We start from the raw sequence: 115,343 nt of genomic DNA, 5'->3' as shown, positions 1-115,343 counted from the left end.
AATTCGCTGTTGCTGTCCGCCTGAGAGTTCACCAATGTTCTTTTGAGCAAATTCCTCCATGTTTACAGACCTTAAAGCTTCCCAGACTTTCTCTTTGTCCGTAGCCTTTAGAAAACGAAATAGACCAACCTTACCAAATAACCCCATGGACACGACTTCAAAGGCTGTTGCAGGAAAGGCGGTGTTAAAGCTGTTCGCTTTTTGAGAAACATAGCCGACTTTTTCCCAGTCATTAAATTTTTGAACTTTTTCTCCAAATAAATAAACGCCACCTTGCTGCGGCTTTAATAGACCAAGTATACATTTGATTAAAGACGATTTCCCTGATCCATTTGGACCTACAAGCCCTAAAAAGGATCCTTGTGTAATTTCCATTGTTATATGTTCAAGTACGTTTTTTTCACCATAATGGAAGGATAAATCATCCACTAAAACAGCTGGAATATTCTTCTTGTTCACCATGATCATCCTTCCTTTAACGTTTGATAAGTAGTAATGAGTACGATTTAGACTGTCTCATAGTATACACGAAAATAGCGAAAAGTAAAACAGCATGCCTTACAGACTGGCATGCAGTTGAGCTTAAATTAATGAATGGGAGCCTTAAATTTCGCCCCTATTGTTTCTTGAGTATTCATAATGGTTATGAATGCATTTGAATCAATTTCATATACAATGTTCTTTAACTTAGTTACTTCTAGGCGAGTAATAACAGCATAGATGACTTCTTTTTCAGTTCCGTATAACCGCCTTTGCCTTTTAGTTTCGTAGTGCCTCTTCCCAATCGGTCTAAGATTCCATTAGAAATCTCTTCATAGTGATCGGATACGATGATAACGGCTTTCGTTTCATCCAACCCTTGTATGACAGTGTCTATCGTTTTAAAGGCAATATAATACGTCATAACCGAATAATTGCCTGTTCCCATCCAAAAACGAAACCAGCCCAAACAAAAACAAACACATTAATAAACATAACAAATTCACCGATTGAAAAAGGAAACTTTTTAGCTAAAAGTATCCCCAATATCTCCGTTCCGTCTAATGAACCGCCATGACGGATTACAATGCCTACCCCTGTCCCAAGCATGACTCCCCCGAAAACTGTGGCTAAGATCGATTGATTCGTAAAAGGCTCAATTCCGTGCAAAAGTGTTTCAATTACACCAAGACTGATAATAGCAAACAAAGAAGAAACTACAAACGTCTTTCCGATTTGTTTGTATCCATTATACATAAACGGCAGATTCAATAAGAATACAAGCAACGCAAAATTAGCAGGTGTCAAATAATCCAAAATAAGTGATACACCGATTATTCCTCCATCAATGATTCGATTCGGAATTAATAACAGCTCAATGGAAGCAGCAGCTAGACCGGCTCACAACAAAATCATAAATAAACGATAAACAAGATGTGTTTTACTTTCCTTCTTATGTTGTTTCTTCAATCTGTTATCCCCTCTTTCAAAAGACTGACTACCGCCTCCTCTAAATTTGAAGGGTTGACGATCCTATCAGCCTGTCTTAAATATTTCTCTTCAAGTGTGGTCTCAACTGCCAAACAAAAAGCTCCCGCACGCTTTGCAGATTCTATTCCGAGCGGTGCATTTTCAATAACAAGCCACTCGGATGCATCATAGGGAAGATTATTTATCGCCTTCAAGTACGGTTCGGGTGAGGGTTTCCCTTCATTCACATCATCACCTGTTATGATCGAATGAAAAACTACCGGAAGCTTTTCAACCACTTCAACCACAAATTCCCGTCTGCTTCCTGTAACTAATGAAACAGGAATTCCTTGTTTATAGAGACGTTCCAAAAGGGATACAGTCTCTTCAATAAAACTGTAATTTGCATTTTCTTTAAAGTATTTTCTTTTTTGCTCGTAGATATCTTCAACATCACGGTCTGTAAACTGAACTTGATTGGCATGGAAAATATCAAGTATTGTTTTTCTTCCCGGCATGCCTTCTCTCAGGTAAAATTCAAGATCATCATGATTAAAGCCCTTTTTTCTAAATGCGTGATGCCATGCTTCCACATGGTGAGGCATCGTATGGACCACTACTCCATCCATATCAAAACAGACTGCCTTTATGCTCATACGTCCACCTTGCCTTTTTTTGTTATGTAAAATAAGTCAGTCAATAATTACCCACATCTTTTTATTATAGAACAAATGACAACAAAATAAAAAAAAGAAGCTGGCGTAATGACCAGCTTCTCGTTTACTTTATTTTAACCCTTCAATAATCGTTCTTGTGTTCCATTCCATCATTTCTTTATACGTATCGCCATCTTCTCCAGGCTTACCTAATGAATCAGTAAATACTTTTCCTTTGATTGGTACACCTGTCTCTTTTGAAACAGTTTCCATACTTCTTGCATCTACACTCGTTTCTACGAAAAGAGCCGTGATGTTTCCGTTTTTAATGAAATCCACTAAACTTTTGATCTGTTGAGGCGTCCCCTGGTTTTCAGAGTTAATTTCCCAAACATAAGCCGTATTCATATTGTAGGCTTCTCCAAAATATTTAAACGCGCCTTCACTTGTAATCAAAACTCTCTTATCTTCTGGGACTTTTGCTAATTCTGATACGGTTGCATCATGTAATTCTTTTAGTTCTGCAATATATTTTTCGGCATTCTTTTCATAAAATTCTTTGTTATCAGGGTCTTCTTTAATCAGTGCATCACGAATATTTTCTACATAAATAATACCGTTATTGATATTTAGCCATGCATGAGGATCTGGTTCTTTCTCTAATCCTTTTGATTCAAGATGAATAGCTTCCACCCCTTCACTTACTCTGTAAACCGGGGCATCCTTTCCATCTTTATCTGACGTTTTTAATAATTTGTTAAACCAAGAGTTTCCTTCTTCCAAATTTAGACCGTTATAGAATACAACATCTGCATCGGTTGTTTTTAAAACATCTTCTGGCAGCGGATCATATTCATGAGGATTAGACCCGATCGGCACCATGCTATGAACCTCTACTTTTTCTCCGCCTACATTTTTGACTAGGTCATAAATGATTGAATAAGTCGTTACTACTTCCACTTTCTCAGAATCTTCTTTTACTGAACTGCAGCCTGATGCAGCCGCCAACAATAAAGATCCTGCCATAAAAACACCTGCTAATTTTTTAATCATTCTTCAATTTCCTCCCTTTATCTCATTAGCTCTACTCTATTTTTTCTGGCTTTCATCGCCTTCCACATTAAACCTTGTGAAGGCGAAAAGAAAAAGGCCAGTGCGAACATAAACGCTGATACTAATACGATTGTTGCACCAGATGCCAGATTATAAGTAAAACTAAAATATAATCCGAAAACAGATGCAATGGTTCCAATCAATGCCGAAAGATAGATCATGACAGACAAACGGTTCGTAAGCAGATACGCAGTTGCTGCTGGTGTGATCAGCATCGCAACCACAAGTACGATTCCTACCGTTTGAAGAGAAGCGACGGTTACCATTGTTAGGACAACCATCAACGCATAATGAATCCATTTATTCGGTAAACCATAGCTTTGTGCCATTGTTGGATCAAATGTTGAAACAAGCAATTCTTTATAGAAAAGAACGACTAATGCAATGACCAAAACACCAATGCCAAGTGTCATCCACATATCACTCATCCGAACGGCTAAAACATTTCCAAACAAAATGTGGTAGAGATCGGCACTGCTTTTCATAAATGTGATAATGATGATCCCAACAGCAAACATACTCGTAAACATAATACCAATTGCCATATCGTGTTTAATTCTGCTGTTCTGACTAACATAGCCGATTCCTATCGCAGTTAGAACTCCAGTTATTACAGCACCAAAAAAGAAACTGATGCCAAGCATATAGCTGATTGCTACACCAGGTAATACAGCATGAGAGATCGCATCTCCCATTAATGCCATTCCTCTTAAAATAATAAAGCACCCTACAATCCCACAGATGATACCGACCATAATCGATGTAAACAATGCTTTTTGGAGGAATTGATATTGAAAGAGGGCTTCAATAAAATCGATAAAATTCACGTTACATTCACTCCTTTTGGCTGAAGAAAGGAAAATTGATTTGCGTACGCTCTTGTAATCACCTCTGGCTGAAGAACTTCTTCAGACGCACCAAAGTGGATCATGTGTTTGTTAAGAAGAAGCAGATGATCAAAATAAGACTCTGCTTTACTTAAGTCGTGATGTACGACAAGAATCGTTTTTCCTTCTCGTTTTAGATCCCTAAGGATATTAATAATGGTCTCTTCACTGGCCACATCGATTCCAACGAATGGCTCATCGAGAAAGAATAATTCTGCTTTTTGTGCAAGAGCTCTTGCAAGAAACACCCTTTGCTGCTGTCCTCCTGAGAGTTCACCGATCTGACGGTTGCTGAACTGTTCCATACCTACTGTTTTAAGACAGTCAAAGGCCCATGCTCTATCATTTTTGGATGGCCTTTTAAACAATCCTAGCTTCGGATACGTACCTAACAAAACAACATCAATCACAGTTATCGGAAAATCCCAGTCGATATCTGATCGCTGAGGTACATAGGCAATATTCGTTTTCCATCTTTTTAACGGTTCACCAAAAATTTTAACATTTCCTTTATCTTTTGATATCAAGTTTAAAGCAGCCTTCATCAAGGTCGATTTTCCTGCTCCGTTAGGTCCTATAATCCCAACAAGACTTCCTTTATTCACTGAGAACGTTATATCTTTAACAACTTGGTTCCCTAAGTACGAGACGAATAATTGCTCAATCTCTATTGCTCGTTCCATGAGAAATGACCTCCTTTTTCACCCGGTAACTTATTTTGCCTGAGTGCAACTTTTACCTATAAAATAATTCCTTCACAATGTATGAATTGCAAAGAAAGAAGTGATTTGTCCGCGCACAAGAAAAAGTTTCCTATGGGCAACTTTTTTACTTAAGTCAAATTATATAGTGTGGACACAAAAATGTAAATGATTTTTTCTAGCCATATTTCTACATATGCTATATAATCATCTCTGGCAGGTTACTGCTGGGTGGGAGAGGGTTTTTTTTCAGATTTAAGAGAGGAATACATGAAACAAGATCAATTATCGATTAAAAAAGAAATACTTGCAGGTATCACCTCATTCTTCACGATCGCTTATATTATTATCGTTAATCCACTAATATTAGCGGATGCCGGTATGCCTTATGAAGGTGTCGTGTTAGCGACTATTTTAACTTCTGTAGTTGGCTGCTTAATAATGGGATTATATGCAAATGCACCTATAATTCTTACACCAGGTATGGGTGTCAACGCGTTTTTCACCTATACAATCGTACAGGGCATGAACTTAAGCTGGCAAGAGGCACTTGCTGCAGTCGTATTATCAGGTGTTTTGTTTCTGATTATCGCCTCTACCCCTTTAAAGGACATACTTTCAAAGAGTATTCCACAATCTTTAAAACATAGTATTACAGTAGGGATCGGCTTGTTTTTAACTTTTATTGGACTGCAAAAAGGCGGCATTATTGAAGCCAGCTCTGCAACGTTTGTAAAGTTAGGTCATCTTGATCATCCTGATGCAATTCTTACAATGGTTGGTCTCGGACTAACTCTTGCTTTGTTTTTAAAGAACGTAAAAGGCAGTTTCCTAATCGGAATTGCACTGACGACTTTTATAGGATTCTTAATGGGACATACGCAGAAAGTACAGCAGATGTCAGATGGTTTTTCACTTAAGCCGTTTGGTGACTTATTGTTTGCTTTCGATTTCTCTGGGATAAGCCAGCTTTCTTTTTGGATCGCTACATTTTCACTAACGATGATCATCACTTTTGAAAATATGGGATTATTATACGGTCTGCTTCCCGACCAAGAAAAATTTCCAAAAGCGTTTCAGGCAAATGCCGCTTCTTCCATCGTATCAGGATTATTTGGTACAAGTCCAACCATATCGACAGTGGAAAGTGCATCAGGTATAACAGAAGGCGGAAGAACAGGAATAACGAGCATAACAGTCGCAATATTGTTCATTGGATCTATTTTTGCAGCTCCATTCATTGCTTATATTCCGGATGGTGCTATTGCTCCTGTTTTAATCATAATAGGCGGGTTGATGGTTCAGCAGATTCAACATATACCTTTGGCTGACTTTACTGAAATGTTTCCATCATTTCTAGTTATCGCCCTAATTCCATTAACATACAGCATTGTGGATGGACTTGCATTCGGCTTTATCGCTTATCCGCTAATCAAATGGATGTCGGGTCAGAAAAAGCAAGTACCTGTAACCATGTATGTGATCGCATTCTTATTTTTGATGAACTTTGTACTCCATACAATTGTATAATCACAAAAGGAAAAAAAGACTTTGGAATAATTCCATAGTCTTTTTTTTAGCACTTTCTCCGCTTTTGACTCATACAATGAAAAAGTCAGGAGGGGATTTGTGTATGAATCCAATTATCGTGCACTTTGTTAACCAAAAATTAAATACGATGAGTCCAAATGAATTAATCACTCTGGCAGCGCAATATCAGCTTCCCATATCCCAAGTAGAAGCAGAAAAAATCGTAAACATTTTAAGAAGGCAGACCATCGATATAAAAAATCTTGCTCAGCGAAAACAAATCATTGCAACGATTGCAAAAGAAGTCAGCCCTGAGAAAGCAAATTATATTCAATACTTAATTCAAACGTACATTGACAGGTAAACAAGTAAAACAAAAAGCCGCACACCTGTGCGACTTTTTTATTATGATAAGAGCTTATTTTGAAGTTCTGGATCAAACTCTTTCCCTTTGATCATTTCAATTTCTAATTTGTAAGGCGGCTTCTTGTTGTTCTTATCCGTTCCTACATAAGGTGTTTCAAGAATTTTAGGAATCTCTCTAAACTGCTCGTGATGCACAATATAGTTCAATGCATCAAAGCCGATATGACCAAAGCCGATATTTTCATGCCTATCCTTTGCTGCACCTGTAACGTTCTTGCTGTCATTGATATGAAATACTTTAATACGGTCTATGCCAACAATCTTGTCGAACTGATCCATAACACCGTCAAAATCGTTTACGATATCATAGCCTGCATCATGTGTATGACACGTATCAAAACATACTGAAAGCTTTTCGTTCAGTTTAACACCTTCAATGATTTGGGCAAGTTCTTCAAAGGTTTTTCCGCATTCAGAACCTTTACCAGCCATCGTTTCCAGAGCAATCTGTACATTTTGTTCTTTTGTTAACACTTCATTCAGACCTTCAATGATCTTTTTAATTCCTGCTTCAGATCCTTCACCAACATGGGCTCCGGGATGCAGTACAATTTGTTTGGCACCTAGAGCATCTGTCCGTTCAATCTCTCGTCTAAGAAAGTCAACACCTAGCTCGAATGTTTCTGGTTTTATACTATTTCCGATATTAATAATGTATGGTGCATGCACTACAATATCAACAATACCGTTCTCTAACATATGTTTCGTTCCTGCTTCGATATTCAAATCTTCTATTTTCTTTCGTCTTGTGTTTTGAGGTGCTCCTGTATAGATCATAAAGGTATTTGCACCGTATGAGACTGCCTCTTCACTTGCAGCTAAAAGCATTTTTTTACCGCTCATTGAAACATGAGAACCTATTTTAATCATACTTTCCCCTCTTCTCCACACAAATCTGTTATCTTGTATTTCTTCTTTTCTTTTTCATTAATTTTTTCTTCTGTTCGTCCATCTTCTTCTTATAGCCTGGTTTTACTTTTCTTGGTTTCGGCAGATAGATGCCATCTTCTTGTTTTTGGCTTGAGGCTTTTTTACTTGGTTTAACAGGTACCCACTCACCGTTTTTATACTGCTCCAATTGAAAACTGATCTTCTTTTCTTTTAGCTTTTGAACAGCATGTTGATCTGTCTGCTCAAATAAAGAGGCACAAATCCCTGACATTCCTGCACGAGCTGTTCTTCCCGCTCGATGGATGTAAAAGTCAAGATCCTTTGGAAACTCATAGTTAATGATGTGGCTGACACCTTTAATATCAATTCCTCTTGCTGCAAGGTCAGTCGCTACTAAAAATTGAAATTCAGCTTTTTGAACTCGCTTCATGATGTTTTTTCTAGTACGTGGAGGTACATCACCATGTAAACGTTCGACGCTCATACCCTCAGCTGACATGGCATCTGCTATCTCATCAACTGTTTTTTTCGTGTTTGCAAAAACAATCGCAAAATATGGGTTAAAATCTTTTGCCGTCTTGATCAGCTTGGAAAGCTTATCGTTGTGTTTTGCTTGTATCAGTACATGCTTAATATCTTTTGCTGTAACATGTTGTGGTTCTACATGAACATGTTTTGGATTTTTCATATACTTTTTTAAGAAAGGCTGCAGCTTTTCTGGTACCGTTGCAGAGAATACCATCATCTGCAGTTCATTCGCCATACGTGATGCTATATGATCGACATCTTCAATAAAGCCCATGTCAAGCATTTGATCAGCTTCATCAACAACAAGCATGTTTGCTGTGTACACAACAAGTTCTTGTGTCTTTACAAGGTCATTGATTCGTCCAGGTGTGCCAATAACCATCTGTGGAACAGTTTTTAATTTTTCAGCCATTCTTTTTCTATCCGTACCGCCTACGATGGCTTTTGCTTTAATTTGTTTATCTTCAGGTAACTGCTCAGATAATTTTAAGAACTCATTATAGATCTGTTGCGCAAGCTCTCTAGTAGGAGCGGTAATGACTGCTTGTACTTCATTTTTTTGGTTATCAATCCTGTGCATAAGCGGGAGCAGGAAGGCAAAGGTTTTTCCAGACCCTGTTTGGGATTGTCCGATCACATCGAAGCCGTTGATGATACCAGGAATTACACGTTCTTGTATTTCTGTCGGTTTTTCAAATCCAATTCCACTTAATGCAGATTGGAGCGATTCATTTATTTTTAGCCGTTCAAACGGAGTTTTCATACGCTCACCTTTTTCTTTTTCAAATGTAAATCTGTTCACTTTTAGTATTATAGAGTAAGTTTCGTTTTTCCGCCAATCATCCTTAATAATTGCTAAGAAAACAGGGATAAATATCACACATGTTTTCTTGAATTTCATATTCTGTTTATGAGCGTATTATTTTGGAAAGGAGGAGGAATTATGCAGCCTTTTTACAGATATCCTACTCAACCTCAACATCCTATGCAGCCTTTTCAGATAAATCCCCATATGCAAAACATGCATGGGATGTCAGGAATGAACGGTATGCCACGTAATCCTGGAGGATCTGTTGATCGTTTTTTGGGAACAATAGGCAGCGGCGGAAGTGTTACAGGCGGTACGAATGTATTTACAATGTTAAATAACGTACAAAAAGTACTAAAAGTTGCTGAAACGATGGGACCCATGATTAAACAGTATGGGCCAGCAATGAAGAACTTGCCGTCTATCATGACTGCTTTAAAAGATTTCCAAAGCGGATCAAGCACAAAAACAGAAGCGGATGGAAAAGCAGATACCTCTGAAAAAGCGGATAAAGTAGAAAAGAAAAATGAACCAAAAGGACATAATGCAAAAAAGAAAGAAAACGCTGATAAAATAAAATCAGAAAAAGAGAAAAAAGAAGAAAAAACAGTCCAACCAGGGGCAAAATCTACAAAAACATCAAATATACAACCTATACAAAAATCTAAAAAAGCACCTTCTGCCACAAAACCAGTGCCTACTCGGCCAAGAGCAAACGTACCAAAAGGCTATCATCTCTCAGGACCAAAACTATACGTATAATGTGTAGGGTTTGAGTTCTTGTGGCCTCTCCTTTATAATAAACGTATACAGAAGTACATCTCCCAAGACAGCATAGCCATCTGTGCTGTCTTTTATATGAATAAAGGAGAGATCCAACAATGGAAATCGTTAAAATATCGCCGCGTGGGTATTGTTATGGTGTTGTTGACGCTATGGTCATGGCACGCCAGGCAGCAAATGATCCAACCCTTCCGAGACCGATTTATATTCTAGGTATGATCGTTCATAACAAACATGTAACAGATGCCTTTGAAGATGAAGGGATTATTACACTTGATGGGAACAATCGATTAGATATCATCCGAAACATTGAATCAGGGACGGTTATTTACACAGCTCATGGAGTGTCACCAGAAGTGAGACGCATCGCGCATGAAAAAGGTCTTTATGAAATTGATGCAACTTGTCCTGACGTAACCAAAACACATGATCTGATAAGAGAGAAAGAAAAAGAAGGTTATGAGATTATCTATATTGGAAAAAAAGGTCACCCTGAACCTGAAGGTGCGATCGGAATTGCACCTCATATCGTACATCTTGTTGAAAATACAGAAGACCTTCACCAATTAAAAGTAGATAGTGAAAAGATTCTTATTACTAACCAAACGACGATGAGCCAATGGGATGTAGCTGAACTTATTAAACAGTTATTAATAAAATACCCAAATGCTGAAGTTCATAAAGAAATTTGTTTAGCAACACAAGTAAGGCAAGAAGCAGTAGCAAATCAAGCCGGTGATTGTGACCTTGTGTTGGTTGTTGGAGACCCGAGGAGCAACAACTCAAATCGTCTTGCCCAAGTTTCAGAGGAAATAGCAGGAACCCCATCGTACCGTATCTCCGATGTTTCAGAGATTGATTTATCTTGGTTAAAAGGGGTCAAAAAAGTAGGGGTTACTTCTGGTGCGTCAACACCTACACCCATTACAAAAGAAGTCATTGATTTCCTTGCAAGCTACGATGAAAACGACCAAGAAACTTGGAAAAAAGAACGTAAAGTAACGTTGAACCGAATCCTTCCAAAAGTAAAAGAGAAAAAGTAATGAAAGCAAAGCTGGCTTTGAAGCCAGCTTTGTTTTTTGCTATTCTGACTGGTTTTTAAGAGTTTCTGTCCACGTAAACTTATGGTAAAAGTATCTACATAAATGTAAACGGTTCGGTTATGACTTCAGATTCTATGACCTGGGTATCATATTTTCTTTTAACTAGCTCTTTCTCTAGGACGCGTTTAAGTTCATGTTTCATTATTTTTTCGATGTGATGTCCCGCATCCACGATAGTAAGCCCTTCTTCCTGTGCATCGTGTGCATTATGATAATAAATATCACCAGTTACTAATACATCTGCCCCTTTTCGAACAGCTGGGTAAATATATTTGTTTCCATCACCGCCTACAACAGCTACTTTTTTAATGCTATGATTGTGACCTTTAATCACTCGAACGTTTGAAAGACCAAAAGCTTTTTTTACATGGTCAACAAACTGTTCCATTTCCATTTCTTTAGGAAGCATTCCGATTTTCCCTATTCCCAGTTCGTTTCCTTTGTTTAGAAGCGGAAATAGATCATAGGCAATTTCTTCGTATGGATGCGCTTTTTTCATGGCAGCTATTACATGCTTTTGTATGGATACAGGCATGATCGACTCAATTTTGACTTCCTCTGTTCGTTCCTGTTTTCCTAACTCTCCAATAAAAGGTGTCGTTCCTTCCAGTGGAGTAAATGTACCCCATCCGTTGGATGAAAAAGTACAATGACTGTAATTCCCGATATGACCTGCTCCGGCATTCCCTATTGCCTGTCTTACATGTTCTTCATGTGTTAATGGCACAAACACACAGAGTTTTACAAGCTCCTCTTCATAAGTAGGAGCGAGCACTTCTGTTTGTTTTAATTCTAAGCAGTCTGAGAGCCAACTATTCACCCCTGAGGCCGTTACGTCCAGGTTTGTGTGAGCTGCATAAACAGTGATATCTTGTTTCAGTAACTTTGAAATTACTCTTCCTTTCGGAGTATTCGTGTCTATCTTCTTCAAAGGGCGATAAATTAAGGGATGGTGAGCGATAATCAGATCCACTTCATTTGCGATAGCTTCATCTACAACGCTCTCTAGTACATCTAAAGCAATCATTACCTTTTTTACAGGCCGATTCAAGGAGCCTACTTGCAGTCCGATAGGATCACCATCAACAGCCATACTTTTAGGTGCAAAACTCTCTAATAGAGAAATGATATATTGCGCATTAGCTGTTTTACTCACTGCATCCACCCCTTAACACGTTTTATGTTGTTCACGAGTTCCACCCTCTTGATTTCCGAGGATTCTCCATGGCTATTTTCCATTTGAGTCAATATCGCATTCCATTGATTGACTTCCCCGGTCCATTTTTCCTTAAACGCTTGATTTTGATTATTTATTAAAAATGGACCTAACAATAGTTCCGCTTCTACATTGTTGGAGTAAGGCTGATCACCCGTGCGATCAGCAACTAAAACTTCGTAAATTTTCCCGTCTTCCTTGAGTATTTCTTCAGCAACGAGCACCCAGTTTTCTTTTAACAGCCATTTTCTTACTGTTTTTGCTCCAACGTTCGGCTGCAGAATTAACCGTTTTGCAGCACCTAATTTATTTTTTCCTTTTTCAAGGATAGACGTAATTAAAGAACCACCCATACCACAGATGGTTACAACTTCTGCTTCATCTTCTTGAAGTACAGATAATCCGTCGCCTTTTCTTACCTCAATCACGTCGCTAAGTCCATCGAGAAGGACTTGTTCTTTTGCAGATAAGAACGGACCTTCTGTTATTTCTCCAGCTATTGCTTTATTAATGGTTTTTTTTATACCTAAGTAGCATGGTAAATAGGCATGATCTGAACCAATATCTGCTAAAATAGAACCTTTTGGTACATACGAGGCAACCGTTTCAAGTCTTTTTGATAATTTTTCAGAATTCATCTTTTATCACCGCTTCATTAGTTTCGTTCATTCTAGTATTTGTTACGATCGAGATTTTTTGTCATTCTGCATGAAAAAAAGCTTCCTGTTCGAATCAACAAGAAGCTCTTTTCTATTTTATTTTTTTTCTGCGAGCCAGTTAACCAATATTTTTGCTTCTTCTCCCTTTACTAGACCTGCGGGCATTCCAGATCCTTTACCGTTCTTAATAACCTCGGCAATCTCTTCGCTGGAGTATGTACCGCCAATTTTGTCTAATGCAGGACCTACATTACCTTCAAGGTTCTGTCCGTGACAAGAAGAACAATTTTGTTTGTAAATGGCTTGTGGGTCCATGGCTGCCTTTTCTTTATCTTGACTAGCCTGATGGATTTCGTTAATACCATAACCGCCCATTGTGAGCATAAGAACAATTCCAATAACTCCTATAATTGCAAAAGGAATGAGTGGATTACGCTTCATTCATATTCCTCCTTCGTCTGTTCACATCATTTGTTGTTGTGTTAAAAAACCTACTATGTATTGGTTAACAATCCATAACCTATTGTACTTTAAAAGCGTTTACTTGGGAAGGGCAAACTATATTTTTACCAGTTTTGTCACAAGATATCACGTTTAACAACATCAATAAAAAAAATAGCCACGATTTTGTGGCTATTCATGAGTAACAGATAAAGCCTCTAACGCTAGTTCTTTCAGTTTATATTTTTGAATTTTGCCTGAAGCGGTCATCGGATATTCATTAACAAACAAATAGTATTCAGGAATCTTAAAGTGAGAAATCTTGCCTTTGCAATACTTCTTTACTTCATCAGCCGTTAGACAATGTCCTTCTTTCAATTGGATACATGCAGCTACTTTCTCACCGAATTTCTTATCAGGCACGCCGATAACTTGAACATCCAAAATTGCAGGATGAGAATAAAGGAATTCTTCTACTTCTCTCGGATAAACATTTTCACCACCGCGAATAATCATATCCTTTAAACGTCCAGTAATCCTGAAATAGCCCTCATCATCTACAGTTGCCAAATCACCCGTATGAAGCCAGCCTTCATGATCGATCGCTTCTTTCGTCGCTTCAGGCATTTTATAATAGCCTTTCATAACATGGTATCCTCTTGTGCATAGTTCCCCTTGCTCACCAGATTTAACTTCTTTGTTTGTTAGAGGGTCTACCACTTTCGCCTCAACTTGTGAATGTTTTTTACCAACGGTTTCTACTCTACGTTCGATAGGATCGTCGGTTCTCGTTTGGGTAATCACCGGAGAAGATTCGGTTTGACCGTATGCGATTGTAATCTCAGTCATCCCCATTTTCTCAATCACTTTTTTCATCACTTCGATCGGACAAGGAGAACCTGCCATTATTCCTGTTCGCAATGAATCTAATTGATAAGAATCGAATTCAGGGAGATTTAGTTCAGCAATAAACATTGTAGGCACGCCATGTAAGCCTGTACATTTTTCCTTTTCGACTGTTTCGAGCACTTCTTTTGGATCAAACTGCACAATAGGAACCATTGTTGCTCCCACAGTTACAGCTGCTAATGTCCCTAAAACACATCCAAAGCAGTGGAAAAAAGGTACCGGTATACACAATCGATCATCATTTGTAAGATTCATACTGTCAGCGATCTGTCTTGCATTATTCACAATATTATAATGCGTCAGCATAACACCTTTTGGAAAACCTGTCGTACCCGATGTATATTGCATGTTGATAACATCGTCATAATGTAGGGATCTCTCTCGTATCAGTAGCTCTTCATCTGTAATAGCATTTCCTGCTTCTAGCATTTCTTCAAATGTTGGGTATGATGTAGAGCTTTCACTACCGATCTCAACAAAATGTTTTAGCATTGGAAACTCTTCTACTCGTTCTTGAACTGAATCAACCATCTCTTTGTAAGAAGTAGTACGAAACTGTTCAATAAAAAATAACGCTTTCGCATCTGACTGCTTTAGCAAATAATCTAATTCGGCACGCTGGTAGTTCGTATTAACCGTTACTAATACTGCACCCGCACGTGCAGTACCAAATTGCAGAAGAAGCCATTCTGGTACATTCGTCGCCCAAACAGCAACGTGGTCCCCTTTTTGGATTCCCATTGCCATTAAGCCTTTGGCAACCTTACTTGTTAATTCATAAAATTCATGATAGGTGTAGCGAATTCCAAGTTTACTGTACACAATGGCTTCTTGAGCCTTGTTTATCTTTGCCTGCTGCTTCAAACAATCTCCAACAGTTAGCTTCATTAACTCAGCCATAATTCACCCCATCAATTAATTTATGAAATTAACAGCCAATTTCTCTTGCAATCACTATGCGCTGAATTTCAGATGTACCTTCCCCAATCTCAAGCAGTTTAGCATCTCTAAAATACCGCTCTACATGATAATCCCTCATGTAGCCGTTTCCACCATGAATTTGGACGCTTTCAGAACAAATCTGCATACACGCTTCTGATGCGTATAACTTTGCCATTGAAGCTTCTTTTGAAAACTTTTTTCCCTGGTCTTTTAACCAAGCTGCTTTATATACCATCAGTCTGGCAAGTTCGATTTTCATTGCCATATCTGCAAGTTTAAATTGAATCGCTTGGAACTTAGAAATTGATCTTCCAAATTGCTTGCGTTCTTTCGCATAAGATAGGGCTCTCTCATAAGCAGCCTGAGCAATACCTACAGCCATCGCACCGATACCTATCCTGCCGCCATCGAGCGTTACTAGGAACTGTTTAAAGCCGTCTCCACGCTTGCCTAGTAAATTTTCTTCTGGTACCTTCACATCTTCCATAAATAATTCAGTTGTGTTTGAAGAATGAAGACCCATTTTCTCATAATTATCGATTACTCGGAATCCTTGAGCATCTGTAGGAACAATGATTGCTGAAATCTCTTTATCGCTGCCATTTCTATTCGTGATTGCGGTTAACGCTAAATGCTTAGCATAACTTGCATTCGTAATATAACACTTGCTGCCGTTAATGAGCCATTCCCCATTTTCGAGAAAAGCTGTCGTTTCAGTTCCTCCAGCATCTGAACCCGCATTAGGTTCAGTTAACCCAAATGCTCCAAACGAGTCTCCCGTACAAATTGGAGTTAAATACTTTTCTTTTTGTTCATGAGTCCCAAAGAGATTTAATGGAGCCCCGCCTAAAGAAACATGAGCAGAGTATGTAATCCCTGTCGAACCACAAGCACGGCTTAATTCTTCCACTGCGATCGCAAAACTTATCGTATCTGCACCGCCTCCGCCATATTCTTCTGGAAAAGGAAGACCCATCATTCCAAGCTTAGATAGTTTTTCAAATATCTCAACAGGAAACTCCTTATTTTTATCTCTTGCTTCCGCACCTGGTGCAACAACTTCATCAGCGAATTCACGCATCATCTTTTGAATCATCAATTGTTCTTCTGTTAATGTAAAATTCATGGTTGCATCCCACCCTTTGAAATTTTTTCCTCTATCTTGTATGCGCTTTCACTTTTATTATAGATATAAAGGCTGAATTTTTACAAGATTTAAAGTATTTTAAATTCATTTTTTTGAAGAATTATTAAGGAAAATCAAGAATTCGTGAGGTATATAGAGAAGAAATGACGTTTTTCGCCTGTTTGCATTAGAGTGGAATAATAAGTAAAATGTATGAAAGTAAACCTTTTGATTATATGGCCAAATAAAAAAGCCTGCCTCTATGGGCAAGCTATTTATTCAAGAAAATCTTTTAATCGTTTACTTCTGCTTGGATGGCGAAGCTTGCGAAGCGCTTTAGCTTCTATCTGACGAATACGTTCACGCGTTACACCGAATACTTTACCGACTTCTTCAAGTGTACGTGTACGACCATCATCAAGTCCAAAACGTAAACGGAGCACGTTTTCTTCTCGATCAGTGAGAGTGTCAAGAACATCTTCAAGCTGTTCTTTTAATAATTCGTATGCTGCAGCTTCGGATGGTGCAAGAGCATCCTGGTCTTCAATGAAATCACCAAGATGTGAGTCATCTTCTTCACCAATTGGCGTTTCTAAAGATACAGGTTCTTGAGCGATTTTTAAGATTTCTCTTACTTTTTCGGGGGTAAGCTCCATCTCAGCTCCGATTTCTTCTGGTGAAGGCTCTCGACCTAAATCTTGAAGAAGCTGACGCTGAACACGAATGAGTTTATTAATTGTTTCCACCATATGAACAGGGATACGGATTGTACGAGCTTGGTCAGCAATTGCACGAGTGATCGCTTGACGAATCCACCATGTTGCATACGTACTGAACTTAAATCCTTTATCATAATCAAATTTCTCAACTGCTTTAATTAGTCCCATGTTACCTTCTTGGATAAGATCCAGGAACAGCATTCCGCGACCCACATAGCGTTTTGCAATACTTACAACTAAACGAAGGTTTGCTTCAGCAAGACGGCGTTTTGCTTCTTCGTCTCCGTCCTCGATCCTTTTAGCAAGTTCGATCTCTTCATCTGCAGAAAGTAAATCCACACGTCCGATTTCTTTTAGATACATACGAACTGGATCATTGATCTTAACTCCAGGAGGTACGCTTAAATCGTTCAGATCAAACTCTTCCTCTTCTTTTTCCATTTCGAACTTCGGGTCTTCTTCATCATCAGCATCTTCTGAGGCTTCAGCTACTTCTACACCTTGCTCTTCAAGATAATGATAAAATTCATCCATTTGATCCGAATCTTGCTCAAATGGAGCCAGTTTCCCTGTGATCTCTGTATATGTTAGCCGTCCTCGCTTTTTACCGGCTTCAACTAACTGTTCTTTAACTTGATCGATGGTTAATTCGCCTTCCGTCCCTTGACGGTTTGGTTTCTCAGCCATTCGATCCCCTCCTTCCAAAACTTCAACCACACTAAATCCCGATTATTTTAGAGATCTTTTCATTCTCATAATTTCCTGGGCGATTTGGGCTGCCAGTTTTATTTCATTCCTTCTCATTGCGCTTTCTTGCTGTTTCTCTTTTTCTTGTATTTCACGCAATAATGGATAGCTTGAAATAATTCGAATATAATCTGCAAGCTCAACTTCATTCATTTCTTCACTGATTGTGAGCATTGCTAATTCTGATGCAAGTTTTCTTAATTTGTCATCATCAATCCGCTGCATGAACAACCCTACATTGGGCTTATTTCCTTCTTCATAAAAGGCATACAAGTAAGCAGCAATTGCATTATGCTCTTCCACATTAAAGCCGTTTTCAAGCTTCTCTTGAATGAGAAAAGCAGACTCTTCGCTTTTAAGCATATGGGCAAGAACATTTCGTTCTGCATTTAAATTCTTAGGCAATAATGACTTCTGCAAAAGTGTTTGTATTCTAAAATTATTATCCCGCTTTTTAGGGTCGTTATCCTTTGACCTTTGCAGTTGTTTAAAAGTCTGTAATTGCTGTTGTTTTAAAGCATCTAATGACAAATTAAATTCTGTTGCGATCTGCCGGAGATAATGATCTCTTTCAACCGCTTTTGGAAGACGGGCTATCTCGTTGATAATCTCTTCTATATAGATCATCCGTTCTCCTTCATCTCGAAGGTTTTTACCGCGTCTATAGTATTGTATTTTAAATGCCATTACTGTCAGACTAGCCCCTATTATATCTCTAAGAAAGGATTCGCTTCCAAACTTGCTAATATAGTCATCAGGGTCCATACCATCTGGCATTTGTGATATCTTCACCGTACAGCCTTGTTTTGTTAATATTTCTGAGGCACGAAAAGCAGCTTCTACACCAGCAGGATCAGAATCATAGCAGATTGTGACAGATTGAACATTTCTTCTCAATATGTTTGCATGATCTTCCGTTAAAGAGGTCCCTAAAGTAGCAACACCATTTGTAACTCCAGCTCTGAATGCAGCGATGGTGTCTACATAACCTTCAAAAATGACGGCATGCTGTTTTTGTCTGATTTCAGCACGTGATAGATTTAATCCATATAACGTCTTGCCTTTTTGAAAAATTTTCGACTCTGGGCTGTTTAGGTATTTTGGATCGTCTTCTCCGTCCAAAACCCTGCCCCCGAAGGCAACAGTATTACCTGTGCGGTCCCAAATCGGAAACATAATCCTGTTTCGAAACCGATCATATGGCTTTCCGTCTGACTGCCGTCTTCCAATCAGGCCCGATTTTTCAGCAAGAGATACATCTAATCCACGCTTTTGGATAAATTGTGAAGCTGTTTCCCATGAATCTGGTGCAAAACCTATTTGAAACCTTTCGATGGAATCTCTTGTAAAACCCCTGTTTTCAAGATAATCCAATGCCGGTCTACCCTGTTTTGTATGGAGTAAGCAATGGTGATACAATTTAGCCAATAACTCATGAATTTCTGCCATTGCCCTTTTTTCATCATTACTTTTTACGGAGTAATTTTGCTGATTAATTTGAGGCAGTTCTATGTTACTGGTTTTCCCTAATTGTGTAACAGCTTCAATAAAAGAGTATCCTTCAATATTCATCAAAAAAGAAAAAACGTTCCCGCCTGCACCGCAGCCGAAGCAATGGTAAATCTGCTTTTCGGGTGAGACTGAAAAAGAAGGTGATTTTTCACCATGGAACGGACATAATCCAAAGTAGTTTCTGCCTTGCTTTTTTAGCGGAACATACTCACTTATAACATCTACTATATCGTTTGATGACCGAACCTTTTCTATTAAATCTTCTGGTATACGTTCCATATTACCACCACAGAATCTCTGTTTCTTTTGACACTAAATATATATTCGTGCCCCATTTCTAATTTCCTTCAACATTCGACAGGATTTCACAAAAAACTGTATGGAACCTTTTGGCATCCTCCTTCGTGAATTTAGTAGGTCCTTTCGAATGCATACCTGAACGTCTTGCTTTAGCAGAAAGATAACGTTCATGAAGTACTCTTTCCATTTCATCCTCTTGAAAATGTTTCCCTCTTGGGGTTATAACATAAACCCCTTTTGGTATAAGCAAGCTTGCTAGGGCATGATCTTGTGTCACCACAATATCCTTTTTCTTTGAATGATTATGTATGTACATGTCCACTTCTTCAGGTCTAGCATCTACTAAAATCCACCGACCTGGCTGTTCCGTGTTGCTCGCATGCGCAAAAGAAGTTACATAGATCGGTTCAAAAAGATAAACTTGAGAACATTTATTGATCTCATCTTTTATTAGAACAGGACAAGCATCAGCATCTACAAATACATTTCCAATAAATTTTTCCATATTCTTATGTTCTACTTTTTCAAAGATTCTCCTTTATTTAAGAGCATTTGTCTAAAAAAAGCATAGTGAATGTATCACTATTTTGGTCAAACTTTATTTTTTTAATCACAATGTATTATTATAATAAAAATGTGCCCATTTTACCAGTAAAAAGATCCAAATAAAAAAAGCGCAATCATTTGCGCCTTATTTGTACGATTTTCCTTGAAATAGATTGTAAATGACATTGGCTGATTCCTCTACCGCTTTATTCGAGACCTCAACTACTCTGCAACCAATCTTATCAACAATTTTATTAAAATAGACAAGTTCATGTTTAATTCTCTCCATGTTCGCATAATTTGCTTCTGAATCCAGTCCTAACGCTTTTAATCGTTCACGGCGTATATCGTTTAGTTTTTCAGGACTGATTTTCAACCCAAAGCATTTATTTGGAGAAACTTTGAACAACTCTTCAGGTGGTTCCACTTCAGGAACAATCGGTACGTTTGCAACCTTTAATCGCTTATGTGCTAAATATTGTGAAAGCGGTGTTTTGGATGTTCTTGAAACTCCGATTAATACGACGTCAGCCTTTAAAATTCCTCTAGGGTCTCTTCCATCATCATATTTAACGGCAAATTCAATCGCTTCCACTTTTCTGAAATAATCGTCATCTAGTTTATGTACAACTCCTGGTTCATATCTTGGTACTTGATTCAATCTTGATTGCAGCTGATTCATGATAGGACCCATGATATCTACAGTAGGTATACCATTAGCCGCTGCTTCCTTAGCAACATATTCACTGATTTCTGGCACTACAAGAGTGTATGCAATAATCCCATTATGATCTTTTGCTAATGAGATTACTTCATCAATCGTTTCTTTATCTTCCACATAGGGAACTCTCTTTATTTCAATTCCGTTTGAATTAAATTGGCTGGCTGCCGCTTTAACCACCAATTCTGCTGTTTCGCCAACTGAATCCGAAACAACATATACGATCGGACGTCTTGTCATGTTACCCTCCCCATTCATTAAAGTATTTCGTCATGCGCAAGTTCAACGAACGCTTTTGTTAGGTTCGTTTTCGTTATTCTTCCGATTACTTCAAGACCATTGTCTGTTTGAGATTTTTTAACTACAGGCAGTCCGTCTATTTGTTTATCTATAAGTATATGAGCAATATCGAGAAGGAAGTCATCTCTATAACAATAGGTAATATTCGGCATTCTTGTCATAATGATGTTAATCGGAATACTATTCATATCTTGTTTTCCCATACTCGCACGCAACAAATCTTTTCGAGAGGCAACACCTGCAAGATGTCCATTTTTGTTGATAATGAACAATGTGCCTACATCTTCTAAAAACATCGTACATATGGCTTCATAAACGGTCGAGGAATCTTGAACGACAACCGGCATTGAAGTGAATTGCGCAACTTTAATTTTTTTGATTTTCTCCGTTAACAACTGTGAACCCGTTTTACCTGTATAAAAATAACCGACTCTTGGCCTTGCATCCAAATAACCTGCCATAGTTAGGATAGCTAGGTCAGGTCTTAACGTAGCCCTTGTTAAATCAAGCTGATCCGCAATCTGTTCCCCTGTTATTGGTCCGTTGTCTTTTACGATTTCAATTATCTTCTGCTGCCTTTTATTTAGTTCGATTGTGTACACCACCTTTACCGTTCCAATGTGTTATACTGATTTTTCATTATTATAACCTATTAAACAAATTATGCGAAAGAAAAAAAACTGCAAAGGGAACTTTACAGTTTTTTAAGTCAGATCATCTAATTGTTTTATGAACTTCCTTGATTTCAAATAAACCCCAGAATACTCATCCATGTAGGCATCAAACACCATCCGCAACTCTTTTTTCGTTTCCTTTTTTAAAGAAACGTTACCAAGCCTTGCGAGGTCTAGATGGTAGAACATATTTAACAGCCGTGCTGCCCCTTTTGAAATATGAATCCGATAAGGATCCTTGTATACGCATCTTTCACAAAGAAAACCACCTTCTCGTATAGAAAAGGCAAAGGTTCCTTCCGTAGATTGACATGAGACACATCTGCTCAATTCTGGTACAATTCCAGCAGTCTTCATCATTTTAAGTTCAAATAAAAAAGTAATCACTTCCGGATCAATTCCATGATTAATATATTCTAACGCTTGTTTTATCCAGCCAAAAAGATCAGGTTTCAACTCATTCTCAGTCGTATGTCTGTCAAGGAGCTCAGCCAAATACGCAGCATAAGCGGTTTTGACCAAGTCTTCCCGTATTTTTCTGAATGAAGAAAGCGCTTCACCTTGCTGAAGCGTACCTAATCCTCTGCTTCTTTGGAAAACAAATATCCCGTATGTAAACAGCTGCGTAATGGAAGTAAAGCGACTTTTCGGTTTCTTTGCTCCTCTTGCCATTACGCCTATTTTGCCAAGTTCCTTTGTGTACAGAGTCAGAATCGTATTCGATTCACCGTAAGGAACGGTTTTTATGACTATCCCTTCCACTTTGTAAAGCAAGGTAAATCACCACCCTGAAGTTAGAAGGCAACCTAGTTTAGTTATTTAATGAAATGGAGGTTCCTCAAGAGACTCTTCGTAAGGAATAACTGCTGATAATGCTGTTATTTCATGGTCTAGCTCTTTGTATAACAAATAGGTATCAATATTGCCCGTTTCACAGAATACTTTCCATGTAAACTCTTTCATGTTAATGGACACACCTTTCTATTTGTTTATCTCTCTTGATATAACTAGGTTCACCTTAAACGTTGTTTTCATGTGAAGGAAATTTTAACAATTTTTTTCAGATCAATAATCGTCCTCGTTAAAACCAAATTCAGCAAGCTGTTTCTGGCGGTTTCTCCAATCGGTTTGCACTTTTACATAAAGCTCTAAAAATACTTTGGATCCAAGAAGTGTTTCAATATCCATCCGCGCTCTTTTACCGACTTCTTTTAGCATCTTCCCTTGCTTGCCAATAATGATTCCTTTTTGTGAAGCACGTTCTACAATAATCGTTGCGTTGACAAAAACGACATTTTTTTCTTCACGTACTTTCATCTCTTCTATAACAACAGCTACGGAATGAGGAATTTCTTCACGTGTCAAATGCAAGACCTTTTCCCTGATCAATTCGGCTGTAATAAAACGTTCAGGATGATCGGTTACTTGATCTTCAGGATAAAATTGTGGTCCTTCTTCCATGTATGAAACAATCTGATTCAACAGCGTATCTACGTTGTTTCCTTTTAGAGCAGAAATCGGAACAACTTCTGCAACATCTATTTTTTTGCGGTACATGTCAATCAAAGGCAATAAATCATCAGGATGCACTTTATCAATCTTATTTACGACTAAGAAAACAGGGTTATTAACATGCTGAAGTCTATCCATTATGAATTGATCGCCACGCCCATACCCTTCCTCTGCATTTATAACAAAGAGGATCAAGTCCACCTCATTGAGTGTTTGCTGAGCCGTACGGGTCATAAAATCCCCAAGCTTGTGTTTTGGTTTGTGAATACCTGGTGTATCAATAAAAATAACCTGTGAGTCTTCGGTTGTATAAACCGCTTGGATTTTATTTCGAGTCGTTTGAGGTTTATCACTCATGATGGCTATTTTTTGACCAATCACCTGATTTAATAAAGTAGATTTGCCTACATTCGGCCTTCCGATAATCGTAACAAATCCGGATTTAAAGCCTTCTTTAGTCATTTAGGTCCTCCGGTGAAAAAGCCCCTGGTAATAGTTCTTTGACAACAAGTTCTTGCACATCACCTTTTAAGTTAGTTAAATAAACCGGCATGTCAGGCGGACATAGTTCTGAAATAACTTGACGGCAAGCACCACAAGGCGGAACTGGACGTTTCGTATCTGCTACAACCGCTAGAGCGCTAAATTTGGTGTCTCCTTCAGTATATGCTTTGAATAAAGCGGTTCTTTCTGCACAGCAAGTCAGGCTGTACGCAGCATTTTCAATGTTCGCTCCGCTGTAAACCTTACCATCTGCAGAAAGTAATGCCGCTCCTACTTGAAATTTTGAATAGGGAACATATGCTTTTTCACGTGCTGATTTTGCTTGTTCCATTAATTGTTCTTTGTTCATTATTCCTTCACCTTCTTAACTTTCTAATGCTTTATGCTCTTTATTATTGGTCCAATAAAAAGCAGTATACCGATTATAACAGCAAATATCGAAAAAACCAAAACTGCACCTGCAGCTGCATCCTTTGCTTGCTTAGCTAAAGGATGACGTTCTAGAGTGTAAAGGTCTACTGATTTTTCAATCGCTGTGTTTATTAATTCTAAGGAGAGTACAAATCCGATTACAACGAAAAGTATGATCATTCTTAATGTTGTAAAATCAAGTGCAATCGCAGTTAAAATAACGATTACACTTATTAAGGTATGGATTCTAAAATTTTGCTCGGTTAAAAATGTATTTCGAATTCCGTCAAAAGCATAGATAAAACTTGAAAATAATTTTTTCCAGGCTATCATCTCTTCAATCCGTATTGCTCCAATATCTCTTCTTGCCGACCAAACATCTTTTTTTCATCTGCATCATTCATGTGATCATAACCAATCAAATGTAGAAATCCATGAACAGCAAGAAACCCCATCTCCCGATCCATAGAGTGCTCATATTCGGCAGCTTGTTCCTTTGCAACGTCTAGACAAATGATAATATCCCCAAGGAATCTCGTTTCCTCGCCGCCGATGATTTCGGTCTCATCTTCTCCCATTTCTTCCATAGCAAATGAGATTACATCTGTCACACTGTCTTTTTGCCGAAATTCATTATTTATTTCTTGAATTCTTTCTTTTGACACAATTGTAACAGATACTTCTGAAGGACCTATCTCCTCCATCTCCGCTGCTTTTTGTAGAACATTTGTTAGGAGCTGTTCAAATTGGTTGCTGTTTTCATCAATTTCGTTCAAATACTCGACATGTAGGGTCATGATTTCTCCACCTTTTTGGTTTCTTCAGGGTACTCGATTCGCGAATGGAATATCCCTTGCAATGTTTGTGTTAATGTTTTTCGAACTGTATCTAATTCTTTGAGTGTGATGTCACATTCATCGAATTGACCATCTTCAAGCCTATCATTAATAATCTTTCGAATGATTTGATCAATCTTTATTGGTGTTGGTTTTGATAATGATCTGACGGCAGCTTCAACTGCATCTGAAATTCCAATAATGGCAACTTCCTTTGTCTGAGCTTTCGGGCCAGGATAACGAAAATCCGATTCAGAAACTTCTTTATCTGTTAACTGTGAGGCCTTATGGTAAAAGAATTTTAATAGCGTAGTTCCATGATGCTGTTCAGCAATGTCAATGATTTCTTTCGGTATTTTGTCAGCGCGAAGCATATCTGCTCCATCGTAAGGATGTGCTGTTATAATCGTTTTGCTTAATTGAGGCGCAATCTTGTCATGAGGATTTTCCATATTCATCTGATTCTCTATAAAAAAGTGTGGACGTTTCGTTTTTCCGACATCATGATAATATGAACCAACCCGCGCCAAAAGCCCGTTAGCTCCAATCGATTCACAAGCTGCCTCAGAAAGATTCGCTACCATTATGCTGTGGTGATAAGTACCTGGAGCTTCCATTAAAACTTTTCGCAGTATCGGATGATTCGGATTGGATAATTCAATCAATTTGGTAACGGATAAAATATTAAAAGACGACTCAATAACGGGCAGCAACCCCAATGTAAGAACGGCCGAGATGAAGCCTGATAATGCTGCACAACCTAAATCAAAACCAATTTGTAAAGTGGTAAATTTTCCATTTTGTAGCAAAAGCACACTAGCTACTATTAGAATGGCTATAAAGGATACGAAAAATCCGGCTTGCAGAATTTTTGATCTCTGCTGCGCCTTGCCTAAGAATACAATTCCTGACACTCCATTAAAAAGTACATACAAACACATAATAAAATTAAAATTACCTGTTGTTTGTTCATTAAAAATTAGTGCTGCACATAAAGCGAAAATAATGGAAGAAACAACAGCCAGTTCTTCATTGAACAGCATTTTGATCATCATGGCTCCTGCCGCAACTGGTACTAGGTACATCAAGCTAGGCAATCCAATTTCAGTACTTATACTAACTAATTTCATGACGACAAGAGTAAACGTAAACAAAAGCGCATAAATCGTTACATATTTTCTAAAATGCTCTTTTGATCGTTCTTCTTTCATAAAATAATAAAGGCCAGCCATAACAACCACCACAAAGATAAATAAGCCGTAATACGGATAGGTTTTCATTTCCTGATCGAGCAGGCCTACCTTTTTTAATCTATCATAAATTTCAGGTGTGATGACTGCACCGCTTTTAACAAGTACCTCTCCTTCTCTTATCACTACCTCTTCTACTTTATCGCTAGCTTCCTTACGTTTCTGCCTTGTTTTTTCAGTGTCTAGAGTCTTGTTGGCAATGATAAAGCTGCGGGTAATCTCTTCAGCAGCACTTCTTAATGCATAAGATAAGTTCCCATTTTCACGGATCAGTCTCACTGCTTCATCTCTCGCTCCATCTACTTCTTCAACCAATACAGGCTTTTCAAGAACATTGTTAACGACATCTGGTGCTAGGTTTCTCACATTATTCAGCTCATTTTCACTCGCCTGAAACAAAGCATTAAATGATTCATCCGATATCTCAGAGATATCAATGTAATCTTCCAGCTGCTCCTCCTTTTGTTCGTATGTTAACAGAGGTTCGTCTTCCTTCTTTTTCTCTTCAGAATCATTAATTGAACTTATTGTATTAAGTAGTATTTTCATTGCTTCAGCTTGAGCAAATGCTATTTCGTTGTTGAATGTATACTCATTTTTCACACTTTCTTCTGCTAACTTTCTTCTTACTTCAGTCTGTTCATCGAGCGGTATAGTAATGGGCGACTGAATATCACGCGGAGCCCGGTCATAAACGCTTACATCGACGACATTAGGAGTTACATTGCTCACTAAAATAGCAAATAAGATGATCCCCATTATTACAAACGATACGGTTGCTACACTTAAACGAAAATAATTAGTCAAGATATGTCTGAAGTTGGACAAGCGTTACCACTCCTTAAACTGTGAATCCTATACTAATCTTAGCAAAAGTTGGACAAATATGGTACTTATATCAAGTAAAAAAGAGCTCCTCAAAAAGGAGCCCTTACTTTTCATACGTTTCATATGCTTCAATAATCCGTTGAACCAATGGATGTCTTACAACATCTAATTGTTTTAAATAAATAAAATCTATTCCATTTACGCCTTCTAATCTTTTTTCGGTCACTTTTAATCCGGATTCTTTTCCACGAGGCAAATCAATCTGGGTCAGGTCGCCCGTAATGACCATCTTCGAACCAAAACCAAGGCGGGTTAAAAACATTTTCATTTGTTCAGGGGTTGTGTTTTGGGCTTCATCTAGGATGACAAAGCTTTCATCGAGTGTACGGCCTCTCATATAAGCTAAAGGGGCTATTTCGATCGTTCCCCGCTCAATGAGCCTCTCAGTATGCTCCGCGCCTAAAAGGTCATGAAGAGCATCATAGAGGGGTCTTAAGTACGGGTCTACTTTTTCCTTTAGATCGCCTGGCAAAAAACCTAGACTTTCTCCCGCTTCAACAGCAGGTCTTGTTAGAACAATCTTTTTCATTTTGCCATCTTTAAGAGCATTTACGGCCATAACTACCGCAAGATATGTTTTGCCAGTCCCGGCAGGACCAATACCAAAAACAAGATCTCGCTTTCTCATGGACTGGACATAGTGTCGCTGTCCTAGCGTTTTAACACGAATCGGTTTTCCTTTTGCGGTAACTGCAATATCTTCTTCATAAAGCTCACTTAATTCATCCAGCATATTCTTTTCAGCAAGCTGTACAGCATAAACAATATCTCTTTCTGAAATCTTAATCCCTTTACGAACCAATTTCAGCAAGACAAAGAGTGTTTCTTCAACCATTTCAGCTTTGGCTAGTTCTCCGGACACTAAAATGTCCTCTCCGCGAGTAACAATATTCACGTTGAGCTTATCTTCAATAACCTTTAAAAAGGCATCGTTCGGCCCGAATAAGGAAGCGGCCTCTGTCGTATTTTCGAGTTGTAATGAATTAAGTCTTTTCGTTTCTGACAAACTACTCATTCTCCTTGTTGGATAGGTATAGGTTGTTCAGATGCAATATTTTCTATAACTTGGTAGAGCATCGTTAATTTTACTTTACCATTCGAGACGTTTTGTTGCCAAACTTTTTCCCCTTTAATTTTTGCATCCTCAGGCAGTTTTTTCAGCAGTTCTTTCTTTGCCATCTCTTTTCCGACTTCAATCGCTTCTGTTTTTGTATAAGATCGCTTAATACCGTCTGTCTCTCGAATTTCTTTTTTTAGATAGGAAATGGGCATTTTCCACTTGGCTAAATATAGAGGTGTTTCATTTAGTGTTTCCGTTTTATCCTGAAATTCTCCATCTGAAAATCCAAAGATGGGAAGATTCATTCCAAATAAAGTGACATAATGTCTGTTTTTGCACTTCCCGGTATAGGTCTGAAATGAAGTATTTAAAGGCACTTCCACTTGTGTTTGATACCAGACCTCACCTAATATTTTTCCTTTGGCACTAACAAGTTCTGGTTTTTTTTCTTTTCCGATATACCCAGACACAAGTAATGAGCCTTTTTGTACATAATCATTGATTGTGATAACGGGTTGTCCTTTTTCAACAAATAAAGAATGAATAACTGCTTCTTTTGTTGCGACAAGATGTCTAGGTCCAGAAATAGGTTTTGCTTTAGGTATTTCTTTTTCTACAACTTCAAAACGATATTGAGTACCATGCTGTGTGACTCCAATCCATGTAACGTTCTTCATTTTTTCAGTAAGTTCTCTTTGAATCTCTCTTACGTTCGGCAGCAAAAAAATAAATTTCCCTTTCGTTATACCTAGTTCTACTGCTGCTTTTCTGAGTTCGTATTCGGTCTTAGGATTTGCACCAGTCACATTAATATTCCAAATCATATTAGATAATAAAAACAGCAAGAAGATAAATGAGATCATGCCTAAGATAAAACCGTTTCTTTTCCACATTCTCATTAATAGAAAAGGAGTTCCGATTTTTTCTTTAATTCTTATTTTTAATTTCTTTTCTTTCAATATCCTTTTAGCTTTTCGGATATCTGCAATTGAAACGGATACAAGTATTCGATCATTGCTCAAGGGTTGAATATCCCAAATCTGTATTCCTGATTCCATACACGCATTGATGAACGAACTTGAGTCTTGTCCAATAATTTCCACTCTGACATATCCTTTTAAATTATTATTCCATTTGCTTTTCATTTGGACCTCCTATTCCATGCAAAGTTAATCATTTTCGAAATCAACAGAAGAGATCGTGCCTTCTAATAAAATCTCTTCTGGAAGGATCGTTTTAATAACGAATTCTTTTCCTTTAATAACGAGAGCTCCTTGCTTTAATTTAAGTGTGAGCTGCTCGTTGGAAAATGCTTTAACGCCCCTATGATTTTCTATATAAATGTGTAGTTGTCCAATCATCGTAATCCGGGGTAGATCCATTACAACATCCGCTGGTAGCTCAAGATTCTGCATCATCCACTTGCTTACATGCTGCCGCCATTTTCCCATAAAAAAACCCCCTCACTCATTTTTATGAACGAAGGGGTCAAACTATCACACTATTTCGTTGTTTTCTGTCAGTTAAGATCTATTTCGCAGCGCTTTAGGCTTCGAAAGTATCTCTGACCAGATTACAGCTTTTTGCAATTCTTCCTGATTTACTTTAAAGGACTGGAGAATAATATTCTCTTTATCTTTATAACGATTGGCCTTTTTAGCCATCTCAAGACGCTGATTTATACGATCCTCACTGCCGGTTGATTCAGAAGCTGAAAGAATCGATTCTCCAACAGGAGCAGCTTTCCTTTGGGCAGGAACACCAAAAGGCGATACCGTTTTTTGGGGCTGTTCATTCGCCCGCTTTACAGGGGCAGGTCTATTTGTTTCCTTAGTATCATTCATTCGTTTAAAGAAACTGTACAAACCACCAGCGATAATGATAACAAAAGCGATGTTAGCTATCAAAAGTTCAATAATCGCTTCGATGATATTCATACCTACATTTTCCGTCCTTTATCTTCATTATCTTTTTCAGGATTTGACGATTTGCTGATGGATTCACGCATTGTCGTATCTGCCATAATGTTCTTCATGTTCATATAATCCATAAAGCCCATGTTTCCTGATCTGAGCGCTTCAGCAAGAGCCAAAGGTACTTCTGCTTCTGCTTCAACTACTTTCGCTCTCATTTCTTGTACTCTCGCTTTCATTTCTTGTTCATTGGCTACTGCCATCGCACGTCTTTCTTCAGCTTTAGCCTGTGCAATATTTTTATCAGCCATCGCCTGATCAGTTTGAAGCTCTGCACCAATATTCTTACCGATATCAATATCTGCAATATCTATGGAGAGAATCTCGAAAGCCGTTCCTGCATCTAATCCTTTTGAGAGGACGGTTTGTGATATTAAATCTGGATTTTCAAGCACCTTCTTGTGTGTTTCTGAAGATCCGATCGTACTGACAATACCCTCTCCGACACGGGCTATGATAGTTTCTTCGCCCGCTCCCCCAACAAGTCTATCAATATTTGCACGAACAGTAATCCTTGCTTTCGCTTTAACTTCAATACCATCCAACGCTACACCCGCTATAAAAGGTGTTTCAATCACTTTCGGGTTTACACTCATTTGAACCGCTTCCAGCACATCACGGCCAGCAAGATCTATTGCAGCTGCCCGCTCAAAGCTTAGTTCAATGTTTGCTCGATGTGCAGCAATCAAAGCGTTAACCACACGGTCCACGTTACCACCAGCTAAATAATGGCTTTCGAGCTGATTCGTACTAAGACCTAATCCAGCTTTTACGGCTTTAATTAAAGGATTTACAACGCGATTAGGAATAACTCTTCTTAATCTCATTCCTACAAGTGTAAAAATCCCCACTCTTACACCTGCAGCTAAAGCTGATATCCAAAGCATAACGGGCACAAACGTAAATAATATCGCCAACGCAATAACGATAAGACCGATGATCACTATACTTGCAATTGAACCTAATTCCAACATTACAAAACACTCCTATCAATCATTATTTTCAGCTAGTCTTACTACGACTCGCCCTCCACTTACTTTCACAATCTTTACCTTTGCATCTTTTCCGATGTATGAGCCCTCTGTAACCACGTCGAGAAATTCATCATCTATTTTTACACTCCCTGATGGCCGTAATGGGGTAACTGTTACACCTGTTCGACCGGTTAGATCCATGCGTTCATGATGAGAAAGATAACCTTTTTCTGAACTTGTTGAATCGAAAAGTACCAATCGTTTCAATGGACCATTGTAACCAAATGACCTGATAAAAAAGTAAGAACCTATGATCGTAACCACGATCGCTATGGCAATTGCGAGTAAAATTCCTGATAAAGAGCCTCCTGCAAGAATCAATCCCGTTAACATTGCGATCACCCCAATAATACCCAATATACCACCAGGTAAAAATATCTCTAATATAATTAACACAAATCCTATTCCAAATAATAATAGTGCTTCCCATCCAGCTAATCCTGCTATCATATGGCCATAGAAAAATAAAAATAAGGAGACCACACCTACCGAGCCTGCGATCCCAAACCCTGGTGTATAAAGCTCCAGAACAAGTCCTAAACTTCCTAACGAGAGAAGGATCGGCACGATGACCGGATTGGTAACAAATCGTGCTATTTTATCAGCGAATGTAGGGTCTGAATTCTGGACTTTCGCATCTTCTAGATCCAGAAAGGCTAAAAGCTCTTGCCTATCTTCTGCAATCTTCTCTGCATACCCGACTTTCAAGGCTTCACTGGCCGTTAACGTAAGTAATTCGCCTTTACCCACATTCAGCTCAGGAATTTCAACGTTAGGATCGACCATTGCTTCAGCATATAAAAGATTCCGATCATTCAGTTCCGCGGCTGCCAACATTTCCGCCTTCCATGCGGACTCTGCTTTTTGGCCAGCTGTATTGCCTTGCTGATCGATAACAGCTGCAGAACCAATCGTTGTAGAAGGCTTCATCACGATTTGATCTGCGTTCAAAGCTATATACGCTCCGGCTGAAAAAGCATTTTTGACGACGTACGCAGTGATTGGTATGTCCGTTTCCCTCATCACTTTTGCTATATGTATTGCTGCGTCAACGCGCCCTCCGGGTGTATATATCTCTAGAACAATATGGTCTGTACCATCCTCTTCAGCTTTTTTTATACTTCTCTCTAAAAAAGCTTCAAGCCCTCTTTCAACTTCATGTTCCACAGGTATAAAAGTTACTGTTTTTCCTTGGCCTGCTGAAAACACGTGTTGAGCAGAAAGCAGACCATAAACACCCCATAAAAGACATAGTGTATAAATCAGTAAACGGGCCTTTTTCACAAACACCCCCCCTTCTATATCTAGTTTACGTTATTTTGTGGGAAAAGTTTCATTTAAATAAGAAAACGCTCTGTATAAATACAGAGCGTTTGTCAATTTCAATTATGATAACTGTTGCTGAACAATACGGTTAACGAGTCCGCCATCGGCTTTCCCTTTAACTTTAGGCATAAGAGCCCCCATAACTTTTCCTATGTCAGCTTTGGAAGATGAACCCGTTTCTGAAATCGTTTGAGCAACGATTTGCTGAAGCTCCTCTTCTGAAAGCTGCTTTGGCAAGTATGGTGTAAGTACAGCAATTTCTTCCTGAAGACCAGCGACTAAATCATCGCGGCCTGCTTTTTCAAATTCTTGGAGGGAGTCTTTTCTTTGTTTCATCTCGCGTGAAAGCACAGTGAGCTCTTCTTCCTCGCTTAATTCGTGACCATGTTTGATGGCTTCATTTTGAAGAGATGCCTTTAACATACGAATAACGGAAAGCTTTTGCTTGTCTTTGTTCTTCATCGCTTGCTTCATGTCTTGATTCAATGCATCAAGAAGACTCATAACTTACACCTCTCTTAGAACTTACGCTTTCTTGCTGCCTCAGCCTTCTTCTTTCGCTTTACGCTTGGCTTTTCATAATGCTTGCGCTTTTTAACTTCAGCCAATGTTCCATCTTTGGAAACGGATCTTTTAAAACGACGAAGAGCATCATCAATGGATTCGTTCTTACGAACACGTGTTTCTGCCATTTGTATTTCCCTCCCTCCAGACCACCCTTACAACAAACATAAAGATGCGTCACATATCTTTTGCCATTATAATATATCCTTGTTATGCGGTCAACTTAAATTGAACAGGCTGGATTAGGAGAGTAAAAATTATTGCTTTTTTGACTCAGCTTAGTAACTAGATGTTGAAGTTCCGCCTTCTACAATAGCTATACCTGCACTTGCTCCAATACGTGTTGCGCCTGCATCAATCATAGCTAACGCAGTTTCACGGTCTCTTACAGCTCCTGATGCTTTAACACCGATGTTCGGCCCCACTGTTTCACGCATTAATTTGATATCTTCCACAGTCGCTCCTCCAGTAGAGAAACCAGTTGAAGTTTTTACGAAATCAATACCTGCTTTTACAGCAATCTCACACGCTTTTACTTTTTCTTCATCTGTTAACAAAGAAGTTTCAATAATTGCTTTTGTTAAAGCTTTTCCTTTTGCAGCTTCAACTACTGCACGTACATCTTGTTCAACCAATTCGTAGTTTCCATCTTTTAATGCACCAATGTTAACAACCATGTCAACTTCAGTTGCACCATTTTCAATAGCATTCTTCGTTTCGAACGCTTTTACTTCAGGTGTGTTTGCCCCTAAAGGAAATCCGATTACGGTACAAACTGCAACGTCTGAACCTTTCAACTGTTCAAATGCTGTATATACCCAGGTAGGATTTACGCACACAGAAAAGAAATTATATTTTTTAGCTTCCTCACAAAGAGTCAAGATTTCTTTCTTTGATGTTTCAGCTTTTAATGCAGTATGATCAATCATTCGTGCTACATTTAATTCGCTCATTTAAAAACAATCCTTTCTTTACTTAAAAATTAAATACCGTAATATCATACCAAATTAATCGACATAAATCGAGTTCCTTTGTTTACATTACAAAAACATCCTGGTATGAACTCCAGGATGTTAGCTATTTACAGCTTGCGTCAGGATTTCGTCCATTTCTTGTTTAACAAATACACCTTTACTATAAGGATACCCAGCTTCCGTGATTTTCACTTTCACCAATTTCCCAATCATGTTTTCATTTCCCTCAAAAACAACTTTTAAATAGTTTGGGGTGTAGCCAACAAATAAGTTCTTTTCTGGCTCGTCCTTGAACTCTTCTTCGGGAATAACTTCTACCACTGCATCTTCGTAGTCACTGGCATATTCTTTTGCCAATTGGTCAGATAGAGCGATTAATTTGTGAACACGTTCGTTCTTCACGTCTTCAGGTACTTGATTCTCCATTTTTGCAGCAGGTGTGCCCGTACGTTTTGAATAAGGAAACACGTGTAGTTCCATAAATTTATGGTCTTGTATAAACCGGTAAGTTTCCATAAATTCTTCTTCCGTTTCGCCGGGAAAACCAACGATTACATCTGACGTAATCGCCAATCCAGGCAGCACTTCTTTTAAGCGGTCCAAACGTTCACCGAACATTTCCATCGAATATTTTCTGCGCATGCGCTGGAGTACCGTGTTGGAACCGGATTGTAAAGGAATATGGAGGTGAGGTACAATCTTATTCGATCTGCCCATTACCTCGATAACTTCATCACTGATTTGGCTTGCTTCAATGGAAGAGATACGGATACGTTTAAGACCTTCAATGTTCTTATCAAGATCAGATAGCAGTTTAGCAAACGAATAATCCTTCATATCTTCACCATAACCGGCTGTATGAATTCCGGTTAATACGATCTCTTTGTATCCTGAATCGACCAACTGCTGTGCCTGTGAAAGAACATCATCTGGTTTTCTTGATCTGAGAAGTCCTCTTGCCCAAGGAATAATACAGAAAGTACAGAAGTTATTACACCCTTCTTGTATTTTCAGAGATGCGCGAGTTCGATCTGTAAATGCAGGGACATCTAATTCCTCATAAATACGAGCCTTCATAATATTTGATACGCCATTAATAGGCATGCGTTCTTCTTGATATTGTTCGATATAGGAAAGCATTTTGGAGCGATCTTGTGTTCCAACGACAACATCTACTCCAGGAATAGCCATGATTTCCGCAGGCGATGTCTGTGCATAACAGCCTGTAACACAAATAACAGCGTCCGGGTTTTTACGAATCGCTCGTCTTATCACTTGTCTGCTTTTTTTATCTCCCGTATTCGTAACAGTACAGGTGTTTATAACATAAACATCAGCTGTACTATCAAATTCAGTTCTATCATAGCCTTCTGATTGAAACAGCTGCCAAATCGCTTCTGTTTCATAATGATTTACTTTACAGCCTAATGTATGGAAAGCAACGGATGGCATCATCATCACCCCTTTAATTCAAAATGATAGGAAATTGCAGATAATATATATAATGGAGCTGTTTCAGCTCGTAATATCCTTGGTCCTAAACCACACAGTTCAAAACCATGATGCATGAGTTGTTCAGCTTCTTTTTCACTGATGCCGCCTTCTGGACCAATTACACAAAGAATAGAATCTCCGTGTTCAATCTTGTTTAAGGTACTAGAAAAACGGCTATATTCAGCTTGTTTAGCTGCTTCTTCATAGGCAACGATTTTTATCTTAAACTGTTGAGCATAATTTAGCAAATCAAGAAAAGATCCAGGATTCAAAATCTCTGGAATCATGCTTCTGTGTGATTGTTCTGCGGCTTCTTTTGCGATTTTTTGTAACCGTTCCTTCTTTTTTCCAGCTTTTTTATCGTCCCATTTCACAACAGAGCGCTCGGCAGCGAAAGGAAAGAAAGCTTTCGCACCGAGTTCTGTTCCTTTTTGAACGATATATTCAAGTTTATCTGCTTTTGGCAGACCTTGTGCAATGGTAATCTGAACAGGCATCTCAGAGGTAGTTTCCATCTCTTCGATAATCCGTGCCTCAATCATGTTTCCGCCTAGGTCAATGATTTCACACAAAGATGTTCGGCCCTTGTTATCACAGCAAATGATGTTGTCTCCGGCCTGCATTCTCATCACTTTCGAAATGTGTTTTGCATCTTCATCTTTTAAGTAAACACGGTCATTTTCCCAGCTTACAGACGGTACAAAGTACCTTTGCATGTAAAGCACTTCCTATTCTTTTCTTTGATTTTGAGCAACGATCGCCACCCAATCTTCCATTTCTATAACCTCTATTATTGTAAACCCTTGATGTTCTAATTTCTCTTTTACTTCACGCTTCTTCCCTTGAATGATGCCAGATGTAATAAAATAACCACCCGGCTTCAACACGCTAGATGCGTCTTCGACAAACAACAGGATGATCTCCGCAAGAAGATTTCCTGCAATTAAATCTACAGGTCCCTGTATTCCTTTTAATAAATCATTTTGATCTACTGCAACCTTATCATGAACTTTATTGAGTTTAACGTTTAATTGTGCACTATTTACTGCTACTTCGTCGAGATCATAGGCATCGACTTTTTTAGCGCCCAATAAGGCTGAGGCAATGCTTAATACACCTGAACCGGTTCCCACATCAATGACTGTATCGTCTTTTTGGATATACTTTTCTATCGCTTGTAGACTCATCACAGTCGTAGGATGTGTTCCTGTACCAAATGCCATACCTGGATCTAGTTCAATAATTAATTCGTCCGAGTTAACAGGCTTGTAATCTTCCCAAGTGGGAGTTATCGTAATTTTTTCGGTAATTTTCACAGGCTTGTAATACTTTTTCCAGGCTGTAGCCCATTCTTCTTCGTTTACCTCACTAATAGATATCGTGTTTGGACCAATATCAATATCGTATGTCTCAAGATTAGTAATCGCTTGCTTAATCTCCTCAACGGTCTCTCCTAAAAAGCTGTTTACAGGAATATAAGCTTTAAGGATAACACCTTCCGAAGGGTAATCAGAAGGATTAAGCTGATAGATTTCACCAAATACGGATTGGCGCTCTTTAGAGAGGTCATCCACATCCTCTATCACAACTCCACTTGCACCTGCCTCATGCAAAATGTTTGATACTGGTTCAACCGCTTCCTGAGTAGTGTGGATGCTAATTTCTGACCATTTCATCATATCAACTCCGTCTTTAAGATTAACAAGGTTGCTTTACTCACCTTTAAATGCTCGTTTTACTTTATCAAAAAAACCGTCCTGCTGTTCATCAGGTAATGTCCCGCTTATTTCGAAAAAGTCTCTTAACAACTGCTTCTGCTTTTCGGTTAGGTTTTTAGGCGTCACGACTTTTACCTGTATGTGCTGGTCACCTTGTCCGCGTCCGTGAACATTCTTTACACCTTTGCCTTTAAGTCTAAAGTGAGTTCCTGTTTGTGTACCTGCAGGAATCTTCAACTTTACTTTCCCGTAAAGCGTCGGAACTTCGACCTCATCTCCTAAGGCAACTTGAATAAAGGTTAACGGCATCTCGCAATAGATGTCATCACCATCACGTTCGAAGAATTCATGTTCTGCAACTTGGAAAACGACATAAAGATCACCAGAAGGACCGCCATTGACACCTGGTTCCCCGTGGCCCGCCATACGAATTTGCTGTCCGTTATCCACACCGGCTGGAACTTTAACGGATATCTTCTTGTTTTTACGTACTTTTCCTGCTCCGTGACAGGTATGACATTTTTCTTTTATAATCTTTCCTTTACCACTGCAATGGTGGCACACTCTTCTGTTAACAATGCGACCAAACGGTGTATTTTGTTCAACATTCAACTGCCCGCTGCCATTACAATGTGAGCAGTTCTCTGGTTTTGTGCCTGGTTTTGCACCTGAACCATGACAAGTACCGCATGTTTCTTCTGTAGGAATCTGAATTTCGGTATCTTTTCCGAAAACTGCATCTTCAAAAGACAAACGAAGTCCATATTGAAGATCGTTTCCTTGACGAGGTGCGTTTGGATTACGTCTTCCTCCCCCACCCCCAAAGAACATATCAAAAATATCTCCGAATCCTCCAAAGTCAGCACCAGCGCCGCCAAACCCTTGATTAGGATCTGTATGGCCGAATTGATCATAATGAGCTTTTTTCTGAGGATCACTTAATGTTTCATATGCATCTTTTACTTCTTTAAATTTCGATTCCGCATCTGCTTCTTTATTAACGTCTGGATGATATTGTCTGGCAAGTTTACGGTAGGCTTTCTTTACCTCATCACCAGAGGCGTTCTTATCTAATCCAAGTACTTCATAATAATCTCTTTTACTCATATAGGACACTCCCGAATATTCACATAAAAGTTATCTTACCATTGAATACCACCTGACTCAAGACGTAACTGTAAACAATCATCGTCATAAGTCAATTCATCAATTTCAGAAAAAAAGTCAAAGTCAAGATAGCCTGACTTTGACTTTTTACTTTTTATGATTATTTTTTATCGTCGTTTACTTCTTCGTAGTCAGCGTCAACGATGTTCTCATCGTTTTTGCTGGTTTGTCCTTCTGAATCTCCTTGAGCTGCTTGAGCTTGTTGTGCAGCTTGCTCATAAAGTTTTACAGAAAGCTGCTGAACGATTTCACTTAAAGCATCCTTTTCTTTTTTGATCGCTTCTAAATCGTCACCTTCAAGTGCTTTTTTCAAGCTTTCTTTTGCTTCTTCTGCTTTTTTAACTTCCTCTTCATCCACTTTACCTTCAAGGTCTTTTATCGTTTTATCAACTGTGAATACGAGTTGGTCTGCTTCATTTCTTGTATCGATCTCTTCGCGCTTTTTCTTGTCCGCTTCAGCATTTTCTTCAGCATCCTTAACCATGCGGTCGATTTCTTCGTCTGAAAGTCCCGTTGATGACTTTATCGTGATCGATTGTTCTTTGTTTGTTCCTAGATCTTTAGCACGCACATTTACGATACCATTCGCATCAATATCAAAGCTTACTTCGATTTGTGGAACTCCTCTTGGTGCTGGAGGAATTTCAGACAACTGGAATCTTCCAAGTGTCTTGTTGTGTGCCGCCATTTCACGCTCACCTTGAAGAACATGAATATCAACAGAAGTTTGGTTGTCAGCAGCTGTTGAGAACACCTGTGATTTTGAAGTTGGAATCGTAGTATTTCTATCGATTAGACGTGTAAATACGCCTCCCATCGTTTCGATACCTAATGACAATGGAGTTACGTCAAGAAGTACAACATCTTTAACATCTCCTGCAAGAACTCCACCTTGAATAGCTGCTCCAAGTGCAACTACTTCGTCAGGGTTAACCCCTTTATGCGGCTCTTTACCTGTAAATTTCTTAATCGCTTCTTGTACAGCCGGAATACGAGTTGATCCACCTACAAGGATTACTTTATGAATATCAGATGGTGACATACCAGCATCGTTTAAAGCTTGACGAGTAGGTCCCATCGTAAGCTCTACTAGATCTGATGAAAGATCTTCAAATTTTGCACGAGTTAGGTTTAACTCTAAGTGTTTCGGTCCAGATGCATCAGCTGTAATAAACGGTAAAGAAATCTGTGTAGATGTAACCCCAGATAAATCTTTTTTCGCTTTTTCAGCAGCATCCTTTAGACGTTGAAGGGCCATTTTGTCTTTAGATAGATCAATGCCGTTCTCTTTTTTAAACTCGTTAACTAAGTGATCAATAATCACTTGGTCAAAATCGTCTCCTCCTAGCTTGTTGTCCCCAGAAGTTGCTTTAACTTCAAAGAATCCGTCCCCTAGTTCAAGAATGGATACGTCAAACGTACCACCACCAAGGTCGAAAACAAGAATTGTTTGGTCTTCATCTTTTTCAAGACCGTACGCTAAGGCAGCAGCAGTTGGCTCGTTCACGATACGTTCAACTTGTAATCCTGCAATTTGGCCAGCATCTTTAGTCGCTTGACGCTGTGCATCATTGAAATAAGCAGGAACTGTAATTACAGCTTTTTCAACTTTTTCGCCTAGGTAATCTTCTGCATGTGATTTAAGCTTTTGCAAAATAATCGCAGAAATTTCTTGAGGTGTGTAGTCTTTTCCTTCAACTGTTTCTTTATGATCCGTTCCCATGTACCGCTTAATAGACATGATTGTATTTGGATTCGTAACAGCTTGGCGTTTTGCTACTTCACCAACTGAACGATCTCCATCTTTAAATGCTACAACAGAAGGTGTAGTTCGGTTGCCTTCCGGATTAGGAATTACTACAGCTTCTCCACCTTCCATAACAGCGACACAAGAGTTTGTTGTACCTAAGTCTATACCGATGATTTTACTCATGTTTTTTCCCTCCAAGAATTTATGTAGTTTTTATGCGTTCACTTTTACCATTGCAGGACGGATAACGCGGTCCTTAAGCATGTATCCTTTTTGTAATTCTTCGATTACCGTGTTTGACTCATACTCTGAATCCTCCACTTGCATAACAGCTTGATGCATGTTTGGATCAAACGTTTCGCCAACGGTAGGAACTTCAGATAAACCTTCTTGCTTTAAAGCTTCTACTAACTGGCGATAAACCATTTCCATTCCTTGAATTAAGGGTTTTGCCTGTTCATGCGTAGCTTCAGTTTTTAAAGCACGCTCAAAGTTATCTAGCGCAGGTAACAATTGTTCCAGCAAACTTTGAGATTTATATTTAAGGCTGGCTGCCTGTTCTTCTCGCGTTCGACGACGGAAATTATCGTAATCTGCTTGCAAGCGAAGATTTTTTTGGTTCGCTTCTTCAAGCTTTGCTTCCAGCTCTTGCATTCTCTGTTGTTCTTCGGTCAGAGACTCTTCTACTGAATCCTCAACAACTTCTTCATCGTGAATCTCAGTTTCCGTTTGATCTTGTGTCATTTCCTCTTTGTTCATGCTTTCACCTCCCTAAAATCAACTAAAATCATTTAACCTGTTTGTCATTTCTTTGGACAAGGAATCTAAAAGTGAAATTACCTTTTTGTATTCCATCCGAGTTGGACCAATTAATGAAATCGTTCCAATATGTTTGCCATGCATCGTATAAGAAGCATTGATCACACTACAATTCCTCATTGCTTCATGCTCATTCTCTGTACCTATTTTAACAGTTACTCCCTTTTCAGACGAGGAAACAAGCTTTTCCATTAAATCCTGTGTTTCTAAAAAATCAAGAAGAGGTCTTACTTTATCTAAGTCCCGAAACTCAGGCTGAGAGAGCATATTTGTTTTTCCTCCGTAAAAAAGCTTTTCTTTTTTACTCCACAAAAGAAGCTGATCAAGGAAAACACCCATATTTTGATAGTTTTTTAAATTCTTTTTAAAAACATCGGCTAACTCCAGGTGAATTCTGCTGTTTAATTCGATCAGCCTTACGCCAGCCAGTCTCTCGTTCAATATATTCACGAGCTTCTCCAGATCTGAAGGCTCAATAGAATCAGGCAAAAGGATCTGTCTGTTCTCAACATGGCCGGTGTTCGTTACGAAAATAGCCACCGCCATCTGTGATGATAAAGGAATGATCTGCATATGACGAAGCTTCATATCCAAGGCATTCGGCCCGAGAACAACCGACGTATAATTGGTTAAATCTGATAGAATCCTTGCCGATTGATCAAATAAAACCTCAGCCTCATGAACCTTCTCAGTAAATAATAATTCTGAACGATCCATCTTATTATGAGAGACTGAAAGAGAAGGGAGCAAATGATCGACATAAAATCGATAGCCTTTCTCAGATGGAATTCTTCCTGAAGAAGTATGGGTTTTCTCTAAAAAGCCGAGATCCTCCAAATCCGCAAGTTCATTTCGAATCGTTGCAGGACTGTAGGTAATATCTTCTCGTTTAGAGATTGTACGGGAACCTACAGGCTCAACATGCTTAATATAATCATCTATTAATACACGCAAGATAAAGAGTTGGCGTTCCGTTAACATCCCATCACCCCATTTGTTAGCACTCATGAACAACGAGTGCTAAATCTATAATATAAGTTACCAAAAGGTACTCTTCGTTGTCAATCTAAAACTACACCAATAAATTCTTGAAATACCTCGTTTCCAAGGGGTATTCCATCTTTTGTTAAAAACAGTCTACCATCTTGTTCTAAAACCCAGCCTTTTCGTATTAATTTATCGATTGGATCCCTGTATACGTCAAACATTGATTTGCCATAACGTGCAAGAAAATTTTGATCAGAAACACCTTCTTGTTTTCTTAGCCCCATAAACATCTCTTCTTCCATCTTTTCGACGAGCGAAACGAGATGTTCTTCTGTATAAGGAAATCCATTTTCTTCAATTAGGGTCATGTATTGCTTAAGAGGACCTGCATTCTTTCTTCTGACACCTTCAACATAACTATGAGCTCCAGCTCCGATGCCAAAATATTCATTATTGTTCCAGTATTGGAGATTGTGTTTGCTTTCAAACCCTGGAATAGCAAAATTACTAATCTCATACTGTCGATATCCTTTTTTTTCAAGGGTCTCGATTAAATATTCATACATCGCTGCTTCTAGTTCATGTTCAGGCAACAGAAGCTTTCCTTTTTGTGCAAGATTATAGAACACGGTTTTCTTTTCGATTTGTAAAGAGTAAGAGGAAATGTGCGGAACATCGAGAGCTAATGCTTCATCTACTGATGCCTTAAACATCTCCATCGTTTGACCCGGCAAACCAAACATCAGATCAATTGACATGTTATGGATACCTGCTTTTTTCGCTTCAGATATCGTTCGATAAACATCCTGCTTATCATGTGTTCTTCCAAGTTTTTTTAATAATTCTGACTGAAAAGCCTGTACACCTATGCTCAGTCGGTTCACACCATTATATTTAAGTACCGCAATCTTTTCTCTCGTTGTTTGTTCAGGATTCGCTTCAACGGTAAATTCTTTAAGAGATTCATTATGAAAAAACTCATTTACATCATTTAGAAAAGTTTCTAACTGTTTTCCGCTCAAAGAAGTCGGCGTTCCGCCACCAACAAAGATTGTCTCCATCTGATAATCAGAAAAACGAGATGTCGTATTTTTCATTTCCGTTTTCATTGAAAGCAAATACTCATCAACAGGCTGCTGATGAATAAAGATTTTGTTAAAATCGCAATAATGGCAGATCTGAACACAAAATGGAATATGAAGATATACAGCTTTTAGCAAAAGTACTCACCGCCCTCTCTTTGTAAATTAGGAAAGACCGCACCCTTGCCTTTGCGGTCTTTTCGTTTATTTGAATGAAGTTATTTGCTGTTGTTTGTATCATCCATACGAAGCACCGCCATAAATGCCTCTTGAGGTACATCAACACGGCCAATTGTCTTCATACGCTTCTTACCTTCTTTTTGTTTATCAAGAAGTTTACGTTTACGTGAAATATCTCCACCATAACATTTCGCTAAAACATTTTTTCTTAAGGCTTTGATGTTAGAACGAGCAACGATCTTCTGACCGATTGCCGCTTGAATAGGTACTTCAAACTGCTGGCGCGGAATAAGATCTTTCAGTTTTTCAACCACTACTTTTCCGCGTTCATAAGCAAAGTCCTTATGAACGATAACGGATAAGGCATCGATTTTTTCATTGTTAAGAAGTATTTCCATCTTAACCAGTTTAGAAGGCTTATAACCAATCAACTCATAGTCAAGAGAAGCATATCCTTTTGTACTCGATTTTAGCTGGTCAAAGAAATCATAAACGATTTCAGATAACGGGACTTCATAAAGCACATTAACACGGTTATTCTCGAGATAATCCATCGTTAAGAAAATACCGCGTTTCTTTTGACAGATTTCCATGATCGCTCCAACATAATCATTCGGTGTCATGATAGAAGCTTTTACGTAAGGCTCCTCTACCACACTGATTTTTTGTGCTTCTGGCATGTTCGCTGGATTATCAACGACAATCTTTTCACCGTCAGTCATCGTAACGTTGTAGATAACACTCGGTGCAGTCGCGATAAGATCAATGTTAAATTCACGCTCGATACGTTCCTGAATAATTTCCATATGAAGCAATCCGAGAAATCCGCATCGGAAACCAAATCCAAGTGCCTGAGATGTTTCTGGCTCATATTGAAGAGCAGAATCATTCAATACAAGTCTCTCTAATGCTTCACGCAGATCATTATATTTCGCTGTATCTACCGGATAAAGACCACAATATACCATAGGATTCATTTTTCTGTAACCTGGAAGTGGCTCTGCTGCGCCTTTAACTGAGCTAGTGATTGTATCACCGACTTGTGTATCACCAACATTTTTGATAGAAGCCGTTAAGTATCCTACATCACCAACCGTTAAAAAGTCTTTCTGAACCGCTTTAGGTGTAAATACTCCGAGTTCAAGAACTTCAAATTCTTTCCCTGTTGCCATCATTCTAATTTTGTCACCGATTTTCACAGTTCCTTCAGCAACACGAATATACGTTACAACCCCTCTGTATGGATCATATAAGGAGTCAAAAATCAACGCTTTGAGAGGTCCCTCAGGATCTCCTTGTGGTGCAGGGACTTTTGCGACAATTTGTTCAAGAATATCTTGAATACCAATTCCTGCTTTTGCGGAAGCAAGTACTGCTTCAGATGCATCAAGGCCGATAACATCTTCTATTTCCTGGCGAACACGCTCTGGTTCTGCGCTAGGTAAATCAATCTTGTTAATAACCGGCAAGATCTCAAGGTCATTCTCAAGAGCTAAATACACGTTTGCCAATGTTTGTGCTTCAATACCCTGAGCAGCATCTACAATCAATAAAGCCCCTTCACAAGCCGCTAAACTTCTGGAAACTTCATATGTAAAATCTACATGTCCGGGAGTGTCAATAAGATGGAAGGTATAGGTTTCTCCGTCTTTCGCTTTGTATTGAAGCTGTACAGCATTTAATTTAATCGTGATCCCGCGTTCACGTTCTAGATCCATGGAGTCTAGAAGCTGTTCTTTCATTTCACGCTGTGTTAAAGCGCTTGTTTCTTCTAAAATACGATCTGCTAAAGTAGATTTTCCATGATCGATGTGTGCGATGATGGAAAAGTTTCGTATTCTAGACTGTCTTTTTAATTTTTCTTCTCTATTCATATACGTTCACTCCTACAATTTTAGGAAAAGTCACTAACTTTGATTATAGCAATACAACATACCTCTTTCAATCACAACCTTAAAAATGAAGGATAAGTAGATGTTGAACATATGGATTTCATAAATAAAAAGAACCTTTAAAGGTTCAACCCTCTAAAGGTACTTAAGGTGAAAACACTTCTAGCATCTCTTGTATGATAATACCCAATACAGATATCATGACACTGAAAGCAGAAGAAATCCAACTTGTCAGGTTTTGCCCTAATGCAGAAAACACATTAAATGAATCGATCTTCTTTAATGTGTCCTGCTTTGCCTTTAAATCGTGACTAGAAAGCTGGGATTCTCCATCTTCTTTCTCTGTCACATTTTGATTTAATGACTCAACGATGCTTGTATGGTTGGATCCTTTTAGTTCGTTCATCTCGAAATTAGCTTTTTGTATCCCAAATAAAATACCAAACAAGAGTAAGGCTATCAGACCTAAGCACTTCAACATAAATTTCGTCATAAAAGTTCCCCCTTATTTACGAGGATGTACTATTCAAATTTATGCACAAGCTTGTCCATACATGACTATTATTTAATGTGTATACGATGATGTGTTACTTTGATCGATCTGCCCGTGTAATGCCGTATTCAAACCGTTAGCTAACACATTCGCCATGTCTTCAATAAAAACATCGACTTCCTTTGGGGTAACCATTAAATTGTGGCCAATAGGAGCTAATACTTCCCGAATCAACCTCAGCTTCTCTTCTTCTTCTAACACTCCTACGATTCCTAAAAAAGATTTTCGATGATCTTCTTCTGGCATGTCTTCATCTGTTAAAATCTTCTTTTCCCCAAATGTCATTCCAGCTGGGAGCAATGATTTCGAAGGTTTGTCCTTCTCTTTCATTTCCCTGCCAAAATGCTTTAAAATAAAATCAATCGTATCACTTGTAATCGTAGCAGCGTCAACAACAGTAGGAATTCCAATAGATATGACCGGTATGCCGAGCGTTTCTTTGCTCAATTCTTTTCGTTTGTTCCCAACACCAGAACCTGGGTGGATACCTGTATTCGAAACTTGTATGGTCGCATTTACTCTTTCAATCGAACGAGAAGCTAAAGCATCAATGGCAATAACAAAGTCTGGATCAACTCTTTTTACAATGCCGTCTATAATATCACTCGTTTCAATACCTGTTATCCCCATAACTCCAGGTGAGATGGCACAAACTGGTCTGAATCCCTCTTCTACATTTTCAGGAGCTAATTCGAATAAATGCTTTGTAATGGTTAAATTTTGCACGACGAGTGGTCCGAGTGAATCAGGAGTAACGTTCCAATTCCCTAGACCAACTACTAAGCATGTATCCTCTTGCTTAATGCCTTGCTCTTTCAAGAAGTGATTAAAGTCGCTAGCAAAGACTTCTTGGACATGTTGCTGAAGCTTAGAATCTTTATCACGAATTCCTTGAACCTCGAACGTTAAATAAATCCCTTCTTTTTTGCCGGTGGTCTCAGCGCCTTTTTGATCGATTTCCACCCTCACACACTTGATCCCGTCTCTATCCGTCTCTTTTATAATAACACCCTCAAGTGTACTTTTATTTTCAGTTTCTTCTTCCTTCAAAAGCATGTCATGTGCTTCAATTGCCAAATCTGTACGTACTGAGTATGCTTGAAGGTCTAATTCCTTACCCATAATCTACCACCGTCCTTTATTCTGTATTTTTGCCGCAACTGTTCCTTTTCATTCTTGTATTGCATTTAAAACGTGATTTTGATAGAATACTTTGTGTCCTATTTTTTGCAACGGATAGAATTTTGTTGCATCATGGTTCATTTAGGGAGGTGAATGGATTGGCTAATATTAAATCAGCGATTAAACGTGTAAAAACGAATGAAAAGCGTCGTGCACACAACGCTTCATTAAAGTCTGGTATGCGTACTGCTATTAAAAACTTCGAAGCATTAACTGCTTCAAAGGATGCAGAAGGTGCAAAAACAGCATTTGTTACTGCTTCTAAGAAAATCGATAAAGCAGCAAACAAAGGACTTATCCATAAAAATGCAGCTTCTCGCCAAAAGTCTCGTCTTGCTAAGGCTTTAAACGGTGTTAATGCATAAATTTTAAGGATGAAACCTCGAAAAACGGCCTTACACCAATAGGTCGTTTTTTTATTTTGCTGTTGTTGCAAACTTTGTTGCTCTTGAAAGTTATAGATTCCCGTTTTTAGGATGTTCGCTTTCTGGTGGGCGTGCGGTGAGCCGCCTTGGTGCTTTACGCTAATTGTGGAGCCTAAAGCACCATTTTTTAGAATAGACCTTTTATTTTGGTCAAAAAAACCAGCTCCTACACTAAGGAGCTGGTTACATTGTTTTGAGAAAGTTTAATGATTTCCATTTCTAAAAGAAGTACTTTATCCATTTGACCTGTTTTCATCTTATAGTCAGTTTCAGCAAAATCATCTAGGCAATTTCTTAAAAACGATTCGTTGAATTGCTTAGCATGCTTTGTTGCAAGTTTCGCTGCGTATGGATGAATTTTTAAGGCGGATGCCATTTGCTTTTCTCCGTATCCCTTTTTTTGAAGCTCTTTTACACCGTTTATGATTCGGAACTGTCTTGTGATTAAAGCATGGATCTGAATCGGTTCCTGGTTCTGTTTCATCAGATCATAAAAACTTCTTAAAGCTAGTTCCGTCCGCTTATGGACAACATGATCAACAAGACTAAAAACATCATCCTCAAGCGTTCTAGACACAAGGTTATCTACTGTCTTTACCGTAATGATTCCACCTTTACCAACATATAAAGACATCTTTTCCAATTCTTTTGCTAAGATAGCCATTTTGGTTCCTAATCTTGCTAATAGAAGCTGAATGGCTTCTTTTTCAATGGTTACGCTGGAATGTTCAGCTTCTTTCAACAGCCATTTCTCAGCCGTGTCGTTGCTAAGTTGAGACACTTGAACAATTTCAGCCTGAGACTTTAACTGTTTAACAATCTTCTTTCTTTCATCAAGTTTTTCATATGGAGCCACGATGACCAACGTTGTATACTCCGCTGGATTTTGCAAATACTGCTCAAATATTTTTAAATCGTGCTCAATTTTTGTCTTATCCTTTGCTGCTGTCAAAAACACAGCATTCTTCATAACGACAACCCGCCGCTCTCCTAAAAATGGCATTGTCTCTGCATCTTCCATTACTTCCTGAACTGAAATTTCATCAAGGTTATGTAGGCTGAAATTAAAATCCTTTTCCTCTGGAAGAAGTAAAGAAGAAAGGGTTCGAATCGCTTCCTCAGCTAAAAAGAGTTCTGTTCCCCAAATTAAATAAATGGGTGATATTTGTTTATTTTTTATTGTTTTTTTTAATGAATCAACTGTAAGCACCTTTTTTCACCTCTATATCATCCTATGAGGAAGAGAAGGGTTTTGCAAGCAAAAGAAGGAACAGTGCTTTCGCCCGTTCCTTCATTTATGATAAACACCAACACATAGTCCGTGGAGAACTACATGTTAGCTTTAATTAGGATATCCTATGCAGATTTGTATTATTGGTGACAACAATTAGAATCCTTGGTAAGTTTTTGAGAAAAGGCAGGGAAGAAAGCATTTTCAGTATGGATTTTTTAAAAATGATAACGTATACTAAGGATGGATTAGGAGGGTTGTCACATGAACCATTTCGAAAAAGATGTACAAAGCAAGCGTAACGACCTTATTGATTCCGGAGTTGGCTTTGTTGTATCCTTTGTCTTTTTTACACTTATATTTGCCATCGGAGTCATTCTTAAAGCAATTGCATAATACATAAAAAAGAGCCGAATATTGCCATTCGGTTCTTTTTTATTGCGCTGAAAATACTTCCATACCTTTTTTTCCAATATTAAATACGATATCTCCATGATGGTCTGTCCGAAAGACCCTTATACTCTTTTGCTTTAACCTGTCTATAATATCAAGATCTGGATGACCATACATGTTATTCTTCCCTACTGATACAACAGCATATTTGGGTGAAACACTTGATAAAAAAGAATCTGTAGATGAAGTCTTGCTTCCATGGTGGGCAATTTTTAAGATATCGGCATGAAGTTTATGATAGCCACTCATAATTTCTTTTTCTGCTTCTTTTTCAATATCTCCTGTGAACAAGAAAGAGGTATTGTAAATTTCCACCCAAAGTACAATAGAGCTATTATTGGTGGAAAATTTTTTATGGTTCGGATGTAAAACATGAAAACGAGCTTCTCTACCTCCCCAATTCATTCCTTTATGAAGATACATTAAATTGACGCCACGTTCTCTGCTTTCCTCTTCTATTCCTGTGACTAATTTATTCTTTTCCGTATTGAATGGCATAAAAAGGGTTTTCACCCTCATGTTTTCTAAAAGATGGATTACTCCTCCTGCATGGTCCATATCACCATGGCTTACAATCAACCCATCTAGCTTTCTAATCCCTCTTCCATTTAAAAATGGAATGACTGCTTTCTTCGTCACATTAAATTCTTCAATCTGTTTCTCCCACTCTTCCTTCTCAAATGTGATAGATCCTCCTGTATCTATGAGATAAACTTCTTTACGATGTGGCAATTCGATCAATATGCTGTCTCCTTGGCCCACATCGATAAAAGAAACAGAAGCATTAGGGTTAACATACGGAAGACTTCCATGCAAAAAAACAAGCAGCATAAAGGGAATTAAAAATGTAATATGGAATCGTCCACTGTTCTCCCATCTATAAAACAAATAAAGCAACGAGACATAGTATAAAAAGAAAAGCCACAGTGAAGGGCGACCCATCACAAGTGTTCCATCTAATCCTTGAACCAGTTCAAGAAATGAGGCTGCACCTTCAAAAAGATGCTGTACAGGCTTTCTGAGTATAGACGTAATAATTGGCATAGTCGAAGTAAATACAAATACTAATATTGAAACAGGGAATAGGATCATAGATACGAATGGAATGTAAATAACATTTATCGGTATTGACCAAAGAGAGAATGCGTAGAAGTGATAAAGAATAATTGGAATAGAAAACAGCGAGCACATAAACGATGTGATAAAAAGAAGAGGGATTGAAGATTTTAACTGAAAAATAGAGATTGACGTAATTAAAATGAAAGTCATTAAAAAGGATAGCTGAAAGCCGAGATCAAATGCTGCTAATGGATTCCAAAGAAGCATAACAATACATACCATTGAAAGCAGTACCGCTGGATTAAGCTTCCTGCCAAATGCTAAGAGAAGAAGTACGATTATCCCCATTATACCAGCTCGAACGATTGAGCTTTCTCCCCCCGTTAAGATGATGTATACAGGAAGAAAGATTATAATCATGAGGTAAACGATTTCTTTTACCATTCCCATTCTCACAAAAATGAAATAAAGAAAAAATGAGATAACACCAACATTAAAACCAGAGACTGCTAAGAGATGAGTCAATCCAAGATGTTGATAAGCTTCAAGAATATGAGGATCAATTCCCTCTCTATAGCCAAAAAGAAGAGCATTCATAAGACCTGCTGTATTTGCTGAAAAGTTTTCTTCCAATTGTTTAATGTTATTGTTTCTCCATAATTTTATCTTGAAAGTCCAACTGTTCGCATTCGTAGTTATACATTCACGGAACTCAAAATGAGAAGGTTCAAGGATCCAATATATCTTTTTGTTACGCAAGTACTCACTGTAATCCATGCCATAAAGTTGATTTTCTGTATCAGGCTTTTTTAAAGCTCCCTTCAAAGAACAATACATCGTAACTTTAAGATCCTTTAAGGCTTCTTTTTCAAAAGCTGATTTCATCTTGTAACGAACCATGATTATTTCCTCGTTCGTTTCAAGCTGAAAACTTATCATCTTACCTCTTATTTTTGGAATGGTGTCGACCACACCTTGAAAAGCTGTAGTGTCAGAGGAAAGCTTGGATTCATTCCACATTTCATACATGTTGGAATAAATAAAGAAGAACGGAAGAAGAAAGAAAACAATGAAGGATTTTCTTTTTAACTGAAAAACAATGACGATAACTAGAATTGCAACACATCCAACACTCGTTACCGTCATCTTTTTTGTAAGCCATACACCAGTTAACGAAGAAAGAGCACTGAGAACGGCATACCTAGGATTCATACTTAAGTGGAAATAAAAGCAGAAGGAGGAATTTTCATCTCAACTTTCTCAACGATCACTCCAGCATCTTTAAACTGTTCAATGCTATAAGGGTGATTTTTGTAATCCTCACCATAATAGATTTTCTTAATTCCGCTTTGAATGATAGATCGACAGCAATGCAAACACGGAAAATGTGTAACATACATCTCGGCACCATCTGTCGGCACTCCAAACTTTGAACATTGAAGGAGGGCGTTCATTTCAGCGTGGATGGTTCTTACACAGTGTCCATCGATTACGTAACAGCCTTCATCAATACAATGCACACCGCCAGATATTGAACCGTTATAACCCCCGGCAATAATTCGTTTATCTCTCACGATTGTAGCCCCTACTGCTAAACGGGTACACGTACTTCTTAACGCCAACAGCTGACTTTGAGCCATGAAGTATTCATTCCAGGAAATGCGTTCCAACTCATATCGCCTCCTTAATCTATACACTAAGTGTAGACTCACCAAAATAGAGGGTCAACAAAAACCCTACTAAAATTCTATTTTGTCTTTCCAATCTTCTATTGTTTTTTCTCCTATCCCCCGAACCTCTAATAATTGTTCAATGGATGTAAAAGGACCATTCTCCTCACGATAGGAAATAATACTCTCTGCCTTAGCAGGACCTACTCCACTCAGGTTCTGCAGTTCCTCACTATCTGCGGTATTAATGTTTAGCTTGTCACTGTTATTGTTTTGGGCATTTCCATTCTGATGGTTGAATTCTTCTCCTTTAGCGGCTACATAAATAATCATTTCATCTGATAGCTTTTGAGCCTGGTTTACAGAACGAGCTTCTGCTTCTTCTAAAAATCCACCAGCTTTCTTTATGGCATGCATGACTCGATCTCCGTTATTCATCTGATAAACACCAGGACTTTTAACACTTCCTTGAATATCGATCATAATAAATGCATGACCATCAGATCTCATATCTAGATCTTCCTGTTTTTTATTTTCTCGTTCAATGGGGATGGGGTTTTGAATAGGGTTAATTGGAATGTCAGGCTCGTTTCCCATTCTAATAAAAAGAAGGGTTCCGATTAGGATCAAAATGAACACACCTCCTGCAATCAACAAGTTTTGATGCTGCTTAACTTTCTCCACAATGGTCCACTCCTTTGTAAAATATAAAGATGAAACAGTACTAAATCATAAACAAGACATGAAGCGCATAGATTTTAAGGTAGAGGAAGGAGGTTCAGGTATGAAGATTGGAATTATCGGAACCGGAAATATGGGAAGCGTTCTCGTTTCTTCTTTCATCGAATCTTCAGCCATTTCCCCATCACGGTTGATGGTTACAAACCGCACCCTGTCCAAAGCGGAAAGGCTGCAGCATGCCTATCCAAAAATCAAGGTAGGGAGTACACCTGAAGAAGTGTTTCGGTTCGCTGACATTGTTTTTATTTGCGTAAAACCACATGAATTTTATTCACTACTATCTACCAATAAAAGTTATATCTCAAAGCATCAATTAGTCGTTTCTATTACAAGCCCTATTTCCTGCCAGCAGCTTGAAGACCTGTTAGATTGCAATATTGCAAGAGCGATTCCGAGCATAAACAATCGAGCACTTTCAGGGTCTTCACTCATTTCTTTCGGAAGCAAATGTCATCCTGACTATCGAGAAAAACTGCTTTCATTAATGACTTGTATCTCAACACCTATTATTATTGATGAAAATATTACCCGGATTTCTTCGGATATCGCTAGCTGCGGCCCTGCATTCATGGGATATTTTCTGCAATGCTTCATCAATAGTGCTGTCGAAAAAACAGACATCACGAAAGCCCAAGCTACACAGATTGCAAGTGATATGATTATCGGAATGGGAAAATTACTTGAAAAAGAAGTATATACACTGCCAACTTTGATCCAAAAGGTGTGTGTTAAAGGCGGAATTACGGGTGAAGGGATCAAAATATTAAGTAACGAAGTAGATGAAGTGTTTGATCATGTTATTCAAAAAACACATGAAAAATATTATGAAGAGTGCGAGAAGGTAAACCGGCAATTTGAAGTAAAAGAAGAACTTAAGTAAAACGTTTTATATTCACTCATTATAAAAGAAAGATAAGAAAAAAGCCGGAATCAATTTCCCGGCTTTTTATAGTTCATCAAACCCATTTTCATCAGATACCTTAGTATATTGTCTTGATTTTTGTTCAAAAAAATCACTTTTTCCGGAATTTACATCAGAATAAGCTTTAATCCATGGAAGAGGATTCTTCTTGTGTTCTGGATATAGTTTTTCAAATCCAAGTTCGTTTAATCTTTTATTTGCCATAAACTTGATGTACGCTGCTAAGTCGGTTTCATTAATCCCTTCAAACGCGTCTCCAATAATATACTTGCTCCATTTTATTTCAAGTTCTGCGGCTTTTTGAAAGGTTCGTTTTGCAAAAGCATCCAGCTCTTCGTTTTGAAGATGTGGATTTTCATCCAATACTGCCTTAAACACTTTACAGAACAAGTAAACATGAAGCTGTTCATCTCTGTTGATATAATTGATCATCGTTGAAGTGGATACCATCTTTTGATTTCGGGCTAAATTGTAAAAAAAACTAAAACCGGAATAAAAGTTTAATCCTTCTAATATCACATCAAAAATGATAGATTTTACAAATGTCTCCGGTTTAGGATTTTCTATGAATTCTTTATATCCTTGCACAATAAAATCATTTCGTTCACGTAAAACAGTGTCCGTTTTCCAATATTCAAAGATTTCATCTTGTTTTCGTTTCGGGACTAAAGATGAGAGTACATAAGAGTAGGACTGATTGTGAACAACTTCTTGGAATGATAGAGTTGCCATGAGCGCAGAAAGACTTGAATCTGTCAAATAAGCCGCAACTCTGCTTGAATAATCTGTTTGGACACTATCTAAAAACGCAAGCAGACCAATTATCTTATTAAACGTATCTTGTTCCTTTTCTGTTAGGTACGTATATTGTTTACTGTCACTTGACATGTTGATTTCAAAAGGTGTCCAAAAATTAGCTAGCATGTTTTTATATAAAGGATATGCCCATGAGAATCGGACATCATCCCAATTTAAAATATTCGAGCTGCGTCCATTAATGACTCCGGTAGATGCATTCGGCGCATCAGCATCATAAATTTCTCTTTCAATAAGCATTACTTGTTCATTAACTTTCACAGCTTTCACATCCTTCTAACTCTATTGCTGTTGATCTCGTGTAATAGGTTGTCTTAAGTCCTTTTTTAAAGGCAAGCATGTGAAGTTCTAATAGCTCCTTAGCTTTAATGTCATGATTGACATATAGATTAAAAGAAATTGACTGATCAACATGACGTTGTCTAGCTGCATTTTGCAAGATACTCCATTTTTGGTCAATTTGAAAAGCTGATTTATAATACCACGTCGTTTCAGCATTTAAATCAGGTGCCGTTACAGGAATTTTATAGTTCTTTTTCTCTTCAGAATAAAATTTCTTAAACACCGGATCAACACTAGGTGTTGAATTTGCAATGATGGACGTAGAAGAGTTAGGTGCAATTGCCAACAAATAACCGTTTCGAATTCCGTGATGAGTTACTCTTTTTTTCAAGTGCTGCCATACTTCTGATTCATATTTACGTTTTACAAAATAATCACCCGATTGCCAGTCAGATCCTGAAAAAGCTTGGTATTCACCTTTTTCCTCCGCCAGATTACAGCTTGCCGAGATTACATGATAGTTTATCGTTTCATAAAGCTGTTCTGCATAGCTGACCGCTTCTTCACTTTCCCACTTTATCCCTTGTTTTGCGAGTAGATGATGCCAACCGAACGTTCCCACACCTATTGCTCGGTATTTTTTGTTGGTGAGAACAGCTTGAGGTACATCGATACGATTAAGATCAATAACGTTATCAAGCATTCTGATCTGTATATCAATCACTCTTTTCAATACATTATCACCAACGACTTTCGAAAGCGACAGGGATGATAGATTGCAAACAACAAAATCACCTGGAGACTTTTTGATAATAATTTCCCCATCTACCGCCTCTTCTGAAATAACCGTTGTTGCAGACATGTTCTGCATAATTTCGGTGCATAGATTAGATGCATAAATCATCCCTTTATGACGATTTGCATTTAACCGATTCACTGTATCTCGATAGAACATAAAAGGAGTTCCTGTTTCTAGCTGTGATTTCATTATTCTTTTCATGATTTCAATTGCTGGAACACATTTTTTTGTCAATCTAGCATCATTTACACATTCCGCATATCTTTCTCTGAAACGACCTTTCCCTTTTGTCTCGTCATAATAATCTTCGAGTGAAAACCCCATCAGTTGTCTCACTTCATGAGGATCGAATAAATACCAATCTTCACGTTTCTCAACTTGTTCCATGAAAAGATCGGGTATACAGATTCCTGTAAAAAGGTCGTGTGTTCTCATTCTTTCATCGCCATTGTTTAATTTCGCATCTAAATACTCCAATATGTCTCTATGCCAAATATCAAGATATACTGCGATTGCACCCTGCCTTTGCCCCAGCTGGTCAACAGAAACGGCAGTATTGTTTAATTGTTTCATCCAAGGGATAACTCCTGAAGAATTTCCTTTGTACCCTTTTATATCAGATCCTCTTGATCTTATTTTCCCTAGATAAATTCCAAGTCCGCCGCCCCCTTTTGAAACGGTTGCCGCATCTGTATTTGAATCAAATATGCCGCGAAGACTATCATCAATCGTATCAATAAAACATGAGCTTAGCTGTCCATGCCTCTTTCCCGCATTTGCCAAAGTAGGCGTAGCGACAGTCATATAAAGATTAGAGAGAGCCCAATATGCTTCTTTAACCCGTTCCATTCTAAAAGAGTGATCTTCATTTTTCATTAAGAAAAGAGAGATTATCATCCATCTTTCTTGTGGAAGTTCATACAGCTCGTGACCGAATCCTTTAGCTAAATAGCGATCAGTAAGCGTCTTTAACCCGATATATGTAAATAGCTCATCTCTTGAAGGGTCAATGAACTGCTGTGCCATTTCTATTTCTTCTAATGAGTATGAATCCGCTATCGAAGAATCATAAATTTTAAGCTGTACTAATTGTTGTATAAGACCATTTAGATTTGAATAAGGGGAAATAACAGCTTCTCCCCTGTTCGATGACACTTCCTCATACAATTGCTTTAGATAAATACGTGCAGCCAGGAATGTCCAGTTTGGCTCCTCCACACTTAAAAAATTTAACGCTTCCATCGTTAACAGGCGATAAAGAGAACCTTTTTCATTGCTCTTGTTCTCTAATTCTTCTGCTCTTTTTAAAAAAAGTTCTCCATCAAGTTCAGGATACTCTTCAATACATTCTCTTAACCATTCCCCGAGAGAAGAGACCGTTACAACATGATTCATATTCATCCACTCCTTCATAAAAATAAAAAACCCCTCTTCGACAGGAAGAGGGAAAAAGGAACGAATAAAAACAACAAGACGATCACTTGTGGAATGTATCGTTCTTTCTCCCAATCCCCGAGGAAAAGAAAACAGGAGTATTCAGGCAGGTCTACTGGCTATTGCTTCGTCCTACTTTGGGCCTTCCCATATAGCAGCCATTTACTAGCCGATCTATACAGTGGCAATTCCATTTCGTCCACAATTACAGTTGCGGGGACAGCTTCGGTTTTTCACCGAATTCCCTATTAAGCCGATATGTCGGCGCCTGAATTCTCCATATATAGTTTTGTATTTAATACTTTGACACTAAATATAGTGAATGTCAATTGAAAATTAGGAAACTGACTCTCTTTTTATTGGGCAACATATCCACCATCAATGACGATTGCTTGCCCTGTAACGCCTTTTGCTTTTTCACTGCATAAAAAAATCGCATAATCTGAAATCTCTTGCACTTCTAACAATCTTTTTTGAGGTACTAACGGATAAATTACCTCTTCTAACACTTTTTCAAGTTCTACATTTCTAGTTTTCGCTAAATCTTCGAGTTGACCTCTTACAAGTGGTGTATCCACATATCCTGGGCATATAGCATTTACTGTAATTCCATGCTCAGCACCTTCTAATGCAGCCACTTTTGTTAAGCCGATCACTCCATGTTTTGCACTATTATAAGCAGCTTTACCTGCGAATCCGACTAAACCATTTATTGAAGCCATATTGATGATTCGGCCAAAGCCCTGTTTTTTCATGATCGGAAAAACATGTTTTGTTGCCATAAAAGGGGCCGTCAGCATTACATTAATCAGCTGCTGAAATTTTTCTGTTGGAAACTCTTCTAAAGGAGAAACGTATTGTAAACCAGCATTATTGATCACAACGTCAATCCGATTGAACCGGTTAACCGTTTCGTCCAAGGCAGAAGTCAATTCCTGTTCATTCGTAACGTTACAACCTAATCCGATAACATTGTAACCTTCGTCTTTAAGCTTTTCTGCAGATTTCTTTGCTCTTTCATGATCCAGATCACTTATCACTACATTTGCTCCATTTTCTGCAAATGATTTTGCAAGTTCAAGTCCTATCCCGCTTGCTGCACCTGTTATAAATACCACCTTATTTTGAACGAATGATTCCACAGATAACCTCTCCTTTAAGCTAAGATTTTAAACAATTCCAAACATATAATATAAGCCGATAATGACAAATACTGCTGTTGTTTTTATAATTGTCATAGCAAAAATATCGATATATGCTTGCTTATGTGTTAGTCCTGTTACAGCTAAAAGAGTAATGACTGCACCATTATGAGGAAGTGTGTCCATCCCACCACTCGCCATGGATGCGACACGGTGAAGTACTTCAGGGCTGATTCCTAGCTTATTCGCCTGTTCTATATACGTTTCACTCATTGTTGCAAGAGCAATACTCATCCCGCCAGAAGCTGAACCTGTTATACCAGCTAATGTTGTTGTAGTTACCGCTTCGTTAACTAAAGGATCTTTTATTGTATCAGACATCGCTTTGTTTACAGCAGCAAATCCAGGCAACGCAGCGATTACTCCTCCAAACCCATACTCAGATGCCGTATTAAGAGTTGCTAGCAATGCTCCGCCGATAGATAAGTTGATACCTTTGTTAAAGTTGCTCTTGATCCTTTTAAAGGAGAATAACAATACCGTAACAATACCGATAATTAGAGCTCCTTCAACCGCCCACACAGCCGCAAGTGTAGGAATTTGGATTTCAGGAACATTCTTCATGCCAATCGCTGAGAAATCAAACGTTTTCCCATAATATTTTGGGATTAACACTGTAAACCATTTATTGAATACCCCTACTAAAATAAGAGGCAGAATCGCAATAAAAGCGTTTGGCAAGTTCTCTGATTCTAGCTTTTCCGGTTCATTGCTATGACCCGTTCCATAACCTTCTCCTTTTGCGGCAGCTTGTCTGCGTCTCCATTCCAGATAAACCATACCTAGAATAAAAACAAATAGCCCCCCAATAAACCCAAGCGTAGGTGCTGCCCAAGTTGTTGTACCGAAAAAGGAAGTCGGAATAATATTTTGGATTTGAGGACTTCCCGGAAAAGCATCCATAGTAAAAGTAAAGGCTCCTAGTGCAATCGTTCCAGGAATAAGCCTCTTTGGAATATCAGCTAGCTTAAATAGCTCGGCAGCAAACGGATAAAGTGCGAATGCAACAACAAACAACGACACTCCGCCATAAGTAAGGATAGCCCCTACTAAAACGATAGCCAGCATCGCACGTGAAGCCCCGATCAGCTTAATCACAAATTGTGTAATTGATTTTGCGAACCCAGACATCTCGACCACTTTTCCAAAAATAGCACCTAATAAAAACACAGGAAAATACAGCTTGATAAAGCCAACCATCTTTTCCATGAATACACCTGAGAAAAAAGGCAGTACGTGACCTGGTTCTGTTAACAAGACAGCAAACAAGGCAGCGATTGGCGCAAATAAGATAACACTGAACCCTCGATAAGCTACAAACATTAAGAAAAATAATGATAATAAGATAATAATAATGTCCAATTTCATTCCCCATTTCTAAAAAATACTTTTTGTACCAATGATGATAAATAACTCACCATTGTTAAGCGCTTACATTTTAGAAGGTATATCTCCTCTGATGACACTTGTGTAAGATGTTGCAAGTTTTGTGCCAAGTTGAAAGCAGGCTATATACCTTTTATTTTTTTATTTTTTTCCGAAAAATCGGAAAATTAGATAAGTGCTATGCACATTATACTTTTATTTCGCTAAAGAGCACGAATGAAAGGGCTTATCCAAAGTGTTTAATACAATTCAGACTCCCTTCCGAAAATCCGGAATGGTTTTCCGTTTTTCCGGAATTCTATTAATTTTGATACTTGATGTTATATTTTTTTATTTTATCATAAAGATTTGTTTTACCGATTCCAAGCACTTTGGCTACTGCCATAATATCACCGTTCATTCTCTCAAGATGAGTTGATATTACTTTTCTCTCAGTATCTTGAACATAATGTTTTAAAGATTTCTTTGTTTCACTAAGACCTAACTTTTCTTTTAAAAAATCAGGCAAAGCGTCTAAATATAATTGATCACTTTCCATAAGCTGAATTGCCGCTTCTACGAAATTTTTAAGTTCTCTGGCATTTCCAGGCCAAGTATATTGTAAAAACGCTTCTTTTACATCTTCATTTATCTTCAGAATGCGTTTACCTGTCTCAGCACTTATTGATTGAATAAAACTTTCTGTTAATGGCCATATATCGTTTTTACGTTCCCGAAGAGGCGGAATATGAATCTGCAAAACATTAATACGGTAAAACAAGTCTTCTCGGAACTTCTTTTCGTTTATCAGCTGTTCAAGCGGACGGTTTGTAGCTGCTATCACTCTTACGTTCACTTTTTCAGAGCGGATCGATCCAACTGGTTCAATCTCTTTTTCCTGAAGTACCCGAAGAAGTTTAATCTGCATGTGCATCGGAAGATCTCCAATTTCATCTAAAAACAATGTACCACCATCTGCCAGCTGAAATTTACCTGGTTTACCGCCTTTTTTTGCACCTGTAAAAGCACCTTCCGCATAGCCGAACAGTTCAGACTCAAATAAGTGTTCGGGAACGGCTCCGCAATTTATCTTAATAAACGGCTTACCGCTTCTTTCGCTTAATTGGTGTATGCTATGTGCGAGCAATTCCTTCCCAGTTCCACTCTCACCACGAATCAACACAGACAAGTCTCCGCTAGCAATATTTTTTACGCGCTCTTTAATTTTTTCTACTTCTGAAGACAATCCCGCAAAATCATTGAGCGTATAAGCTGCTCCGTTTATGTCGTGCCATTCTTTTTTATAAAAATCAAGTTCATGAAGCAGCGCTTTTATATGGGAGTTCATTTTTTTCCACTGTTCAGTATCACGGAATATGACCGTCCCTACTGCACCAATTACTTTTCCTTCATGCATAATCGGAATACGATTCGCTATCATGTAATTTCCTCTAATGTACTGAAGGTCTGCAATCTCTACCTTCCCTTGTAGTACTGCTTTATGCATGCGTGTATTCTCAATTACATCCGTTACGTGTTTTCCAATGACTTCAGAAGGGTTTTCACCTAGAAATTCACAATACGTTTTGTTCATGTATTCCACGAATCCCCCATGATCCACAACAACAATCCATTCATATGCGCTATCAATAATGGTTTCTAAAATTTGATGTTTTAACAACGGGTCATTACTCAACATGTTAATCACACACCTTCACAGTCATGTGTTCCAAATAAACTCTTCCATATTGTATCCTACAATGGAGATATAAAAAAGACAGCACAAGGCTGTCTGTTAGAAACGCTATCTCATTTTTGCAGCAAACAATATTCTTTCACTAAATGGATGAGGAGATTCTGGTAAAAAGTCAGCAGTTATATCAATCACATCAAAGTTGCATTCATTGAGCCATATTACGTAATCATCAACCGGAAATGTTCGTTGTATATGAACTTCATCATACCGTTCATACAATTCTCCGGTTTGAACAAAAAAGCTTAATTCATGTTCTACACTGTTTTGTAATTCACCTTCAAAACACTGCCATATATACGACAATTGTTCCTCATTACTCCCAAATGTCTGACCTGTAAATACATTTTTGATTTTATGTATAGAGTGAACATCAAATAATAGCAATCCATTTGTTTCTAAATGATTCTTAGCTGAAAGAAAAGTCCGTTTCACATCTTCTTCCGTTGTTATGTAATTAATAGAATCACACAAAATCGTAACACAATCATATTTCCCTAGTCCCTCAAGCTCTCTCATATCCTGCTGAAAAAGGGAAAGCTGTACTTTTTCTTGATCTGCTTTTTCTTTTGCCACTGTTAACATATCTGAAGATAGATCAACACCTGTTACGTCAAAGCCCTCTTTTGCTAATAAAATAGGTAATGAACCTGTTCCGCAGCCAATATCTAAAAATCGTTTAGCGTCTGGATAATGATTTGAAACAACAGTCTTAATAAAAGATAGCCAATCAGTATATGGGGCATCATCCATTAATTGATCGTAAAGGTAAGCAAATTGCTGATAACTCATTACATGTTTTCCTGGTGTTCGAGAATGGCATCAACATCGATTAAAGTTGCGTCTCCCCATAGCTTTTCTAAATTATAATAGCTTCGGTCATCACGGTGAAAAACATGTGCCACAACATTTCCTAAGTCTATAAGAACCCACCTTGCGTGGTCAAACCCTTCCATTCTGCGGACTTGAATATCATTTTCTAATGCTACATCTTTTAACTCTTTAGCGATCGCTTGAACTTGTTTTTCTGAATTACCATGACAAATAACAAAATAATCTGCGACCAATGAAATTCCTTCCATGTGTAATACTGAAATATTTTCGGCTCTTTTATCATCAGCCGTTTTGACTACTAGTTCCATTAGTTCTTTTACCTTCATTCAGTGCACTCCTCCTATTTTTTTCGTCTTATTTCTTCCTGTAATCCATTGTATGTTTCTATCGTTAACGGATAGATTTTCTGATTTTGTTTCATTAGGAATTGAACGGTGTTTTTCACAGCCAATAAACATGCCTCATTTAAGTTCCGTTCGGCCGCATCCCTTACTTCTTCAACTCCAGGGAATTGTCGATTTGGTTCAATATAATCTGCTAAAAACACTATTTTTTCCAATTGCGACATTCTTCCATTACCTGTTGTATGATAATAAATTGCACTTAGTATTTCCTTATCGTGAATTCCTGCTTCTCTCTTCACTAAAATAGAACCAACAGGCGCATGAAGCAATTCATTTCCAAAATCTAATAGATCCAGCGGTAGGCTCTCATCGATAACAACTTGCTTCATTTCTTCTTTTGGACGAAACTTCGCGTAATCGTGAAAGATAGCTGCAAGTTCGGCCTTCTTTAGATCAGCACCGTATTGCGCAGCTAGGCGCAGGCTTGATTCCATTACCCCCAATGTGTGGACATACCGATGCTCCGTCAACTGTTTTTTTACAAGTTGTAAAGCTATTGCTCTATCCATAAAGGTGATGCTCCTTCACATGCTTCCAAACTTCATCAACTACATAGTACCGGAAATTTTGTCCGGCTTTTGCCTTGGAACGAATCATAGTTGAAGATATCCCGATATAAGGTACTTCTACATGTTTAACCTTATACCTTTCCCATTGTTGATCAACAGGGTACCCTTCCCTATTAATACCTGCGAAATGTACAAGATGTTTCAATTGATCAATTTGGTGCCATGTACTTAAAGAATGAACCATATCTCCGCCCATAATAAATGTAAAGGATACATCAGGGAATTTATTATTTAAAATGCGAATCGTATCAATAGTATATGAAGGTCCGCTTCTCTCAAACTCAAGTAAAGAAATGGAAAATTGATTATTCTTAGCAATCGTTTTCTCCACCATCTGTATTCGGTGCTCATCCGTAACCTCTTGAACCTTATTTTTATGAGGAGGCTTAGAGGTTGGCATCCACCACACCTCATCAAGATCTAATTGCTTTAATGCTTCTTGCGCAATAACCAGATGGCCGAGATGAGGAGGATTAAAGGTACCGCCAAAAATCCCTATATGTTTGTTCAATTCCATTCACTCCTTATGGGAGTTCAATGCGTTTTTGATTAATTGATTCTTTATAAAGCACAATCGTACTTCCGATCACTTGCACCAATTCGGCTTTTGTACCTTTAGATAGTACTTCAGCTACTGTATCTTTATCTTCATCACAGTTTTGTAATACACTTACTTTTATTAATTCTCTTGCTTCAAGGGCCTCGTCGACCTGTTTGACTAAATTTGAGTTTACTCCACCTTTACCTACTTGAAAAATAGGCTGGATATGATGTGCCTTTGAACGCAAAAAGCGCTTTTGTTTTCCTGTTAACATAATTACCTCCTAAGTTGATTAATTACTGAGTCTTTCATTTTGTCCGTGTCGGGAAAAGTGCCTGTCCATTTTTCGAAAGCCATCGCTCCTTGCATAACGAGCATTGACACTCCATTATCGATAATAGCACCATTACCTTCTGCGATCTTTAGCCACGTTGTTTGCAGCGGATTATAGACGATGTCACAAACGACTGCTCCTTCTTTTAACCGATCTAATTGTAACGGCATATCTTTTATATCCGGGAACATACCTGCGTTTGTCGTATTGATCAAGACATCAAACAAAGCAAGCTTACTCTCTGCATTAGCTAAAGATATACCTTCTACTTCTTTACCATTTAAATCGTTGACTAAAAGAGATAACCTCTCCTCTGAACGGTTAGCAATGGATAAATGTTTCGGATTTTCTTTTAAAAGGGCGTATGCGATCGATCTCGCCGCACCGCCTGCTCCAATGATCAGGACATTCAGTTCGTCCAATGATTTTGTAAGTTTTTCTTTTAAGCCAAGCAAAAAACCTTTTCCGTCCGTGTTATAGCCGATTAATTTTCCATCTTGATTGACAACGGTATTCACTGCACCGATTTCTTTTGCTTCTTCGTCAATATCATCTAAGTATTGCATAATCGTGACTTTATGCGGAATGGTTACATTAAACCCAGCATATTCACTTTCTCTCAAAGAACTTACGAAAGGTCCTAATTGTTCTGGCGTCACTCTTTTTTTCTCGTATTGACCTTTAATGTTCAATTGCTTAAATGCTTCATTCTGCATAATGGGGGACAACGAATGTTCAATTGGATCCCCTATAACGAGCACTTTAATCATTTTAATGGATCCTCCTTAGATTAAGGATTTTCGGACCGTAACTGAAACCCCTTCTGGTGCATAAACGGCTACTTTAGCTCCTGCTTCCGGGAAGGTAACCCATCCTAAACCAGAGATCACAATATCCGTTTTACTTTCCTTAACCATCCATTCATAGCGTTTTAATGCGGGAAAGTTTGTAACATCTTCAGGCGGGGCCAGCATTTCGCCTAAGTGTTTTTCGTAGAGCTCATCCGCTTTTTCTGTCTTTGTTCTGTGGATATTTAAATGATTTGAAAAATGACAAACGAAAGATTGTTTTCCGCCTTTTATAAAATCAACTCTAGCAAGACCGCCAAAGAGAAGGGTCTGCTGTTCGTTTAATTGAAACACCATTGGCTTAATTTCTTTTTTAGGCATGATGATACTTAATTCTTTTTTGGACACATAATGAGCCATTTGATGATGATTAATAATACCAGGAGTATCATACATATGACTTCTTCCATCTAAAGGAACGTCGATTAAATCTAGTGTTGTACCTGGAAAATGGGAGGTGGTTATGAAATCAGCTGTTTCTTCACCAAACTGCTTGATTAAACGGTTGATAAACGTAGATTTCCCTGTATTTGTACAACCTACTACATAAACATCTCTACCTTGCCGATAATGATCGATGCTCTCTGCAAGCTCTTCTATTCCATAGCCTTTTTCGGCAGAAATCAACTGTACATCAATGGGCTTCAATCCTAATTCTGAAGCTTCTTTTTTCATCCAATGAATCACTTTGTTGGGATTTACTGATTTCGGAAGCAGATCAAGCTTATTTCCAACGAGTAAGATGGGATTCTTACCAGCATATCGATGAAGTCCAGGCAGCCAGCTCCCATTAAAGTCAAAAATATCAATGATTTTTACAACAAGAGCGTCTACCTCTCCTATACTTGAAACAATTTTTCGATAATCATCATCTGATAAACTAACATCTTGAATATCATTATAGTGTTTTAAACGAAAACAGCGCTGACAGATAGGAAGCTCTTTTGTTAAAGCTGAAAGAGGTGCATATCCGAGCGCTTCTTTATCTTCTGTTTGTATGGAAATACCGCAGCCCACACATTTAACTTGTTCCAATCCTATTCCTCCCAATGAATCATGCCTTTTCTCTTCATCCAAGAAAGTATGATTCTTTCCAATTTACGATTAAACCTTGTCCAAAATCCGTCACTGCTTGCAACAGGTACGACTAAAATCGTATGTAATCCTAATCTGTTACCTCCAAGAACATCGGTCAGCAGCTGATCTCCAATTACAACAACCTCTTCATTCTTCAGCTTCATGTCTAGTAATGCACGTTTAAAAGCCTTATTCATCGGCTTTCTCGCACTATAGATAAAAGGGATCCCTACAGGATCTGAAAAGCTTTTCACTCTATGCTGTGTGTTATTAGAAACAATCGTTATTAAGATTCCTTTTTCTTTGATAGATGTGAACCACTTTATTAGTTCGGGAGTGGCTTCAGGTCTATCCCATTCAACAAGCGTATTGTCTAAGTCTGTTATTATTCCTTTTACTCTACGTTCAACTAACATTTCCGGTGTAATGTCCAATATATTTTGAACATGCTGATCCGGCAAAAAATGTTTTAACATTCTAGCACCTCTTCACATTTCCTAATGACCGTTTCTATTTTACCAGTAATGTAAGGAAGAACAAACGGTTTTTCTGCTTAATTAGACAAAATAACAGGTTTTTCTTCATCGCTAAAAAACTTTTCGACAAATTGTTCCCCTACTCAACAATGTGGATAATCTTATACACAATATTCACTTAGTATTCTGTTAACTTTTATAAAGATGTTAACATTTTACCCACAACTTATCCACCAAACACTGTGGATAAACGAACGATTGTTCTATTTTACAATACATGGTAAGCTTCAAAGTACATAATTCAATAACTTATCATTTTATGACTTCCATAGCATATTTAGAATAGCAAGCTCAGAGAAATATTTAAAAAAACAGGAGGTGACCAAGCCGCTTTTAAAACGGCTGTATTATGGAAAAACTTTCGGACGACCTGTTAATTGAATCTTATTTAAAGGCAAGAGAACTTCAACTAAGCAAAGACTTCATAACCCTAATTAAAAAAGAGATTGAAAGAAGATCGTTGCATGTCAAATTACAGCAAGTATTAATGTAGAGCGTACTTTACGCTCTTTTTTTTGTTTTCACGAGCTTTTGTGCTTTCCGATAATCACTTGGTGTAAATGTAACCTCAACAGGTATCTTCCATTTATCTTCCCAATACTTTTGATAGTATTTACTTATCGCTTCTCCGTCTTTCCGATGGTAAGCTTTTATCTTAATAGCTACAATGTATTTTTTATTTTGCTTGATCACAATCGCGTGCTTGACTAGAGCGTTCTCCGTAATTTCCTTTTTCATTTCATCCCCTAGTGAGGAAGTTGAAAAAACCCCTGTCTCAGAAAAACTTATATGCTTTCTATAGTATTCTCTCGGTTGAAATACAGGGCTATCCTTTTCCTTTCGATAAACAGAATCATTAAAACAACCTGTTAATTGAAACAAAACAAGAAGTATTACGTATGTATGCATAAGTCTCATTTACAATCACCTCTCAAATAGGTTAGGTATTTTTTGGGAAGGATATTCAAGAGTTTATGGAATTCAACAATTTGAGAAGGTTTTCGAGCAGTAAAGTATTTGCTAAATCGGAAAGGTTTTGCTTACAATGTAATGGACTATTACGATTATTCTTATGTTTTTAAGGAGGTTTACCGGTTTTTATGTTGCATATTTACATACTAATTCCTTTTTTAGCAGCGTTGGTGATCGGGTTAGCTGCAAAAAAAGTGAGCCGGATACATACTGGTTGGTTTGTTCTTCCTGTACCAGCCATTTTATTTATCATGTTCTGCTTAAAATTGCCAGTGTTAGCTGAAGGAAAAATTGTACAGAGTGTCGCGGATTGGATTCCATCATTGGATATCCAGCTAAGCTTTTATTTGGACGGGCTTAGTATGTTATTCTCCCTGTTAATAACGGGAATAGGAGCATTAGTTGTTCTTTATTCCATCTTTTATTTGTCACGAAAAGAACAGCTAGTCCATTTTTACGTCTATCTTCTTCTATTTATGGGCTCTATGCTCGGAGTAGTTCTGTCGGATAACGTATTTGTGTTGTACACGTTTTGGGAATTTACAAGTATTTCTTCGTTTCTGTTGATCGGTTTTTGGTTTTACCGTGATCGATCTACGTATGGAGCTCAGAAATCGATGCTTATCACCGTTTTTGGCGGTTTGTCTATGCTCGGTGCCCTTATTTTAATGTCGAATACAGCCGAGACAAATAGCATTCGAGTGATGATCGCTAATCGTTCTGATATTTTAGAAAGTGATCTTTTCGTCCCAATTTTAATTTTATTATTAGTAGGAGCATTTACTAAATCAGCACAATTCCCCTTTCACAGCTGGCTTCCTGATGCGATGGAAGCACCTACACCTGTTAGTGCATATCTGCATTCAGCAACGATGGTTAAAGCTGGTTTGTATTTAGTAGCTCGATTCTCACTAATCTTTAGCGGATCCGATGTATTTTTTATTCTTGTTTCTGGAATTGGCCTAATTACGCTCTGTTTAGGATCATTTCTCGCTTCAAGGCAAACGGACCTTAAAGGTATTCTTGCCTACTCGACGATAAGCCAGCTTGGTATGATCATGGCTATGCTTGGATTTGGAACAGGAGTGGCTATTCTTGCGGCTATTTTCCATATTTTCAATCATGCAACGTTTAAAGGCAGTCTGTTTATGATTGCGGGTATTGTTGATCATGAGACAGGTACGAGGGATATCCGAAGACTCGGGGGCCTTTATACATTCATGCCGATCTCTGCCACATTGGCTTTTATCGGGGCTTTTTCGATGGCAGGCGTTCCCTTGCCAATTTTTAACGGATTCTTAAGTAAAGAAATGTTCTTTGATTCTTCATTAAAGTTAGGACAGACGACAGGTTTTGCAGGTATGTTTGCAGAGTGGATCCCTATCATCGCGGTGTTGGGAAGCATCTTTACATTTGTTTACTCCATGTATCTTGTCTTTGGAACATTCATGGGGAAATCAAACGTAAAACAACTAGAAAAAAAACCGCACGAAGCACCTATCGGGATGCTTTTGTCACCAATTATACTAGTGGTGTTTGTCATATTAGTCGGGTTGCTGCCTAATCTAATCAATGAACCTATTTTAGCACCTGCTGCTGCAGCCGTTACGGGAGATTTGGCCATTACTCACCTGCAATTTTGGCATGGACTTAATGCGCCCTTTTATATGTCATTACTTGTTATTGGAATTGGTGCCGTACTCGCATTTACATTAAAAAAATGGCAGCCTGTTTATAACAGGATTCCTGGAAAATTTTCATCTGATCATTGGTATCAGTTCATGTTGAACGGATTACTAAAATCATCAAAAATCATAACAGGATTTCTTATGACAGGTTCACATCGCCTTTATTTATCTATCATTTTACTATTCATGGTAATATCAACGTCTGTATTTATGTACTTTACGGACGGTTTTAAGATTTCGTTTGATGACCTTGCTCCTATTACTTGGCCTGAAGTACTAATAGGTTTGGTGATGGCTGTAGCAGCGATTGCAACCATCTTGATGACTCAGCGTATTGCGGCTATTATTGTGATCGGTGTCGTAGGTTATGGATTATCACTCTTGTTTGTTTTCTTCAGAGCGCCTGATCTTGCTTTGACACAGCTTATTGTGGAAACAATCACCGTCGCCTTATTCCTGCTGTGCTTTGCGCACCTGCCTGCATTAAAAAAATCTGATAAAAAACCTTCTGAAAAGCTTGTGGATTTTATTCTTGCATCTTCAACAGGCGCATTATTAACGATTGTTGCTGTCTCTTCTCATAGTTCAAAATCATTTGAGACCATTTCGAAATATTTTGTCGATAATTCCTACAAACTTGGAGGAGGAGACAATATTGTTAACGTCATCCTTGTTGACTTCCGTGGGTTAGATACTCTTTTTGAAATTGCAGTACTTGGTCTTGCTGCTCTAGGCATTTATGCCATGATTAAATACCGGGATAAAGGGGACATGAATCACTAATGGAAATTCTTATGTCTATTCTTGCCGGAACTTTATTTGCAGCCGGCGTTTATCTTTTGCTTCAAAAACAATTATTAAAAATCGTACTAGGTACAGCGCTTATATCTCACGGCGCTCATCTATTTATTTTAACTATGGGGAAGTTAAACAGAGGTAAACCACCAATCTTGGTAAAAGGCATCGAGGACTATACAGACCCTCTTCCTCAAGCTTTAATTCTAACTTCTATCGTTATTAGCTTTGGGGTGACCAGCTTTTTGCTCGTATTAGCCTACAGAACATATCAAAGCAACAAGACTGACATGATGGATCAGCTAAGGGGAACAGACGATGAGTAATTTAGTATTCTTACCAATCTTTATACCTTTGTTTGTTGGTGCTCTGCTCATTTTCTTTAATGAAAAGCATTCACTAACATTAAAACTTTCATTTGTATCATTAGTCCTCAACTTTGGGGTGTCACTTTATTTAACTTTTTTTGTTTTCACAACCCATCCGCTAATCTTAGAAACAGGTGGTTGGAAAGCTCCATACGGTATCATTCTTGTAGCTGATCAATTATCAGTCATCATGATTCTTTCTGTTAACGTGATTGCAGGAGCTGCAGCCCTATTTGCATATAATACGGTTAGCCACAAGATGGTAAAGCATTATTTTTATCCGCTTTTCTTTTTGTTGATTGCTGGGGTGAGTGGTGCTTTCTTAACAGGAGACTTATTTAACCTTTTCGTCTTTTTTGAAGTGCTTTTGATGGCCTCATATGGACTGATCATCATAGGTGGTTCAAAGCATCAGTTTAGGGAATCTGTAAAATATATCCTGTTAAATTTATTTTCTTCTATTCTTTTTGTTACGACCGTTTCTTTTTTATATTCTGTAACAGGAACGGTTAATATGGCACAGTTAGGTCAACGGGTGGCAGAAATAGAACAAGAAGGGATTTTAACTGGAATAGCCATCCTCTTGTTTATTGTTTTCGCAACAAAAGGAGCTTTGTTTCCGTTGTACTTTTGGCTTCCAAAATCGTACATCGTTCCTTCTCCGGTTGTATCCGCCCTGTTTGGGGCACTTTTGACAAAAGTCGGCGTTTATTCGATGCTCAGGGTATACACCCTTATCTTTTCACACAAACTTGAGCTTACACACACCTTTTTCATATGGGTAGCTTCTATCACCATGTTGATAGGTGTCATCGGAGCTTTGTCAACATCAAACGTAAAGTTGATCATTGCATACAATATTATGCCTGCTATTGGTTTTATGCTCCTTGGAATCGGTACTTTCTCTCCTGAGTCGTTAGCTGGAACCATCTATTATTTGGTGCACGATATGGCGATCAAGGCCGCTCTGTTCTTTCTTGCCGGTCTACTTGTCTGGCATGCTGGTACTTCTAACCTAAATAAAATGGGAGGCTATATTAAATCTTCTCCACTCTTAGGGTGGATGTTTTTCATAGCTGCTCTCGTACTTGCAGGAATACCCCCATTTAGCGGATTCGTCGGTAAATATCTTCTTTTAAGAGGTGCGATGGACGAGGAACATTATATAGCAGCTGGTATCGGACTGTTATCCAGTTTATTGATTCTCTTTTCTGTTATCCGTGTTTTCATCGGTGCCTTTTGGGGTGAACTAAAAGAAGAACCAAAAGAAAAAGTGAACCAGCCTGGATTGATCGCATCTGGAATACTGATTTTTATTTCTATCGCTCTTGGTGTTGGAGCTGAGTGGTTCTACCCATATATTCAATCAGCGGCTGACAATCTTATCGATCCGCAAATCTACATTGATTTTGTATTAAAGGAGTAATCCCATGACTTTTCAACTTATTTTAAATTTGCTGATCGGCGTTATTTGGATGTTTTTATCTGAGAGCTACTCATTCGCAAGTTTTCTGGTTGGTTTTGTGATTGGGACAGCACTTTTGTTTCTTCTCAATCGATTTATACCAGACTCGTTTTACTTTAAGCAGGTTAAAGCGATCGGCTATTTAATTTTTCTATTTATTAAAGAATTAATTTTGGCCAATATAGAAGTTTTAAAATGGGTGTACAAGCCTAAACTTAATTTCCAACCTGGCATCATTGCATTGCCAATCGATGTTAAAAAGAATTGGGAGATCACCCTCTTGGCAAACTTGATCACGTTAACGCCAGGTACTCTTTCTGTTGATGTATCAAAAGATCAACGATTCATCTATATTCACGCGATTGACCTGCCTGATGTGAATGAAACCATTGTTGGAATTAAGGACACTTTCGAAAAAGCGATAAGGGGGGTAACGCGATGACAGATTGGTTTTCAATTGTTGTGTCGGTTTGTTTGTTCGTAACAACCATCTCTATCCTGCTTCTTTTATATCGGGCAGTGATCGGACCTTCAAATCCAGATCGTGTTGTCGCACTTGATACGATTGGTATCAATTTGATAGCCATTACTGGATTGATGGCTATCATCCTAGACACGGTTCAACTTAACGATATCATCTTGCTTATCGGTATTTTAACGTTTATAGCTACAGTTGCCGTTGCAAAATTTTTAGAAAAGGGTGTTATTATTGATCAAGATCGTGATTAGTATTTTCCTTATCATTGGCACCTTTTTTGTTTTCTCTGGAACGTTAGGTGTGCTTCGGTTTCCGGATGTCTATTCCAGACTACATGCTGCTACGAAAAGCTCGACACTCGGCGTTTCTGGGATATTGATCGGTTCATTTATCTATGTTTTATCAGACATGAACGTATTTAGCGGAAAGTTAATTCTAGGCATACTTTTTGTTCTCTTAACAGCACCAGTGGCAGGTCATATGATATCAAGAGCTGCTTACCGGACGGGAGTACCATTATCTGAAAAAACGGTATACAATCAACTGGAAGAAAATCACAAAATAAAGGAATCATAAACAACTTCCTCTTTCAATAGATATGGGTATGGCATATAATAAATAAAATGGTTATATAATCTTAAGCACACTACGTTAGCAGAAGATTAAAAGCCACATTGGTAGAGTTGATTTCTATATGTGCAGACTTAGCCAAATCTCCAGCTTTTTTCCATTTGAGGAGTGATCCAATGTTTATGATTGAAAGAGAGCGCATTGATTCAACGTTTAAGAAGGTTAAAGGACAGACCGCTAACTTCTTAACGTTGATCAACCTTTCACTTGGCGCTTTAGCTTTGTTATTTATGATTAACGGTGATTTAAAAATCGGCTTTATCTTAATCTTTTTGGCAGGATTGTTTGATCGTTTTGACGGAATGGTGGCCAGAAAGCTAAATATTGAATCAGAATTTGGAAAGCAATTAGATTCTTTATGTGATTTAATCTCATTTGGGATTGCGCCAGCATTTTTAATTTACCAAGCAGTTTTGCATCAGTTTGGTGTACCAGGCATGATCTTTACGATTATCTTCATCGTTTGTGGAGCTATTCGTTTAGCTCGTTTTAACATTACTGAATTCAACGGGTCATTTGTAGGCGTTCCGATCACGGTGGCAGGCTGCTTGATGGCTGCTGGTTACCTGACGATCAACTTCCTTCCAGGATTTTTTTATATGTTCTTAACAATCGGATTGGCTATTTTAATGATTAGCACGATAACCATCGAAAAAAGATAAAAAAGGAAACCGCATTATAAGCGGTTTCCTTTTTTTTATCCTTCAGTTAGTTCTAAAAATTCTTCTACGTCAGCCGCCGCTAACTCAATTCCTTTTAGCCAGAAATCCTGCTTCGTAATATCAATCCCTAGATGCTTTTGTGCGAGTTCTTCTACTTCCATCTTACCTGTGTCTTGTAATAGTGAGATATATTTTTCCTCAAAAGCTGGACCTTCTTCTTTTGCTTTCGCGTAGATTCCTGCTGAGAATAAATAGCCGAATGTGTAAGGGAAATTGTAAAACGGAACATCTGTAATATAGAAATGAAGCTTAGATGCCCAAAAATAGGGATGATACTCTTCAAGTGAATCATTAAACGCTTCTTTTTGAGCTTCTTCCATCAATTCACATAAACGTTCTACAGATAACTGTCCTTCCTTTCTCTCTTCATACATTTTTGTCTCAAACAAGAAACGAGCTTGAATATTCATGAAAAACGCTACAGACCGCTGAGCTTTATCTTCAAGAAGTGCTACTTTTTCTTCTTTCGATTTAGCATTGCTAACAGCAGCATCAGCAACGATCATCTCTGCAAATGTAGAAGCAGTCTCAGCTACATTCATTGCATAATTTGTTGCATAATAAGGAAGCTCCTTTAAAACGTCTGAATGGAACGCATGGCCAAGTTCATGAGCCAAAGTAGAAACATTGCTAGGGGTTCCAGAGAATGTCATAAAAATTCGAGTTTCTTTTTTCGTTGGAAAACCTGTACAAAATCCTCCAGGTCTTTTTCCTGAACGATCTTCCGCTTCAATCCACCCATCTAAAAAGGCTTTTTCAGAGAAATCAGCCATTTTAGGAGCCAATGAACGGAACTGCTCTACAATGAATTGAGCTGCTTCATCGTAGTTCATTTTACTGTTGGCTGATGATAATGGCGCATCGACATCGTACCAGCTTAATTTTTCTAATCCTAAAAGCTTTGCCTTGCGATCGAGATACTTTACGAAGATCTCTTTTTGAGAATTAATCGCAGCCCACATTGCTGTAAGTGTTTCTTCTTTCATACGGTTAATCTCAAGAGGTTCTTTTAACGTCTCTTTCCATCCTCTGTGCTTGTAGATCTCGTTTCTAAATCCTGCAATATGGTTAAGAGATGCCGCACAAAATTCTCCTTCGTTATCCCAAGCTTCCACAAACTTTTGGAAGGTATCTTTTCGTACTTTGCGGTCTGGACTGGAAAACTTGTTTTCAGCCTGTCCGACTGACAATTCTTCCACTTTTCCATCAATCTCAACTTTAATATTTATTCTGCCGACCACCATATCGTATAGTGTGGACCATGCGTGATAGCCATCAACAGCTAAATCATTGATCAAAGATTCTTCAGCGATGCCTAATTTCTCTTTAGCATGCATTCTTCTTTCGTTTAACGAAAACGCAATATCCTTATATTCTGGCATACTTACGAGGTCTTTCCACGTTTCTTCACTGATCTCCATAAGCTGCTGATCCAGTAATGAACCCACATTCGAGAACGCTGCATAAACGGACTCTAGTCTTCCTCGAAGTCCCATCGCCTTTTTATCTTTAACATTTTGAGCGATTAAACAGCCTACGAATGAACCAGTAGTAGAAAGCCGCTCTGAAAAAGTTTGCAACTCCTGAATAAGATTTAAAAAGTTCTCGTTCGAAAAAGTAAATTTCTCCGCTTTTTTTGCCAGTGACTTTACTTCATCTTCATGCCATTTTATTTCTGCTGATAGCTCTTTTGAATCACTTCCACCTGGAAAAACTGAATCCAATTCCCAAGTCTGCCTTAAATCTTGTAATAGCATATTTTTTCCCCCTGTATATGTACATAATGACTCTCTATTCTTATTATAAAAAATATTCACACAAAAATCGACTCTGAAGTTTATTTTTTCTCCTGTTTACAGATAAAAACTCTCCGATTGGAGAGTCTTTTTTGGTTATTCCACAATGGAAACATATATAAAATAGGCTAACATCAAAACGAACGATCCATACAAAACAGTTTCTTGCATATCAACGCCTCCTAGTTTATTTACCTATTCTATTCCCTGTTTGTTTCTTATAAACACCTCGAATTTGTTCCATTTATCGTGCTTGTTTTCCAAGGTTTGCTTTCGCCTGCTGAATTAACTCTTTCACCATTCTTCCGCCGATCTGACCGCCTACTCGGCCAGCATCCTTCGAAGTAATCTGCCCGTTATATCCTTTTTCAAGGGATACTCCCATGTCTCTTGCTACTTCATATTTCACATCATCAGGGGACTGGTCTGACACGTTATATCCCGCTTCTCTCATTACTTTCGCTTTTAATTTATCAAGTCCTTCTCTTGCTTCGGGAACAATGGGTTGTCTTTTTCTTCGTGCCATCTTTAAAAACTCCTTTTTTCTTTAGTTTGCCCTCTTGCATAAATAAAAAGGCTGTAAATGTTACCAGCCTTTTTTGTAAATGCTATGAACGTTCACCTTGTTGACGGCTTCTATAAAATTCATGAAACAGTTTCATGAGTGCCCGTTTTTCGATCCGTGAGACATAGCTCCTTGAGATCCCCAACTGCTTCGCGATTTCACGCTGTGTTTTTTCTTTTTGCAGATCGAGTCCAAAACGGCCAACGATTACTTCTTTTTCGCGGTCGTCAAGGACATGAATGTAATCGTATATCTTTTTCTTTTGCATCTTTAACTGAATGGCATCCACAACATCTTCCGTTTCCGCTTTTAATACATCAATCAACGTTATTTCATTTCCTTCTTTATCCGTTCCAATCGGATCATGAAGAGATACATCTTTTTTTGTCTTTTTTAAAGCTCTTAAATGCATGAGGATTTCATTCTCAATACACCGTGCTGCATATGTCGCAAGCTTCGTCCCTTTTCCTCTAGAATAGCTCTCGATCGCTTTAATGAGGCCGATCGTACCGATTGAGATCAAGTCCTCCGTATCTTCTCCTGTGTTTTCAAATTTTTTAACGATATGCGCTACAAGCCTTAAGTTATGTTCGATCAATAACCCTCTTGCATGTTCATCTCCATTTGCCATATCTTTTAAGTACTGCTTTTCTTCATTCTCAGACAGTGGCTGGGGAAAGGCATTGTTTTTTACATACGAAACAAACAGCATCACTTCTTTAAAGAAATAGGCCAACACACCTACTAATGACATGACAGCACCTCCAAGACTGTTCTTACTTCTTTATCTTTATGCGGAGCTGGGCTTGGGTGTGTCTGTACATTAAAAATGACCGGAAACCTTTTCGTTTATTCATTCGTACTAGAAATAAATGGTTTTCAAAATCGTTTATGACATACTATAATTAGCATGAAATGAGGTGAAGACTTGAATAAAACGAAAAAACTAATCGCAGGTGTTTCTTCTGCATCTGTTGCCGTTATGCTTACAGGCTGTAACAATTATCAAGCAGAAGATCTTCCGCCTGAGCCAACAGATACAGAATGCCAAGATTGGGAATGGGATGAAGAGGATGGAGTTTATGAATGTGACGATGCTAACTCTCGATTCTTCGGTCATTATTTTTTGGCAGGAAAGTTCTTCAAAGGCAAAAACAGTTTATTAAAAAGCTCCGCCTACAAATCCTATAAAAACAGCTCCAGCTTTAAAGGGAAAGGTTCTGGATTTGGAAGCAGCAAAGGATTTGGCGGATAAAAAAATGAGGAGTTGTCGGAATGAACTTATTTCTTAATTTTGCTCTATACGCAGCTACAGGCTTAGGGTTATTGTTTGTTGGCTTTGTCGTTTTTGAACTCACAACAAAAACAAAGGAACTTCAATTGATCAGTAAAGGCAATACAGCGGCTGCCTTATCTCTTGGTGGAAGACTATTTGGTCTTGCTTTTGTTATCGGTTCTTCGATCGCTAATTCATTAAGCATCGTAGATCTTCTCATCTGGGGAACAGTTGGGATTATTGCACAGATCATTGCTTTATTTGTTGCAGAACATCTAGCTATTAGATCAAGCATATCTAAAGCCATAGATAATGATAATAAAGCAGTTGGGTTACTCGTTATGTTTCTCAGCCTTTCCGTTGGATGGGTTATCGCTCAGTGTCTTACATATTAATATAAAAAAGCATATGGCAGATGCCATATGCTTAAATTTTTTCCCCAACGTATATGACGTAAACAGCACGGTCCTCATCAATTTCAGCTGAGTCCCTTTGAAACTGACCTTGTCGTGGAATATGAACAACATCTTTTAATAAATACCGAATAACATCCCAATGGCTATTCATTGCCTGAACATGTAACAATGGCATATCTCCTGTATTGTTATACTGTCTAAACTCTATAAATATTCCTCTACCTTTATAACTGGATTCTTCAGAGAATTTTTTAACTGGCCCGATCTCTTTTACAATCAATATTTCTTCATCATCCATCATTTCATTCGATTGAAGTTCATATTCCTTTTGTCCAGAGACAAAAAATTCACATAGCTGTCGTGCGTATTTTTCATCATTGTGCATGTTATCTGGAATCTTGTAAGTTAAGAAAGGTTCGTATCCATCAACTTTTTCTATGTAATAAGTGAGTTCCATAATTTTCATTCCTTTTTGTTTTTGTTATGTTTATCATATCAGATTATTAAGAGAAGTATGGTGCGGAGGTTTTCATTCAAATGCTGAACTACACTCAAGAAAGAAAACGATTTTATGAAAAGCTGCCTGAGTTTTGGGCAGATATGTATGGACAAGAATATGCTTTATACACTCCTTATCCGATTGAATCTACAGAAAAAGAATCAGTGAAAGAATTTGGTACGAAAGCAAGCCATATTTTGTTTAAGACAGCTTCTCTCTTGCAATCACCTGAAATTAAGGATGAGACCTTACAGTTGTTAGGGTTTCCAGACTCTTTAGTAGCATTCTTACGTTTTCAATCTCCTCTCCCGAAAACAGTAATCGGCAGGATTGACTCCATTGAGACTCCTGATGGACATAAGGTAATGGAATTTAATAGTGATACACCTACGTTCATTTATGAATGTTTTAAAGTTAATGAACTTTTGTGTGAACACTTTCGTAAGATTAACCCGAATGCTGGGATGGAAAAAGATTTAAGACACGCGATTCGAACTTCACTCCTATCTTCGTATCGCGGCCTCGGAACTTCACATTCTCCAAACATCGCCTTTACTTCTCATGGTGAAAATATGGAGGATAAACAGACCGTTCTTTATTTGCAAAAACTATGCGGATTTCCATCTCAATACATTCCATTAGAAGAGTTGATCATTCAAAAAAATGAAGGACTGTATGATCAAAATGGCAAGAAAATAGATGTGTTATATAGACAGACCTTTCCGATTGAACTCCTTATTCAAGATAAAGATTTAGAAACAAACGAACAGATTGGACTTCAGTTAACAGACCTTGTGATTCAAAACAAGCTGGCCATCGTAAATCCTCCTTCAGCTTTCTTGTTACAAAGTAAAGCTGTGTTGGCTCTTATATGGGGATTGTATGAAGAGCGGTCACCTTATTTCACTTCACAAGAACATGAATGGATTTCCCAATATTTTTTGCCTACCTATTTAGAACCAGACCCATTTCTTAGTAAAAAGGAACGTTATGTACAAAAACCTGTTTTTGGGCGTGAAGGAGACACTGTTCGGATTTTCGACGGCAACGGCAACATAGTCGATCAAGACAAAAATGCGACGTATGAACAGTATGCAAGTGTGTATCAAAAGTATGTTCCGCTCCCTAAGATGAAGTTTGAATGTGAACGAGGAAATATGGAAGGTCATAGGATGACAGGCACCTTTATCATTAATGGAAAACCTAGCGCTTTTGGCTACAGAGTTGGGAATCCCATTACTGACAACCTTTCGTACTTCTTACCTTCATGCCTGCAAAATTAAAAGAGCCTTTCTCGCGTTCAAGCGAGATGGCTCTTTTGTAGTTACATCATAAATGTATTGTATGAGGCCTTTTCTTTAGCACGATCATAAAGAGTATTTACGCGCTCGTCGTATAGGTACTGTTCTTCTGAACGGTGGTTTCTCTTTATTGAAAAGGTAATGGTTATAAAAAACAAATGCAGTGTAAACATATGGTTATTCACTCCTATTATTGTTATATATTTTTTAATTCATCAGGTTGAGTCTTTCTCCGTCAGCAGCCATGTCAGCAGTGTAATGCTTACCATTATCATCTCAATCTCCTCCTTAAAGTTTTTTATATAAAAAATACCGCAGTACGATTCCTGCGGTAAAAATGGGCACAAAAAAACCGCAGGTATTCGACCCACGGTATGTTTTATCCAAAGTTAAATAGACATACTGCTCCAGAGGGCGGCCGAACGTAAATGTATATTCAATTGACTATTAAAACTGCATTTAATGATCATTGTGTTCAACCTCCTTCATCTTTTTACTTTACTTAGAAAATCATACACAATTTACCATGTGTTGTAAAGTTTTGGATGGCCTTTAAAAGGATATGCATTTCGTTTTATTTGTTGCCAATTTTTTTATCTTTTTTTAAAAATGGGTTTTTGGATATATAAGATATTTATGTGTACACTTTCACAAACTTTAATTATAATTATAGCTGTAAAGGGGGAATAACAAAATGATACATCCTAAAGTTATTTTCGCATCAACAAGACCTATTTCACTTACTGCTTCGGTCATACCTGTTCTCTTCGGAACGATACTTGCATTACAATGGACAGACATGAACTGGACCACATTTTTACTTACTCTATTTGGAGCTGTTTTTTTACAATGTGGGACAAACCTTGTTAATGATTACTTCGACCATGTAAAAGGAGCTGATTTAGAGGGCTCACTTAGTCCTTCTGGTGTGATTGATCGAAAGGAAATGACACCGCGTCAAGTCTATGTAACCGGTATTATATTCTTTTCAATTAGCATTATAATCGGTTTAATTTTAACAGCACTAACTGGGCCGGTTGTGCTTTATATTGGAATTCCGTCTTTATTAGTTGGCTATTTTTATACCGCTACACGTTATGCACTGGCTTATAATGCTTTAGGGGAGGTCGCTTCAGGGAGTACGCTTGGAATATTGGCTGTTGTTGGTTCTTTTTATACCCAGACCTTGAACGTGAATTCTGAAGTTTTTTTAGCAGCAATCCCGAATGCTTTACTCGTAATGGCGATTCTGCATGCAAATAATTTAAGAGATTTTGATACAGATAAACAGATCGGAAAAACAACAATCGCAGGACTCATTGGCAGAAATGCATCTCAAATTGAATATTTCATTTTACTGCTTGGAACATATATAAGCTTAATCGGTCTTGTTCTTTTAGATATCTTGCCGGTATGGAGCCTTATTGCTTTTATTACTCTGCCAATCGCAATAAAAGCTCTGAAGATTGCCGTTTCAACGTGGGAACCGAAACAGCTGAATAAAGTTCTTGGTTTAACAGCTCTACTTCACTTATCATTTGGAGTGTTGCTATGCATTGGAACCGTAACAGGAATATTCCTTTAAAAATACAGCTGTCCCCTCAATGATGATGGAGGACGGCTTTTTTTATTCTTTCCTGCTACTTTTACTATTGTTCGGTGCTCATAGCTTATTACGATTTCTATCGGTTTTTAATAGTGATATTCATTATGGCAGCCGTTTAATTAATTATGAAAACAAAAATACCGTTCCCCTTATAGGAACGGTATGTGAAATTATTATTTTGTTAATTCTTGTAATTGTACTTTGCATTTTCGAACTACATTGTACATCCCCGCTGTAAAACCTAAGCAGGTTAGCGAAGCAATACCTAAAGTAATAGATTGAACGAAGTTTTTATCTTCTACTGGAAGAATCAATCCTAAGTAGAAGAATGTGCTTACTGCCAACAAAATAAAGCCAAAGCGCTGGTAGTCAGCCATCTTTTTTTGTAATTCTTTTTCCATTTTGTTTGTCATAGCAGCCTCTACCTCCTGTCCTCTATTAACAGGATAACATAGGTAAGACATTCAGTTACCAAGCATTTTTTGACAAAACGGTGAAAAAACTATGGCTAAATAGTGATAAAAAAGAACAAGCCTGCTACAGCCTGTTCTCGAATGTTAATCGTTTAATGCATTTTTCAAATCTTCGATAAGATCCTCCGCGTCTTCAATTCCAACTGATATACGAACTAACCCATCTGTAATTCCAAGTTCTGCTCTTCTATCTTGTGGAATGGAAGCATGAGTCATTCTTGCTGGAACGGAAATTAAGCTTTCAACAGCTCCCAAGCTTTCAGCTAGCGTAAAATACCGCACCTTTTTCAGAACGGCATTTGCTTTTTCTTCACTGCCTACATCGAAGGATACCATGCCTCCATAACCGCCAGATTGTTTTTTAGCGATATCATGCTGAGGATGATCTTCTAGCCCAGGATAATAGATTTTTTCTACGGAAGGATGTTCCTTTAAGAAGTCTACGATTCTTTTCGTATTGTTCTCATGAGCTTCCATTCGAAGACCTAATGTTTTAATACCGCGAATCAATAACCATGAATCTTGAGGCCCAAGTACGCCGCCAGTCGAATTTTGAACAAAATGGAGGTCTTCACCTAGCTTATCGTCGTTTACAACAACAAGACCTGCAACAACATCACTATGTCCACCAATATATTTTGTGGCTGAATGTAAGACGATATCAGCTCCTAATTCGATCGGATTTTGCCAATATGGAGTATTGAACGTGTTGTCTACCATAAAGAGCAGGTCCTTCGATTTGGACCATTTTGCAACAGCTTCAATATCTGTAACTTTTAATAGTGGGTTCGTAGGAGTTTCCACATATAATGCTTTCGTATTGGGCTTCAGCGCCGCCTCAATCTGCTCAATATCAGTCGTATCAACAAACGTGGATTCGATACCGAGACGATTAAGAACTTTAGACATTACTCGGAACGTACCTCCGTATACGTCATCCGTCAAAATAACGTGATCTCCAGAATCAAACAGCATCATGACAGCTGTAATGGCAGCCATACCTGAACCAAAAGCAAAGCCCCTGCTTCCGCCTTCTAAGTCTTTAATGAGTTCTTCAAGTGCATGACGAGTAGGATTCCCCGTTCTTGAATATTCAAATCCTTTATGAACCCCTACCTCATCCTGCTTATACGTGCTTACTTGATAAATTGGAAAAGACACAGCTCCTGTATGTTTATCAGAAGGAATGCCTCCGTGAATCAATTTTGTTTTTCTTTTCATATCAGATGCCTCCTTCGTAAATTTTCTTGCTTAAATAACGCTCAGAACTGTCTGCAAAAACCGTTACGATTACATCGCCATTTTTAGCTGATTGAGCTTCCAAAAGCGCTGCATGCAAAGCTGCTCCGGAAGAACTCCCAACGAGCAAACCTTCTTTTTTGGCAAGCTCGGTTACTCGTTTGAATGCATCTATATCCGTCACCGTGTGAATGCTGTTAAAATAGGAAGAATCCATATAATCCGGGAGAAATTCCATTCCGATTCCTTCAGTTTTGTGCGGACCCGACTCACCACCGTTTAAGATCGATCCTTCAGGCTCAACAATAACAGTCTTTACGTTTGGATTTTTTTCTTTAAGATAACGCGATGTTCCCATAAACGTGCCGCCTGTACCTGCTCCTGCCACAAATATGTCCACCTTGCCATCTAAGTCATTCCAAATTTCTGGCCCCATTGTCTTATAATACGTGTTTGGATTTTCAGGATTGGAAAATTGTGAAGGAGAAAATGAGTCAGGCACCTCACTTAAGAGTTCTTTCGTTTTCAATATAGCACCCTTCATCCCATCGGCAGTTGGTGTATGAATGACTTTCGCTCCCAAGGCTTTCATGAGCTCCTGCTTTTCTAAGCTAAACTTTTCAGGAATGACGAACCAAACATCGATTCCTTTGTTGATCGCCGCTAATGCAAGACCGATTCCCGTATTACCCGCTGTAGGTTCAATAACGGTTCCGCCACTCTTAAGCAATCCTTTTGATAGTGCACTTTCTAGCAGCTCCATTCCCAGGCGGTCTTTTACACTGCCGCCTGGATTCATGAACTCAAGTTTTGCAAAGAGACGAACCCCTTTTGGAAGGGAGAATTGCGTAATTTCCATTAATGGGGTGTTCCCGATTAACTCATGTACATTTTTATAATACTTCATGCTTCCTCTGCCCTCTATTCTCTGAACCCTCTATTCTGCGAATACAACGTGCCACTCGTCTTTTTGCGATAGCATTTTACGAGCGATCTCTTTTGCTCCTTCAAGACTATGGTTAGCCGCCCAGCCGCATTGCACTTCGTTGCAAGCAGGAACTTCTGTCGCTTCAAGTACGTCGTTTAGTGTTTTTTCAAGAACTTCTAAGATTTCTTCATAGTTATCATGGTTGATAACTGATAAATAAAAACCAGTTTGGCAACCCATCGGGCTGATATCAACAACAGTAGAATGGTGGTTACGGATATTTTCTGCCATTAAATGTTCGATCGAGTGTAGCCCTTCCATTGGCATATGGTCTTTATTGGGCTGACAAAACCGAATGTCATATTTATGAATAACGTCTCCGTTTGCACCAGTGGTTGTTCCAGCTAACCGGATATATGGGGCAACTACTTTCGTATGGTCAAGGTTAAAACTCTCTACATTCATCTTTTTTGTCATAATGATTTCAGCTCCTCTACGATTTGTTGTACAAATTCTGCTGAGTTCTTCGATGCTGTTTTTAAGAATTGATCATAAGATAGACGTGCATCTTTTCCGGCAATATCCGATAAAGAGCGGATAATTACAAAAGGAACATCAAACTGATAGCATGTTTGTGCGATGGCCGCAGCTTCCATTTCAGCTGCGTAAAGCATCGGAAATTTGCCACGTATGTCTTCTACCCTCTCGTGGTCGCTCATAAACGAGTCACCTGATGCAATCAGTCCTTTAACAACCTGAACATTCTGTACGCGGCTGCCTGCTCGAAGTGCTGCTTCTACAAGCTTTTGATCAGGAAGGTAATTGGCAGGCATTTGAGGAACCTGCCCGTATTCATACCCAAAGATTGTTGCATCTACATCATGGTGTCGAACTTCCGTTGAGATGACAACGTCTCCCACGTTTAATTCGGCATGAAATCCACCTGCTGAACCGGTATTTAAAATAACATCAGGCTGATACATCTGGATCATAAGTGTTGTACCAATCGCAGCATTCACTTTACCGATTCCTGATTTTAATAAGACTACCTCTTGGCCGTTTAAGTATCCTTGGTAAAACTCACAGCCAGCTAGCTTCTTTTTTTGAAGCTCCGTCAGCTGCTCTCGTAAAAGAACAACTTCTTCTTCCATCGCACCTATAATTCCAATTCTCATTACACTGATTCTCCAATATTATTTTTTTACCGCTTCCATGAGCCATACATATTCATTGAGTCTTAAAAAGGAAATATCAAATTTATGCTTTTTAAAAATCTCCTCTAGAACTCCTAACGTCGTATAATATTCCGTTTGAAGATCTTGTAACAAATGAAGAAATCCTTGTTTTTTTACTTTTTCATGACGTTCTTTCTTATCGGCATCATGAAGATATGCGGTATCTGCAAATACAATTTTACCATCTTTTTCGAGCAGCTGGCTATAGCGTCCGATCGCTGTGTCTTTTTCATCGTCTGTTAAATGGTGAAAAGCGTACGTACTAACAACCGTATCAATTTTTTCATTTAAAACTGGGAATGACAAAAAATCTCCATCATGCAAAGACAACTGGGGATTCCGCGTTAATGCTTTTTCTCTCATCCCTTTTGAAGGCTCGATTCCAATTACAGTTTTTCCTTTAGCAAGCAGCTTCTGACTTAAGTTTCCTGTTCCGACCCCAAACTCCAATACGATATTCCCTGATCTATCTACAACTGCCTCTAAAATTTGATCATAGTTATGAAAAACCTCTTTATATTCCTGATCCTTACCCGAAACGGTTTCATCATAAGATGATGACCATTCATCAAAAAGTTCAATAAATTCTCGTCCCATTTGTTTCACTCCAAAGTTAAAATATATTATTCCTATCAATATACTATGAATTAGATGATTATAGGTTCCAAATTATCATAGTTTGTGTCTCTTATCAAATAATAAATTCCTTTATTTATTTTAAAATCGTGTCCAAATGGTTCCGCAAAAAAATAAAAGACTCTAAAGAAATGCTTTTAGAGTCTTAGTTAACTAGATTTTTTTGCTAAGAGTGCACTGATCGACAACAAAATAAATGAAAACAGGATAAGAAGCAAAGACAAAAGAAGCGCAGCTTTTTCATCCCCTAATAAAACATGGTCATATATGGCAAGTGGCGCAGTCTGCGTAACCCCTGGGATATTTCCTGCAATCATCAAAGTCGCTCCAAATTCACCTATGGCTCTTAAAAAAGCGAGCAGAGAAGCAGCAGTTAATCCATGTTTGGCTAATGGTAAGCTGACTTTAAAGAAGATTTTTATCATGGTTCCATCTAAACGAGCTGCATCAATAATGTTCTCATCCAAATTTTCGAAAGACGCCTTCGCTGTTCGAAAGAATAAGGGAAACGAAACAATCGCTCCTGCCAAAACAGCGGCTTTCCATGTAAAAATCCAATGAATGCCAAGACGACCTAACCCATCTTGTCCTAATAGTACAAGTAAAACGTATCCAACTACAGAAGGAGGAAGAATCAAAGGGAGACTAAAAACCGTTTCCATGATCAACTTTCCTTTAAACGAATATCGCGCAAACAAATAAGCGAGCGGTAAACCGGCTGTCATAACTAAGATCGTCGCAATAACAGCTGTTTCAATAGATAGTACGAACGAATGAATCAATTCTTAACACTCTCTCTAAAATGATATTTCCTTAGCACTAGTTGTCCCTCAGCTGATTGAACATATTGTATAAAGTCCTTCGTATCTTTTTTTGCTGAATTGACTACGTAAAGAGGATATTCAATAACGGGATACATGCTTTCTGGGATCGTCTCCAGAATGGTAAGATGTTTATTATCGACAGCATCTGTTTTATACATGATCGCATAATCAACAGCACCGTTTTCGACTAACCCTTTTAGATGAACAGCATTTTGACTGAAGCGAATCTCATCAAGTGATTTGTTTAGGTGCTCTAACACTTTTTCCGCATAAAAACCTGCTGGCACCCACTTTGGATCACCTATTCCAAGCTTTGCATCAGCAGGTAAGTCCTTTACAGATCTGACAGGTGAATTCAAACGTTTTCCCGCAACAAAAACAAGTTCGTTCGATGCTATAATACCTTCCTCTTTAAATGAAATCGTCGAGCCGCTAGGTACATAGTGGTCAATAGCTTGAGCTGAAAATACAAGGTCAGCAGGCGCACCTTTTTTTATTTGATTAAGCAGGACACCTGATGCGCCAAAATTGGCTGCAATATGAACGTGAGGATGGTCTTCTTCAAATTGTTTTATCCAATCTTTAACGGGTCCTTTCAAACTGGATGCAGCAGAAATATATAATACCGTCTCGGGCGGCTTTTCCGGCTTCTTACAGCCCATTAGTAAACTTGCAATAATAATCAAGATTATATAAACGGATGTAGTTCTTCTCATGTTTGCTCCTTATTTCTTAACTATCATTATTGAAGCACTTTTAGATAGAAAATTAAAGAAAAAAGACAATCCATGAAAAACAAGGATTGTCCTCTTAGAAATTTATTGAACTTTCGTTACGCTTGTCGGCTTCCATCCTTTTTCTGGAATCCATTGAAGTTGAACATCATATTTAACTTTGTCTACTTTAGAAGACACCGTCCCTTTAGAAAGATCAGGACCACCACCATTTCCTAACCAAAAGATCGTCATTTGATCTTCAGGGATATTCGTTGCATAAGAAAGAGCTTGGACCATCTCTTTCCAGTCTTGAGATTGATCATCATATGATTTTTGATGCGGTTCACTTTGGGAAGTACCCACTGGTTCCCATGGTCCTTCTGGGCCGCCGCCTTTGGTTTCTGATTCTACGTCTTCAGCTTGATCCCCTTCAGAATTTGCTTCTTCTTTCGCTTCATCAGAGGTTTTACCATCATTATTCTGTTCGTCTTTTTCAGTTTCCATTTCTATGGATGGATCATCTTTCGTTTCACTTTTACTCGTTGTTTGCTCATTTTCTGCTGTTGTTGTTGTTGCATCTTCATCACCAGAGAATAGGTTGAACCCAACAACGACAATTAATAATACTACTAATCCAATTGCTATGTTTAAAAAACGATTTTGTTTTCGCTTTTCTAATCTTGATTCATACCGTTGATTACGTTTCATGTTTTCCTCCCCAGAAAAGTAAAATAAGCTTCCTCTATTTTACCACGACCACAGTGTTTCGACATCACTTTCATTTTATTCCATTCCATTAACTATCTTCCCTTTTTTGACATTTCCATAACCTTTTTTGCAATATCGGCAAAAACAGGAGTTGTTCTATTGACTGTATCGTGTTTAAGGTCGACCACTACAAGCGCAAATCGAGGCTTGTCTGCAGGAAAATACCCCGCAAACCATTTATTATTGAAATGCTGACCTTCTCCTTTTTGAGCCGTTCCAGACTTTCCAGCCACCTGAAAAGGCAATGATTGCAGGCTGTGACCAGTTCCGTTTTCATCTTTTACTACGTGGAGAAGAAGAGATTGGAGCCTCATCATTGTATAGGATGATAAGGTGTCTTGTTTTCCTTTATGATCTTGAAAATCTATTAGTCGTGTACCATTAGCAAAGTTAACAGACTGAGCAGCTTTTACTTCAGACCACTCTCCTCCCCTTGCGATTGTTGCCATCATGTTTGCGACTGATAAAGGTGTAACCTTAACATCAAGCTGTCCAATCGCCGTCTGTGATATGGCAAGCTGGGATCGATAGTCGTCCTTTTCTTTTTTACCGCTTTGCAATTGTCCTTGTTCTTCTTTGTAAAAATGTGAAAAATGAGGAAGATGATACACTTGGCCACTCCAGCCATTGATTTGAAGTAGACCTAACCGTGTTGCATAATCTTCTAAAATGTTCGGATGTGCTGTCACCAAATCATTTGCAAGCTCTCCAAAGGTCTTATTACAGCTTTGGGCAAAACTTTCCTCAAAGTTTAAAAATCCTAGTTGTCTCTCATCTTCTTTTCCATAAATGTTTGTATTGCAATCATAGCGTGAATCATTCTGAATGATATTTTCTTCAATAGCCGCTGCAGCGGTTACAATTTTAAAGATAGAACCCGGAATTTGCTGAGTGGTCATCTTATTCTCATGTTTGTAGATGGCATCACTCGTGAATACAGGACGACTCGCCATAGCTAAAAGCTCATTCGATTCGATGTCTAACAGAACGGCTCCACCATCTTCAAGCTTATGAAGGTCTAAATACATTTCCACTGTTTCCTGCATTCTTTTATCAATAGTGGTCACAACATGGAGAGGATATAATGGATTTGTTTGAGTGCGGTATTTTACATCCAGTCCAAATAGAGGATTTCCTTGCCTGTCCACATGATAGATAAACTGGGTCTCTCCTTCTGATATCAAGAAGGGATCAAACGTATATTGCATCCCGTTTTTACCTGTTTTCGTTGCAAGACTTATCGTCCCTTTATCCATTTTTTCTTTATATCTTCGAGTGATTAAGTCGGGGTCTTCACCGACAGCACCGATGACATGATTAGCAAAAGGCAGAGGTTTTCTTCGCGTCACAAGCTGGGCATACAACCCAGGTATCTCCATATCATTGATCTGATTCATCTGTTGTATTGAAATCTCATGGTTGGTTGGAAGGGATGAAGGTTTTTTTAGACCTTGAATCATAGTCCGCACATCGTCAGGAGGCAGCTGCAGGATATTCGCAATAGCAACGATAGGCCAATCTTTCGTATAAAGGTTAGGAAAAACAACAATTTGCGGCTTAACATCTGTTGATAGAAGCTCACCGTTCCGATCCAGAAAAAAGCCTCTCCCATCATTTATCGTAAAACGGTGTGTTCGTTGATTCACACTTTCTTGGATAAGATTTACCTGTTTTTTTGAAAATGATTTCGTGGAGATCAGTTGTATATCAGCTAATCGGTATATTAAGAATGTCATAAATAATAAAATGCCAATTCCTGTACCCATTACTCTTTTTCTTGATAACACGTGTGATCACCACCTTAACCCCATTTTCGCCTCATCTTCATTTTCTTAAACAAAAAAGAGACCTTGGCCTCTTAAGCCAAAATCTCTCTTTGCAGGTTCATTTATAAAGCTCTTATTTCACTTCTAAAATGACTACCTTTATCTCCCCACCTGGCGTTTGTACAGAAACTTTATCTCCAGGCTTCTTTCCGAATAAACTTTTTGCCATCGGTGAATCGTTAGAAATCTTTCCTTCAAAAGGATCGGCTTCTGCACTTCCAACAATGACATAGGATTCTTCATCGCCATCAGGGAGTTCTTTAAATTTCACTGTTTTCCCAATGGAAACGTTATCAGATTGGTCCTTATTATCTTCAATAATGACCGAATCGCGAACCATCTTTTCTAATTGAACAATTCGTGCTTCAACGAAAGCCTGCTCGTCCTTAGCGGCATCATACTCGGAGTTCTCAGAAAGATCACCGAAGCTTCGTGCTACTTTAATACGTTCTACAACTTCTTTTCTTCGTTCTGTTTTTAGAAATTCTAATTCACTTTCTAGCTTTTGCTTACCCTCTAGGGTCATATAGTGTTTTTTCTCGTCTGCCATGTTCTTCACTCCTTCAATAATCAGTACCCTTGATACGTTATATGATAATTCGGGCAGGGTATGTATAAAAAATAGGACAATAGTTGATTGCCTAGCCGCTTAACGGGAAAGGTTGTCCATGAAAACTGAAAAAATAAGGAGATGTTTCCTCATTTTTTCAGCAAAGCTTTGTCTTCTAATATCGTCTTGATTTTCGTAACCATTAAATCAATGGCCACAAGGTTTTGACCGCCTTCAGGAATGATGATATCTGCATACCTTTTGGTCGGCTCAATGAATTGATTATGCATCGGCCGTACGACTGAAGTATATTGATCGATTACGGACTCCAATGTTCTTCCTCTGTCTCGGATATCACGAACCATTCTTCTAATGATTCTTACGTCTGCATCTGTATCGACAAACAACTTTATATCCATCAAATTACGTAATCGTTCATCTTCAAGAATCAGAATACCTTCCAATATAATGACATCTTTAGCATCAACTGGGATAATTTTATCACTTCTTGTATGTGCTGTATAGTCGTACACTGGTTTTTCAACTGATTCATAGGATTGAAGTGACATGATATGCTGAATTAATAAATCATTATCGAACGCAAGAGGGTGATCATAATTTGTCTTTAAGCGCTCTTCCATTGATTTTTCAGATTGATCTTTATAATAAGCATCTTGCTCTATAATCAGAATTGATTGATTTGCAAACTGCCGATAAATTTCTTTAGCTACCGTGGTTTTTCCTGATCCTGATCCACCTGCAACCCCAATTACGATAGGTTTTTTTCCCATTTTCATTACTCCTCTAAAATAAACTGCAATACCCCTATGTTTTTCTAATGCTCACCATCATACCATCTCCTACCGGTAAGATTATAGAGTGATAATCAGGATGCTGCATGATGTATTGATTAAAGGTATTAATTTTTCTTACGAGTGCACGACGTCTTCTGCTCTCGATTCCACTTCCATCCACGACATACCCTCTAAAAAGAACATTATCTGTAATAATCATGCCTTCTTGAGACAGCATAGAGGAATAGTGTTCAAAAAAGTTTTGATATTGCCCTTTAGCCGCATCTATAAAAATAAAGTCATATGGAGCATAGTGTGCTACCTGGCTCTGCAATTCATTCGCATCACCTAACAATAAAGTAATTCTATCGTCAAGATGAAGAGCTTTAATATTTTCTTTTGCTATATTGTACCGTTCTTCATCTTTTTCAATACTTATGATCTTGGCTGTCTCACATGCAAGAGCCATTCGGGTAGCAGAATACCCGATTGCTGTCCCCACTTCTAAAATAGTATTCGGTTTTTTCAACCTCACATAAGTCAGTAGGGTTTCAATTCCCGATAATTCCATGATCGGAATATCATGCTGTTTTGCAAATTGCTCCATTCTATCAACATGTTCAGAGCGCGCTGGAATTAAATTTTCGATGTATTGGTTTACTTCATTCGAGACCAAAGTCACACGCCTCCTTCACACTAACCGGTATATTGTAACATAATCTTTTTATGAAGGCGAGAGCATCATAGCTTTCCATACAATTCGATTCCTTAAACTTCAATATAAAAAAAGGATACTGTTAAATAGTATCCTTAAAAAGCGTTATTGTTGTTCTTGCCAAACTTTCCATTCATCTCTGTACTTCTTATAAATGGCATTGTGTTCTTGCAGTGTTTTTGTATAAATAACTTCTCCATTAGGTCTCGCGTAGAAAAAAAGCTCTTCCATTTTTACAGGCTTTAAGGCAGCTTCAATCGACTTCTCACCAGGAGAAGCAATTGGTCCTATAGGAATCCCTTTATTTCGATACGTGTTATAAGGGGAGTCAACTTCCAAATGTTCATATAAAACTTGTACGTTAAAATCTCTTCTAGCATATTTAACGGTAGGATCGGAGTCCAATTTCATCCCTTTTTCTAATCGATTATAAAACACGCCTGCAATCTTCTTTCGGTCTTGTTCTCTTTGAGACTCTTCTTCGATTAAAGAGGCTAACGTAATCATTTCGAACAATGTAAAGCCGCTTTTTTTAGTTTCGTTTTCATGTTTGGCGATTATGGCAGATGATTGTTTGACCATCTTATCGATAATTTCCATTAGTTCTGGCTTCTTCTCTTCAAATTCATAAGTTGCTGGGAAAAGAAATCCTTCAAGAGGATAATAGAGGCCATCCTTATAGATTTCATCTGGTAAAACTTTATATTTGCTCTGAAGTTCCTTCAAAAACGCCTTATCAGCCATTTTTTTAATGATTTCTTCTTTTGGATAATCTGTGTTTTTACTGATTAACTCAGCGATCTGTGGAACATTGAATCCTTCAGGAATCGTTAAGATAAGCTCTGGTTTCTTAAATAATTTACCTTCCTTAAGGGCCCCAATAATTTCAACAAGACTCATAGAAGGCGAAAGCTCATAAACTCCTGCCTGAAAGTCACTTTCTCCTTTAATCCGTGTGTAAAGTTTAAAAAACTGGCCGCTGTTAATAATGCCTTTATCCTCTAGCTCATTACCAATTTTAGTTGTGGAAGATCCGATTGGTATCTCTACAGTTACACTCTTGGTACTATCTGAATCTAGAGGCGCAGTATTTTTGTTGAAATACAAATATGATCCACCTAATATCAATAGTCCTATTCCTACAAATGAAATAAATATCGTTAGAATGATGAATCTTGTTCTTCTCTTTCGTCTGTCACTTATGTAGTTCCCTGATGACTGTAGTTGAAGCATTTTATTTCCCCCTTCCACCTGTTATATTATACGTTTGCTAGCATAAATTGTCGAGATTAGCAGTATTATGGAATTAAAAAAACAAAAAAAAGAAGATGGAGATCTCCACCTTCCTAATTTCTACCCATTCTTATTCCGTTTCGAACTCATCATCTTGGAATGTATTTAACATTTCTTCGATCATGTCCCACTCTTCATCAGTTTCAAGAGGGAAAAGAGCTAGATCGTCTTCTTCTTCGCCTTTTTCTTCATAACGGAATGGGAAAACTTCTACTTCATCTGAATCGTCTTCTTCTGAATCTGCTACAGGAATCGTCACCATGTAGGATTTTCCAGTTTGGTCTACATCGAATTTGAATAGTACTTCGAATAAATTTTCGTCACCGTTCTCATCAGGAATAATAATGCGTTCGCGTTCTTCTTTTGCCATAATTGGCCACCTCATTTTCATTTTTGTTGGCTGTCCATGTACCCTTGCAATATGATTGATGCAGCTAGTTTATCAATCACTTGTTTTCGTTTCTTTCTGCTTACGTCAGCTGAAATTAAAGTGCGTTCAGCTGCCATAGTGGTCAGCCTTTCATCCCATAGGATAACCGAAAGACCCGTTTTACTTTCAAGCTCTTTCGCAAAGTTTTGACATGCCTCTCCACTTGGACCAATCGATCCGTTCATATTTTTAGGAAGGCCGACGACAATTTTGCTTACTTCGTATTGAGCTATAAGCTCTTTTATTCGTTCTAGATCTTCTTCAGGTCGATTGGGACGCCGCCTAATTGTCTCAACCCCTTGTGCTGTCCATCCTAATAAATCAGAAACGGCAACACCTATTGTCTTCGTTCCGACGTCCAATCCAAGCATTCTTGTCATTAACGGCTGCCTTCTTTTTGATTAGAAAGGTAAGACTTCACCAGTTCTTCAATAAGCTCGTCCCGCTCAAGCTTCCGGATCATACTTCTCGCATCGTTATGACGAGGAATATAAGCCGGATCGCCTGAGAGCAAATAACCTACGATTTGATTAATCGGGTTGTATCCTTTATCCTGCAGGGCGTCATAAACAGAAAACAGGACAGTTTCAACATTCGTTTTATAAGCATCATCTTCGTTGAAGTTAAACTTCATCGTTTTGTCCATGGAACTCACTAGCGAACACCTCTTTCTGAAGATCTCCCTTATGGGACAAATTAGTTTCTATCTCTATTGTACATGAAAGAGGAAAGCTTAGGAAACCGTTTTAATCATTTCAACTGCAGAATCTATTCCTTCTTGCAGCTTTTCAGGATCTTTCCCACCAGCTTGAGCCATATCAGGACGGCCTCCGCCCCCTCCGCCGCATTGAACTGCAACTTCTTTAACAAGATTACCCGCATGATACCCTTTTGATACTAAATCTTTTGTTACTCCAGCTACAATGTTCACTTTCCCTGCGTTTTCTGCTCCTAAAATAACAATTCCGCTATGAAGCTTGTTCTTTAAGTCATCAACAATCGTGCGAAGGCCGTTCATATCCATTCCGCTTACTTTCTTCGCGATAACAGAAACGCCATTAATCGTCTGAACTTCATCAACCAAACTTCCTGCTTCCATGTTTCCAATTTTCGCAGCAAGGGATTCTTTTTCTTTTTGCAGTTCACGAATCTGTTCGTTAAGCACATCAATACGCTGAGGAACATCTTTTAGGTTCGTTTTTAATTTTGATGCTGTGTCTTTCAAGAGTTGAACTTGACCGTTCATCAGGCGATATGCATTTTCTCCTGTTACAGCTTCAATTCGGCGAGTTCCAGCACCAATTCCTGATTCTGAAACGATCTTAAACAATCCGATCTCAGCGGTATTGTTCACGTGGCACCCACCGCAAAGTTCTAAGCTATAGTCTCCCACTTTTACAACACGAACCGTCTCACCATATTTTTCACCGAATAAAGCCATTGCTCCCATAGCCTTTGCTTCGTTGATGTTTTTAACCATCTTTTCTACAGGGATGTTACTCCATACTTTTTCGTTCACAATCTCCTCAATCTTTTCAAGCTCTTCTGAAGAGATGCTTCCGAAATGAGTGAAGTCAAAGCGTAGACGACCTTCTTGTACTAAAGAACCCGCCTGATTGACATGTGATCCAAGCACATCTTTTAATGCTTGGTGAAGAAGATGGGTAGCCGTATGGTTCTTCACTACTTTTGCGCGAATCTCAGGGTCTACCTGAACGGAAACTTCCATATTATTTTCAAGTACACCTTGTTCAACAATTACGGTGTGCAGGTTTTGTCCGTTTGGCGCTTTTTGGACATCTTTCACTATTAATGTAAGTTCTTTACCCGTTATCGTTCCTTGGTCAGCGATCTGGCCACCGCTTTCTGCATAAAAAGGTGTCACATCTAGGATGACTTGTGCTTCTTCTCCTGAAGCTACCATTGCAATTCGCTCACCATATTGAAGAACTTCAAGAATTTTCGCTTCCCCTGATAAGTGATCATAACCAGAGAACTCGCTTTTTGCTGTGATATCAGAAAGCACTCCACCTTGAACTTGCATGCTGTCCACTTCTTGTCTTGCAGCTCGAGCACGTTCACGCTGCGCTTTCATCTCATTTTCAAAGCCCTCTAGATCGACATCCATTCCATTTTCAGCCGCATACTCTTGCGTAAGCTCGAATGGGAAACCAAATGTATCGTAAAGCTTGAAAGCATCTTTACCTGAAATAACGGTCTTTCCAGCAGCTTTTTCTTTCGCCATTACGTCTTCTAAGATTGCAAGACCTTCGTTGATCGTTTCATGGAATCTCTCTTCTTCGGTCTTAATGACTCTTTGAATGAAAGGAACTTTTTCTTTTACTTCTGGGTAAAAGTCAACCATGATCTCTGCAACAGTCGGAACAAGTTCAAACATAAAAGGCTTGTTGATATTGATCTTTTTTGCAAAACGAATCGCTCGTCTGATCAAGCGTCGAAGGATATAGCCTCTTCCCTCATTTGATGGAAGAGCACTGTCACCGATGGCAAAACTAACTGTACGCACATGGTCAGCGATCACTTTAAACGCTGTATCTGTTTCTGTGCTTAAACCGTAAGACGTATCAGAAAGCTTTTCCGTTTCCTTAATGATCGGCATGAAAAGGTCTGTCTCAAAGTTCGTCTTCGTATCTTGAATAACAGACACCATTCTTTCAAGACCCATTCCTGTATCAATGTTTTTCTTAGGAAGTGGCGTATACGTGCCGTCTGGGTTGTGGTTGAACTGTGAGAACACCAGATTCCATACTTCCAGATATCTGTCGTTCTCACCACCAGGATATAGTTCAGGATCAGATGTATCGTTACCGTAAGATTGACCGCGATCATAAAAGATTTCGGTGTTTGGTCCACTAGGGCCTTCTCCAATATCCCAGAAGTTCCCCTCTAAACGAATGATGCGCTCTTCTGGCAATCCCACTTGTTTCGTCCAGATATCAAACGCTTCTTCATCTTCTGGGTGAATGGTTACTGACAGCTTCTCCGGATCAAATCCAATCCATTTCTCGCTCGTAAGAAATTCCCATGCCCATAGAATGGCTTCCACCTTGAAATAATCTCCAATTGAAAAATTCCCTAACATTTCAAAGAAGGTATGATGTCTTGCTGTAATTCCGACGTTTTCAATGTCATTTGTACGGATGGATTTTTGTGCGTTCGTAATACGCGGATTATCAGGAATCACTCTACCGTCAAAGTACTTTTTCAGTGTAGCAACACCACTGTTGATCCATAGCAGCGTCGGATCTTCATGTGGAACAAGAGACGCACTAGGTTCCACTCGATGTCCTTTTTCTTTGAAAAAATCGAGGAACAATTGTCTGACTTCAGCTGACGTCAATGTTTTCATTTTGTTTTAGTCTCCTTTAAAGTTTTTTCGTTTTAAGAGAAATAAAAAAACTCCCATCCCTAAAAACAGGGACGAGAGTTTTGAATTCACGCGGTACCACCCTGGTTACATGCAAAGAACATGTCACCTTGATATAGCCATAACGCGGCATAACGGCAGATTTTTTGTTCTGCTCTCCAGAGTAGCTTTCCGTTTTCCTTCTTCCTAAAACATCTTTCAGCCGGTGGATGTCTCTCTCTTATTGGAAGGTCTAAAACGTACTTATCTCTATCAACGATTTTACTCTTCTAGCGCTAGTATACTTTTTTTTATTCAGACTTGTCAATCGAATGTCTTAATCTATGTTCTCTTATGTGCATAACGATAACCTTGATCACACTAAATACAGGCACTGCTAAGATCATCCCCGGTACACCCGCAAGTTCTCCTCCTAAAAGAAGAGAGAATATAATAAAAACGGGATGGATATGAAGATTTCTTCCAACGATGAACGGACCTAAAATATTACCTTCAATAAATTGCAGAACAAGCATGATTCCTACGGTGATCCATACCATTTTCCAAGAGATAGTAAGAGCGATCAGAATGACAGGAATCGCTCCCAATATGGGACCGAAATAAGGAATAATGTCTGTTATGGCAATTACAATACCTAAAAGAATGGGATAGGGCATACCAACGATCCATAGAGAAATCATTGCGGCTGCACCTAGTATCGCTCCTACAAATAATTGTCCTCTTATGTAGCCTCCTAATGAACTGTCGATGTCTTCTAGGAGATGCTTCCCTTCTTCCCGAAATCTGCGTGGCGTTAAATACCAGCAAGCCTTTTTCATTTTTTCAAAATCATTTAAAAAATAAAAGACTAAAAAAGGAACGACAATAATGACGAAAAAGTAATCAACAATCTTTTTTAATGAAAAAATAGCATTTGTTAAAATATTTTGTGCATTCGTTTCCGTTTTCAAAATATATTGTTCAATCTTTGAATGAACAGAATGAGGAAGTACTGACATGCTCTTATCAATTTTATATAAAATTTCTTTATAGTCTTTTGCGAGTAATGGTACATTTTCAAGAAGTTCTTTTAATTGAACAACAAAGTACGGAAACCCTTTTACTGCAGCAAACCCTAATCCTCCAAAGAATAGAAAATAAATGGAAAGGATAGCGACAAACCTTGGAACTCCTTTATTGTGTACATATTCTACAACCGGGTGAAGGAGATATGTAATGAGTGCAGCCAGGAAAAACGGTAGAAATACACCTCTTAACGCCTTTAAAAGCGGGGCATAGAGCGGATTCAGTTTCATCAGCAGGTATAAACATAAAAACAACAATAAAAGCAGTGACAGTCTGTATACCCACCTCATGCGATTATCCTTTGTCATGTTCTCACCCTTTTCTTAAAAAACCCCGTCTAGAACAAGACGGGGAATACGTTTAATTAATGGCTTTTGCGATTCTTCTTCTGATTCTTTTTACACGTCTCGATGTCCAAAAATCACCGATATCCAAAAAGTTCATCGACATTCTAGACATCCTTCTGTTTCTCATCGCAAAGGTTGCCGCTCCAATACCAAGTGCGAAAAGAGAACTCATCGTCCTATTCATGCTTTATCACCTCGACATCAGAGTTGTACTTAAGAAGAACTTTCTCTATAGGTTAGATCGTGGTCTTCAAATAAGTCATCGAGTGATGTTAATGAGCCGTCTTCTTCCACCTGATGAAGGGACAGTCTTCCTTTAACAATGGAAAGCTCAATAAAACAGTTCCAGCAATAATACTGGTTCACTCCGATTTTCCCAATATCTTTTCGACTGCAGTTCGGACACTCCACTTGCTCTCTCTCCTTTAATTTTACTTTTACAAGGGTGCCCCGAATCTGCTCAAAATATACGTTCATATTGGTTTGAAGTCTAACTAAGACCTATAGAAAAGCAAAAAAAGAAATGTCCGATAAGATGACATTCGTTCATCCTTCGAACATTCCTAGTTTGTTTCTTTAAAGAGTGTATCATTCATCATATCTTTTTCCAGTAAGGTTTCCTCTAGTCGAACTTTTAGCCCTGAATACCGTTCCGATTCATCAGACCGTTGTACCGCCCAGGAGAATGCCTCTTGTTCACCGCATAGGATTAAATATTCTTTGCTTCTCGTAATCGCTGTATAGATTAAATTGCGTTTTAGCATTCGATAATAACTTTTTACGACAGGAAGTATCACGATTGGATATTCACTGCCTTGAGATTTATGTATAGAACAACAAAATGCATGGGTAAAGTGATGAAATTCACTTCGTTTGTACGTTACTTCAATCTCATCAAAGCTTATTACGATCTGATCTTCTTTGTCGGTATTCTCCTTCGCATATATAACCGCAACGATTTCGCCTATATCCCCGTTAAACACATTATCTTCTGGCTGATTGACCAGTTGAAGCACCTTGTCTCCCTTACGGTAAAAGCTTTGAGCTACTTGCAGCTGCCGCTGTTTTTCCTTTTCTGGATTGAACAATCGCTGAAGTTCCATGTTTAAGCGATCGATGCCTATCGGCCCTTTATACATAGGCGCAAGCACTTGAATATCACGTGATGAGTAGCCTTTTTTAATGGCATTTTCACAAACTTGCATGATGACTTGAAACACTTGCTCCCCAGAACAAGGAAAAAAACGTCTGTCTTTTTGAGGAGTAAGCAGATCTTTCGGTACGTTCCCTTTTTTCATATCATGTGCAAGACGAATGATGGAAGAACCTTCAGCCTGTCTGTAAATGTCTGTCAAGCGCGACTGTGGAATATGTGTAGAACTTAACAAATCTTTCAAAACCTGCCCAGGTCCAACAGAGGGAAGCTGATCTTCATCTCCGACAAAAATGACTTGAATATGCTTGGGAAGTGCTTTTGAAAGAGAATACGCCAGCCATATATCGACCATAGACATTTCATCAACAATGAGCAGCTTTCCTTCAATTGGTTCTTCTTCATTTTTTTCAAAATGACCTGCACCTCTCCAGCCCAACAAACGGTGAATGGTATGAGCCGGAATTCCAGTTGACTCTGTCATTCGCTTTGCGGCGCGACCTGTTGGGGCAACAAGAAGTACGGGAAATGGTTCTTTTTTCCCCCTGTAATCATCAGGGTTTAGACTTATACCGTGAATCTCACTGTACAACTCGACAATCCCTTTTATTACGGTTGTTTTTCCTGTTCCTGGACCACCGGTTAACACCATTAGTGATGAGGTTAGAGCTTTTTTTATCGCCTCTTTTTGGGTCTTTGCATAGTTGATCTTTAGGCGCTCTTCTAAGTTTGTTAATTCTGTTTCGATTTTTTCATGAGGAATCTCGTAATCCGATTCCTGACTCTGTAACAATTGATTTATTTTCTGAGCAAATCCACGTTCTGCGTAATAAAGGGAAGGTAAATAGACGACATTTTCTTTTAAGATAATTCTTTTTTCTGTTTCCATGTCATGAATTTCCCTGAAAATACTCATTTCATCGACTGTGTTTTTTCCGTCAGCTAATAATTTTCTTACACCTTCGAGCAAATCTTCAACAGGCAAATAGGAATGGCCGAGCTCTGTGCCTTGATCTCTTAAAATGAAGTGGCATGCGGCTTGTATTCTTTCAGGATGATTCACTTGCATGCCGTTACCTTTCGCGATTTCGTCTGCTCGGTGAAATCCGATGCCAGGGACATCCTCAATCAAACGATACGGCTCATTTTTTATGACAGAAACCGAATCATCTTTATAGGTCTGAAAAATTTTCATGGCAAGTTGCGGGCCGATTCCATACGGCTGCACGACCATCATAACTTGATCCAGCCCTCTATTCTGAAGGAGGCTATCATATAGGTTTTTAGCCTGTTCTTCAGTAAGCTTTGGAATTTGACTAATATAATCAGGGGTTTCCAGGAGCTTTTGAATTGCATCATCTCCCATGACCTCTACGATATGTTCAGCCGTTTTTTTTCCGATTCCTTTAAACAAATCACTCGAAAGGTATTGAATCATGGCTTCACGTGACTGAGGCATTTCTTTTTTGAAGAATTCTACTTCATATTGTTTTCCATATTTCGGATGGTCTTTGAATTTACCATAAAACAAATATTGTTCGTCTTCTCTTAAAGGAGGAAGAATGCCTGTGATCATGGCTTCTTTTTCATTATAATCCTCATTCGTCTCTTTAACCCTGACTCGTGCAACCGTATATAGACTCTCTGATTGATGATAGACCGTTACGATCAACGTCCCTTTAATATATCCATTCGTTTCATCTTGCAAGTTAAAGGAAGGCTGCTGTGCCATAAAGCACCCCCTTTTATTATTTGGTATTCTTGTTTTCGATATTTCTCTTTCCATTCCCTGCTAAGTAATGGTCTGGCTGGATGACTAAGGCTTTTTCAAAAGCTGAAAGTGCTTCTTGATCGCGATCAAAAAAACTTAAAGATACGCCAAGGTTATACCACGCATCGGCATGCTTTTTGTTTTGCTTAGTAACTTTTTCAAACGTCGTTAATGCTGATTTAACATCACCTGTTTTCGCCTGGCACAATCCAAACTGAAACAAGGCTTCATAATCATCCTTGTTTAATTCCACAGCACGCATTAAATATGGAAAAGCAAGTCGATTTTCTCCCATCGATACAAAAGACATTCCCGTCATGAAATGCGTATCTGAATCTTGAAGTCCGCCTTTAATTGCTTCTTGAAACAATTGAGCCGCTTTGGAAAATTGTTCAAGGTGATAGCACGCAATTCCTGCCCCGTATAATGCAGCTGCAGCATCACTGTTGAGTGACAAAGCTTTATCAAAAAAGTGTATCGCTTTTTCATGTTCATGAACGGCAGAAAGCAGATTTCCAAAATTAATATAATGAACCGGGTTTTCGGGATCTCTCTCAATCATCGATTCAAGGCTTTTAGCTGCCTCTTCAAATTTTCCCTTTTTTAAATACTCAAGTCCTTTTGATGGCTCCATCTTCATACCCCCATCTTTATTTCCTTCCAAAGTATATCAAATCGTGGCTCGTGGCGCACAATGTTTTATAGCTCTACTCGGTCGTTATCGCTCGTAAAGTTCGGTTATCGCTCGCCCAGCGAGAAAAAAACTCCCAAGGCGAGTACAAAGCCCTCTGGAAAGCACTTTTTATCCTCTTTTACCTCTTTCTAAATCCAAAAAAATTGACTACCCAGGATTTCTCAACCCCAGATAGTCAGCTTTTTTTATAAATATGTGATCGCTTCATCGTTTTTATATACGGTGTCTATCGTCGCTCCGCCTAAACAAACATCCCCATCGTAAAATACAACGGCTTGCCCTGGAGTGATCGCTCTTTGTGGTTCATCAAAGACAACATGAAGTGTTCCGTCTTCCATGACATGAACGGTTACACCCATGTCTGGCTGGCGGTATCTAAACTTCGCTGTACATTTAAACGAAGAAGGCACTGCTTGATCAGAAACAAAACTTGCTTGCACAGCTTTTAAACTGTCTGAATACAGAAGTTCATTATGAAATCCTTGTTCAACGTACAAAACATTCTGTTCCAGATTCTTTCCTACTACAAACCAAGGTTCACCACTTCCGCCTATCCCTAAGCCGTGGCGTTGACCGATCGTATGATACATCAAACCATCGTGTCTGCCTTTAACTTCACCTTGCATCGTTTGCATTTCACCCGGTTTTGCAGGAAGATACTGACTTAGGAACTCTTTAAAGTCTTTTTCCCCAATGAAGCAAATGCCCGTTGAATCTTTTTTCTTTGCAGTAGCGAGTCCCGCTTTTTCTGCAATTTTACGTATCTCAGGCTTTTTAAGTTCACCAATTGGAAACAAAACTCTTTTTAATTGCTCTTGTGAAAGCTGATTGAGGAAATACGTCTGGTCTTTATTCTCATCAACCCCGCGAAGCATTTTTACTTCTCCATCTATTTCAGCCACTCTTGCATAGTGGCCAGTTGCAACATAATCAGCACCTAAATTCATGGCGTGCTCTAAGAAAGCTTTAAATTTAATCTCCTTGTTGCACATAACATCAGGATTAGGTGTTCGTCCTGCTTTATATTCTTCCAAAAAGTACGTGAATACTTTATCCCAGTATTCTTTTTCAAAATTCACAGCGTAATAAGGAATGCCGATCTGGTTACAAACCGCAATCACATCATTATAATCTTCGGTTGCCGTACATACACCGTTTTCATCGGTATCATCCCAGTTTTTCATAAAGATCCCGATTACGTCATAGCCTTGCTCTTTTAGTAAAAGTGCGGCAACGGATGAATCAACACCGCCACTCATTCCGATTACAACTCGTGTATCTTGAGGTGCCTTCTTGTTTGATTCTGTTTGCATCATGTTCACCTCATTTCTTCATATGACAAACATTGTAACTTATTTTGTTAAACGTTTCACGATTTTTGCTGTCTCCATAGCTGCATATTCTATATCTTGTATCGTATTAGCATAACCAAAACTGAATCGGACTGACGATTTTGTACGTTCATCCTCTCCAAACATAGCCGTTAATACATGTGACGGCTCAAGTGAACCTGCTGTACAAGCTGACCCGCTTGAAGCCGCGATTCCTGCTAGATCGAGGTTAACTAGAAGAACTTCCGTTTTCACTCCAGGAAAGCTAACATTGAGAATATGTGGCAAATAGTATTCCTGACTTCCATTTTCTAAAAAAGGGACATCTTCGTCATTCCATAGCTTTTTCATCGTTTCCCTAAAATTTACATATTGTGTGTACCGTTCATCCCGGTCGTTTTGCGCAAGGACAGCCGCTTTGTGAAGACCAGCGATTCCTGCTACATTTTCCGTACCCGCTCTGCGTTTTCTTTCTTGTTCCCCGCCGAAGCCTTGCGGTAGAAACGGAACACCTTCCTTAACGTAAAGAAAGCCTGTCCCTTTCGGACTGTTGATCTTATGCCCCGAAGCACTCATTAAGTCTATGTTCACTTCTTTTACATCGATAGAGATTAAACCATAAGCCTGAACGGCATCCGTATGAAAAGGAATGTCTTTTTCTTTTAATAATAGTCCGATCTCTTCAATATCTTGCATAGTACCTGTTTCATTGTTGCAGTACATGATGGATACAAGGATCGTATCGTCTCTAAGCTCACGATTTAATTCCTCTAAAGAGATCCGGCCATTTTCATCTACAGGCAAATACGTAACATCGAAGCCTCTTTTCTCTAGCTCATGAAAGGTATGAAGAACAGCATGATGTTCTACTGCCGTTGTAATAACATGCTTTCCTTTTTCCTCCAATGCAGAAGCAACACCTAAAATCGCCAGATTATCACTTTCAGTACCTCCGCTTGTAAAAATAATTTCATTGCGAGAAGCACCGATAGAAGCTGCAATAGCCGTACGTGCATCGTCCAGCACTTTTCTAGTACGCCTTCCATACTGATGAATGCTAGAAGGGTTGCCAAAATGCTCCGTTAGATAAGGAATCATCACTTCTACAACCTCTGGATGAACAGGTGAGGTTGCTGCATGATCCAAGTAAACGTTTTTCATCATCAAATTCCTTCCTATATATAAAACATATAGGCGTCCTGTGCGCCTTCATCCTCATAATTTGCCAAGTCTTGTAATGTAGTAGAGTCAAGAACATCTTTAACAGCATCACGAATCTTTATCCATAAGTTCCTCTTGGCAGGTTCTTCATCATCCATTACTTCTACAGGAGAGATTGGTCCTTCAAGAACACGAATGATATCCCCTGCTGTAATTGTCTCAGCTTCTTTAGCTAAAATATATCCGCCGTATGCACCTCTTATACTTTTAACTAGCCCTGCATTTCGAAGCGGGGCGATTAGCTGCTCTAAATAATGCTCCGATAAGTCATATTCTTTAGCAATTAATTTTAACGCGATCGGGCCTTCACCTGATCTCTTTGCTAATGCTATCATGATGGTTAACCCGTATCGGCCTTTTGTTGATATTTTCATATTGTACCCTCCGTTCTAAAGAAAACTTCACTAATTTCTGACACAAGGGAAGGGTCTTGCCCACAATCCCCCCAATCGTTAAACAAAAAAGAATCGTACCGAATGAGATAGGTCCTTTAAGTACCCAGCCGAAAAACAGAACAAACAGCTCCATATATAAACGAATTCGAGATACTTTAATGCCAAATTTTTCTGTGAGGGCCAACATCAAACTATCTCTTGGTCCTGCACCGCAATTCGAGGAGATATATAGACCTATTCCAAACCCTAAAATAAGAATTCCTATCAAAAGGTATAACCATTTTCCAACGAACGTCATTGGATCTGGAAAGATAGGTAGCCATAAATAAAAATCAATAAACAAACCTACAAACACCATATTTAAAAAAGCTCCGGATTGCGGAAACTTTTTGGTCAATAATGCCGTAGCTAAAATAACGAAAAAACCCATAATGATCGACCATGTGCCTATCGTTAATCCAAACTGTGTAAACAAACCGATGTGCAGAACATCCCAAGGAGCACTTCCCAGTTCAGCTTTAATCATGAGAGCAATTCCGAAGGCCATGATAAATAACCCAATAAAAAACACTGACCATTCAAACAGAAACATGCTCGATCGTGATTGCTTATGGTCTCTCATTATTTTAAATTCCTTCCTGTAAAGAACCTTCTATGCAACTTTGCGTATAATCTAAAGCTTATTATAGCATGAAATTGTTTCATCTTGCATGAAGGACTGTTGTATAGTATGGTCATATGACAATTAGAACAAGTGTACGGAAGGATGACACGAATGGACTTGTTTACTTATCGAGATGAAAGCTCTGATTCCTTAAAGAGGCCACTTGCCAATAGAATGAGACCCCGAAAAATTCATGAGTTCATTGGCCAGGAACATATTGCAGGTGAAGGAAAGCTGCTACGAAGAGCAATAGAAGCCGATCAGCTGACTCCTATGATATTTTTTGGACCTCCTGGAACAGGAAAGACAACATTAGCAAGAATTATTGCCAATTCAACATCTGCTTGGTTTGAACAATTAAATGCAGTCACATCTGGCGTGGCTGATTTAAAAACCGTTATGGGTGCTGCGAAAGAACGGCTTTTACTAGAAGATAAAAAAACGGTGCTTTTTATCGATGAGATCCACAGATTTAATAAGAATCAGCAAGATGCCTTACTGCCTTATGTTGAGGATGGGACTGTTATCCTAATCGGAGCAACGACAGAAAGCCCCATGTTTGAAATTAATCCTGCTCTCTTATCCAGGTCTCGTCTGTTTCGATTTGAGCCTTTAACCGCTGTGCATATCTCCATGATTATTGACCAAGCTTTAAGTGACCAAGAAAGAGGATATGGAAAATATCGAGTCAAAATGGATAATGAGGCTAAGGAGCATATCGTATCCGTAGCAAATGGAGATGCAAGAACTGCTCTCAATGCAGTGGAACTCGCCGTTTTGACCACTAAGCCTGACAAGAATGGCGATCTGATTATTTCACTTGAAATAGCTGAGGAATCCATCCAGCAACGCGTGCTTCAATATGATAAAAAAGGAGACAATCATTATGATACGGTCTCTGCCTTTATTAAGAGTATACGAGGTTCCGATCCTGATGCTGCTCTTTACTGGCTTGCAAAAATGATTTATGCGGGAGAAGATCCGCGATTTATTTCCCGCCGACTCATGGTACATGCCGCAGAAGACATCGGGCTTGCAGATCCTAACGCATTGCTTATAGCGCAAGCAGCCAGTTATGCAGCTGATTTTATCGGGATGCCAGAAGCCAGAATCCCACTAGCTGAAGCGACCCTTTATCTTGCCACCGCACCGAAGAGCAATAAAGTGATCGTTGGGATTGATAAAGCTTTAGACGCTGTAAAGAAAGAGAAAACAGGTCTCGTACCGCTTCATTTACGCGATGCTCATTATAAAGGAGCAAAAGATTTAAACCATGGAACGGACTATAAATATCCTCACCAGTTTGAAGACGGGTATGTGCCTCAAGAATATTTGCCAAAGCATTTACAAGGCAAAACATTTTATGAGCCTACAGAACGCGGTTATGAAAAAAATATAAAGAGACGTTTGGATTATTTCGATGAACGGAAAAAAAACGGCGACTAAATCTATGAGTCTCTTATCACTTTTCATATCCAGCTCAAACGATCCGGATTTTTCATTTCCTTAACTTATCAAACTAGCAAAATTTTATCTTCTCTGTGTATAGGATTCTCTCTCTTTGGTAAACATGAAAATAGTAAATGAATATTTTTTAAGCTAAGGAGAGGATTTTCGTGTCTAAAATTAGACAGGACGCATGGTCAGAAGAAGATGACCTGCTATTGGCTGAAACGGTATTGCGCCATGTCCGTGAAGGTAGTACGCAGCTTCATGCCTTTGAAGAAGTTGGAGATAAACTAGAGCGGACAAGTGCAGCTGTTGGGTTTCGTTGGAATGCAATTGTCAGAAAAAAATATGAACAAGCTTTAAAGATTGCTAAGAAGCAAAGAAAAGAGCGGCAGCGCGCTTTAGCAAAATCACAGCAACAACAGCCGAAACCTATGTCAAAGCCTGCGGCACCTGCTGCTCAGGCTCCGCAGATGCATGATGATGAAACCTATCATCCAGAGGAATTCTTTAAATCAGCTTATACGTATGATAGACAAGTCACACAATCACAGAACACATTCGAAAAACAGACTGAAACTTCGCCAGTTGTAGAACAATCGTCATCGATGATAACGAACTCTGCTTACCAAAAGCCACAACCTAGCAAACAAGAGGATTTGACGCTTGATGAAGTGATAGACTTCCTAACTGGATTAAAAAGAAACGGAATGTCTAGTGGAAAGCTTGTTCAGGAAAACATGGAGCTTCGCTTGCAGATGAACGAATTGCTGCAACAAAATAAAGTGATGAAAGAGCAGCTTACGATACTGGAAAGAGAGCATCAAACCGTTCAAGAAGATTATCAAGCTCTTATCCAGATCATGGACCGTGCTAGAAAGATGGTTTTGTTTCAAGATGACGAAACCAACCCAAACCAAAGCTTTCGTATGGACAAGAATGGTAATTTAGAAAAGCTTGCAAAATAAAAGAAGCTGGCACAAAGGTTTATACCTTTCGTCCAGCTTCTTTTTCGTTAACGAATTCTTTCAATCTTAATATCATTTTTTTCGATGATCTTATTGATCACATATCCAGCCATATACAATCCTGACACAGACGGCACAAAGGCATTAGATGAAGGCGGCAGTTTCGCTTTTCGTATGCCAGGCGCATTTTTAGGAACAATTTCTTCACGGATTTCTTCACGGATTTTTATCGGTTTTTCATCCGAAAATACAACGGGTATTCCCTTTGTAATCCCTTCTTTTCTTAATCGCTGACGAATTACCTTTGCCATTGGGTCATAACTTGTTTTAGAAATGTCTGTAATCTGAAGCTTAGTAGGATCAAGCTTATTTGCTACACCCATACTTGAAATAATCGGAATGTTGCGATCAAGGCACTCTTTCATTAAATGTATCTTATATGAGATCGTATCAGAGGCATCTACAACAAAATCTAAACCATATTCAAAAATTTGTTCATACGTTTCTTCTGTATAAAACATCTTTAATGCGATGACTTCACAATCAGGATTGATCAGCGCGATCCTCTCTTTCATCAAGTCAACTTTTGGCTGGCCTACCGTTGAAATTAATGCATGTATCTGACGATTTACATTCGTGATATCCACATCGTCTTTATCTATAAGAATTAAACGTCCAACTCCTGATCGGGCAAGAGCTTCTGCTGAGAAAGAACCTACTCCTCCGATCCCTAAAACGGCAACTGTAGTGTTTTTAAGAACGTTTATCCCATCTTTTCCGATAGCAAGTTCGTTTCTTGAGAATTGATAAAGCATAGATTTTGAAATCTCCTTTCAAAGTGCACATGAATAAAGAAAATGCATCTTTATCAGCATATCCACTTTTTAAAACAAAATCAATATGCTTACTAGGTTTAAGCGTTTGTAAGCACAAAAAAATGAGCCCCAAGTATGCCGTCTTCCCTTAGTTTTGAACCTGCTCTCGCAGGTGGGTGCCCTGTTCCTCATTTTGTCCGTCCCCCATCTTTCAGGGCATGAACGCTGTGAGGAAACAAAAACTCCCTAACACTTAATGTTGGCTCAAAACTTTCGGGTTGTTAACGGTCATCATAGGACCCATCGTTTAAATAAATACTATCACACGTACTTTGCAATTACAAGACAAAAAGTGTCTTCAAAATAAACAATTCTTATTTTTCTAAATTTTCCATTACTTTGATTCTTGTTTTAACTTCACAGCTAAGTGAAGCTCATCAAGCTGTTTTTCATTGACCGCTGAAGGTGCATTTGTTAATAAACATGATGCAGATGCTGTTTTCGGGAAAGCAATCGTATCTCTTAAGTTTGATCTGCCTGCTAAAAGCATGACAATACGGTCTAACCCAAGAGCAATTCCTCCATGAGGCGGTGTTCCGTATTCAAACGCATCGAGAAGGAAACCAAATTCCTCGCGAGCTCCTTCTTCAGAAAACCCTAATGTTTTAAACATTTTCTCTTGAACACTTCGTTCATAAATACGCTGAGATCCTCCGCCTAACTCATATCCATTCAGTACTAAGTCATATGCCTGAGCTCTTACATCAGCTGGATTTGAATCCATTAGGTGAAGGTCCTCTGTCTTAGGCATGGTAAACGGATGATGCAGTGCTACATATCGGTTAGAATCTTCATCATATTCAACGAGCGGAAAATCTACTACCCACAGGAAGTTATGCTGTGTATGGTCAATGAGTCCAAGATCTTTTCCTAATTTCTGTCGAAGTGCACCAAGACTATCGGCTACAACTGACGGTTTGTCTGCCACAAATAATAGCAGATCTCCCTCTTGTGCATGAAGGGTATTTGTTAGGTCTTTCGCTTCCTCTTCGTTAAAGAACTTGGAGATTGGTCCTTTTAAGCCTTCTGCTTCTACCTTCATCCAAGCTAGACCTTTCGCACCATATCGAGCGGTAAACTCAGTCAATGAATCAATGTCTTTTCTTGAATAATTTGCAGCTTTTCCTTTTACATTGATTGCTTTAACTTCTCCACCGTTACTCACTGCTGAAGCGAACACTTTAAAGCCTGAGTCCCTTACAAGATCTGAAACATTTATTAATTCTAGACCAAAGCGGGTGTCAGGTTTATCAGAGCCATAACGATCCATCGCTTCTTTGTAAGTCATTCTAGGAAATGGTTTTGGAATATCAATGCCTTTAACTTGTTTAACAAGACCGGTCATCATATCTTCCATCATTGATAAAAGGGCTTCCTGACCGATAAAAGAGGTTTCAATATCAACTTGTGTGAATTCAGGCTGACGGTCAGCACGCAAATCCTCGTCTCTAAAACAACGTACAATCTGATAATACTTTTCAAATCCTGAAACCATTAATAACTGCTTAAACAATTGCGGTGATTGAGGCAAAGCATAGAATTCACCTGGATGCACACGGCTAGGTACAAGATAATCTCGCGCACCTTCAGGAGTACTTTTTGTAAGCATCGGTGTTTCCATTTCCATAAATTCATCATTCTCTAAAAAATTACGAATATAGCGGGTAACTTCATGTCTCATCTTCATCGTCTCTTGCATGACAGGACGACGAAGATCCAAATAACGATATTTCAAACGAATATCCTCAGTGATCTCAGCATCATCACTAATGGAAAAAGGAGGTGTTTTAGCACTGTTCAAAATTTTAATGTTTTCACCTGAAATTTCGATCTTTCCTGTATCCATTGCCAAGTTAACGGTTTTTTCATCTCTTTCAATAACTGTGCCTGTAACTGTTACTACAAACTCACTTCTGATTTTTTCAGCGGTTTCTAAGCTTGAGGATGAAACGTTAGGCGAGAATACGACTTGCACGATCCCTGAGCGGTCACGCAGATCGATAAAAATAAGTCCTCCTAGATCTCTTCGTTTTTGTACCCAACCTGTAATAGTCACTTTTTCACCGATAAACTGTTCGGTAATCTTCCCGCAATGATGTGTGCGATATTCCATAAGATGTGTCCTCCTTATTTTCCTTGCTTAATAAATGAGCTCAATTCCTCTAAACGCACTTCTGTTTGTTCACCAGACTGCATATTTTTAACATTAATGATTCCTTTAGCCAGTTCTTCATCACCTAAGATTGCTACAAACTTCGCTTTTAATCGATCTGCTGCTTTAAACTGCGCTTTCATTTTTTTATCTAAATAATCCTTATCACTTTTTATTCCTGCTTGGCGAAGCTCGTTTAAAAGGGAAACAGATTTACGCTTCGCATCATCTCCGAGCGCCACTACATAACAATCCAAGACATCTTCTGTGTCGAGCGTGATTCCTTCAGCCTCTAATGCCATTAAAAGACGCTCAAGGCTCATCGCAAATCCGATACTCGGTGTAGGAGGTCCGCCTAAGTCTTCAACTAAACCATTGTATCTTCCTCCGCCACTTAAGGTTGTAATGGCTCCAAATCCGTCTGCATCGCTCATAATCTCAAATGCAGTATGGTTATAATAATCAAGTCCTCTTACAAGTGTAGGATCTAGTGCATAGTCGATGTTCATCTCAGTTAAGGCTGTTTTCACTTGTTCAAAATAGACCTTTGATTCTTCGTTTAGATGATCGATGATCGATGGAGCAGACTTCATCAGTTCGTGATCTCGATCTTTCTTACAATCGAGAATACGTAAAGGATTTTTTGTTAAGCGATTTTGACAATCTGAGCAAAACTCTCCGATACTTGGTTCAAAATGAGCAATCAGTGCCTCTTTATGAGTCTTTCTGCTTTCAGCGTCTCCTAATGTATTTAACACAAGACGGAGTTTCTTTAATCCAAGCTCCTTATAAAGCGACATCGCAAGGGAGATCACTTCGGCGTCAATGGCTGGGTCAGCTGAGCCCATCGCTTCAATCCCAAATTGGACAAACTGGCGATAACGTCCCGCTTGTGGTCTCTCGTAACGGAACATTGGTGCGATGTAATAAAGCTTGATCGGTTGTCCAGCAAGTCCGAAAAGCTTATTTTCAACGTAAGAGCGCGTTACCGGTGCCGTTCCTTCTGGTCGAAGGGTCAGGCTTCGATCTCCTCTATCTGTAAAAGTGTACATTTCTTTTTGAACAATATCTGTAGAATCCCCTACACCTCTTTGAAAAAGATCAGTATGTTCAAACATCGGTGTGCGGATTTCTTTATAATTGAATCTTGCAGATATTTCTTTCGCTTTTGCTTCAATGATCTGCCACTTTTCTACTTCTCCTGGGAGAATATCTTTCGTCCCCCTTGGAATATTAATACTCATTTCTTTCATCCTCCCTTGAATCGTTGCTCATTTCAAAAAAAAAAAACTCCCATCCCTTATGAAAAAATATATTTCATAAGGGACGGGAGTTCCCGCGGTGCCACCCTGCTTCGAAGCCGTTTTTAAGCTTCCTCATTATGCAAGTAACGATTGCCCACGTGTAACTCTACTGAGGTTGTAACTAACCGTTCGAATTAAAACCTATGAAGTGTCTTTCACTCTATCATCAGGGAGAAATACTTTCAGCTAAGGCATTTCCTCTCTAACCCTGTGGGGTAAAGCTACTTTTCTTCGTCATCAGTTTTTCATTTTGGAATTGTAAATTATCATACTTTTCAAAGAGGTGCTATGTCAATAGTTTTCACGTTTTATTTTTTTCTTCAGTTGATTGACCTGATAAAGATCCAAACCAAACTCTTGTGCAAGCTCGATGTTGTTTGCTGATTTCTCTAACGAAAGGAAGTCATGAAAGCTCATTTGCTTCCATTGTGAAACCCCATCTAATCCTTTTTGGTTTTGTCTCATAATAAAAAAACTCCTCCGCTTTTTTGGTTAGTCTATCCAAAAAGGCGAAGGTTTCATTCATAGTGTTTTCGTTAAGCTTTAGAATCTAACACTAATGTTACAGGTCCATCGTTTGTAAAAGCGACATCCATCATCGCACCAAACACTCCGGTTTGAACATTAACGCCAAGGCTCATAAGTTTTTCATTAAAATAGTCATACATTTTTTTAGCATGATCGGGTTTAGCAGCATCCATAAAATTAGGTCTTCTGCCTTTTTTCGTATCTCCGTACAACGTAAACTGTGATATGGACAAGATACTTCCATCAGTGTCTTTTAGTGATAAATTCATCTTGTCGTTATCATCTTCAAAAATACGGAGATTGATTATTTTTTCAGCCAGATAGTCAGCATCTTGTTCCGTATCCTCATGTGTTACACCGACTAAAAGCATAAGCCCTCTATCTATGTTACCTTTCACTTGTGCTTCTACTGTTACCGTTGCCTTTTTTGCTCGTTGCAGTACTACTCTCATACAAAAGTCACTTCCTTAAAGCCTATTGCATAATACGGCGTACAGCGTAAATGTCAGGTATCCGTTTAATGCGTTCCACTACTTTTTGCAGATGGCTGACATTGTGGATAGAGATAGACATACTGATTGTTGCCATCTTATTTCGATCTGATTTCCCGCTAACTGCAGTTATGTTTGTTTTCGTTTCGGCTACAGCCTGCAGCACCTCATTAAGAAGGCCACGTCTGTCGAACCCGTTGATTTCAATGTCCACATTATAGTTCTTAGGCTGCTCAAGATTGCCTTCCCACTCAACGGGAAGAAGACGGACTTGTGCATCTTCATTATGGACATTCACACAATCTTCTCGGTGCACAGACACACCTCGGCCTTTCGTAATATAACCGACAATATCATCCCCTGGCACAGGGTTACAGCATTTTGACAAACGAATCAGCATGTTATCGATACCTTTAACAACGATTCCTGAATCTGTCCGCCTTTTTTCTGGCGGTTTCTCAGAAGAATCCCTTATCGCATCAAGCAGTTCCGAGTTGTCTGGATCTTGTTCTTTTTTACGGCGGACCTTATCTGTTAAACGGGTTGCGATCTGCGCAGCAGTTATGCCATTGTAGCCAACTGCTGCGTACATGTCCTCTTCCCCTGCAAAGTTGTATTTTTGGGCAACATATTGCAAATTATCCGTAGTGAAAATTTCTTTCAGTTCATATCCGCGGTTCTTGATCTCTTTTTCAACAAGCTCTTTACCTTTTGCTACATTTTCTTCACGTCTTTCACGTTTAAACCATTGACGGATTTTATTTTTCGCATGAGAACTCTGTGTGATCTTCAGCCAGTCCTGACTAGGTCCATAAGAGTGCTTGCTCGTTAAAATCTCAATAATGTCTCCTGTCTTAAGACGATAGTCAAGGGTGACCATCTTTCCGTTCACTTTGGCACCAATACACCTGTTTCCAATCTCGGTATGAATTCGATACGCAAAATCGATAGGAACAGAGCCAGAAGGCAGCTCAAATACATCGCCTTTCGGAGTGAAAACAAAGACCATATCTGAAAAGAGATCTACCTTTAGCGATTCCATAAATTCTTCGGCATCTACAACATCGTTCTGCCATTCTAAAATTTCACGGAACCATGTAAGTTTGTTTTCAAATGTACTGACAGGTGCTTTAACTGCCCCTTCTTTGTATGCCCAGTGTGCTGCAATTCCGTATTCAGCTACACGATGCATATCTGATGTACGTATTTGAACTTCAAGAGGATCGCCTTTTGGTCCGATCACGGTAGTATGAAGGGATTGATACATATTCGCTTTTGGCATAGCAATATAATCTTTAAAACGACCAGGCATCGGTTTATAACACGTATGAATAATACCTAATGCCGCATAGCAGTCTTTAATGTTTTGAACGATTATGCGCACAGCAAGGAGATCATATATTTCATTAAACTGTTTCCCTTGCTTAGCCATTTTTCGGTAGATGCTGTAAATATGCTTAGGTCTCCCTGAGATATCTACAGTGATTTGGACTTCTTTTAGCTTGCTCCTCATCTCATCCATCACTTGCTGAACATAATCCTCACGTTCCGCTCGTTTTTGCTGCATCAAATTCACAATTCGATAATACTGTTGAGGATTTAGGTATCTCAAAGAAACATCTTCTAACTCCCACTTTATCGTCGAAATTCCTAGTCGATGAGCGAGCGGAGCGAAAATTTCTAATGTTTCATTCGCTTTTTGTATTTGCTTTTCTTTCGGCATATGTTTTAGCGTACGCATGTTATGAAGTCGATCGGCAAGCTTTATCAAGATACATCTAATGTCCTGTGCCATAGCAACAAACATTTTCCGATGGTTCTCTGCTTGCTGCTCTTCTTTCGACTTAAACTTAATCTTTTTAAGCTTCGTTACACCATCAACTAGCATCGCTACTTCTTCGTTAAATTGATTAGAGATGTCCTTTAGTGTGATGGAGGTATCCTCAACAACATCATGAAGAAAACCTGCCGCAACCGTAACAGGATCCATTTGCAGGTTGACTAGAATGGCCGCTACTTCAACAGGATGATGGATATAAGGCTCACCCGATTTCCGGAATTGGCCGTCATGTGCACTTTTTGCGTATTCATAAGCCTTTGTAATAAAAGCGATATCTTCTTTAGACAGATAGCTCTCCGCCTTTTGCAACACTTGCTCTATCGTCATGGAATCACCTTACGTTGTCATTGTATATTGCTTCTATTATCGTTAAATTGAACCCTCATGTAAAGCGAAAAACGAAATTTGTCGAATGATTGGGTAATTCATGTGACAGGAAAGTAAAAAAGAGCACCATAAGGGAGCTCTTTTATTTCTATTCTTAGTATTGGGTTAATGTGAAGATATCATAACCAGAAAGCTTATCACGACCATCTAAATAAGTAAGTTCGATCATAAAAGCGAT

At 38.6% G+C, this 115,343-nt stretch carries 123 protein-coding genes, 1 other RNA gene, 1 pseudogene, 1 riboswitch and 2 other annotated features (2 of these 128 running past the window's edge); of the genes and pseudogenes, 21 read left to right on the top strand and 104 right to left on the bottom strand.

Going from position 1 to position 115,343, the window contains the following annotated elements:
• From KUV80_RS02320 to KUV80_RS02295, 7 genes and pseudogenes are all read right to left on the bottom strand, one after another.
• Window positions 1-462: the 5' portion of a metal ABC transporter ATP-binding protein gene (locus KUV80_RS02320; RefSeq protein WP_222461071.1), read on the bottom strand. The gene continues 315 nt to the left of window position 1, outside the view; only the first 462 of its 777 coding nucleotides appear in the window; it begins with the start codon at window positions 460-462; its stop codon lies off the left edge, out of view.
• 125 nt (window positions 463-587) lie between these two features.
• The gene (locus tag KUV80_RS18575) at window positions 588-710 is read right to left on the bottom strand and encodes a DUF2179 domain-containing protein (protein ID WP_338083476.1); all 123 of its coding nucleotides are present in this window, start codon (window positions 708-710) and stop codon (window positions 588-590) included.
• Window positions 698-1,314, bottom strand: a pseudogene (locus tag KUV80_RS02315) (YitT family protein). Before KUV80_RS02315 ends, KUV80_RS18575 begins: the two are co-directional and overlap by 13 nt.
• Window positions 1,315-1,445: 131 nt before the next feature.
• A complete protein-coding gene (locus tag KUV80_RS02310; protein WP_222461070.1) occupies window positions 1,446-2,105 on the bottom strand; it encodes an HAD family hydrolase in 660 nt (219 codons plus the stop codon).
• 129 nt (window positions 2,106-2,234) lie between these two features.
• Entirely contained in the window at window positions 2,235-3,158 is a 924-nt protein-coding gene (locus KUV80_RS02305) for a metal ABC transporter substrate-binding protein (RefSeq protein WP_222461069.1), read from the bottom strand.
• 17 nt (window positions 3,159-3,175) lie between these two features.
• On the bottom strand, window positions 3,176-4,036 hold the full coding sequence (locus tag KUV80_RS02300) for a metal ABC transporter permease (protein WP_425308466.1): 861 nt from the start codon (window positions 4,034-4,036) through the stop codon (window positions 3,176-3,178).
• A 5-nt stretch (window positions 4,037-4,041) separates the two neighbouring features.
• A complete protein-coding gene (locus tag KUV80_RS02295; RefSeq protein ID WP_222461067.1) occupies window positions 4,042-4,788 on the bottom strand; it encodes a metal ABC transporter ATP-binding protein in 747 nt (248 codons plus the stop codon).
• A gap of 288 nt (window positions 4,789-5,076) precedes the next feature.
• Here KUV80_RS02295 and KUV80_RS02290 point away from each other — a divergent pair, with 288 nt between their 5' ends.
• Window positions 5,077-6,336 carry an NCS2 family permease gene (locus KUV80_RS02290; protein ID WP_222461066.1) on the top strand — a complete coding sequence of 420 codons (1,260 nt, stop codon included), beginning with the start codon at window positions 5,077-5,079 and terminating at the stop codon, window positions 6,334-6,336.
• A gap of 103 nt (window positions 6,337-6,439) precedes the next feature.
• Entirely contained in the window at window positions 6,440-6,700 is a 261-nt protein-coding gene (locus KUV80_RS02285) for a DUF2624 family protein (RefSeq protein ID WP_222461065.1), read from the top strand.
• A gap of 41 nt (window positions 6,701-6,741) precedes the next feature.
• On the opposite strand, the gene KUV80_RS02280 is transcribed toward KUV80_RS02285, so the two are convergent.
• Window positions 6,742-7,632 (bottom strand): deoxyribonuclease IV, encoded by an 891-nt coding sequence (locus KUV80_RS02280; protein WP_222461064.1) that lies wholly within the window; start codon window positions 7,630-7,632, stop codon window positions 6,742-6,744.
• Between the two features lie 28 nt (window positions 7,633-7,660).
• A complete protein-coding gene (locus tag KUV80_RS02275) occupies window positions 7,661-8,944 on the bottom strand; it encodes a DEAD/DEAH box helicase (protein ID WP_222461063.1) in 1,284 nt (427 codons plus the stop codon).
• A gap of 180 nt (window positions 8,945-9,124) precedes the next feature.
• On the opposite strand from KUV80_RS02275, the gene KUV80_RS02270 reads away from it, so the two are divergent.
• The gene (locus tag KUV80_RS02270; RefSeq protein WP_222461062.1) at window positions 9,125-9,751 is read left to right on the top strand and encodes a YqfQ family protein; all 627 of its coding nucleotides are present in this window, start codon (window positions 9,125-9,127) and stop codon (window positions 9,749-9,751) included.
• 119 nt (window positions 9,752-9,870) lie between these two features.
• Entirely contained in the window at window positions 9,871-10,815 is a 945-nt protein-coding gene (locus KUV80_RS02265; RefSeq protein WP_222461061.1) for a 4-hydroxy-3-methylbut-2-enyl diphosphate reductase, read from the top strand.
• Between the two features lie 94 nt (window positions 10,816-10,909).
• Here KUV80_RS02265 and KUV80_RS02260 read toward each other — a convergent pair whose 3' ends face one another.
• The 37 genes from KUV80_RS02260 to gpr all read right to left on the bottom strand — a co-directional run bounded on the left by KUV80_RS02260 (window position 10,910) and on the right by gpr (window position 46,783).
• On the bottom strand, window positions 10,910-12,031 hold the full coding sequence (locus KUV80_RS02260; RefSeq protein ID WP_222461060.1) for a Nif3-like dinuclear metal center hexameric protein: 1,122 nt from the start codon (window positions 12,029-12,031) through the stop codon (window positions 10,910-10,912).
• Complete coding sequence (locus KUV80_RS02255) at window positions 12,028-12,729, bottom strand: tRNA (adenine(22)-N(1))-methyltransferase (RefSeq protein ID WP_222461059.1); 702 nt, start codon at window positions 12,727-12,729, stop codon at window positions 12,028-12,030. Before KUV80_RS02255 ends, KUV80_RS02260 begins: the two co-directional genes overlap by 4 nt.
• Before the next feature lie 117 nt (window positions 12,730-12,846).
• Window positions 12,847-13,191, bottom strand: coding sequence for a cytochrome c550 (gene cccA, locus KUV80_RS02250; RefSeq protein ID WP_222461058.1), 345 nt, complete (start codon window positions 13,189-13,191; stop codon window positions 12,847-12,849).
• Between the two features lie 192 nt (window positions 13,192-13,383).
• Window positions 13,384-15,000 carry an AMP-binding protein gene (locus KUV80_RS02245; RefSeq protein WP_222461057.1) on the bottom strand — a complete coding sequence of 539 codons (1,617 nt, stop codon included), beginning with the start codon at window positions 14,998-15,000 and terminating at the stop codon, window positions 13,384-13,386.
• Window positions 15,001-15,028: 28 nt separating this feature from the next.
• Window positions 15,029-16,168, bottom strand: a complete 1,140-nt coding sequence (locus KUV80_RS02240; RefSeq protein WP_222461056.1) for an acyl-CoA dehydrogenase family protein — start codon at window positions 16,166-16,168, stop codon at window positions 15,029-15,031.
• A 275-nt stretch (window positions 16,169-16,443) separates the two neighbouring features.
• On the bottom strand, window positions 16,444-17,574 hold the full coding sequence (gene rpoD, locus KUV80_RS02235; protein ID WP_222461055.1) for an RNA polymerase sigma factor RpoD: 1,131 nt from the start codon (window positions 17,572-17,574) through the stop codon (window positions 16,444-16,446).
• 42 nt (window positions 17,575-17,616) lie between these two features.
• A complete protein-coding gene (gene dnaG, locus KUV80_RS02230; protein WP_222461054.1) occupies window positions 17,617-19,425 on the bottom strand; it encodes a DNA primase in 1,809 nt (602 codons plus the stop codon).
• A 58-nt stretch (window positions 19,426-19,483) separates the two neighbouring features.
• Window positions 19,484-19,951, bottom strand: a complete 468-nt coding sequence (locus KUV80_RS02225) for a YaiI/YqxD family protein (protein ID WP_222461053.1) — start codon at window positions 19,949-19,951, stop codon at window positions 19,484-19,486.
• 186 nt (window positions 19,952-20,137) lie between these two features.
• Window positions 20,138-20,953 (bottom strand): pyruvate, water dikinase regulatory protein, encoded by an 816-nt coding sequence (locus KUV80_RS02220; RefSeq protein ID WP_222461052.1) that lies wholly within the window; start codon window positions 20,951-20,953, stop codon window positions 20,138-20,140.
• Between the two features lie 17 nt (window positions 20,954-20,970).
• Window positions 20,971-21,618: a helix-turn-helix transcriptional regulator gene (locus tag KUV80_RS02215; RefSeq protein ID WP_338083459.1), complete on the bottom strand. Its 648-nt coding sequence runs from the start codon at window positions 21,616-21,618 to the stop codon at window positions 20,971-20,973.
• Window positions 21,619-21,717: 99 nt separating this feature from the next.
• Complete coding sequence (gene recO / locus KUV80_RS02210; RefSeq protein ID WP_222461051.1) at window positions 21,718-22,461, bottom strand: DNA repair protein RecO; 744 nt, start codon at window positions 22,459-22,461, stop codon at window positions 21,718-21,720.
• 45 nt (window positions 22,462-22,506) lie between these two features.
• The gene (locus tag KUV80_RS02205) at window positions 22,507-22,650 is read right to left on the bottom strand and encodes a YqzL family protein (RefSeq protein WP_077359092.1); all 144 of its coding nucleotides are present in this window, start codon (window positions 22,648-22,650) and stop codon (window positions 22,507-22,509) included.
• A 102-nt stretch (window positions 22,651-22,752) separates the two neighbouring features.
• The gene (gene era / locus KUV80_RS02200) at window positions 22,753-23,661 is read right to left on the bottom strand and encodes a GTPase Era (protein WP_222461050.1); all 909 of its coding nucleotides are present in this window, start codon (window positions 23,659-23,661) and stop codon (window positions 22,753-22,755) included.
• Complete coding sequence (locus tag KUV80_RS02195) at window positions 23,654-24,052, bottom strand: cytidine deaminase (RefSeq protein WP_222461049.1); 399 nt, start codon at window positions 24,050-24,052, stop codon at window positions 23,654-23,656. The genes era and KUV80_RS02195 overlap by 8 nt, the downstream gene beginning before the upstream one ends.
• Window positions 24,053-24,075: 23 nt before the next feature.
• A complete protein-coding gene (locus KUV80_RS02190; RefSeq protein WP_222461048.1) occupies window positions 24,076-24,447 on the bottom strand; it encodes a diacylglycerol kinase family protein in 372 nt (123 codons plus the stop codon).
• Complete coding sequence (gene ybeY / locus KUV80_RS02185) at window positions 24,444-24,911, bottom strand: rRNA maturation RNase YbeY (RefSeq protein WP_222461047.1); 468 nt, start codon at window positions 24,909-24,911, stop codon at window positions 24,444-24,446. Before ybeY ends, KUV80_RS02190 begins: the two co-directional genes overlap by 4 nt.
• Window positions 24,908-27,028 (bottom strand): HD family phosphohydrolase, encoded by a 2,121-nt coding sequence (locus KUV80_RS02180; RefSeq protein WP_222461046.1) that lies wholly within the window; start codon window positions 27,026-27,028, stop codon window positions 24,908-24,910. Before KUV80_RS02180 ends, ybeY begins: the two co-directional genes overlap by 4 nt.
• Window positions 27,029-27,131: 103 nt before the next feature.
• Window positions 27,132-28,094, bottom strand: a complete 963-nt coding sequence (locus tag KUV80_RS02175; protein ID WP_222461045.1) for a PhoH family protein — start codon at window positions 28,092-28,094, stop codon at window positions 27,132-27,134.
• Window positions 28,095-28,099: 5 nt separating this feature from the next.
• Complete coding sequence (gene yqfD / locus KUV80_RS02170) at window positions 28,100-29,293, bottom strand: sporulation protein YqfD (protein ID WP_222461044.1); 1,194 nt, start codon at window positions 29,291-29,293, stop codon at window positions 28,100-28,102.
• A 24-nt stretch (window positions 29,294-29,317) separates the two neighbouring features.
• The gene (gene yqfC, locus KUV80_RS02165; RefSeq protein ID WP_222461043.1) at window positions 29,318-29,599 is read right to left on the bottom strand and encodes a sporulation protein YqfC; all 282 of its coding nucleotides are present in this window, start codon (window positions 29,597-29,599) and stop codon (window positions 29,318-29,320) included.
• 72 nt (window positions 29,600-29,671) lie between these two features.
• The gene (locus KUV80_RS02160) at window positions 29,672-30,085 is read right to left on the bottom strand and encodes a hypothetical protein (RefSeq protein WP_222461042.1); all 414 of its coding nucleotides are present in this window, start codon (window positions 30,083-30,085) and stop codon (window positions 29,672-29,674) included.
• Window positions 30,086-30,087: 2 nt separating this feature from the next.
• Window positions 30,088-31,095 carry a flotillin-like protein FloA gene (floA, locus tag KUV80_RS02155; RefSeq protein WP_222461041.1) on the bottom strand — a complete coding sequence of 336 codons (1,008 nt, stop codon included), beginning with the start codon at window positions 31,093-31,095 and terminating at the stop codon, window positions 30,088-30,090.
• 15 nt (window positions 31,096-31,110) lie between these two features.
• Window positions 31,111-32,445, bottom strand: coding sequence for an NfeD family protein (locus KUV80_RS02150; protein WP_222461040.1), 1,335 nt, complete (start codon window positions 32,443-32,445; stop codon window positions 31,111-31,113).
• A 96-nt stretch (window positions 32,446-32,541) separates the two neighbouring features.
• A complete protein-coding gene (locus KUV80_RS02145) occupies window positions 32,542-32,985 on the bottom strand; it encodes a GatB/YqeY domain-containing protein (RefSeq protein ID WP_222461039.1) in 444 nt (147 codons plus the stop codon).
• Window positions 32,986-32,999: 14 nt separating this feature from the next.
• Window positions 33,000-33,173, bottom strand: coding sequence for a 30S ribosomal protein S21 (gene rpsU / locus KUV80_RS02140; RefSeq protein ID WP_007202240.1), 174 nt, complete (start codon window positions 33,171-33,173; stop codon window positions 33,000-33,002).
• Window positions 33,174-33,323: 150 nt separating this feature from the next.
• On the bottom strand, window positions 33,324-33,998 hold the full coding sequence (gene deoC, locus KUV80_RS02135; RefSeq protein WP_222461038.1) for a deoxyribose-phosphate aldolase: 675 nt from the start codon (window positions 33,996-33,998) through the stop codon (window positions 33,324-33,326).
• Between the two features lie 120 nt (window positions 33,999-34,118).
• The gene (mtaB, locus tag KUV80_RS02130; RefSeq protein WP_222461037.1) at window positions 34,119-35,471 is read right to left on the bottom strand and encodes a tRNA (N(6)-L-threonylcarbamoyladenosine(37)-C(2))-methylthiotransferase MtaB; all 1,353 of its coding nucleotides are present in this window, start codon (window positions 35,469-35,471) and stop codon (window positions 34,119-34,121) included.
• 5 nt (window positions 35,472-35,476) lie between these two features.
• On the bottom strand, window positions 35,477-36,229 hold the full coding sequence (locus tag KUV80_RS02125) for a 16S rRNA (uracil(1498)-N(3))-methyltransferase (RefSeq protein WP_222461036.1): 753 nt from the start codon (window positions 36,227-36,229) through the stop codon (window positions 35,477-35,479).
• A 12-nt stretch (window positions 36,230-36,241) separates the two neighbouring features.
• On the bottom strand, window positions 36,242-37,189 hold the full coding sequence (prmA, locus tag KUV80_RS02120) for a 50S ribosomal protein L11 methyltransferase (RefSeq protein WP_222461035.1): 948 nt from the start codon (window positions 37,187-37,189) through the stop codon (window positions 36,242-36,244).
• 36 nt (window positions 37,190-37,225) lie between these two features.
• Window positions 37,226-38,338 (bottom strand): molecular chaperone DnaJ, encoded by a 1,113-nt coding sequence (dnaJ, locus tag KUV80_RS02115; RefSeq protein ID WP_222461034.1) that lies wholly within the window; start codon window positions 38,336-38,338, stop codon window positions 37,226-37,228.
• 160 nt (window positions 38,339-38,498) lie between these two features.
• The gene (gene dnaK / locus KUV80_RS02110; protein ID WP_222461033.1) at window positions 38,499-40,331 is read right to left on the bottom strand and encodes a molecular chaperone DnaK; all 1,833 of its coding nucleotides are present in this window, start codon (window positions 40,329-40,331) and stop codon (window positions 38,499-38,501) included.
• A 30-nt stretch (window positions 40,332-40,361) separates the two neighbouring features.
• Window positions 40,362-40,907 carry a nucleotide exchange factor GrpE gene (gene grpE / locus KUV80_RS02105; RefSeq protein ID WP_222461032.1) on the bottom strand — a complete coding sequence of 182 codons (546 nt, stop codon included), beginning with the start codon at window positions 40,905-40,907 and terminating at the stop codon, window positions 40,362-40,364.
• Window positions 40,908-40,925: 18 nt separating this feature from the next.
• Window positions 40,926-41,948, bottom strand: a complete 1,023-nt coding sequence (hrcA, locus tag KUV80_RS02100; protein WP_222461031.1) for a heat-inducible transcriptional repressor HrcA — start codon at window positions 41,946-41,948, stop codon at window positions 40,926-40,928.
• Window positions 41,949-42,028: 80 nt separating this feature from the next.
• Window positions 42,029-43,174, bottom strand: coding sequence for a radical SAM family heme chaperone HemW (gene hemW, locus KUV80_RS02095; RefSeq protein ID WP_222461030.1), 1,146 nt, complete (start codon window positions 43,172-43,174; stop codon window positions 42,029-42,031).
• A gap of 80 nt (window positions 43,175-43,254) precedes the next feature.
• On the bottom strand, window positions 43,255-45,090 hold the full coding sequence (lepA, locus tag KUV80_RS02090) for a translation elongation factor 4 (RefSeq protein WP_222461029.1): 1,836 nt from the start codon (window positions 45,088-45,090) through the stop codon (window positions 43,255-43,257).
• Window positions 45,091-45,253: 163 nt separating this feature from the next.
• Window positions 45,254-45,601 carry a DUF3679 domain-containing protein gene (locus tag KUV80_RS02085; RefSeq protein ID WP_222461028.1) on the bottom strand — a complete coding sequence of 116 codons (348 nt, stop codon included), beginning with the start codon at window positions 45,599-45,601 and terminating at the stop codon, window positions 45,254-45,256.
• Between the two features lie 72 nt (window positions 45,602-45,673).
• On the bottom strand, window positions 45,674-46,783 hold the full coding sequence (gene gpr / locus KUV80_RS02080; protein ID WP_222461027.1) for a GPR endopeptidase: 1,110 nt from the start codon (window positions 46,781-46,783) through the stop codon (window positions 45,674-45,676).
• Window positions 46,784-46,941: 158 nt separating this feature from the next.
• Between gpr and rpsT the strand changes: the two genes are divergently transcribed.
• A complete protein-coding gene (gene rpsT, locus KUV80_RS02075) occupies window positions 46,942-47,208 on the top strand; it encodes a 30S ribosomal protein S20 (protein ID WP_222461026.1) in 267 nt (88 codons plus the stop codon).
• Between the two features lie 226 nt (window positions 47,209-47,434).
• Here rpsT and holA read toward each other — a convergent pair whose 3' ends face one another.
• Window positions 47,435-48,478 carry a DNA polymerase III subunit delta gene (gene holA, locus KUV80_RS02070; protein ID WP_222461025.1) on the bottom strand — a complete coding sequence of 348 codons (1,044 nt, stop codon included), beginning with the start codon at window positions 48,476-48,478 and terminating at the stop codon, window positions 47,435-47,437.
• Between the two features lie 285 nt (window positions 48,479-48,763).
• On the opposite strand from holA, the gene KUV80_RS02065 reads away from it, so the two are divergent.
• Window positions 48,764-48,895, top strand: a complete 132-nt coding sequence (locus KUV80_RS02065; protein ID WP_222461024.1) for a YqzM family protein — start codon at window positions 48,764-48,766, stop codon at window positions 48,893-48,895.
• Window positions 48,896-48,934: 39 nt separating this feature from the next.
• Here the strand turns inward: KUV80_RS02065 and KUV80_RS02060 are convergent, their stop codons facing one another.
• The 3 genes from KUV80_RS02060 to KUV80_RS18570 all read right to left on the bottom strand — a co-directional run bounded on the left by KUV80_RS02060 (window position 48,935) and on the right by KUV80_RS18570 (window position 52,365).
• Window positions 48,935-51,157 carry a DNA internalization-related competence protein ComEC/Rec2 gene (locus KUV80_RS02060; protein WP_222461023.1) on the bottom strand — a complete coding sequence of 741 codons (2,223 nt, stop codon included), beginning with the start codon at window positions 51,155-51,157 and terminating at the stop codon, window positions 48,935-48,937.
• A 68-nt stretch (window positions 51,158-51,225) separates the two neighbouring features.
• Window positions 51,226-51,681 carry a ComE operon protein 2 gene (locus KUV80_RS02055; RefSeq protein WP_222461022.1) on the bottom strand — a complete coding sequence of 152 codons (456 nt, stop codon included), beginning with the start codon at window positions 51,679-51,681 and terminating at the stop codon, window positions 51,226-51,228.
• Between the two features lie 69 nt (window positions 51,682-51,750).
• Window positions 51,751-52,365 (bottom strand): helix-hairpin-helix domain-containing protein, encoded by a 615-nt coding sequence (locus tag KUV80_RS18570; RefSeq protein WP_222461021.1) that lies wholly within the window; start codon window positions 52,363-52,365, stop codon window positions 51,751-51,753.
• 100 nt (window positions 52,366-52,465) lie between these two features.
• Here KUV80_RS18570 and comER point away from each other — a divergent pair, with 100 nt between their 5' ends.
• Window positions 52,466-53,302 carry a late competence protein ComER gene (gene comER, locus KUV80_RS02045; protein WP_222461020.1) on the top strand — a complete coding sequence of 279 codons (837 nt, stop codon included), beginning with the start codon at window positions 52,466-52,468 and terminating at the stop codon, window positions 53,300-53,302.
• 66 nt (window positions 53,303-53,368) lie between these two features.
• On the opposite strand, the gene KUV80_RS02040 is transcribed toward comER, so the two are convergent.
• The 13 genes from KUV80_RS02040 to KUV80_RS01980 form a co-directional block, all read right to left on the bottom strand.
• Window positions 53,369-54,400, bottom strand: coding sequence for a ribonucleotide-diphosphate reductase subunit beta (locus KUV80_RS02040; RefSeq protein ID WP_222462231.1), 1,032 nt, complete (start codon window positions 54,398-54,400; stop codon window positions 53,369-53,371).
• A 10-nt stretch (window positions 54,401-54,410) separates the two neighbouring features.
• Window positions 54,411-56,654: a ribonucleoside-diphosphate reductase subunit alpha gene (locus KUV80_RS02035; protein WP_425308023.1), complete on the bottom strand. Its 2,244-nt coding sequence runs from the start codon at window positions 56,652-56,654 to the stop codon at window positions 54,411-54,413.
• A gap of 109 nt (window positions 56,655-56,763) precedes the next feature.
• Window positions 56,764-56,962: riboswitch (cobalamin riboswitch) on the bottom strand.
• Between the two features lie 69 nt (window positions 56,963-57,031).
• Window positions 57,032-57,817 (bottom strand): 3-hydroxybutyrate dehydrogenase, encoded by a 786-nt coding sequence (locus tag KUV80_RS02030; RefSeq protein ID WP_222461019.1) that lies wholly within the window; start codon window positions 57,815-57,817, stop codon window positions 57,032-57,034.
• Between the two features lie 27 nt (window positions 57,818-57,844).
• Complete coding sequence (locus KUV80_RS02025; RefSeq protein WP_222461018.1) at window positions 57,845-59,239, bottom strand: GntP family permease; 1,395 nt, start codon at window positions 59,237-59,239, stop codon at window positions 57,845-57,847.
• 325 nt (window positions 59,240-59,564) lie between these two features.
• Window positions 59,565-60,941 (bottom strand): sigma-54 interaction domain-containing protein, encoded by a 1,377-nt coding sequence (locus KUV80_RS02020; RefSeq protein WP_222461017.1) that lies wholly within the window; start codon window positions 60,939-60,941, stop codon window positions 59,565-59,567.
• A gap of 105 nt (window positions 60,942-61,046) precedes the next feature.
• On the bottom strand, window positions 61,047-61,787 hold the full coding sequence (locus tag KUV80_RS02015) for a class I SAM-dependent DNA methyltransferase (protein ID WP_222461016.1): 741 nt from the start codon (window positions 61,785-61,787) through the stop codon (window positions 61,047-61,049).
• Window positions 61,787-62,155 carry a ribosome silencing factor gene (gene rsfS, locus KUV80_RS02010; protein WP_222461015.1) on the bottom strand — a complete coding sequence of 123 codons (369 nt, stop codon included), beginning with the start codon at window positions 62,153-62,155 and terminating at the stop codon, window positions 61,787-61,789. The genes KUV80_RS02015 and rsfS overlap by 1 nt, the downstream gene beginning before the upstream one ends.
• 14 nt (window positions 62,156-62,169) lie before the next feature.
• A complete protein-coding gene (gene yqeK, locus KUV80_RS02005) occupies window positions 62,170-62,742 on the bottom strand; it encodes a bis(5'-nucleosyl)-tetraphosphatase (symmetrical) YqeK (protein WP_222461014.1) in 573 nt (190 codons plus the stop codon).
• On the bottom strand, window positions 62,735-63,313 hold the full coding sequence (locus KUV80_RS02000; protein ID WP_222461013.1) for a nicotinate-nucleotide adenylyltransferase: 579 nt from the start codon (window positions 63,311-63,313) through the stop codon (window positions 62,735-62,737). Before KUV80_RS02000 ends, yqeK begins: the two co-directional genes overlap by 8 nt.
• A 13-nt stretch (window positions 63,314-63,326) precedes the next feature.
• On the bottom strand, window positions 63,327-63,617 hold the full coding sequence (gene yhbY, locus KUV80_RS01995; protein WP_222461012.1) for a ribosome assembly RNA-binding protein YhbY: 291 nt from the start codon (window positions 63,615-63,617) through the stop codon (window positions 63,327-63,329).
• Between the two features lie 2 nt (window positions 63,618-63,619).
• Complete coding sequence (gene aroE, locus KUV80_RS01990) at window positions 63,620-64,447, bottom strand: shikimate dehydrogenase (RefSeq protein WP_222461011.1); 828 nt, start codon at window positions 64,445-64,447, stop codon at window positions 63,620-63,622.
• Between the two features lie 15 nt (window positions 64,448-64,462).
• Window positions 64,463-65,566 (bottom strand): ribosome biogenesis GTPase YqeH, encoded by a 1,104-nt coding sequence (gene yqeH / locus KUV80_RS01985; protein ID WP_222462229.1) that lies wholly within the window; start codon window positions 65,564-65,566, stop codon window positions 64,463-64,465.
• A complete protein-coding gene (locus tag KUV80_RS01980; protein ID WP_222461010.1) occupies window positions 65,563-66,078 on the bottom strand; it encodes a YqeG family HAD IIIA-type phosphatase in 516 nt (171 codons plus the stop codon). The genes yqeH and KUV80_RS01980 overlap by 4 nt, the downstream gene beginning before the upstream one ends.
• A gap of 409 nt (window positions 66,079-66,487) precedes the next feature.
• Between KUV80_RS01980 and KUV80_RS01975 the strand changes: the two genes are divergently transcribed.
• Window positions 66,488-66,631, top strand: coding sequence for a sporulation histidine kinase inhibitor Sda (locus KUV80_RS01975; RefSeq protein WP_222461009.1), 144 nt, complete (start codon window positions 66,488-66,490; stop codon window positions 66,629-66,631).
• A gap of 8 nt (window positions 66,632-66,639) precedes the next feature.
• Here KUV80_RS01975 and KUV80_RS01970 read toward each other — a convergent pair whose 3' ends face one another.
• Window positions 66,640-66,876 (bottom strand): hypothetical protein, encoded by a 237-nt coding sequence (locus KUV80_RS01970; protein ID WP_222461008.1) that lies wholly within the window; start codon window positions 66,874-66,876, stop codon window positions 66,640-66,642.
• Between the two features lie 362 nt (window positions 66,877-67,238).
• On the opposite strand from KUV80_RS01970, the gene KUV80_RS01965 reads away from it, so the two are divergent.
• From KUV80_RS01965 to pssA, 7 genes are all read left to right on the top strand, one after another.
• Window positions 67,239-69,581 carry a Na+/H+ antiporter subunit A gene (locus tag KUV80_RS01965; protein WP_222461007.1) on the top strand — a complete coding sequence of 781 codons (2,343 nt, stop codon included), beginning with the start codon at window positions 67,239-67,241 and terminating at the stop codon, window positions 69,579-69,581.
• The gene (locus KUV80_RS01960; protein WP_222461006.1) at window positions 69,581-69,919 is read left to right on the top strand and encodes a Na(+)/H(+) antiporter subunit C; all 339 of its coding nucleotides are present in this window, start codon (window positions 69,581-69,583) and stop codon (window positions 69,917-69,919) included. Before KUV80_RS01965 ends, KUV80_RS01960 begins: the two co-directional genes overlap by 1 nt.
• Window positions 69,912-71,387 (top strand): Na+/H+ antiporter subunit D, encoded by a 1,476-nt coding sequence (locus KUV80_RS01955; RefSeq protein ID WP_222461005.1) that lies wholly within the window; start codon window positions 69,912-69,914, stop codon window positions 71,385-71,387. Before KUV80_RS01960 ends, KUV80_RS01955 begins: the two co-directional genes overlap by 8 nt.
• A 4-nt stretch (window positions 71,388-71,391) precedes the next feature.
• Window positions 71,392-71,868, top strand: coding sequence for a Na+/H+ antiporter subunit E (locus KUV80_RS01950; protein ID WP_222461004.1), 477 nt, complete (start codon window positions 71,392-71,394; stop codon window positions 71,866-71,868).
• Window positions 71,865-72,155 (top strand): Na(+)/H(+) antiporter subunit F1, encoded by a 291-nt coding sequence (locus KUV80_RS01945; protein ID WP_222461003.1) that lies wholly within the window; start codon window positions 71,865-71,867, stop codon window positions 72,153-72,155. Before KUV80_RS01950 ends, KUV80_RS01945 begins: the two co-directional genes overlap by 4 nt.
• Window positions 72,127-72,480, top strand: coding sequence for a monovalent cation/H(+) antiporter subunit G (gene mnhG, locus KUV80_RS01940; RefSeq protein ID WP_425308015.1), 354 nt, complete (start codon window positions 72,127-72,129; stop codon window positions 72,478-72,480). The genes KUV80_RS01945 and mnhG overlap by 29 nt, the downstream gene beginning before the upstream one ends.
• 170 nt (window positions 72,481-72,650) lie before the next feature.
• A complete protein-coding gene (gene pssA / locus KUV80_RS01935) occupies window positions 72,651-73,196 on the top strand; it encodes a CDP-diacylglycerol--serine O-phosphatidyltransferase (RefSeq protein ID WP_222461001.1) in 546 nt (181 codons plus the stop codon).
• 35 nt (window positions 73,197-73,231) lie between these two features.
• Here pssA and KUV80_RS01930 read toward each other — a convergent pair whose 3' ends face one another.
• The 3 genes from KUV80_RS01930 to sigK all read right to left on the bottom strand — a co-directional run bounded on the left by KUV80_RS01930 (window position 73,232) and on the right by sigK (window position 76,371).
• The gene (locus tag KUV80_RS01930) at window positions 73,232-75,013 is read right to left on the bottom strand and encodes a M3 family oligoendopeptidase (RefSeq protein WP_222461000.1); all 1,782 of its coding nucleotides are present in this window, start codon (window positions 75,011-75,013) and stop codon (window positions 73,232-73,234) included.
• 283 nt (window positions 75,014-75,296) lie between these two features.
• Window positions 75,297-75,578, bottom strand: coding sequence for an alpha/beta-type small acid-soluble spore protein (locus KUV80_RS01925; RefSeq protein WP_222460999.1), 282 nt, complete (start codon window positions 75,576-75,578; stop codon window positions 75,297-75,299).
• 82 nt (window positions 75,579-75,660) lie between these two features.
• Window positions 75,661-76,371 carry an RNA polymerase sporulation sigma factor SigK gene (gene sigK / locus KUV80_RS01920; RefSeq protein ID WP_222460998.1) on the bottom strand — a complete coding sequence of 237 codons (711 nt, stop codon included), beginning with the start codon at window positions 76,369-76,371 and terminating at the stop codon, window positions 75,661-75,663.
• A gap of 174 nt (window positions 76,372-76,545) precedes the next feature.
• On the opposite strand from sigK, the gene KUV80_RS01915 reads away from it, so the two are divergent.
• Window positions 76,546-76,872, top strand: a complete 327-nt coding sequence (locus KUV80_RS01915; protein WP_222460997.1) for an aminotransferase yhxA — start codon at window positions 76,546-76,548, stop codon at window positions 76,870-76,872.
• 20 nt (window positions 76,873-76,892) lie between these two features.
• Window positions 76,893-77,288, top strand: coding sequence for a DUF350 domain-containing protein (locus KUV80_RS01910; RefSeq protein WP_222460996.1), 396 nt, complete (start codon window positions 76,893-76,895; stop codon window positions 77,286-77,288).
• Between the two features lie 31 nt (window positions 77,289-77,319).
• Here the strand turns inward: KUV80_RS01910 and KUV80_RS01905 are convergent, their stop codons facing one another.
• Window positions 77,320-77,766 (bottom strand): RNA helicase, encoded by a 447-nt coding sequence (locus tag KUV80_RS01905; RefSeq protein WP_246625005.1) that lies wholly within the window; start codon window positions 77,764-77,766, stop codon window positions 77,320-77,322.
• An 80-nt stretch (window positions 77,767-77,846) separates the two neighbouring features.
• Here KUV80_RS01905 and KUV80_RS01900 point away from each other — a divergent pair, with 80 nt between their 5' ends.
• Complete coding sequence (locus KUV80_RS01900) at window positions 77,847-79,091, top strand: glutathionylspermidine synthase family protein (protein WP_222460995.1); 1,245 nt, start codon at window positions 77,847-77,849, stop codon at window positions 79,089-79,091.
• Between the two features lie 41 nt (window positions 79,092-79,132).
• Here KUV80_RS01900 and KUV80_RS18875 read toward each other — a convergent pair whose 3' ends face one another.
• Window positions 79,133-79,282 carry a YrzI family small protein gene (locus KUV80_RS18875; protein ID WP_222460994.1) on the bottom strand — a complete coding sequence of 50 codons (150 nt, stop codon included), beginning with the start codon at window positions 79,280-79,282 and terminating at the stop codon, window positions 79,133-79,135.
• A gap of 521 nt (window positions 79,283-79,803) precedes the next feature.
• Between KUV80_RS18875 and menA the strand changes: the two genes are divergently transcribed.
• Entirely contained in the window at window positions 79,804-80,694 is an 891-nt protein-coding gene (gene menA, locus KUV80_RS01890; RefSeq protein WP_222460993.1) for a 1,4-dihydroxy-2-naphthoate octaprenyltransferase, read from the top strand.
• Window positions 80,695-80,888: 194 nt separating this feature from the next.
• Here the strand turns inward: menA and KUV80_RS01885 are convergent, their stop codons facing one another.
• The 27 genes from KUV80_RS01885 to KUV80_RS01755 form a co-directional block, all read right to left on the bottom strand.
• Window positions 80,889-81,128, bottom strand: a complete 240-nt coding sequence (locus KUV80_RS01885) for a YrhC family protein (protein WP_222460992.1) — start codon at window positions 81,126-81,128, stop codon at window positions 80,889-80,891.
• A gap of 144 nt (window positions 81,129-81,272) precedes the next feature.
• On the bottom strand, window positions 81,273-82,409 hold the full coding sequence (locus tag KUV80_RS01880) for a bifunctional cystathionine gamma-lyase/homocysteine desulfhydrase (protein WP_222460991.1): 1,137 nt from the start codon (window positions 82,407-82,409) through the stop codon (window positions 81,273-81,275).
• Window position 82,410: 1 nt separating this feature from the next.
• Window positions 82,411-83,334, bottom strand: a complete 924-nt coding sequence (locus KUV80_RS01875; RefSeq protein WP_222460990.1) for a PLP-dependent cysteine synthase family protein — start codon at window positions 83,332-83,334, stop codon at window positions 82,411-82,413.
• A 30-nt stretch (window positions 83,335-83,364) separates the two neighbouring features.
• Window positions 83,365-83,832, bottom strand: a complete 468-nt coding sequence (locus tag KUV80_RS01870; RefSeq protein WP_222460989.1) for an S-ribosylhomocysteine lyase — start codon at window positions 83,830-83,832, stop codon at window positions 83,365-83,367.
• On the bottom strand, window positions 83,829-84,530 hold the full coding sequence (gene mtnN, locus KUV80_RS01865; protein ID WP_222460988.1) for a 5'-methylthioadenosine/S-adenosylhomocysteine nucleosidase: 702 nt from the start codon (window positions 84,528-84,530) through the stop codon (window positions 83,829-83,831). The genes KUV80_RS01870 and mtnN overlap by 4 nt, the downstream gene beginning before the upstream one ends.
• A gap of 18 nt (window positions 84,531-84,548) precedes the next feature.
• Window positions 84,549-85,187, bottom strand: coding sequence for a class I SAM-dependent DNA methyltransferase (locus tag KUV80_RS01860; protein WP_222460987.1), 639 nt, complete (start codon window positions 85,185-85,187; stop codon window positions 84,549-84,551).
• A 188-nt stretch (window positions 85,188-85,375) separates the two neighbouring features.
• A complete protein-coding gene (gene modB / locus KUV80_RS01855; RefSeq protein WP_222460986.1) occupies window positions 85,376-86,008 on the bottom strand; it encodes a molybdate ABC transporter permease subunit in 633 nt (210 codons plus the stop codon).
• Window positions 86,005-86,766 (bottom strand): molybdate ABC transporter substrate-binding protein, encoded by a 762-nt coding sequence (gene modA, locus KUV80_RS01850; RefSeq protein ID WP_222460985.1) that lies wholly within the window; start codon window positions 86,764-86,766, stop codon window positions 86,005-86,007. The genes modB and modA overlap by 4 nt, the downstream gene beginning before the upstream one ends.
• A 102-nt stretch (window positions 86,767-86,868) precedes the next feature.
• Entirely contained in the window at window positions 86,869-87,474 is a 606-nt protein-coding gene (locus KUV80_RS01845; protein WP_222460984.1) for a YrrS family protein, read from the bottom strand.
• A gap of 92 nt (window positions 87,475-87,566) precedes the next feature.
• Complete coding sequence (locus KUV80_RS01840) at window positions 87,567-89,321, bottom strand: peptidoglycan D,D-transpeptidase FtsI family protein (RefSeq protein WP_222460983.1); 1,755 nt, start codon at window positions 89,319-89,321, stop codon at window positions 87,567-87,569.
• A 112-nt stretch (window positions 89,322-89,433) separates the two neighbouring features.
• Window positions 89,434-89,910 carry a transcription elongation factor GreA gene (gene greA, locus KUV80_RS01835; protein ID WP_222460982.1) on the bottom strand — a complete coding sequence of 159 codons (477 nt, stop codon included), beginning with the start codon at window positions 89,908-89,910 and terminating at the stop codon, window positions 89,434-89,436.
• A 149-nt stretch (window positions 89,911-90,059) separates the two neighbouring features.
• On the bottom strand, window positions 90,060-90,701 hold the full coding sequence (udk, locus tag KUV80_RS01830; protein ID WP_222460981.1) for a uridine kinase: 642 nt from the start codon (window positions 90,699-90,701) through the stop codon (window positions 90,060-90,062).
• A gap of 34 nt (window positions 90,702-90,735) precedes the next feature.
• Window positions 90,736-91,380: an O-methyltransferase gene (locus tag KUV80_RS01825; RefSeq protein WP_246625004.1), complete on the bottom strand. Its 645-nt coding sequence runs from the start codon at window positions 91,378-91,380 to the stop codon at window positions 90,736-90,738.
• A 144-nt stretch (window positions 91,381-91,524) separates the two neighbouring features.
• Window positions 91,525-92,652, bottom strand: a complete 1,128-nt coding sequence (gene mltG, locus KUV80_RS01820; RefSeq protein WP_222460980.1) for an endolytic transglycosylase MltG — start codon at window positions 92,650-92,652, stop codon at window positions 91,525-91,527.
• Between the two features lie 130 nt (window positions 92,653-92,782).
• Window positions 92,783-93,082 (bottom strand): DUF1292 domain-containing protein, encoded by a 300-nt coding sequence (locus KUV80_RS01815; RefSeq protein WP_222460979.1) that lies wholly within the window; start codon window positions 93,080-93,082, stop codon window positions 92,783-92,785.
• Window positions 93,083-93,099: 17 nt separating this feature from the next.
• A complete protein-coding gene (gene ruvX / locus KUV80_RS01810) occupies window positions 93,100-93,522 on the bottom strand; it encodes a Holliday junction resolvase RuvX (RefSeq protein ID WP_222460978.1) in 423 nt (140 codons plus the stop codon).
• A complete protein-coding gene (locus tag KUV80_RS01805) occupies window positions 93,522-93,797 on the bottom strand; it encodes an IreB family regulatory phosphoprotein (protein WP_130294733.1) in 276 nt (91 codons plus the stop codon). Before KUV80_RS01805 ends, ruvX begins: the two co-directional genes overlap by 1 nt.
• A gap of 78 nt (window positions 93,798-93,875) precedes the next feature.
• Window positions 93,876-96,512: an alanine--tRNA ligase gene (gene alaS / locus KUV80_RS01800; RefSeq protein WP_222460977.1), complete on the bottom strand. Its 2,637-nt coding sequence runs from the start codon at window positions 96,510-96,512 to the stop codon at window positions 93,876-93,878.
• A gap of 64 nt (window positions 96,513-96,576) precedes the next feature.
• Window positions 96,577-96,795 (bottom strand) — a binding site (T-box leader).
• 25 nt (window positions 96,796-96,820) lie between these two features.
• Window positions 96,821-97,903 carry an AI-2E family transporter gene (locus KUV80_RS01795; protein ID WP_222460976.1) on the bottom strand — a complete coding sequence of 361 codons (1,083 nt, stop codon included), beginning with the start codon at window positions 97,901-97,903 and terminating at the stop codon, window positions 96,821-96,823.
• A 52-nt stretch (window positions 97,904-97,955) separates the two neighbouring features.
• Window positions 97,956-98,126 carry a DUF3918 family protein gene (locus KUV80_RS01790; RefSeq protein WP_222460975.1) on the bottom strand — a complete coding sequence of 57 codons (171 nt, stop codon included), beginning with the start codon at window positions 98,124-98,126 and terminating at the stop codon, window positions 97,956-97,958.
• A gap of 29 nt (window positions 98,127-98,155) precedes the next feature.
• Complete coding sequence (locus tag KUV80_RS01785; RefSeq protein ID WP_222460974.1) at window positions 98,156-98,353, bottom strand: hypothetical protein; 198 nt, start codon at window positions 98,351-98,353, stop codon at window positions 98,156-98,158.
• Window positions 98,354-98,505: 152 nt separating this feature from the next.
• Window positions 98,506-100,827, bottom strand: a complete 2,322-nt coding sequence (recD2, locus tag KUV80_RS01780; protein WP_222460973.1) for an SF1B family DNA helicase RecD2 — start codon at window positions 100,825-100,827, stop codon at window positions 98,506-98,508.
• A 16-nt stretch (window positions 100,828-100,843) separates the two neighbouring features.
• Window positions 100,844-101,500 (bottom strand): tetratricopeptide repeat protein, encoded by a 657-nt coding sequence (locus KUV80_RS01775; protein WP_222460972.1) that lies wholly within the window; start codon window positions 101,498-101,500, stop codon window positions 100,844-100,846.
• A gap of 245 nt (window positions 101,501-101,745) precedes the next feature.
• On the bottom strand, window positions 101,746-102,873 hold the full coding sequence (mnmA, locus tag KUV80_RS01770; RefSeq protein WP_222460971.1) for a tRNA 2-thiouridine(34) synthase MnmA: 1,128 nt from the start codon (window positions 102,871-102,873) through the stop codon (window positions 101,746-101,748).
• 39 nt (window positions 102,874-102,912) lie between these two features.
• Window positions 102,913-104,052 carry a cysteine desulfurase family protein gene (locus KUV80_RS01765; RefSeq protein ID WP_222462226.1) on the bottom strand — a complete coding sequence of 380 codons (1,140 nt, stop codon included), beginning with the start codon at window positions 104,050-104,052 and terminating at the stop codon, window positions 102,913-102,915.
• Between the two features lie 14 nt (window positions 104,053-104,066).
• A complete protein-coding gene (gene cymR, locus KUV80_RS01760; protein WP_222460970.1) occupies window positions 104,067-104,486 on the bottom strand; it encodes a cysteine metabolism transcriptional regulator CymR in 420 nt (139 codons plus the stop codon).
• Entirely contained in the window at window positions 104,419-105,129 is a 711-nt protein-coding gene (locus KUV80_RS01755; protein ID WP_222460969.1) for a YczE/YyaS/YitT family protein, read from the bottom strand. Before KUV80_RS01755 ends, cymR begins: the two co-directional genes overlap by 68 nt.
• Before the next feature lie 153 nt (window positions 105,130-105,282).
• On the opposite strand from KUV80_RS01755, the gene KUV80_RS01750 reads away from it, so the two are divergent.
• Both KUV80_RS01750 and KUV80_RS01745 read left to right on the top strand, forming a co-directional pair.
• Window positions 105,283-106,617: an AAA family ATPase gene (locus KUV80_RS01750; protein WP_222460968.1), complete on the top strand. Its 1,335-nt coding sequence runs from the start codon at window positions 105,283-105,285 to the stop codon at window positions 106,615-106,617.
• A 170-nt stretch (window positions 106,618-106,787) separates the two neighbouring features.
• The gene (locus tag KUV80_RS01745; RefSeq protein WP_222460967.1) at window positions 106,788-107,588 is read left to right on the top strand and encodes an RsfA family transcriptional regulator; all 801 of its coding nucleotides are present in this window, start codon (window positions 106,788-106,790) and stop codon (window positions 107,586-107,588) included.
• Window positions 107,589-107,635: 47 nt separating this feature from the next.
• On the opposite strand, the gene KUV80_RS01740 is transcribed toward KUV80_RS01745, so the two are convergent.
• The 8 genes from KUV80_RS01740 to KUV80_RS01705 all read right to left on the bottom strand — a co-directional run.
• The gene (locus KUV80_RS01740; RefSeq protein WP_222460966.1) at window positions 107,636-108,403 is read right to left on the bottom strand and encodes a tRNA threonylcarbamoyladenosine dehydratase; all 768 of its coding nucleotides are present in this window, start codon (window positions 108,401-108,403) and stop codon (window positions 107,636-107,638) included.
• Window positions 108,404-108,525: 122 nt separating this feature from the next.
• Window positions 108,526-108,706: non-coding RNA, 6S RNA (ssrS, locus tag KUV80_RS01735), on the bottom strand.
• A gap of 91 nt (window positions 108,707-108,797) precedes the next feature.
• Entirely contained in the window at window positions 108,798-110,576 is a 1,779-nt protein-coding gene (gene aspS / locus KUV80_RS01730) for an aspartate--tRNA ligase (protein WP_222460965.1), read from the bottom strand.
• Window positions 110,577-110,590: 14 nt separating this feature from the next.
• Entirely contained in the window at window positions 110,591-111,859 is a 1,269-nt protein-coding gene (hisS, locus tag KUV80_RS01725; protein WP_222460964.1) for a histidine--tRNA ligase, read from the bottom strand.
• Window positions 111,860-111,934: 75 nt separating this feature from the next.
• Window positions 111,935-112,166: a binding site (T-box leader), on the bottom strand.
• 44 nt (window positions 112,167-112,210) lie between these two features.
• Window positions 112,211-112,384: a hypothetical protein gene (locus KUV80_RS01720; protein ID WP_222460963.1), complete on the bottom strand. Its 174-nt coding sequence runs from the start codon at window positions 112,382-112,384 to the stop codon at window positions 112,211-112,213.
• Between the two features lie 71 nt (window positions 112,385-112,455).
• Window positions 112,456-112,899 (bottom strand): D-aminoacyl-tRNA deacylase, encoded by a 444-nt coding sequence (gene dtd, locus KUV80_RS01715; RefSeq protein WP_222460962.1) that lies wholly within the window; start codon window positions 112,897-112,899, stop codon window positions 112,456-112,458.
• Window positions 112,900-112,921: 22 nt separating this feature from the next.
• Window positions 112,922-115,105: a RelA/SpoT family protein gene (locus KUV80_RS01710; protein WP_222460961.1), complete on the bottom strand. Its 2,184-nt coding sequence runs from the start codon at window positions 115,103-115,105 to the stop codon at window positions 112,922-112,924.
• A gap of 154 nt (window positions 115,106-115,259) precedes the next feature.
• Window positions 115,260-115,343, bottom strand: partial view of an adenine phosphoribosyltransferase gene (locus KUV80_RS01705; RefSeq protein ID WP_222460960.1) — the 3' end only. 429 nt of this gene lie beyond the right edge of the window; only the last 84 of its 513 coding nucleotides appear in the window; the start codon falls outside the window, past its right edge — the gene reads right to left on this strand; it ends in the stop codon at window positions 115,260-115,262.

It is taken from the genome of Fictibacillus nanhaiensis (genome assembly GCF_019801215.1).
GTDB classification, from domain to species: Bacteria; Bacillota; Bacilli; order Bacillales; family Fictibacillaceae; genus Fictibacillus; species Fictibacillus nanhaiensis_C.
The sequence above is the reverse complement of the archived record's forward strand: the minus strand, read 5'-3'. Positions and strand labels throughout refer to the sequence as shown.

Bases quoted from the DNA above. Each gene is read 5' to 3' on its own strand.
- ybeY (WP_222461047.1), bottom strand. From the start codon at position 24,911: ATGACCCTACATGTCGAGTATTTGAACGAAATTGATGAAAACAGCAAC.
- menA (WP_222460993.1), top strand. From the start codon at position 79,804: ATGATACATCCTAAAGTTATTTTCGCATCAACAAGACCTATTTCACTT.
- KUV80_RS01980 (WP_222461010.1), bottom strand. From the start codon at position 66,078: ATGTTAAAACATTTTTTGCCGGATCAGCATGTTCAAAATATATTGGAC.
- yhbY (WP_222461012.1), bottom strand. From the start codon at position 63,617: ATGTTAACAGGAAAACAAAAGCGCTTTTTGCGTTCAAAGGCACATCAT.
- KUV80_RS01740 (WP_222460966.1), bottom strand. From the start codon at position 108,403: ATGCTTTATCAATTCTCAAGAAACGAACTTGCTATCGGAAAAGATGGG.
- cccA (WP_222461058.1), bottom strand. From the start codon at position 13,191: ATGAAGCGTAATCCACTCATTCCTTTTGCAATTATAGGAGTTATTGGA.
- KUV80_RS18875 (WP_222460994.1), bottom strand. From the start codon at position 79,282: ATGTTTACACTGCATTTGTTTTTTATAACCATTACCTTTTCAATAAAG.
- KUV80_RS02310 (WP_222461070.1), bottom strand. From the start codon at position 2,105: ATGAGCATAAAGGCAGTCTGTTTTGATATGGATGGAGTAGTGGTCCAT.
- KUV80_RS01880 (WP_222460991.1), bottom strand. From the start codon at position 82,409: ATGAAAAGAAAAACAAAATTGATTCACGGAGGCATTCCTTCTGATAAA.
- hrcA (WP_222461031.1), bottom strand. From the start codon at position 41,948: ATGTTAACGGAACGCCAACTCTTTATCTTGCGTGTATTAATAGATGAT.
- KUV80_RS01930 (WP_222461000.1), bottom strand. From the start codon at position 75,013: ATGCTATTACAAGATTTAAGGCAGACTTGGGAATTGGATTCAGTTTTT.
- gpr (WP_222461027.1), bottom strand. From the start codon at position 46,783: ATGGGTAAGGAATTAGACCTTCAAGCATACTCAGTACGTACAGATTTG.
- mltG (WP_222460980.1), bottom strand. From the start codon at position 92,652: ATGCTTCAACTACAGTCATCAGGGAACTACATAAGTGACAGACGAAAG.
- mtnN (WP_222460988.1), bottom strand. From the start codon at position 84,530: ATGAGAATTGGAATTATAGGTGCGATGGAAGAAGAAGTTGTTCTTTTA.
- KUV80_RS02160 (WP_222461042.1), bottom strand. From the start codon at position 30,085: ATGAATATCATCGAAGCGATTATTGAACTTTTGATAGCTAACATCGCT.
- yqfD (WP_222461044.1), bottom strand. From the start codon at position 29,293: ATGAAAAGCAAATGGAATAATAATTTAAAAGGATATGTCAGAGTGGAA.
- KUV80_RS02265 (WP_222461061.1), top strand. From the start codon at position 9,871: ATGGAAATCGTTAAAATATCGCCGCGTGGGTATTGTTATGGTGTTGTT.
- KUV80_RS02085 (WP_222461028.1), bottom strand. From the start codon at position 45,601: ATGACGAAATTTATGTTGAAGTGCTTAGGTCTGATAGCCTTACTCTTG.
- KUV80_RS01720 (WP_222460963.1), bottom strand. From the start codon at position 112,384: ATGAGACAAAACCAAAAAGGATTAGATGGGGTTTCACAATGGAAGCAA.
- KUV80_RS02290 (WP_222461066.1), top strand. From the start codon at position 5,077: ATGAAACAAGATCAATTATCGATTAAAAAAGAAATACTTGCAGGTATC.
- KUV80_RS01955 (WP_222461005.1), top strand. From the start codon at position 69,912: ATGAGTAATTTAGTATTCTTACCAATCTTTATACCTTTGTTTGTTGGT.
- KUV80_RS02225 (WP_222461053.1), bottom strand. From the start codon at position 19,951: ATGGAAAAATTTATTGGAAATGTATTTGTAGATGCTGATGCTTGTCCT.
- rsfS (WP_222461015.1), bottom strand. From the start codon at position 62,155: ATGAAGGTAAAAGAACTAATGGAACTAGTAGTCAAAACGGCTGATGAT.
- KUV80_RS02270 (WP_222461062.1), top strand. From the start codon at position 9,125: ATGCAGCCTTTTTACAGATATCCTACTCAACCTCAACATCCTATGCAG.
- modA (WP_222460985.1), bottom strand. From the start codon at position 86,766: ATGAGAAGAACTACATCCGTTTATATAATCTTGATTATTATTGCAAGT.
- yqfC (WP_222461043.1), bottom strand. From the start codon at position 29,599: ATGGGAAAATGGCGGCAGCATGTAAGCAAGTGGATGATGCAGAATCTT.
- KUV80_RS01795 (WP_222460976.1), bottom strand. From the start codon at position 97,903: ATGACAAAGGATAATCGCATGAGGTGGGTATACAGACTGTCACTGCTT.
- KUV80_RS01950 (WP_222461004.1), top strand. From the start codon at position 71,392: ATGACTTTTCAACTTATTTTAAATTTGCTGATCGGCGTTATTTGGATG.
- KUV80_RS01910 (WP_222460996.1), top strand. From the start codon at position 76,893: ATGAACTTATTTCTTAATTTTGCTCTATACGCAGCTACAGGCTTAGGG.
- hisS (WP_222460964.1), bottom strand. From the start codon at position 111,859: ATGAGTATTAATATTCCAAGGGGGACGAAAGATATTCTCCCAGGAGAA.
- KUV80_RS02195 (WP_222461049.1), bottom strand. From the start codon at position 24,052: ATGAACAAAGAACAATTAATGGAACAAGCAAAATCAGCACGTGAAAAA.
- KUV80_RS01960 (WP_222461006.1), top strand. From the start codon at position 69,581: ATGGAAATTCTTATGTCTATTCTTGCCGGAACTTTATTTGCAGCCGGC.
- KUV80_RS01900 (WP_222460995.1), top strand. From the start codon at position 77,847: ATGCTGAACTACACTCAAGAAAGAAAACGATTTTATGAAAAGCTGCCT.
- KUV80_RS01965 (WP_222461007.1), top strand. From the start codon at position 67,239: ATGTTGCATATTTACATACTAATTCCTTTTTTAGCAGCGTTGGTGATC.
- aspS (WP_222460965.1), bottom strand. From the start codon at position 110,576: ATGGAATATCGCACACATCATTGCGGGAAGATTACCGAACAGTTTATC.
- KUV80_RS02035 (WP_425308023.1), bottom strand. From the start codon at position 56,654: ATGAAGGAGTGGATGAATATGAATCATGTTGTAACGGTCTCTTCTCTC.
- KUV80_RS02280 (WP_222461064.1), bottom strand. From the start codon at position 7,632: ATGATTAAAATAGGTTCTCATGTTTCAATGAGCGGTAAAAAAATGCTT.
- KUV80_RS01875 (WP_222460990.1), bottom strand. From the start codon at position 83,334: ATGAAGTATTATAAAAATGTACATGAGTTAATCGGGAACACCCCATTA.
- mnmA (WP_222460971.1), bottom strand. From the start codon at position 102,873: ATGCAAACAGAATCAAACAAGAAGGCACCTCAAGATACACGAGTTGTA.
- KUV80_RS02305 (WP_222461069.1), bottom strand. From the start codon at position 3,158: ATGATTAAAAAATTAGCAGGTGTTTTTATGGCAGGATCTTTATTGTTG.
- KUV80_RS02255 (WP_222461059.1), bottom strand. From the start codon at position 12,729: ATGAATTCTGAAAAATTATCAAAAAGACTTGAAACGGTTGCCTCGTAT.
- KUV80_RS01885 (WP_222460992.1), bottom strand. From the start codon at position 81,128: ATGACAAACAAAATGGAAAAAGAATTACAAAAAAAGATGGCTGACTAC.
- KUV80_RS02240 (WP_222461056.1), bottom strand. From the start codon at position 16,168: ATGAATTTTACATTAACAGAAGAACAATTGATGATTCAAAAGATGATG.
- KUV80_RS01750 (WP_222460968.1), top strand. From the start codon at position 105,283: ATGGACTTGTTTACTTATCGAGATGAAAGCTCTGATTCCTTAAAGAGG.
- KUV80_RS01925 (WP_222460999.1), bottom strand. From the start codon at position 75,578: ATGGCACGAAGAAAAAGACAACCCATTGTTCCCGAAGCAAGAGAAGGA.
- sigK (WP_222460998.1), bottom strand. From the start codon at position 76,371: ATGTCATTAGTAGGTGTGTTGGCCTATTTCTTTAAAGAAGTGATGCTG.
- KUV80_RS02015 (WP_222461016.1), bottom strand. From the start codon at position 61,787: ATGAGTTATCAGCAATTTGCTTACCTTTACGATCAATTAATGGATGAT.
- greA (WP_222460982.1), bottom strand. From the start codon at position 89,910: ATGGCAGACGAGAAAAAACACTATATGACCCTAGAGGGTAAGCAAAAG.
- KUV80_RS01790 (WP_222460975.1), bottom strand. From the start codon at position 98,126: ATGAATAGGACGATGAGTTCTCTTTTCGCACTTGGTATTGGAGCGGCA.
- KUV80_RS01870 (WP_222460989.1), bottom strand. From the start codon at position 83,832: ATGACAAAAAAGATGAATGTAGAGAGTTTTAACCTTGACCATACGAAA.
- mtaB (WP_222461037.1), bottom strand. From the start codon at position 35,471: ATGCCATCCGTTGCTTTCCATACATTAGGCTGTAAAGTAAATCATTAT.
- recD2 (WP_222460973.1), bottom strand. From the start codon at position 100,827: ATGGCACAGCAGCCTTCCTTTAACTTGCAAGATGAAACGAATGGATAT.
- KUV80_RS02020 (WP_222461017.1), bottom strand. From the start codon at position 60,941: ATGTTGAGTAATGACCCGTTGTTAAAACATCAAATTTTAGAAACCATT.
- KUV80_RS01775 (WP_222460972.1), bottom strand. From the start codon at position 101,500: ATGGAGCCATCAAAAGGACTTGAGTATTTAAAAAAGGGAAAATTTGAA.
- KUV80_RS02285 (WP_222461065.1), top strand. From the start codon at position 6,440: ATGAATCCAATTATCGTGCACTTTGTTAACCAAAAATTAAATACGATG.
- KUV80_RS01710 (WP_222460961.1), bottom strand. From the start codon at position 115,105: ATGACGATAGAGCAAGTGTTGCAAAAGGCGGAGAGCTATCTGTCTAAA.
- KUV80_RS02145 (WP_222461039.1), bottom strand. From the start codon at position 32,985: ATGAGTCTTCTTGATGCATTGAATCAAGACATGAAGCAAGCGATGAAG.
- KUV80_RS01845 (WP_222460984.1), bottom strand. From the start codon at position 87,474: ATGAAACGTAATCAACGGTATGAATCAAGATTAGAAAAGCGAAAACAA.
- KUV80_RS01765 (WP_222462226.1), bottom strand. From the start codon at position 104,052: ATGAAAAACGTTTACTTGGATCATGCAGCAACCTCACCTGTTCATCCA.
- KUV80_RS02220 (WP_222461052.1), bottom strand. From the start codon at position 20,953: ATGACAAGACGTCCGATCGTATATGTTGTTTCGGATTCAGTTGGCGAA.
- KUV80_RS01975 (WP_222461009.1), top strand. From the start codon at position 66,488: ATGGAAAAACTTTCGGACGACCTGTTAATTGAATCTTATTTAAAGGCA.
- KUV80_RS02245 (WP_222461057.1), bottom strand. From the start codon at position 15,000: ATGGCTGAGTTAATGAAGCTAACTGTTGGAGATTGTTTGAAGCAGCAG.
- alaS (WP_222460977.1), bottom strand. From the start codon at position 96,512: ATGAAAACATTGACGTCAGCTGAAGTCAGACAATTGTTCCTCGATTTT.
- KUV80_RS02295 (WP_222461067.1), bottom strand. From the start codon at position 4,788: ATGGAACGAGCAATAGAGATTGAGCAATTATTCGTCTCGTACTTAGGG.
- KUV80_RS01905 (WP_246625005.1), bottom strand. From the start codon at position 77,766: ATGGAACTCACTTATTACATAGAAAAAGTTGATGGATACGAACCTTTC.
- KUV80_RS02040 (WP_222462231.1), bottom strand. From the start codon at position 54,400: ATGCTTATTGAAAGAGAAATTTATGATGCTGATGCGCCGAATGCATCT.
- rpsU (WP_007202240.1), bottom strand. From the start codon at position 33,173: ATGGCAGAAACACGTGTTCGTAAGAACGAATCCATTGATGATGCTCTT.
- KUV80_RS02275 (WP_222461063.1), bottom strand. From the start codon at position 8,944: ATGAAAACTCCGTTTGAACGGCTAAAAATAAATGAATCGCTCCAATCT.
- floA (WP_222461041.1), bottom strand. From the start codon at position 31,095: ATGTTGGAATTAGGTTCAATTGCAAGTATAGTGATCATCGGTCTTATC.
- lepA (WP_222461029.1), bottom strand. From the start codon at position 45,090: ATGAATAGAGAAGAAAAATTAAAAAGACAGTCTAGAATACGAAACTTT.
- pssA (WP_222461001.1), top strand. From the start codon at position 72,651: ATGTTTATGATTGAAAGAGAGCGCATTGATTCAACGTTTAAGAAGGTT.
- KUV80_RS02125 (WP_222461036.1), bottom strand. From the start codon at position 36,229: ATGCAAAGGTACTTTGTACCGTCTGTAAGCTGGGAAAATGACCGTGTT.
- KUV80_RS01860 (WP_222460987.1), bottom strand. From the start codon at position 85,187: ATGGGACGAGAATTTATTGAACTTTTTGATGAATGGTCATCATCTTAT.
- prmA (WP_222461035.1), bottom strand. From the start codon at position 37,189: ATGAAATGGTCAGAAATTAGCATCCACACTACTCAGGAAGCGGTTGAA.
- dnaG (WP_222461054.1), bottom strand. From the start codon at position 19,425: ATGGAACGTATACCAGAAGATTTAATAGAAAAGGTTCGGTCATCAAAC.
- era (WP_222461050.1), bottom strand. From the start codon at position 23,661: ATGACTAAAGAAGGCTTTAAATCCGGATTTGTTACGATTATCGGAAGG.
- KUV80_RS02060 (WP_222461023.1), bottom strand. From the start codon at position 51,157: ATGACGGTAACGAGTGTTGGATGTGTTGCAATTCTAGTTATCGTCATT.
- yqeK (WP_222461014.1), bottom strand. From the start codon at position 62,742: ATGGATAGAGCAATAGCTTTACAACTTGTAAAAAAACAGTTGACGGAG.
- KUV80_RS01815 (WP_222460979.1), bottom strand. From the start codon at position 93,082: ATGGCAAAAGAAGAACGCGAACGCATTATTATTCCTGATGAGAACGGT.
- dnaJ (WP_222461034.1), bottom strand. From the start codon at position 38,338: ATGAGTAAAAGAGATTATTATGAAGTACTTGGATTAGATAAGAACGCC.
- KUV80_RS01755 (WP_222460969.1), bottom strand. From the start codon at position 105,129: ATGAGAGACCATAAGCAATCACGATCGAGCATGTTTCTGTTTGAATGG.
- grpE (WP_222461032.1), bottom strand. From the start codon at position 40,907: ATGAACAAAGAGGAAATGACACAAGATCAAACGGAAACTGAGATTCAC.
- aroE (WP_222461011.1), bottom strand. From the start codon at position 64,447: ATGATTAAAGTGCTCGTTATAGGGGATCCAATTGAACATTCGTTGTCC.
- KUV80_RS02065 (WP_222461024.1), top strand. From the start codon at position 48,764: ATGAACCATTTCGAAAAAGATGTACAAAGCAAGCGTAACGACCTTATT.
- KUV80_RS01945 (WP_222461003.1), top strand. From the start codon at position 71,865: ATGACAGATTGGTTTTCAATTGTTGTGTCGGTTTGTTTGTTCGTAACA.
- deoC (WP_222461038.1), bottom strand. From the start codon at position 33,998: ATGAGCGAATTAAATGTAGCACGAATGATTGATCATACTGCATTAAAA.
- KUV80_RS01970 (WP_222461008.1), bottom strand. From the start codon at position 66,876: ATGAAAAAGGAAATTACGGAGAACGCTCTAGTCAAGCACGCGATTGTG.
- dnaK (WP_222461033.1), bottom strand. From the start codon at position 40,331: ATGAGTAAAATCATCGGTATAGACTTAGGTACAACAAACTCTTGTGTC.
- comER (WP_222461020.1), top strand. From the start codon at position 52,466: ATGAAGATTGGAATTATCGGAACCGGAAATATGGGAAGCGTTCTCGTT.
- cymR (WP_222460970.1), bottom strand. From the start codon at position 104,486: ATGAAAATATCAACAAAAGGCCGATACGGGTTAACCATCATGATAGCA.
- udk (WP_222460981.1), bottom strand. From the start codon at position 90,701: ATGGGAAAAAAACCTATCGTAATTGGGGTTGCAGGTGGATCAGGATCA.
- KUV80_RS02205 (WP_077359092.1), bottom strand. From the start codon at position 22,650: ATGAAAGAGTTTACATGGAAAGTATTCTGTGAAACGGGCAATATTGAT.
- KUV80_RS02190 (WP_222461048.1), bottom strand. From the start codon at position 24,447: ATGATAGCCTGGAAAAAATTATTTTCAAGTTTTATCTATGCTTTTGAC.
- rpoD (WP_222461055.1), bottom strand. From the start codon at position 17,574: ATGGCTGAGAAACCAAACCGTCAAGGGACGGAAGGCGAATTAACCATC.
- dtd (WP_222460962.1), bottom strand. From the start codon at position 112,899: ATGAGAGTAGTACTGCAACGAGCAAAAAAGGCAACGGTAACAGTAGAA.
- ruvX (WP_222460978.1), bottom strand. From the start codon at position 93,522: ATGACAAGAATGCTTGGATTGGACGTCGGAACGAAGACAATAGGTGTT.